Origin of the sequence: Cupriavidus oxalaticus (assembly GCF_038900635.1) — a bacterium.
GTDB classification, from domain to species: domain Bacteria; phylum Pseudomonadota; class Gammaproteobacteria; order Burkholderiales; family Burkholderiaceae; genus Cupriavidus; species Cupriavidus oxalaticus_B.
Genome location: NZ_JAYMRX010000003.1, coordinates 169,673 through 280,875, shown reverse-complemented (window position 1 = coordinate 280,875; position 111,203 = coordinate 169,673). Strand labels below are relative to the sequence as shown.

103 protein-coding genes, 5 tRNA genes and 1 pseudogene (2 of these 109 running past the window's edge) are annotated in these 111,203 nt (G+C 66.8%); 48 read left to right on the top strand and 61 right to left on the bottom strand.

All coding sequences use genetic code 11. The features are described 5' to 3' along the window. The 14 genes from VSR71_RS07970 to VSR71_RS07905 all read left to right on the top strand — a co-directional run. A protein-coding gene (locus tag VSR71_RS07970) for a helix-turn-helix transcriptional regulator (RefSeq protein WP_342913441.1) crosses the window boundary here: on the top strand, positions 1 to 833 show its 3' portion. The gene continues 121 nt to the left of window position 1, outside the view; the window shows 833 of its 954 coding nt (coding positions 122-954); its start codon lies off the left edge, out of view; it ends in the stop codon at positions 831 to 833. Positions 834 to 959: 126 nt separating this feature from the next. Further along, positions 960 to 2,660, top strand: a complete 1,701-nt coding sequence (gene boxC / locus VSR71_RS07965) for a 2,3-epoxybenzoyl-CoA dihydrolase (RefSeq protein ID WP_342913348.1) — start codon at positions 960 to 962, stop codon at positions 2,658 to 2,660. Between the two features lie 40 nt (positions 2,661 to 2,700). After that, positions 2,701 to 4,125: a benzoyl-CoA 2,3-epoxidase subunit BoxB gene (gene boxB / locus VSR71_RS07960; RefSeq protein WP_342913347.1), complete on the top strand. Its 1,425-nt coding sequence runs from the start codon at positions 2,701 to 2,703 to the stop codon at positions 4,123 to 4,125. Between the two features lie 58 nt (positions 4,126 to 4,183). Further along, a complete protein-coding gene (gene boxA, locus VSR71_RS07955; protein WP_342913346.1) occupies positions 4,184 to 5,422 on the top strand; it encodes a benzoyl-CoA 2,3-epoxidase subunit BoxA in 1,239 nt (412 codons plus the stop codon). Between the two features lie 123 nt (positions 5,423 to 5,545). Continuing rightward, a complete protein-coding gene (locus VSR71_RS07950) occupies positions 5,546 to 5,935 on the top strand; it encodes an MbcA/ParS/Xre antitoxin family protein (protein ID WP_063238628.1) in 390 nt (129 codons plus the stop codon). Continuing rightward, a complete protein-coding gene (locus VSR71_RS07945) occupies positions 5,895 to 6,647 on the top strand; it encodes an RES family NAD+ phosphorylase (protein ID WP_342913345.1) in 753 nt (250 codons plus the stop codon). Before VSR71_RS07950 ends, VSR71_RS07945 begins: the two co-directional genes overlap by 41 nt. A gap of 122 nt (positions 6,648 to 6,769) precedes the next feature. After that, positions 6,770 to 6,846: transfer RNA gene (locus tag VSR71_RS07940), tRNA-Met, on the top strand. A 241-nt stretch (positions 6,847 to 7,087) separates the two neighbouring features. Further along, positions 7,088 to 7,672: an NUDIX hydrolase gene (locus tag VSR71_RS07935; RefSeq protein ID WP_133096817.1), complete on the top strand. Its 585-nt coding sequence runs from the start codon at positions 7,088 to 7,090 to the stop codon at positions 7,670 to 7,672. A gap of 38 nt (positions 7,673 to 7,710) precedes the next feature. Next, complete coding sequence (aat, locus tag VSR71_RS07930) at positions 7,711 to 8,463, top strand: leucyl/phenylalanyl-tRNA--protein transferase (RefSeq protein WP_342913344.1); 753 nt, start codon at positions 7,711 to 7,713, stop codon at positions 8,461 to 8,463. 68 nt (positions 8,464 to 8,531) lie between these two features. Then, positions 8,532 to 9,329: an arginyltransferase gene (locus VSR71_RS07925; RefSeq protein ID WP_342913343.1), complete on the top strand. Its 798-nt coding sequence runs from the start codon at positions 8,532 to 8,534 to the stop codon at positions 9,327 to 9,329. An 80-nt stretch (positions 9,330 to 9,409) separates the two neighbouring features. After that, the gene (locus VSR71_RS07920; protein WP_342913342.1) at positions 9,410 to 10,444 is read left to right on the top strand and encodes a quinone-dependent dihydroorotate dehydrogenase; all 1,035 of its coding nucleotides are present in this window, start codon (positions 9,410 to 9,412) and stop codon (positions 10,442 to 10,444) included. 404 nt (positions 10,445 to 10,848) lie between these two features. Beyond that, a complete protein-coding gene (locus VSR71_RS07915) occupies positions 10,849 to 11,826 on the top strand; it encodes an ABC transporter substrate-binding protein (protein ID WP_342913341.1) in 978 nt (325 codons plus the stop codon). A 168-nt stretch (positions 11,827 to 11,994) separates the two neighbouring features. After that, positions 11,995 to 12,891: an ABC transporter permease gene (locus tag VSR71_RS07910; protein WP_133096814.1), complete on the top strand. Its 897-nt coding sequence runs from the start codon at positions 11,995 to 11,997 to the stop codon at positions 12,889 to 12,891. 1 nt (position 12,892) lies between these two features. Further along, positions 12,893 to 13,687: an ABC transporter ATP-binding protein gene (locus tag VSR71_RS07905; protein WP_342913340.1), complete on the top strand. Its 795-nt coding sequence runs from the start codon at positions 12,893 to 12,895 to the stop codon at positions 13,685 to 13,687. Between the two features lie 83 nt (positions 13,688 to 13,770). Here the strand turns inward: VSR71_RS07905 and VSR71_RS07900 are convergent, their stop codons facing one another. From VSR71_RS07900 to VSR71_RS07890, 3 genes are all read right to left on the bottom strand, one after another. Further along, entirely contained in the window at positions 13,771 to 14,742 is a 972-nt protein-coding gene (locus VSR71_RS07900) for a tripartite tricarboxylate transporter substrate binding protein (protein ID WP_428979367.1), read from the bottom strand. A gap of 158 nt (positions 14,743 to 14,900) precedes the next feature. After that, complete coding sequence (locus VSR71_RS07895) at positions 14,901 to 15,734, bottom strand: phosphate/phosphite/phosphonate ABC transporter substrate-binding protein (protein WP_342913338.1); 834 nt, start codon at positions 15,732 to 15,734, stop codon at positions 14,901 to 14,903. Continuing rightward, positions 15,731 to 16,732 carry an ornithine cyclodeaminase family protein gene (locus VSR71_RS07890; protein WP_342913337.1) on the bottom strand — a complete coding sequence of 334 codons (1,002 nt, stop codon included), beginning with the start codon at positions 16,730 to 16,732 and terminating at the stop codon, positions 15,731 to 15,733. Before VSR71_RS07890 ends, VSR71_RS07895 begins: the two co-directional genes overlap by 4 nt. Positions 16,733 to 16,848: 116 nt before the next feature. On the opposite strand from VSR71_RS07890, the gene VSR71_RS07885 reads away from it, so the two are divergent. Beyond that, complete coding sequence (locus VSR71_RS07885; protein WP_342913336.1) at positions 16,849 to 17,736, top strand: LysR substrate-binding domain-containing protein; 888 nt, start codon at positions 16,849 to 16,851, stop codon at positions 17,734 to 17,736. A 46-nt stretch (positions 17,737 to 17,782) separates the two neighbouring features. Here the strand turns inward: VSR71_RS07885 and VSR71_RS07880 are convergent, their stop codons facing one another. Genes VSR71_RS07880 through VSR71_RS07870 form a run of 3 tightly spaced genes read right to left on the bottom strand, consistent with a single transcriptional unit; the run spans position 17,783 to position 20,204 of the window. After that, positions 17,783 to 18,052, bottom strand: a complete 270-nt coding sequence (locus VSR71_RS07880) for a hypothetical protein (protein WP_342913335.1) — start codon at positions 18,050 to 18,052, stop codon at positions 17,783 to 17,785. Next, positions 18,049 to 19,461, bottom strand: coding sequence for a LutB/LldF family L-lactate oxidation iron-sulfur protein (locus VSR71_RS07875; RefSeq protein WP_342913334.1), 1,413 nt, complete (start codon positions 19,459 to 19,461; stop codon positions 18,049 to 18,051). The genes VSR71_RS07880 and VSR71_RS07875 overlap by 4 nt, the downstream gene beginning before the upstream one ends. Positions 19,462 to 19,478: 17 nt before the next feature. Then, positions 19,479 to 20,204, bottom strand: a complete 726-nt coding sequence (locus VSR71_RS07870) for a (Fe-S)-binding protein (protein ID WP_342913333.1) — start codon at positions 20,202 to 20,204, stop codon at positions 19,479 to 19,481. A 234-nt stretch (positions 20,205 to 20,438) separates the two neighbouring features. Here VSR71_RS07870 and VSR71_RS07865 point away from each other — a divergent pair, with 234 nt between their 5' ends. From VSR71_RS07865 to VSR71_RS07855, 3 genes are all read left to right on the top strand, one after another. After that, the gene (locus tag VSR71_RS07865; RefSeq protein WP_029047693.1) at positions 20,439 to 21,224 is read left to right on the top strand and encodes an IclR family transcriptional regulator; all 786 of its coding nucleotides are present in this window, start codon (positions 20,439 to 20,441) and stop codon (positions 21,222 to 21,224) included. 144 nt (positions 21,225 to 21,368) lie between these two features. Next, entirely contained in the window at positions 21,369 to 22,097 is a 729-nt protein-coding gene (locus VSR71_RS07860) for a FadR/GntR family transcriptional regulator (protein ID WP_342913332.1), read from the top strand. A 14-nt stretch (positions 22,098 to 22,111) separates the two neighbouring features. Next, entirely contained in the window at positions 22,112 to 23,524 is a 1,413-nt protein-coding gene (locus VSR71_RS07855) for an FAD-binding oxidoreductase (RefSeq protein ID WP_342913331.1), read from the top strand. Positions 23,525 to 23,588: 64 nt separating this feature from the next. Here the strand turns inward: VSR71_RS07855 and pbpG are convergent, their stop codons facing one another. The 5 genes from pbpG to VSR71_RS07830 form a co-directional block, all read right to left on the bottom strand. Continuing rightward, positions 23,589 to 24,803, bottom strand: a complete 1,215-nt coding sequence (pbpG, locus tag VSR71_RS07850) for a D-alanyl-D-alanine endopeptidase (RefSeq protein WP_342913330.1) — start codon at positions 24,801 to 24,803, stop codon at positions 23,589 to 23,591. Between the two features lie 251 nt (positions 24,804 to 25,054). Further along, positions 25,055 to 25,768, bottom strand: coding sequence for a nitroreductase (locus tag VSR71_RS07845; protein ID WP_342913329.1), 714 nt, complete (start codon positions 25,766 to 25,768; stop codon positions 25,055 to 25,057). Positions 25,769 to 25,792: 24 nt separating this feature from the next. Beyond that, complete coding sequence (locus tag VSR71_RS07840) at positions 25,793 to 26,239, bottom strand: thioesterase family protein (RefSeq protein ID WP_342913328.1); 447 nt, start codon at positions 26,237 to 26,239, stop codon at positions 25,793 to 25,795. Positions 26,240 to 26,336: 97 nt separating this feature from the next. Further along, positions 26,337 to 27,263 (bottom strand): DMT family transporter, encoded by a 927-nt coding sequence (locus VSR71_RS07835; RefSeq protein ID WP_342913327.1) that lies wholly within the window; start codon positions 27,261 to 27,263, stop codon positions 26,337 to 26,339. Next, positions 27,260 to 28,180, bottom strand: coding sequence for a histone deacetylase (locus VSR71_RS07830; RefSeq protein ID WP_342913326.1), 921 nt, complete (start codon positions 28,178 to 28,180; stop codon positions 27,260 to 27,262). The genes VSR71_RS07835 and VSR71_RS07830 overlap by 4 nt, the downstream gene beginning before the upstream one ends. Before the next feature lie 366 nt (positions 28,181 to 28,546). Here VSR71_RS07830 and phaP1 point away from each other — a divergent pair, with 366 nt between their 5' ends. Beyond that, positions 28,547 to 29,125, top strand: a complete 579-nt coding sequence (phaP1, locus tag VSR71_RS07825; protein ID WP_133096799.1) for a TIGR01841 family phasin PhaP1 — start codon at positions 28,547 to 28,549, stop codon at positions 29,123 to 29,125. A 349-nt stretch (positions 29,126 to 29,474) separates the two neighbouring features. On the opposite strand, the gene lpdA is transcribed toward phaP1, so the two are convergent. The 4 genes from lpdA to aceE all read right to left on the bottom strand — a co-directional run bounded on the left by lpdA (position 29,475) and on the right by aceE (position 36,510). After that, positions 29,475 to 31,259, bottom strand: coding sequence for a dihydrolipoyl dehydrogenase (lpdA, locus tag VSR71_RS07820; RefSeq protein WP_342913325.1), 1,785 nt, complete (start codon positions 31,257 to 31,259; stop codon positions 29,475 to 29,477). Positions 31,260 to 31,292: 33 nt separating this feature from the next. Then, entirely contained in the window at positions 31,293 to 31,922 is a 630-nt protein-coding gene (locus VSR71_RS07815) for an MFS transporter (RefSeq protein WP_342913324.1), read from the bottom strand. Positions 31,923 to 31,981: 59 nt separating this feature from the next. Continuing rightward, positions 31,982 to 33,655, bottom strand: coding sequence for a dihydrolipoyllysine-residue acetyltransferase (aceF, locus tag VSR71_RS07810; protein WP_342913323.1), 1,674 nt, complete (start codon positions 33,653 to 33,655; stop codon positions 31,982 to 31,984). Between the two features lie 167 nt (positions 33,656 to 33,822). Then, positions 33,823 to 36,510: a pyruvate dehydrogenase (acetyl-transferring), homodimeric type gene (aceE, locus tag VSR71_RS07805; RefSeq protein ID WP_342913322.1), complete on the bottom strand. Its 2,688-nt coding sequence runs from the start codon at positions 36,508 to 36,510 to the stop codon at positions 33,823 to 33,825. 421 nt (positions 36,511 to 36,931) lie between these two features. On the opposite strand from aceE, the gene VSR71_RS07800 reads away from it, so the two are divergent. After that, a complete protein-coding gene (locus tag VSR71_RS07800) occupies positions 36,932 to 39,517 on the top strand; it encodes a PAS domain S-box protein (RefSeq protein ID WP_342913321.1) in 2,586 nt (861 codons plus the stop codon). Between the two features lie 148 nt (positions 39,518 to 39,665). Next, a complete protein-coding gene (locus VSR71_RS07795; RefSeq protein ID WP_029047707.1) occupies positions 39,666 to 40,298 on the top strand; it encodes a response regulator transcription factor in 633 nt (210 codons plus the stop codon). 70 nt (positions 40,299 to 40,368) lie between these two features. On the opposite strand, the gene VSR71_RS07790 is transcribed toward VSR71_RS07795, so the two are convergent. Next, positions 40,369 to 41,049, bottom strand: a complete 681-nt coding sequence (locus VSR71_RS07790; protein WP_342913320.1) for a hypothetical protein — start codon at positions 41,047 to 41,049, stop codon at positions 40,369 to 40,371. A 194-nt stretch (positions 41,050 to 41,243) separates the two neighbouring features. On the opposite strand from VSR71_RS07790, the gene folD reads away from it, so the two are divergent. The 4 genes from folD (at position 41,244) to VSR71_RS07770 (ending at position 47,164) form a co-directional block, all read left to right on the top strand. Continuing rightward, positions 41,244 to 42,095, top strand: coding sequence for a bifunctional methylenetetrahydrofolate dehydrogenase/methenyltetrahydrofolate cyclohydrolase FolD (gene folD / locus VSR71_RS07785; protein ID WP_342913319.1), 852 nt, complete (start codon positions 41,244 to 41,246; stop codon positions 42,093 to 42,095). Between the two features lie 123 nt (positions 42,096 to 42,218). Further along, positions 42,219 to 44,312: a M3 family metallopeptidase gene (locus tag VSR71_RS07780; protein WP_342913318.1), complete on the top strand. Its 2,094-nt coding sequence runs from the start codon at positions 42,219 to 42,221 to the stop codon at positions 44,310 to 44,312. Then, on the top strand, positions 44,309 to 45,139 hold the full coding sequence (gene xth / locus VSR71_RS07775; RefSeq protein WP_342913317.1) for an exodeoxyribonuclease III: 831 nt from the start codon (positions 44,309 to 44,311) through the stop codon (positions 45,137 to 45,139). Before VSR71_RS07780 ends, xth begins: the two co-directional genes overlap by 4 nt. Positions 45,140 to 45,307: 168 nt before the next feature. Next, the gene (locus VSR71_RS07770; RefSeq protein ID WP_342913316.1) at positions 45,308 to 47,164 is read left to right on the top strand and encodes a SulP family inorganic anion transporter; all 1,857 of its coding nucleotides are present in this window, start codon (positions 45,308 to 45,310) and stop codon (positions 47,162 to 47,164) included. A 242-nt stretch (positions 47,165 to 47,406) separates the two neighbouring features. Here VSR71_RS07770 and VSR71_RS07765 read toward each other — a convergent pair whose 3' ends face one another. Then, complete coding sequence (locus VSR71_RS07765) at positions 47,407 to 47,670, bottom strand: DUF1488 domain-containing protein (RefSeq protein ID WP_029047712.1); 264 nt, start codon at positions 47,668 to 47,670, stop codon at positions 47,407 to 47,409. Positions 47,671 to 47,896: 226 nt separating this feature from the next. Here VSR71_RS07765 and VSR71_RS07760 point away from each other — a divergent pair. Then, positions 47,897 to 47,972 (top strand) — tRNA-Lys (locus VSR71_RS07760). Between the two features lie 129 nt (positions 47,973 to 48,101). Here the strand turns inward: VSR71_RS07760 and VSR71_RS07755 are convergent. Together VSR71_RS07755 and VSR71_RS07750 are read right to left on the bottom strand one after the other, a co-directional pair. Then, positions 48,102 to 49,490, bottom strand: a complete 1,389-nt coding sequence (locus tag VSR71_RS07755) for an 8-oxoguanine deaminase (RefSeq protein ID WP_342913315.1) — start codon at positions 49,488 to 49,490, stop codon at positions 48,102 to 48,104. Positions 49,491 to 49,609: 119 nt separating this feature from the next. Continuing rightward, positions 49,610 to 50,518 (bottom strand): LysR family transcriptional regulator, encoded by a 909-nt coding sequence (locus VSR71_RS07750; RefSeq protein WP_342913314.1) that lies wholly within the window; start codon positions 50,516 to 50,518, stop codon positions 49,610 to 49,612. A 132-nt stretch (positions 50,519 to 50,650) separates the two neighbouring features. Between VSR71_RS07750 and VSR71_RS07745 the strand changes: the two genes are divergently transcribed. From VSR71_RS07745 to VSR71_RS07735, 3 genes are all read left to right on the top strand, one after another. Continuing rightward, positions 50,651 to 50,726: transfer RNA gene (locus VSR71_RS07745), tRNA-Lys, on the top strand. Between the two features lie 364 nt (positions 50,727 to 51,090). Continuing rightward, positions 51,091 to 52,071, top strand: a complete 981-nt coding sequence (locus VSR71_RS07740; RefSeq protein WP_342913313.1) for a tripartite tricarboxylate transporter substrate binding protein BugE — start codon at positions 51,091 to 51,093, stop codon at positions 52,069 to 52,071. A 321-nt stretch (positions 52,072 to 52,392) separates the two neighbouring features. Further along, a complete protein-coding gene (locus tag VSR71_RS07735; protein WP_342913312.1) occupies positions 52,393 to 52,791 on the top strand; it encodes a hypothetical protein in 399 nt (132 codons plus the stop codon). Between the two features lie 63 nt (positions 52,792 to 52,854). Here the strand turns inward: VSR71_RS07735 and VSR71_RS07730 are convergent, their stop codons facing one another. Beyond that, on the bottom strand, positions 52,855 to 54,372 hold the full coding sequence (locus VSR71_RS07730; RefSeq protein WP_342913311.1) for an acetyl-CoA hydrolase/transferase family protein: 1,518 nt from the start codon (positions 54,370 to 54,372) through the stop codon (positions 52,855 to 52,857). 410 nt (positions 54,373 to 54,782) lie between these two features. On the opposite strand from VSR71_RS07730, the gene VSR71_RS07725 reads away from it, so the two are divergent. Beyond that, a complete protein-coding gene (locus VSR71_RS07725) occupies positions 54,783 to 55,385 on the top strand; it encodes a MarR family transcriptional regulator (protein WP_342913310.1) in 603 nt (200 codons plus the stop codon). Positions 55,386 to 55,642: 257 nt separating this feature from the next. Further along, positions 55,643 to 60,508: an NAD-glutamate dehydrogenase gene (locus VSR71_RS07720; RefSeq protein WP_342913309.1), complete on the top strand. Its 4,866-nt coding sequence runs from the start codon at positions 55,643 to 55,645 to the stop codon at positions 60,506 to 60,508. Positions 60,509 to 60,562: 54 nt separating this feature from the next. Here the strand turns inward: VSR71_RS07720 and VSR71_RS07715 are convergent, their stop codons facing one another. The 3 genes from VSR71_RS07715 to VSR71_RS07705 all read right to left on the bottom strand — a co-directional run bounded on the left by VSR71_RS07715 (position 60,563) and on the right by VSR71_RS07705 (position 61,668). After that, positions 60,563 to 60,943 carry a hypothetical protein gene (locus VSR71_RS07715; RefSeq protein WP_342913308.1) on the bottom strand — a complete coding sequence of 127 codons (381 nt, stop codon included), beginning with the start codon at positions 60,941 to 60,943 and terminating at the stop codon, positions 60,563 to 60,565. Positions 60,944 to 61,044: 101 nt separating this feature from the next. Further along, a complete protein-coding gene (locus tag VSR71_RS07710) occupies positions 61,045 to 61,233 on the bottom strand; it encodes a hypothetical protein (protein ID WP_029047721.1) in 189 nt (62 codons plus the stop codon). A gap of 45 nt (positions 61,234 to 61,278) precedes the next feature. Beyond that, positions 61,279 to 61,668: a hypothetical protein gene (locus VSR71_RS07705; protein WP_342913307.1), complete on the bottom strand. Its 390-nt coding sequence runs from the start codon at positions 61,666 to 61,668 to the stop codon at positions 61,279 to 61,281. A 240-nt stretch (positions 61,669 to 61,908) separates the two neighbouring features. Here VSR71_RS07705 and VSR71_RS07700 point away from each other — a divergent pair, with 240 nt between their 5' ends. The 5 genes and pseudogenes from VSR71_RS07700 to VSR71_RS07680 all read left to right on the top strand — a co-directional run. Beyond that, positions 61,909 to 62,169: a hypothetical protein gene (locus VSR71_RS07700; protein ID WP_342913306.1), complete on the top strand. Its 261-nt coding sequence runs from the start codon at positions 61,909 to 61,911 to the stop codon at positions 62,167 to 62,169. Between the two features lie 41 nt (positions 62,170 to 62,210). Continuing rightward, a complete protein-coding gene (locus VSR71_RS07695; protein WP_342913305.1) occupies positions 62,211 to 62,717 on the top strand; it encodes a cupin domain-containing protein in 507 nt (168 codons plus the stop codon). Positions 62,718 to 62,904: 187 nt separating this feature from the next. Then, the gene (locus VSR71_RS07690) at positions 62,905 to 63,153 is read left to right on the top strand and encodes a hypothetical protein (protein ID WP_342913304.1); all 249 of its coding nucleotides are present in this window, start codon (positions 62,905 to 62,907) and stop codon (positions 63,151 to 63,153) included. A gap of 3 nt (positions 63,154 to 63,156) precedes the next feature. Beyond that, on the top strand, positions 63,157 to 63,456 hold the full coding sequence (locus VSR71_RS07685; protein ID WP_342913303.1) for a hypothetical protein: 300 nt from the start codon (positions 63,157 to 63,159) through the stop codon (positions 63,454 to 63,456). A 23-nt stretch (positions 63,457 to 63,479) separates the two neighbouring features. Then, positions 63,480 to 63,620, top strand: a pseudogene (locus tag VSR71_RS07680) (DUF2188 domain-containing protein); the annotation flags it as partial. Between the two features lie 13 nt (positions 63,621 to 63,633). On the opposite strand, the gene VSR71_RS07675 reads toward VSR71_RS07680, so the two are convergent. The 15 genes from VSR71_RS07675 to VSR71_RS07605 form a co-directional block, all read right to left on the bottom strand. Continuing rightward, positions 63,634 to 63,801 carry a hypothetical protein gene (locus tag VSR71_RS07675; protein ID WP_342913302.1) on the bottom strand — a complete coding sequence of 56 codons (168 nt, stop codon included), beginning with the start codon at positions 63,799 to 63,801 and terminating at the stop codon, positions 63,634 to 63,636. Positions 63,802 to 63,909: 108 nt separating this feature from the next. Next, positions 63,910 to 64,191: a hypothetical protein gene (locus VSR71_RS07670; RefSeq protein WP_342913301.1), complete on the bottom strand. Its 282-nt coding sequence runs from the start codon at positions 64,189 to 64,191 to the stop codon at positions 63,910 to 63,912. 196 nt (positions 64,192 to 64,387) lie between these two features. Then, positions 64,388 to 64,464 (bottom strand) — tRNA-Pro (locus VSR71_RS07665). Between the two features lie 56 nt (positions 64,465 to 64,520). Further along, on the bottom strand, positions 64,521 to 64,943 hold the full coding sequence (locus VSR71_RS07660) for a MerR family transcriptional regulator (RefSeq protein WP_342913300.1): 423 nt from the start codon (positions 64,941 to 64,943) through the stop codon (positions 64,521 to 64,523). 133 nt (positions 64,944 to 65,076) lie between these two features. Beyond that, a complete protein-coding gene (locus tag VSR71_RS07655) occupies positions 65,077 to 65,487 on the bottom strand; it encodes an integration host factor subunit alpha (RefSeq protein WP_063238522.1) in 411 nt (136 codons plus the stop codon). Between the two features lie 89 nt (positions 65,488 to 65,576). After that, positions 65,577 to 68,024, bottom strand: a complete 2,448-nt coding sequence (gene pheT / locus VSR71_RS07650; RefSeq protein WP_342913299.1) for a phenylalanine--tRNA ligase subunit beta — start codon at positions 68,022 to 68,024, stop codon at positions 65,577 to 65,579. A gap of 70 nt (positions 68,025 to 68,094) precedes the next feature. Next, the gene (pheS, locus tag VSR71_RS07645; RefSeq protein ID WP_342913298.1) at positions 68,095 to 69,126 is read right to left on the bottom strand and encodes a phenylalanine--tRNA ligase subunit alpha; all 1,032 of its coding nucleotides are present in this window, start codon (positions 69,124 to 69,126) and stop codon (positions 68,095 to 68,097) included. 250 nt (positions 69,127 to 69,376) lie between these two features. Next, a complete protein-coding gene (rplT, locus tag VSR71_RS07640; RefSeq protein ID WP_008650487.1) occupies positions 69,377 to 69,733 on the bottom strand; it encodes a 50S ribosomal protein L20 in 357 nt (118 codons plus the stop codon). Positions 69,734 to 69,761: 28 nt separating this feature from the next. Then, positions 69,762 to 69,959: a 50S ribosomal protein L35 gene (rpmI, locus tag VSR71_RS07635; protein ID WP_006575466.1), complete on the bottom strand. Its 198-nt coding sequence runs from the start codon at positions 69,957 to 69,959 to the stop codon at positions 69,762 to 69,764. A 167-nt stretch (positions 69,960 to 70,126) separates the two neighbouring features. Beyond that, positions 70,127 to 70,648 carry a translation initiation factor IF-3 gene (gene infC / locus VSR71_RS07630; protein ID WP_081479471.1) on the bottom strand — a complete coding sequence of 174 codons (522 nt, stop codon included), beginning with the start codon at positions 70,646 to 70,648 and terminating at the stop codon, positions 70,127 to 70,129. Positions 70,649 to 70,695: 47 nt separating this feature from the next. Then, on the bottom strand, positions 70,696 to 72,603 hold the full coding sequence (gene thrS / locus VSR71_RS07625) for a threonine--tRNA ligase (RefSeq protein ID WP_342913297.1): 1,908 nt from the start codon (positions 72,601 to 72,603) through the stop codon (positions 70,696 to 70,698). A gap of 393 nt (positions 72,604 to 72,996) precedes the next feature. Beyond that, a tRNA-Val gene (locus tag VSR71_RS07620) sits at positions 72,997 to 73,073 on the bottom strand. A 21-nt stretch (positions 73,074 to 73,094) separates the two neighbouring features. After that, positions 73,095 to 75,320 (bottom strand): bifunctional (p)ppGpp synthetase/guanosine-3',5'-bis(diphosphate) 3'-pyrophosphohydrolase, encoded by a 2,226-nt coding sequence (locus VSR71_RS07615; RefSeq protein WP_342913296.1) that lies wholly within the window; start codon positions 75,318 to 75,320, stop codon positions 73,095 to 73,097. Positions 75,321 to 75,335: 15 nt separating this feature from the next. Beyond that, positions 75,336 to 75,698, bottom strand: a complete 363-nt coding sequence (locus tag VSR71_RS07610) for a RidA family protein (RefSeq protein WP_063238517.1) — start codon at positions 75,696 to 75,698, stop codon at positions 75,336 to 75,338. A 52-nt stretch (positions 75,699 to 75,750) separates the two neighbouring features. After that, positions 75,751 to 76,629, bottom strand: coding sequence for an alpha/beta hydrolase (locus tag VSR71_RS07605; protein WP_342913295.1), 879 nt, complete (start codon positions 76,627 to 76,629; stop codon positions 75,751 to 75,753). A 229-nt stretch (positions 76,630 to 76,858) separates the two neighbouring features. On the opposite strand from VSR71_RS07605, the gene VSR71_RS07600 reads away from it, so the two are divergent. Continuing rightward, positions 76,859 to 77,635 (top strand): 3-hydroxybutyrate dehydrogenase, encoded by a 777-nt coding sequence (locus tag VSR71_RS07600; protein WP_342913294.1) that lies wholly within the window; start codon positions 76,859 to 76,861, stop codon positions 77,633 to 77,635. 48 nt (positions 77,636 to 77,683) lie between these two features. Beyond that, positions 77,684 to 78,172 carry a DUF411 domain-containing protein gene (locus tag VSR71_RS07595; protein ID WP_342913293.1) on the top strand — a complete coding sequence of 163 codons (489 nt, stop codon included), beginning with the start codon at positions 77,684 to 77,686 and terminating at the stop codon, positions 78,170 to 78,172. 42 nt (positions 78,173 to 78,214) lie between these two features. On the opposite strand, the gene VSR71_RS07590 is transcribed toward VSR71_RS07595, so the two are convergent. From VSR71_RS07590 to VSR71_RS07580, 3 genes are all read right to left on the bottom strand, one after another. Then, positions 78,215 to 78,595, bottom strand: a complete 381-nt coding sequence (locus tag VSR71_RS07590) for a putative zinc-binding protein (protein WP_342913292.1) — start codon at positions 78,593 to 78,595, stop codon at positions 78,215 to 78,217. Between the two features lie 201 nt (positions 78,596 to 78,796). Beyond that, the gene (locus VSR71_RS07585; protein ID WP_342913291.1) at positions 78,797 to 79,435 is read right to left on the bottom strand and encodes a CoA transferase subunit B; all 639 of its coding nucleotides are present in this window, start codon (positions 79,433 to 79,435) and stop codon (positions 78,797 to 78,799) included. A 12-nt stretch (positions 79,436 to 79,447) separates the two neighbouring features. Next, positions 79,448 to 80,149 (bottom strand): CoA transferase subunit A, encoded by a 702-nt coding sequence (locus VSR71_RS07580; RefSeq protein ID WP_342913290.1) that lies wholly within the window; start codon positions 80,147 to 80,149, stop codon positions 79,448 to 79,450. A 189-nt stretch (positions 80,150 to 80,338) separates the two neighbouring features. On the opposite strand from VSR71_RS07580, the gene VSR71_RS07575 reads away from it, so the two are divergent. After that, positions 80,339 to 80,884 (top strand): PAS and helix-turn-helix domain-containing protein, encoded by a 546-nt coding sequence (locus VSR71_RS07575; protein ID WP_342913289.1) that lies wholly within the window; start codon positions 80,339 to 80,341, stop codon positions 80,882 to 80,884. Positions 80,885 to 80,899: 15 nt separating this feature from the next. On the opposite strand, the gene VSR71_RS07570 is transcribed toward VSR71_RS07575, so the two are convergent. The 5 genes from VSR71_RS07570 to VSR71_RS07550 form a co-directional block, all read right to left on the bottom strand. Next, positions 80,900 to 81,301 carry an acyl-CoA thioesterase gene (locus VSR71_RS07570; RefSeq protein ID WP_342913288.1) on the bottom strand — a complete coding sequence of 134 codons (402 nt, stop codon included), beginning with the start codon at positions 81,299 to 81,301 and terminating at the stop codon, positions 80,900 to 80,902. A 52-nt stretch (positions 81,302 to 81,353) separates the two neighbouring features. Continuing rightward, positions 81,354 to 82,382, bottom strand: coding sequence for a DctP family TRAP transporter solute-binding subunit (locus VSR71_RS07565; protein ID WP_342913287.1), 1,029 nt, complete (start codon positions 82,380 to 82,382; stop codon positions 81,354 to 81,356). Positions 82,383 to 82,454: 72 nt separating this feature from the next. Continuing rightward, positions 82,455 to 83,759 carry a TRAP transporter large permease gene (locus VSR71_RS07560; protein WP_207951277.1) on the bottom strand — a complete coding sequence of 435 codons (1,305 nt, stop codon included), beginning with the start codon at positions 83,757 to 83,759 and terminating at the stop codon, positions 82,455 to 82,457. Continuing rightward, on the bottom strand, positions 83,756 to 84,358 hold the full coding sequence (locus VSR71_RS07555; protein ID WP_342913286.1) for a TRAP transporter small permease: 603 nt from the start codon (positions 84,356 to 84,358) through the stop codon (positions 83,756 to 83,758). The genes VSR71_RS07560 and VSR71_RS07555 overlap by 4 nt, the downstream gene beginning before the upstream one ends. Before the next feature lie 268 nt (positions 84,359 to 84,626). Beyond that, positions 84,627 to 85,412, bottom strand: a complete 786-nt coding sequence (locus VSR71_RS07550) for an SDR family oxidoreductase (RefSeq protein WP_029049693.1) — start codon at positions 85,410 to 85,412, stop codon at positions 84,627 to 84,629. 302 nt (positions 85,413 to 85,714) lie between these two features. Here VSR71_RS07550 and VSR71_RS07545 point away from each other — a divergent pair, with 302 nt between their 5' ends. Continuing rightward, positions 85,715 to 87,403 carry an electron transfer flavoprotein-ubiquinone oxidoreductase gene (locus VSR71_RS07545; protein ID WP_342913285.1) on the top strand — a complete coding sequence of 563 codons (1,689 nt, stop codon included), beginning with the start codon at positions 85,715 to 85,717 and terminating at the stop codon, positions 87,401 to 87,403. A gap of 60 nt (positions 87,404 to 87,463) precedes the next feature. Here VSR71_RS07545 and VSR71_RS07540 read toward each other — a convergent pair whose 3' ends face one another. The 3 genes from VSR71_RS07540 to VSR71_RS07530 all read right to left on the bottom strand — a co-directional run bounded on the left by VSR71_RS07540 (position 87,464) and on the right by VSR71_RS07530 (position 90,694). Beyond that, a complete protein-coding gene (locus tag VSR71_RS07540) occupies positions 87,464 to 88,522 on the bottom strand; it encodes a lipase secretion chaperone (RefSeq protein ID WP_342913284.1) in 1,059 nt (352 codons plus the stop codon). Then, on the bottom strand, positions 88,509 to 89,636 hold the full coding sequence (locus tag VSR71_RS07535; protein ID WP_342913283.1) for a triacylglycerol lipase: 1,128 nt from the start codon (positions 89,634 to 89,636) through the stop codon (positions 88,509 to 88,511). Before VSR71_RS07535 ends, VSR71_RS07540 begins: the two co-directional genes overlap by 14 nt. A gap of 137 nt (positions 89,637 to 89,773) precedes the next feature. Continuing rightward, complete coding sequence (locus VSR71_RS07530; RefSeq protein ID WP_342913282.1) at positions 89,774 to 90,694, bottom strand: flagellar brake protein; 921 nt, start codon at positions 90,692 to 90,694, stop codon at positions 89,774 to 89,776. A gap of 244 nt (positions 90,695 to 90,938) precedes the next feature. Here VSR71_RS07530 and VSR71_RS07525 point away from each other — a divergent pair, with 244 nt between their 5' ends. Beyond that, positions 90,939 to 91,649, top strand: coding sequence for a FadR/GntR family transcriptional regulator (locus VSR71_RS07525; protein WP_342913281.1), 711 nt, complete (start codon positions 90,939 to 90,941; stop codon positions 91,647 to 91,649). Between the two features lie 65 nt (positions 91,650 to 91,714). Next, positions 91,715 to 92,821, top strand: a complete 1,107-nt coding sequence (locus VSR71_RS07520) for an NAD(P)/FAD-dependent oxidoreductase (protein WP_342913280.1) — start codon at positions 91,715 to 91,717, stop codon at positions 92,819 to 92,821. On the opposite strand, the gene VSR71_RS07515 is transcribed toward VSR71_RS07520, so the two are convergent. From VSR71_RS07515 to VSR71_RS07495, 5 genes are all read right to left on the bottom strand, one after another. Beyond that, positions 92,743 to 94,026: an MFS transporter gene (locus tag VSR71_RS07515; protein ID WP_342913279.1), complete on the bottom strand. Its 1,284-nt coding sequence runs from the start codon at positions 94,024 to 94,026 to the stop codon at positions 92,743 to 92,745. The two genes, VSR71_RS07520 and VSR71_RS07515, sit on opposite strands and share 79 nt — an antisense overlap. Position 94,027: 1 nt before the next feature. Continuing rightward, entirely contained in the window at positions 94,028 to 95,137 is a 1,110-nt protein-coding gene (gene aroC, locus VSR71_RS07510) for a chorismate synthase (RefSeq protein ID WP_342913278.1), read from the bottom strand. Between the two features lie 107 nt (positions 95,138 to 95,244). Further along, positions 95,245 to 95,949 carry a glutathione S-transferase C-terminal domain-containing protein gene (locus VSR71_RS07505; RefSeq protein WP_342913277.1) on the bottom strand — a complete coding sequence of 235 codons (705 nt, stop codon included), beginning with the start codon at positions 95,947 to 95,949 and terminating at the stop codon, positions 95,245 to 95,247. Positions 95,950 to 95,982: 33 nt separating this feature from the next. Continuing rightward, positions 95,983 to 97,881 (bottom strand): MFS transporter, encoded by a 1,899-nt coding sequence (locus tag VSR71_RS07500; RefSeq protein ID WP_342913276.1) that lies wholly within the window; start codon positions 97,879 to 97,881, stop codon positions 95,983 to 95,985. A gap of 183 nt (positions 97,882 to 98,064) precedes the next feature. Continuing rightward, positions 98,065 to 98,508: a CBS domain-containing protein gene (locus VSR71_RS07495; protein WP_133097465.1), complete on the bottom strand. Its 444-nt coding sequence runs from the start codon at positions 98,506 to 98,508 to the stop codon at positions 98,065 to 98,067. Positions 98,509 to 98,745: 237 nt separating this feature from the next. Here VSR71_RS07495 and VSR71_RS07490 point away from each other — a divergent pair, with 237 nt between their 5' ends. From VSR71_RS07490 to VSR71_RS07480, 3 genes are all read left to right on the top strand, one after another. Then, the gene (locus tag VSR71_RS07490) at positions 98,746 to 100,053 is read left to right on the top strand and encodes an O-acetylhomoserine aminocarboxypropyltransferase (RefSeq protein ID WP_342913275.1); all 1,308 of its coding nucleotides are present in this window, start codon (positions 98,746 to 98,748) and stop codon (positions 100,051 to 100,053) included. Beyond that, positions 100,053 to 100,877 (top strand): alpha/beta hydrolase, encoded by an 825-nt coding sequence (locus VSR71_RS07485; protein ID WP_342913274.1) that lies wholly within the window; start codon positions 100,053 to 100,055, stop codon positions 100,875 to 100,877. The genes VSR71_RS07490 and VSR71_RS07485 overlap by 1 nt, the downstream gene beginning before the upstream one ends. A 99-nt stretch (positions 100,878 to 100,976) precedes the next feature. Next, a complete protein-coding gene (locus tag VSR71_RS07480; RefSeq protein WP_342913273.1) occupies positions 100,977 to 101,294 on the top strand; it encodes an Mpo1-like protein in 318 nt (105 codons plus the stop codon). Between the two features lie 27 nt (positions 101,295 to 101,321). Here VSR71_RS07480 and VSR71_RS07475 read toward each other — a convergent pair whose 3' ends face one another. After that, on the bottom strand, positions 101,322 to 102,662 hold the full coding sequence (locus tag VSR71_RS07475; protein WP_342913272.1) for a YihY family inner membrane protein: 1,341 nt from the start codon (positions 102,660 to 102,662) through the stop codon (positions 101,322 to 101,324). 186 nt (positions 102,663 to 102,848) lie between these two features. On the opposite strand from VSR71_RS07475, the gene wrbA reads away from it, so the two are divergent. Genes wrbA through VSR71_RS07460 form a run of 3 tightly spaced genes read left to right on the top strand, consistent with a single transcriptional unit; the run spans position 102,849 to position 105,305 of the window. Beyond that, positions 102,849 to 103,451 (top strand): NAD(P)H:quinone oxidoreductase, encoded by a 603-nt coding sequence (gene wrbA, locus VSR71_RS07470; protein ID WP_342913271.1) that lies wholly within the window; start codon positions 102,849 to 102,851, stop codon positions 103,449 to 103,451. Continuing rightward, positions 103,448 to 103,855, top strand: a complete 408-nt coding sequence (locus tag VSR71_RS07465; RefSeq protein WP_342913270.1) for a DUF2069 domain-containing protein — start codon at positions 103,448 to 103,450, stop codon at positions 103,853 to 103,855. Before wrbA ends, VSR71_RS07465 begins: the two co-directional genes overlap by 4 nt. Before the next feature lie 31 nt (positions 103,856 to 103,886). Beyond that, positions 103,887 to 105,305 carry an FAD-binding oxidoreductase gene (locus VSR71_RS07460; RefSeq protein WP_342913269.1) on the top strand — a complete coding sequence of 473 codons (1,419 nt, stop codon included), beginning with the start codon at positions 103,887 to 103,889 and terminating at the stop codon, positions 105,303 to 105,305. 6 nt (positions 105,306 to 105,311) lie between these two features. On the opposite strand, the gene VSR71_RS07455 is transcribed toward VSR71_RS07460, so the two are convergent. The 6 genes from VSR71_RS07455 to VSR71_RS07430 all read right to left on the bottom strand — a co-directional run. After that, on the bottom strand, positions 105,312 to 106,178 hold the full coding sequence (locus tag VSR71_RS07455) for an N-formylglutamate amidohydrolase (RefSeq protein ID WP_342913268.1): 867 nt from the start codon (positions 106,176 to 106,178) through the stop codon (positions 105,312 to 105,314). Positions 106,179 to 106,180: 2 nt separating this feature from the next. Further along, on the bottom strand, positions 106,181 to 107,221 hold the full coding sequence (locus VSR71_RS07450) for a porin (RefSeq protein WP_342913267.1): 1,041 nt from the start codon (positions 107,219 to 107,221) through the stop codon (positions 106,181 to 106,183). Between the two features lie 168 nt (positions 107,222 to 107,389). Continuing rightward, positions 107,390 to 108,349 carry an oligopeptide/dipeptide ABC transporter ATP-binding protein gene (locus tag VSR71_RS07445; RefSeq protein WP_342913266.1) on the bottom strand — a complete coding sequence of 320 codons (960 nt, stop codon included), beginning with the start codon at positions 108,347 to 108,349 and terminating at the stop codon, positions 107,390 to 107,392. Beyond that, entirely contained in the window at positions 108,346 to 109,314 is a 969-nt protein-coding gene (locus VSR71_RS07440) for an ABC transporter ATP-binding protein (RefSeq protein ID WP_342913265.1), read from the bottom strand. Before VSR71_RS07440 ends, VSR71_RS07445 begins: the two co-directional genes overlap by 4 nt. 15 nt (positions 109,315 to 109,329) lie before the next feature. Then, a complete protein-coding gene (locus VSR71_RS07435; RefSeq protein WP_342913264.1) occupies positions 109,330 to 110,289 on the bottom strand; it encodes an ABC transporter permease in 960 nt (319 codons plus the stop codon). A gap of 52 nt (positions 110,290 to 110,341) precedes the next feature. After that, positions 110,342 to 111,203: the 3' portion of an ABC transporter permease gene (locus tag VSR71_RS07430; protein ID WP_342913263.1), read on the bottom strand. It continues 110 nt past the right edge of the window; 862 of the gene's 972 nt are visible here — the last part of the coding sequence; its start codon lies beyond the right edge, outside the window; it ends in the stop codon at positions 110,342 to 110,344.

Sequence of the window (111,203 nt, the reverse complement as noted above, 5' to 3'; positions counted from 1 at the left end):
TCCGCTCGCTGCGCGCCTCGCGCGGCATGTCGCGCAAGGACCTGGCGCGCGGTGCCGGCGTGTCCGAGCGCTACCTCGCCAACCTCGAAACCGGCACCGGCAATGCCTCGGTGCTGCTGCTGCGCCAGGTGGCCGGCGCGCTCGACGTGCCGCTGCCGGTGGTGCTGGCCGAGGTGGACGGCCTCAACGGCCAGCAGGCGACGGAGTTCGCACAGATGGTGCAATGGCTGGCGCAGCTGCCGGCCTCGGACCTCGCGCGCGTGCGCGAAGCCTGCCGCCATGCGCTGGCGCCTGAAGAATCCGGTGACGCGCGCCACCGCCGCATCGCGCTGATCGGCCTGCGCGGCGCCGGCAAGTCCACGCTGGGCCGCGCGCTGGCGGCCGCGCGCGACGTGCCCTTCGTCGAGCTGAACACCGTGATCGAGCAGGAAGCCGGCGCCAGCCTGTCAGAAATCCATTCGCTGTACGGCCAGGCCGCCTACCGCCGCTACGAGATGCGTGCGCTGGAACGCACGCTGCGCGAGAACGAGCGCATGGTGCTGGCCACGCCGGGCAGCCTGGTGTCCGAGCCGGGCACTTTCAACCTGCTGCTGGCGCAGTGCTACACCATCTGGGTACGTACCTCGCCGGAAGAGCACATGGCGCGGGTGGTGGCGCAGGGCGACATGCGCCCGATGGAAGGCAACCGCGAGGCCATGGCCGACCTGCGCCGCATCCTGCAGGCGCGCACGCCGCTGTACGCGCGCGCCGATATCTCGATCGACACCAGCGGCCTGGATGCCGCGACCTCGCTGCAACAGCTGCGCGCACAACTGCAGGCCGCCGGCGCCTGATCCGTTTCATCCCTGTCCACCCCGCCGCATTCCGCGTGCGGGGCAATCAGGCATTGCGCCACGCGCTCCTCTGCACTATATTTCATCAAAAGCCGCAAGGCACTATAGTGCATCAAGGAGACAGCCATGTCCGCGCCGGCAACCGCCCCACTTCAGCCTGCCGCCCAGGCAGAAGCCCCCGTTCCCGTCACGTTCGAGCGCCATCCAGACCAGTACCGCCACTGGAAGCTCAGCTTCAACGGCCCCGTCGCCACGCTGGCAATGGATGTCGACGAGGAAGCCGGCCTGCGCCCCGGCTATGCGCTCAAGCTGAATTCATACGACCTCGGCGTCGATATCGAACTGCACGACGCGCTGCAGCGCATCCGCTTCGAGCATCCCGAGGTGCGCACCGTGGTGCTGACCAGCGCGCGCGACCGGATCTTCTGCTCCGGCGCCAATATCTTCATGCTGGGCCAGTCGTCACACGCGTGGAAGGTCAACTTCTGCAAGTTCACCAACGAGACCCGCAACGCCATCGAGGATGCCAGCGAGCATTCCGGGCTGAAATTCATCGCCGCCTGCAATGGCACCACCGCTGGCGGAGGCTATGAGCTGGCGCTCGCCTGCGACGAGATCGTGCTGGTCGACGACCGTTCCTCCGCGGTCAGCCTGCCCGAAGTGCCGCTGCTGGGCGTGCTGCCCGGCACTGGCGGGCTGACCCGGGTGACCGACAAGCGCAAGGTCCGGCGCGACCATGCCGATATCTTCTGCACCACCACCGAGGGCGTGCGCGGCCAGCGCGCCAAGGACTGGAAACTGGTCGATGAAGTGGTCAAGCCGGCGCGCTTCGCCGAATATGTGGCCGAGCGCGCCGCGGCGCTGGCCGCCGCCAGCGACCGGCCGCAGGGCCACCACGGCATCACGCTGACGCCGCTGTCGCGCACGGTCGAGCGCGACGGCTACCGCTACGAGACCGTGCGCGTGCACATCGATCCCGCGGCACGCAAGGCCACGCTCACAGTATTCGGTCCCGACAAGCACCAGCCCGCCGATCTCGCCGGCGTGGTCGCGGCCGGCGCGCAATGGTGGCCGCTCAAGATGGCGCGCGAGCTCGACGATGCCATCCTGACGCTGCGCACCAACCACCTCGACATCGGCATCTGGGTGCTCAAGACCGATGGCGACCCCGCTCAGGTGCTGGCGGCCGATGCGCTGCTGGAAGCCAATGCCGGCCACTGGTTCGTGCGCGAGACCATCGGCATGCTGCGCCGCACGCTGGCGCGGCTGGACGTGTCGTCGCGCAGCCTGATCGCGCTGATCGAGCAGGATTCGTGCTTTGCCGGCACGCTGCTGGAACTGGCGCTGGCGGCCGACCGCAGCTACATGCTGCACCTGCCCGACGCACCCGACGACGCGCCGCGCATCGCCGTGTCGGCGGTCAACTTCGGCCGCTACCCGATGCCGAACGGGCAAGACCGGCTGGCCGCGCGCTTCTATGGCGACGAGGCCGCGCTGGCCGCGGTGCGCGAACACATCGGCGCCCCGCTCGACGCGCTCAGCGCCGACTCGCTCGGGCTGATCACCGCAGCGCCCGACGATATCGACTGGGAAGACGAAATCCGCATCGCGCTGGAGGAGCGCGCCAGCCTCTCGCCCGACGCACTCACAGGCATGGAAGCGAACCTGCGCTTCGGCGGTGCCGAGAACATGGCAACGCGCATCTTCGGCCGCCTGACCGCATGGCAGAACTGGATCTTCCAGCGGCCCAACGCCGTCGGCGAGAACGGCGCGCTGAAGGTGTTCGGCACCGGCAACAAGGCGCGTTTCGACTGGGACCGGGTGTGACGCCCTGCCCGGCGCCAGGCAAGTACAACGAGGAGACACCGTGAGCATCGACTACAGCCAGAAGATCCCCAACAACGTCAACCTGTCCGACGACCGCGCGCTGCAACGCGCGCTCGAGCACTGGCAGCCGGCCTTTCTCGACTGGTGGCGCGACATGGGACCGGATGGCTCGCACAACTTCGACGTGTATCTGCGCACCGCAGTGTCGGTGGACCCGTCGGGCTGGGCGCACTTCGAGCACGTCAAGATGCCCGACTACCGCTGGGGAATCTTCCTGCAGCCGGCCGACCCCGAGCGCAAGATCCATTTCGGCGAACACAAGGGCGAAGCCGCATGGCAGGACGTGCCCGGCGAGCACCGCGCCAACCTGCGCCGGATCATCGTTACCCAGGGCGACACCGAGCCGGCATCGGTCGAGCAGCAACGGCATTTGGGCCTGACCGCGCCCAGCCTGTATGACCTGCGCAACCTGTTCCAGGTCAACGTCGAGGAAGGCCGCCACCTGTGGGCCATGGTCTACCTGCTGCACCGCTACTTCGGCCGCGACGGCCGCGAAGAAGCCGAGGCACTGCTGGATCGCCGCTCCGGCGACCAGGACAATCCGCGCATCCTGGGCGCGTTCAACGAGCGCACGCCGGACTGGCTGTCGTTCTTCATGTTCACCTACTTCACCGACCGCGACGGCAAGTTCCAGCTGTGCGCGCTGGCCGAGTCGGGCTTCGATCCGCTCGCGCGCACCACGCGCTTCATGCTGACCGAGGAAGCGCATCATATGTTCGTCGGCGAGTCGGGCGTGTCGCGCGTGATCCAGCGCACCTGCGAGGTCATGCGCGAACGCGGCATCGAAGATCCGGAACAGGTGCGCGCCGCCGGCGTGATCGACCTGGAAACGATCCAGCGCTACCTGAACTTCCACTACAGCGTGACCATCGACCTGTTTGGCGCGGACCAGTCGTCCAACGCGGCCACCTTCTACAGCGCCGGCCTGAAGGGCCGCTTCGAGGAAGGCAAGCGCGCCGACGACCATGTGCTCAAGGGCGATGTCTACCGCGTGCTGGAAGTGCGCGACGGCCATCTCGGCGAGCGCGAGGTGCCGATGCTTAATGCGCTCAATGAAGTGCTGCGCGACGACTACATCAAGGACAGCTTGGGCGGCGTGGCGCGCTGGAACAAGGTGATCGAGAAAGCCGGCATCCCCTTCCGCCTGACCGTGCCGCACAAGGCCTTCAACCGCAAGATCGGCACGCTCGCCAACGTGCATGTGTCGCCGCAGGGCGAGCTGATTTCCGAGGCCGAGTGGAAGGCCAACGAGCGCAAGTGGCTCGCCACGGACGAGGACCGCGCCTTTGTCGCCAGCCTGATGGGCCGCGTGGTCGAGCCCGGCAAGTACGCCAACTGGATCGCGCCGCCGGCGGTGGGCATCAACCGCCAGCCGATGGATTTCGAGTACGTGCGTTTCAACTGAGCCAGGCAAAAAACCGGCAAGGAGATACCGGGCAAACCGGTCAAACCCGAGAATAGCGATGGGCGCCCCCGACATCATCAAGCAGCACCTGATCGACCCGGAAATCTGCATTCGTTGCAACACCTGCGAAGACACCTGTCCGATCGACGCCATCACCCACGATGACCGCAACTACGTGGTCAGGGCCGAAGTCTGCAACGGCTGCAATGCCTGCCTGTCGCCGTGCCCGACCGGCGCCATCGACAACTGGCGCACCATGCTGCGCGGCGACGCCTATACCATCGAGGCGCAACTGCTGTGGGACGAATTGCCGGCCGAGGTGCCGTTGCCGGAACTGGACAGCGCGGTCGAAAATTCCGTCGCCGCGGCGCCGGCTTCGGCCGCGCCTGACGTCGGCATCCAGGCGGTCGAGACCAGCCGCCACACCTCGCAGCGCGCGCCATGGTCTGCGGCGCACCCGTACGTGAACCTGCACGGCGTGCGAGCGCCGGTCGCCGCGACGGTGGCCGGCAACTACCGGCTCACCGCCGACGACGCATCCAGCGATATCCACCATATCGTGCTGGACTTCGGCACCCATTTCTTCCCGATCCTGGAAGGCCAGGCGATCGGCATCGTGCCGCCGGGCACCGACGCCGCCGGCAAGCCGCACTACATCCGCATGTACTCGGTGGCCAGCCCGCGCGACGGCGAGCGCCCCGGCTACAACAACCTTGCGCTGACGGTGAAGCGGGTCGACCAGGACCATGACGGCCAGCCGGTGCGAGGCGTGGCCTCCAGCTACCTGTGCGACCTGGCCAAGGGCGACACCGTGCAGGTGGTGGGCCCGTTCGGCACCACCTTCCTGATGCCCAACCACGCCGAAGCCAGCGTGATGATGATCTGCACCGGCACCGGCTCCGCCCCCATGCGCGCCATGACCGAGCGCATGCGCCGCAACCTGGCGCACTTCAACGGGCGCCGGATGCTGTTCTTCGGTGCGCGCAATGCCAACGAACTGCCCTACTTCGGCCCGCTGCTCAAGCTGCCCAAGGATTTCCTCGACATCCATTTCGCCTTTTCGCGCGATCCCGATGCTCCGCGCCGCTATGTTCAGGATGCTATCCGCGAGGCCGCCGATGCCGTGGCGGCCCTGCTCGCGGACCCCAACGGCCACGTCTACATCTGTGGGCTGAAAGGAATGGAGGAAGGGGTGCTCGCCGCCTTCGACGCGGTCTGCGCCGGCGCCGGCCGCAGCTGGGCGGAACTGGAAGCCACCATGAAAGCCGAGGGCCGGCTGCATATCGAGACCTATTAGCCTGCACACCGGTCTAACCGATACCGGCCCGCCAGCATCCGGCGGGCCGGACCCTTTTGCGTCAAACCCTTCCCTTCTGAAATCGTTCGCCTATAATATTTCTGAAGAAACAGGAGCAAGGCGATGCAATCCAGGCGGATCCCGGAAACAGACCCCGCCGGCGGCCCCGACCCCGGCACTACGCTGACCAAGGCGGTAATGCGCGCCGCCGGCTTCCTTGGCATCAGCCAGGCCGTGGTGGCAAGCGTGCTGGGCATCAGCACGGCGTCGGTATCGCGCATGGCATCCGGCGGCTATGTACTCGATGCACACCGCAAGGAGTGGGAATTCGGCGTCCTCTTTGTACGCCTGTTCCGCTCGCTGGACGCAATCCTCGGCCATGGCGACCAGGCGCGGCTGTGGCTGACGCATGAAAACCTGGCACTGGGCGGCAAGCCCATCGAAATGATCCGCACAACGGAAGGTCTGGTCCGTGTCGTTCACTACCTGGACGCCACCCGCGGTCGCATCTGAGCGCCGGCAGTTCGCGCTCACGCTGTGGCGGGCGGTGGAAGCCCAGCACGTTGTCTCCACCATGCCGCTGGTCGACAGCCTCGAGGAACAGGCTGTGCTGGAAGCCGTGCTCGATGCCGGCAAGCCCGCCGTGCCGATCGAGGCACGCCACCTGCACTACCTGCTGTTCACCCCCTTTCGCTATCCCCCGTCTCCGTGGGGTTCGCGCTTCCGCGCCGCCCAGGATCCCGGCGTGTTCTACGGCGCCGCAGAGATCCGCACCGCCTGCGCGGAACTGGGCTACTGGCGCTGGCGCTTCCTTAACGACAGCCCGGCGCTGCCGCGCATCGACGCCCGCGCGCAGACACTGTTCGAAGTGCGCATCGCCACCGACGGCGTGGCGCTCGACGCCCCGCCCTTCGACCGCGACCGCGACGCCTGGACCGACCCCGACCAGCACGAGCCCTGCCAGGCCTTCGGCCGCGTCGCGCGCGAAGCCGGCCTCGGCATGATCCGCTACACCTCGGTACGCGACCCGCTCCACGGCCTGTGCGGCGCCGTGATGACGCCGCGCGCCTTCGCCCATCCGCAGCCGCTGGCGACCACCACCTGGATGCTGACCGTGCGCCGCGACCGCGTGATCTGGCAGCGCGACGACCTGCAGCAGCGCGACAGCTTCGAGTTTGCCGCCACGCTGTGGCAGCGCACAAGCGATAGTCCGGGCGCGGGCTGAACCTGTTCACGCCCGCGGCGATCTAATCGTTATGGCATGCGGGTTTTAGCCGCCGCTGGCAATACCTGCAGCCAAGTGTTGCAATGCGCAACCAAGTGCCCTATAATCTCTTCTTCGACGGACGCGGGGTGGAGCAGTCTGGCAGCTCGTCGGGCTCATAACCCGAAGGTCGCAGGTTCAAATCCTGCCCCCGCAACCAACCGCCTGATGATGCGGTTGGACACTGCAAGTCATCCGATCCGTCCGACAGACAAACCCGCCTCTGGCGGGTTTTTTGTTTTGGCTGCGCCGCTTCGTGCAGACTCTGTGCAGACTCCGCGCAAACGCCGAGGGCACAATCAGTGCGGCATGCAACCGACCGCATCGCACTACCCTGCCGGCCCGCCCCGGCGCCCTCCGCGAGGGTGATACACTTTCGCCATTCCTCCCGGACGCCCCTCATGAAATTCTGCTCGAACTGTGGCCATGCGGTCGTGTTGCGTGTGCCTGACGGCGACAACCGCCCGCGCAGTGTCTGCGACAGCTGCGGCACCATCCACTACGTCAACCCGCGCAATGTCGTGGGAACGATTCCGGTCTGGGAAGACAAGATCCTGATTTGCAAGCGCGCGATCGAGCCGCGCTACGGCTTCTGGACCCTGCCCGCCGGCTTCATGGAAATCGGCGAGACCACCGCGCAGGCCGCCGCGCGCGAGACGCTGGAAGAAGCCGGCGCGCGCGTGCAGGTGGGCGAGCTGTTCTCGATCCTCAATGTGCCGCATGTCCACCAGGTGCACCTGTTCTACCTGGCCACGCTGGACGACCTGGACATCGCGCCGGGCGAGGAAAGCCTGGAGGTCAAGCTGGTGGAAGAAGCCGACGTGCCGTGGGACGAACTGGCGTTCCCGACCGTGATCCACACGCTGCGCTGCTTCTTTGCCGACCGCGCCGCCGGCCGGCTGCAGGACGGCAGCTTCCGGCTGCATAGCCTGGATATCGACAAGCCCATGCGCCCGCTGACCAGCCGGGCCACGGTCACGCCCTGAGCGCCCGGCCGGCGCGCGCAACACCCGGCACGGCCCTCATGATCGCCTGGCTGGAGCCGCACGACCCGTTTCCCCCGGTGGAGGAGGCACTCGGGCCCGATTCGGACGCACCGGGCCTGCTGGCGGCGAGCCGTGACCTGTCGCCCCAACGCCTCCTGCTGGCGTACCGGCAAGGCATTTTTCCCTGGTATTCGAGCGGCCAGCCGGTGCTGTGGTGGAGCACCGACCCCCGCATGGTGCTGGCGCCGCACGCATTGCGCGTGTCGGTGACACTGCGCAAGACGCTGCGCCGCGTGCTGCGCGATGCGGACTGGGAAATCCGCGTCGACGACGATTTCGCGGCGGTGATGCGCGCCTGCGCCACCACGCCGCGCGACGGGCAGGACGGCACCTGGATCACCAGCGACATCATCGCCTCCTATGGCACGCTGCATCGCAACGGCCTGGCGCACTCGGTCGAGACCTGGTATCGCGGCGAGCGTGTCGGCGGTTTGTACGGCGTGGCGCTGGGCCGGATGTTCTTCGGCGAGTCGATGTTCGCGCACCGCACCGACGCCTCCAAGATCGCGCTGGCGGCGCTGTGCGCCTTCCTCGGCAACCACGGCGTGGCGATGATAGACTGCCAGCAAGAGACCGACCACCTGGCCTCGCTGGGCGCCAGCCCGATCCCCCGCGCGCAGTTCGTGGCACATGTGCGCGCGGCGGCGGTGCAGCCCGCGATCAACCCGTGGCGGTTCGACAAGTCGGTGCTGGAGTGCTGGGCCGGGACGCCAGCCGCGCCAGCCGGTTGAACCCCGGGAAGGACGCCCGCTCGCGCCCACCGTCCGCCCGCATCGTCCCGCCTGGAGCCCCCAGAGTCATGAGCAAGCTGAAGGAACTACCGCTCTCTGCGCTGCAGTTCTACGCCACGGCGCCCTACGCTTGCAGCTACCTGGAAGGCCGCATGGCGCGCTCGCAGGTCGCCACGCCCGCGCACCTGATCAACGCCGACGTCTATTCGCGCCTGGTGCGCGCCGGTTTCCGGCGCAGCGGCATCTTCACCTACCGGCCATACTGCGACGATTGCCATGCCTGCACGCCGTGCCGGGTGCTGGTCGACCAGTTCACGCCCGACCGCTCGCAGCGCCGCGCCTGGCGCCGCCATCAGCACCTGCAGGCGCTGGTGGCGCCGCTGACCTACGTCGAAGAGCACTATTCGCTGTACCTGCTGTACCAGTCGATGCGCCATGCCGGCGGCGGCATGGACCAGGACAGCCGCGACCAGTACGAGCAGTTCCTGCTGCAAAGCCGCGTCAATTCGCGCCTGGTGGAGTTCCGCGAGCCGCCGGGGTCGCCCGAGGCAGGCCGGCTGCGCATGGTCAGCATGATCGACGTGCTCGACGACGGGCTGTCGTCGGTCTACACCTTCTACGACCCGCTCGAGCGCAACGCCAGCTACGGCACCTTCAACATCCTGTGGCAGATCCAGCAGACTCATGCGCTCGGCCTGCCGCACCTGTACCTGGGCTACTGGATCGCCGACAGCCGCAAGATGGCGTACAAGGCACGCTTCCAGCCGCTGCAGGTGCTGACCGGCAACCACTGGCACGCCTTCGAGGAAAAGGACGCCGCCGCTGCGGCTCCCGACGCCCCCGACACACCTCCCGCGCAGGAGTAGCCCGCCACCGGGCAAGCGGCCCAGCCGCTACAATGCCGGGCTGGAATTCACTCTGTGACGGCCCGCCGGCCGGCTGCCCCGTGCTCAACGCGCTCTACCCCCTGTTTCGCCCCGCCCTGTTCTCGATGGATGCCGAGGACGCCCACCATTTCACGCTGAACAACCTGCTGCGCGCCCATCGCATGGGCCTGGCCGGCTGCCTCGGCAACAAGATCGCCGACGATCCACGCACCGTGATGGGCGTGCGCTTCCCCAACCCGGTCGGGCTGGCTGCCGGGCTGGACAAGGACGGCGCTTTTATCGACGGGCTGGCCGCGTTCGGCTTCGGCTTTATCGAGGTGGGCACGGTCACGCCGCGCGCGCAGCCGGGCAACCCGCGCCCGCGCATGTTCCGCTTGCCGCAGGCGGATGCGCTGATCAACCGCATGGGCTTCAATAACGGCGGCGTCGATGCCTTTGTCGCCAACGTCAAGGCGTCGCGCTGGAAGGCCGAGGGCGGCGTGCTGGGGCTGAATATCGGCAAGAACGCCGATACGCCGATCGAGCGCGCCAACGACGACTACCTGTACTGCCTGGAGCGCGTCTACCCGCACGCCAGCTACGTGACGGTCAATATCTCGTCGCCCAACACCAAGAACCTGCGCCAGCTGCAAGGCGCCAGCGAGCTGGACAGCCTGCTGTCGACGCTGAAGGACGCGCAGCAGCGCCTGGCCGACCAGCACAAGCGCTACGTGCCGCTGGCGCTGAAGATCGCGCCGGACCTCGATGCCGACCAGATCGGCAATATCGGCGACGCGCTGGTGCGCCACAAGATCGACGGCGTGATCGCCACCAACACCACCATCTCGCGCGAGGCGGTCAAGGGCCTGCCACATGCCGACGAAGCCGGCGGCCTGTCGGGGCGCCCGGTGTTCGAGGCCTCCACGCGCGTGGTGCGCGCGCTGCACGCCGTGGTCGGCGACGCGGTGCCGATCATCGGCGTGGGCGGCATCTTCAGCGGCGCGGATGCGCGCGCCAAGATCGACGCCGGCGCGAAGCTGGTGCAGGTTTACAGCGGGCTGATCTACCGCGGCCCGGCGCTGGTGCGCGACTGCGCCGCGGCGCTGCGCCGCTGACGCTTATCCCCCAGGGGCCGCCACGTGATCCGGCTCGAGGAAAACCGCGACGCCGGGATGCGCAATTGCATGAAGATGGGATCGCCGCAATCGGGGTAATCCACAAGCAAATCACGAATCCCGCGCAATAATATGCGCCCCGATGGCCAATTGCGGGCTCCTGACAGCATCGGATGCCCTCAATCGGCATGATGACTACGCATTTCGTGCGCGAGAAATGGTATCCTCGCAGGCTTATCGCTGTCGCATCCGACGCGTCCGCGCACGCTCCCTCTCGCCGCAGGAAGCCCTCGCGCCCGCCCCGGACCGGCACCGCCCGCCCATGCGCGGGTGCGCCAGGACAGCGGACCGATCCATCCGCGGCCGCATCCATCCAGAACCGAGCATTCGGGGGAGAACAGATAATGAAGTCCATCAAGGGTCTCGCAGCAACCAGGTCGATCCTGGGCGGCGCCGTGGCACTGGCCTTGCTGTACGGCGGTGCCGTGCAGGCCCAGACCGTCAAGGTGCTGTCGATCGTCGACCATCCCGCGCTGGACGCGATCCGCGACGGCGTGCGCGCCGAACTGAAGGCGGCCGGCTATGACGCCGACAAGAGCCTGAAGTGGGAGTACCAGAGCGCCCAGGGCAACACCGGCACCGCCGCGCAGATCGCCCGCAAGTTCGTCGGCGACAACCCGAACGCCATCGTTGCCATCGCCACCCCGTCGGCCCAGGCCGTGGTCGCCGCGACCAAGACGGTGCCGGTGGTGTACTCGGGCGTGACCGATCCGGTCGCCGCGCAGCTGGTCAAGAGCTGGTCGCCGTCGGGCACCAACGTGACCGGCGTGTCGGACAAGCTGCCGCTGGACAAGCAGGTCGCCCTGATCAAGCGCGTGGTGCCGAAGGCCAAGAACGTGGGCATGGTCTACAACCCGGGCGAGGCCAACTCGGTCGTGGTGGTCAAGGAACTGAAGGAACTGCTGGCCAAGGAAGGCCTGACGCTAAAGGAAGCCGCGGCGCCGCGCACCGTGGACATCGGCCCGGCCGCCAAGAGCCTGATCGGCAAGGTCGACGTGATCTACACCAACACCGACAACAACGTGGTGTCGGCGTATGAGTCGCTGGTCAAGGTCGCCAACGAATCGAAGATCCCGCTGGTGGCGGCCGACACCGACAGCGTCAAGCGTGGCGCGGTGGCCGCGCTGGGCATCAACTACGGCGACCTGGGCCACCAGACCGGCAAGGTCGTGGTGCGCATCCTGAAGGGCGAGAAGCCCGGTGCGATCGCTTCGCAGACCAGCGACAACCTGGAGCTGTTCGTGAACACGGGCGCCGCCGCCAAGCAAGGCGCCACGCTGTCGCCGGAGCTGATCAAGGAAGCCAAGACGGTCATCAAGTAATCAACGCACTGCCCGCCGCCGTCGCAACACGGCGGTGCCCTGGCGCGCCTACCCGGCGCGCCAGGCGCAGACCGGGGCGAGGCGGCGGGCGGCTCCATACGGGCCGTCGTGCCGCCCGTCCCAACCCGGCGCCAGGGTAGCCGCCGGCCCCCGCAACAGGATTCCCCCATGTCCCTTTTCTCCCTTCTGGGCGCCCTGGAGATCGGCCTGATCTTCAGCCTGGTGGCGCTCGGGGTGCTGATTTCCTTCCGCATCCTCAATTTCCCCGACCTCACCGTTGACGGCAGCTTCCCGCTCGGCGGCGCCGTTGCCGCGACGCTGATCGCCGCCGGCCAGGACCCGTTCCTGGCGACCGTGGTCGCGATCGCCGCCGGCGCGCTGGCCGGCTGGATCACTGGCTGGCTCAATGTGCGGCTCAAGATCATGGACCTGCTCGCCAGTATCCTGATGATGATCGCGCTGTACTCGGTCAACCTGCGCATCATGGGCCGCCCCAACGTGCCGCTGATCACCGAGCCGACCCTGTTCACCATCCTGCAGCCGGAATGGATGCCTGACTACGTGCTGCGTCCGCTGGTACTGTTCATCGTGGTGGTGATCGCCAAGCTCGGCCTCGACTGGTTCTTCAGCTCCCAGCTGGGCCTGGCGATGCGCGCCACCGGCGCCAACCCGCGCATGGCCCGCGCGCAGGGCATTGCCACCGGCCGCGCCACGCTGGCCGGCATGGCGCTGTCCAATGCGCTGGTGGCACTGGCCGGCGCGCTGTTCGCGCAGACCCAGGGCGGCTCGGATATCTCGATGGGCATCGGCACCATCGTGATCGGACTGGCCGCGGTGATCATCGGCGAAACCGTGCTGCCGGCGCGCCGCCTGATCTGGACCACGCTGGCCGTGGTGCTGGGCGCCATCCTGTACCGCTTCTTCATTGCGCTGGCGCTGAACAGCGACTTCATCGGCCTGAAGGCGCAGGACCTGAACCTGGTCACCGCCGCGCTGGTGACGATCGCGCTGGTGCTGCCGGCCACGCGCAAGAAGCTGTTTGCCCGCAAGAACGGAGGTGCCTGAGATGCTGCGCGCACAAGACCTGAAGCTCACCTTCAACCCGGGCACCCCGATCGAGACCCGCGCGCTGCGCGGCCTCACGCTGGAAATCCCGAGCGGCCAGTTCGTCGCCGTGATCGGCTCCAACGGTGCCGGCAAGTCGACCTTCCTGAACGCGATCAGCGGCGACCAGATGGTCGACTCGGGCCGCATCACCATCGATGACACCGACGTCACCCGCCAGCCGGCATGGGACCGTGCGCACCTGGTGGCGCGCGTGTTCCAGGACCCGATGGCCGGCACCTGCGAGGCGCTGACCATCGAGGAGAACATGGCGCTGGCGATGGCGCGCGGCGCCAGACGCGGTTTCCGCCCGGCGCTGAACCGCGCCTCGCGCGAGCTGTTCCGCGAGAAGCTGCGGCTGCTGAACCTCGGGCTGGAAAACCGCCTGACCGACCGCATCGGCCTGCTTTCCGGCGGCCAGCGCCAGGCGGTGAGCCTGCTGATGGCATCGCTGCAGCCGTCGCGCATCCTGCTGCTGGACGAGCACACCGCGGCGCTGGACCCGAAGACCGCCGCTTTCGTGCTGGAACTGACCGCGCGCATCGTCGAGGAAAGCAAGCTGACGACAATGATGGTGACGCACAGCATGCGCCAGGCGCTGGACTACGGGCAGCGCACGGTGATGCTGCACCAGGGGCAGGTGGTGCTGGATGTTTCGGGCGACAAGCGCAAGGGGCTGGATGTACCGGACCTGCTGAAGATGTTCGAGCAGACGCGGCATGAGCAGCTGGATGATGATGCGTTGTTGCTGGGGTGATTTTCCTGGCGCAAAGAAAAACGGGGAGCTTCGGCTCCCCGTTTTTCTTTGCTCCGGTCAGCGCCCGAGTGTCACGCGATCGATCAGTCGATCGTGATATGCCGCTGCCTGATCACCCCTGCCCACCGTGCGCTCTCCTTCTGGATCGCCGCCGCCAGCTGCTGCGGCGTGCCGCCCGCCGCCTCCATCCCCAGCGTCGCCAGCTTTTCCTTCAGGGCCGCGTCGGCCAGCACCGCGTCGGCGTGCTGGCTGAGCTTGCGCACGATCTCAGGCGGCGTGCCCGCCGGCGCCATCAACGCGTACCAGGACACCGCCTCGAACTTCGGGAAGCCCTGCTCGGCGATCGTCGGCACATCGGGCAGCACCGTCGAGCGTCTGGCGCCGGCCACGCCCAAGGCGCGCAGCTTGCCTGCCTTGATATAGGGCAGCGCCGCCGACATCTGGGCAAACATCATCGTCACCTGGCCGCCGACCACATCGGTCATGGCCGGGCTCACGCCCTTGTATGGCACGTGGTTGAGCTTGACGTTGGCATCGAGCTGGAGCAGCTCGCCAGCCAGGTGCGCCTGACTGCCGGCACCGGGCGAGGCGAAGCTCAGTTCGCCGGGCTTCTGCGCGGCAAGCTTGAGCAGTTCCGCCAGCGATCTGGCCGGGGTGCCCGCGTTGACCACCAGCACGTTTTCGGCGGTGGCCAGCATTGCCACCGGCGCCAGGTCAGCCTGCTTGTAAGGCAGGTTCGGCATCAGGGTGGGATTCACCGCGATATTCCCGACCGGCACCAGCGCGATGGTGTAGCCGTCCGGCGCTGCCTTGGCCACCATGTCGACACCGATGGTGCCGGCGGCGCCGGCCTTGTTCTCGACCAGCACGCTCTGGCCGGTGGCCTTGGCGATGCCTTCGCCGACGGCGCGGGCCAGCACGTCCGCCGGGCCACCGGCGGCGAACGGCACCACGATGCGCACCGGCTTGGCGGGATACGCCGGCGGCTGGGCATGCGCCGCCGCCGCGCCCAGCCATGTCGCGCAGGCCGCCGCGCAGGCGAACACGCAATGCATGGCAAGGCGACGGATGTCAGGATTCTGGAAAGGCTTCACAGCGGATTTCACAGCGGATTTCATGACGGTTTCCCCAATTTGGCAGATCAGGTTATGGCTCCTCCACCGCGCTGGCAGCCTGGTTATGGTCGATGGCCGTGCGCGGTCCGACGCGTTGCTTACCCCATGCTCCGCTCTCCGGCGGCTGGCTCCGTCAGCGCAAAGCCGGCCAAGTCCGCTTTACGCGCCATCTCAGGCAAGCAGGCATAGTCGGCGGGCTGCGCCGCGGCGAAGCGCGCCAGCCCCAACGCGGCCAGCAGCGCGGCGCCCGCGGCATCCTCATGTATCTCCAGCAATGCCGCACGCACGCGCGCGCACTGCTGCGGATCGGCGCCGGCCGATGCGACCAGCACGGGAATCGGAGCAGGCGGCGTCAGCGCCAGCGTCTTCAGTTGCGCGGCAAGGCCGGGGTCATAGCGGCGCAGCAGGTCCATCACATAGCTGTCGATGACTCCCAGTTCGGCATCGCCGGCAAGCACGTCATCGACGACCTCGCGCGGCGTTGGCGTGGCCCTCGCAGCGGGCCGGTACAGTGCCTGCGTACCCGCCGGTGCCAGCCGCATCAGGTAATGGCGCGGCGCGTTATAGCCCGAGTTTGACTCAGGCAACATGCATGCCAGCCGCCCGCCGAAGGTCTGCGCCAGCGACTGCACCGGCGCATCGGCGCGCACGATGAACTCCGTAAAATAAACCGGCCTTCCGTCGTAGCGCGGATGGGACGGAACCGGCGCGGCCAGCAACTGCGGCGTTACCGGCGCGCTCGCGTACGGATAGCCGCACATGAACACGCAGCCGCAATCCGGCCGCGACCACAAGGCGCTGACCGGCGCGGGCGCGGGATGCTCGACATACGGCAATGCCACGCCCGCGCGCCCGGACACGCGCGCCAGCAGCGCGCGCCAAGCCGCTTCGGCCTGCGGCGTTACCGCGTACATGCGGGCATTGGCGATCATGCGTACACCAGCTTCTGGCCCAGTCCGCGCTGCTCGGCCTTCTTCAGGATGGCGTGTCCCAGCGCGATATCGCTCAGCGACAGGCCGCGGTGCCAGAACAGGTTGGTCTCGTCGTCGCTCTGGCGGCCCGGCTTGCGGCCGGCGGCGATCTCGCCCAGTTCGCCGTAGAGCGTCTGTTCCGACAGCTTGCCCGCTTCGACATGCGCGCGTAGCGAACCGAACATGCCGCTCTTGCACTGGCCCCAGTCGTCCACCACCATCCGCGTCATGATGTCGGTCAGCGACAGCTCGACCGCGCTCATGGTGCCGTAGGGCACGACAAACGCACCGGGCTTGATCCATTCGGTCTTGAGCATCGGGGTCGGACGTTCCAGCCGCGACGCCTCGACCACGATATCGGCGCCGCGCACGCATGACTCCCAGTCCTCGGTCACCACGATCTTCTTGCCGAGGTCGCGCTCCAGCCGCTCGGCAAAGGCATTGCGGCTTTCCGGACGGCGCGAATGCACGCGGATCTCGTCGAAGTCATAGAGGCTGTCGAGCAAACGCACGTTCCAGTACGAGGTGCCGCGCGCGCCGATATGGCCCAGCACCTTGCTGTCGCGGCGTGCCAGGTGCCTGGCGCCGATCGCGGTCAGCGCGCCGGTGCGGGCATCGGTGATGAAAGTGGCGTCGATCACCGCCACCGGCATGCCGGTGCGCGGATCGAACAGGTTCAGCATGGCCATCTCCGAAGGCAGGCCGAGCTTGTAGTTATCGACGAAATCGCCGACGACCTTGACGCCGGCGAGCCCCAACGGCGCCACGTAGCCGCGCAGCACGTTGAAGTGGCCATTGAAGGCGGGGTCCGGCATCAGGTGCACGCGCGGCTCGATCACGGTCTGCCCATTGCCCTGCGCGACCAGTGCCTGCTCCACCGCATCGATGATTTCGGCGTCGGTCATTTCCAGCCGCGCAATGTCCCGGCCGTTGAGGTAGGTGAGATGAATATCAGCCATGTGGTCCCCGCTCTCCAGATCAGTATGTTGGTGTATCGATGGAGTCCAGTGTAGGTATGGCGCCATTGACTGTCATATGCTTATATGTCCGCCTGCCTTAACATCAGGTTAATGCCATGAAAATGAACCTGCGCCAGATCGAGGTCTTCCGCGCGGTAATGCTGACCGGTTCGATCAGCGGCGCCTCCAAGCTGCTCTATGTGTCACAACCGGCCATCAGCCGGCTGATGTCGCACACCGAACAGCGGCTCGGCCTCGAACTGTTCCGCCGCACCAAGGGCCGGCTCTACCCCACGCCGGAAGCCCGGCGCCTGCTTGGCGAAGTCAATGCGGTCTATGAAGGGATCGAGCGCGTCAATGAGATCGCCGAGGACCTCGCCGCCAACCGCACCGGCAGCCTGCGCATCACATGCAGCCCCAACCTGGGGCAGACCGTGCTGCCGCGCGCGATTGCCACCTTCCGCGCCGCGCACCCGGCGGTGCGCGTGGTGGTGCGCACGCAGATTCCCGGCAACATGCTGCGCGCGCTGCTCTCGGGACAGGTAGACCTGGCGGTGTCGAACATGCCGCTGACGCATCCCAACCTCGAGGCGCGCCTGCTGGTGAAGAACGAGATCGTGGCGCTGGTGCCGGTGGGACATCGGCTCGCCACGCGCAAATGGGTGCGTCCCGCCGACCTGATCGGCGAAGATTTGATCGGCTATGGGCCCGATGTGCCGTTCGCGCTGCTGGTGCACGAGATGTTCGGCAACGATGGCGACCAGCCCGACATGCGCGTGCAGGTGGAGCAGGCCCATGTGGCGCGCGCGCTGGCGCAGGCCGGTGCCGGCATAGCGCTGGTCGATGCCATGACGGTATTCGGCGCGAACTGGCCCAATATCGTTGCCGTGCCGATCCGCACCAGGGTCAATGCCTCGGTGCAGATCTTCCATGTGCAGACGGAGCCGCTGTCGCGGCTGTCGCTGGAATTCGTCGAGACGCTGACGGGGATGATGAAGCGTTGAGCCGCGGGGGCGACTGCGGAAGCGGCCGCGGCGAAGCGTTGCGGCCTCAGGCCGTCGCCGCCTTGTCCAGCCACCGCGCCAGCTGGTCCGTCACCGCACTGCTCGAGAACGAGCAGCTGTCCTGCGCAAACACCGCCGACATCTCCAGCCTGCGCAGCAGTTCCTCCATCGCTTGCCCATAGACGGGCGGCAGCGCCAGCCCGCTGCCGGCATCGCGCCATGCGCGTACGAGTTCCTGCGCGGGCATCGACCCCGCAACGTGCTGGTCCAGCGCGGCGCGCATGCGCGCCAGCGTTTCCGTGTTGGCTGCGCTCATGAACGCGCCCTCCTTTCCTTGTAGAGTTCGCGGAACGTGCGGCCCGACGGGGCCGGCATGTCGCGGGTTTCGGTCCAGCCCTTGCCGGCCATCGGCAGGCTGGTGATGAGCCGGTTGCCGCCGCCCATGCGGCCCAGCAGCCAGGCACCGATGCGGGTGGCAAAGGCATACAGGTCGGGCCGCTTCGCCACGTAGCCCCAGGCCTTCAGCGCAAACCGCTCCTGCCACGGCCGCAGACCGCGTTCCATCTGCTTCTCGCGCAGCTTGCGCAGCAGGTCCGACAGCGGGATCGAAGCCGGGCAGACCCGATTGCACTCGCCGCACATGGTCGCCGCCTGCGGCAGGTCCACCGCATTGGCAAGGCCAACGTAGCTGGGCGTCAGCACGCTGCCCATCGGCCCCGGATAGACCCAGCCATAGGCATGGCCGCCGATCTTCTGGTAGACCGGGCAATGGTTCATGCAGGCGCCGCAACGGATGCAGCGCAGCATCTCCTGGAAGTCGCCGCCGATCAGCCCCGAGCGTCCGCCGTCGACCAGCACGAAGTACATATGCTCGGGACCGTCGCGCTCGCCTTCGGCGCGCGGGCCGGTCAGCAGCGAGAAATAATTGGAGATCGCCTGGCCGGTGGCCGAACGCGGCAGCAGGCGCATGACCGTGGCCAGGTCTTCCAGCGTCGGCAACACCTTCTCGATGCCGGTCACGGCCACGTGCACGCGCGGCATCACCGTGCACATGCCTTCGTTGCCTTCGTTGGTGACCACCGCCACCGAGCCGGTCTCGGCGATGATGAAGTTGCCGCCGGTCACGCCCATGTCGGCCGACAGGAATTCCGGGCGCAACACTTCGCGCGCCTCGCGGGTCATCTCCGGGATATCGGTCAGCCGCGGCTTGTGGTGGACCCTGGCGAACAGGTCGGCGATCTCGTCCTTGTCCTTGTGCACTACCGGCGCAATGATGTGCGACGGCGGCTCCGAGTCATTGATCTGCAGGATGTACTCGCCGAGATCAGTCTCGATGCTCTGCACGCCCATCTCGCCCAGCACCTGGTTCAGGCGCATTTCCTCGGTCACCATCGACTTGCTCTTGATGACCTTCTTCACGCCATGCTTCTGCGCGATCTCGGCGACCAGGCGCGCGGCGTCGGCGGTGGTCTCGGCGAACAGCACCGTGGCGCCGCGCCTGGTGGCGTTCTGCTCGAATTCCGCCAGCCAGACGTCGAGGTTTTCGAGCGCGCGGTTGCGGCGTTCCTTCAGCGCCTCGCGCGTGGCGTCGAAGTCGATATCGCGGATGGCGTCGGCGCGTGCCGTGACGAACTTGGTCGAGAGCTTCTTCAGGTTCTGCTGCAGGCGCTGGTCGGCCAGCTTCTGGCCGGCCCGCGCCTTGAATTCCATGCTGTGAACTTGCATCGTGGCGTCTCTCGTTGTCAGGCGTCGCCGGCCAGCACCTGGGCGATATGCAGCACGCGGGTCTGGCTGTCGCCGGTGCGGCGCAGCCGGCCTTCGATATTGAGGATGCAGCCCAGGTCGCCCAGCACCACGGCATCGGCGCCGCTGGCCTTGATGTTGGCGCACTTCTCGTCGACGATGGCCGTCGAAATGTCGCCGTACTTGACCGAGAACGTGCCGCCGAAGCCGCAGCAGGCCTCGCAGTCCTTCATCTCGGTCAGCTGCACGCCAGGCAGGCGCGCCAGCAGTTCGCGCGGCTGTTGCTTGACGCCCAGCTCGCGCAGGCCGGAACAGGAATCGTGATAGGTGATATGGCCGGCAAAGCCGGACGGCAGTGTCTCGACACGCGCTACGTTAACCAGGAAATCGGTCAACTCGTACACCCGTTCGCGCAGGCGCTCATAGCGGCCGTTCAGTTCCGGATCGTCGCGCAGCAGGTCACCGTAGTGGTGGCGGATCATGCCGCCGCAGCTTCCCGACGGGACCACGATGTAGTCGAACATTTCGAACTCGCGCAGGAATTTCTCCGCGAGGTCCCGCGACACAGCGCGCTCGCCCGAGTTGTACGCCGGCTGGCCGCAGCAGGTCTGCGCCTCGGGCACCATGACCTCGTAGCCCGCGGCTTCCAGCAGCTTCAGCACCGAAAACCCGATCTCCGGACGCATCAGGTCCACCAGGCAGGTGGCGAACAGACCGACTCGCATTGTTGGCTTCTCCAGACCCCAAAACCCCGCAATTATGCGCGCCTTGGGCCGCGCGTGGCGCACAAACGGTTCATCGCCGGCATGAATGCGGTACGAAATACATCACTTTTCCAGGCGACATCACGGCGCGATTCTTACCGTAATGTCATTTCACCTATTGAAATTTTCACGATGCGAGATAGAATCAGGCAGACACTTAAAAATGCCGCAAAGCAACATTTCTTCTTTCTCACTATGTCCGAAGCAGACAAGTCACCCGGCAAGACGTCCATCCAGGTCATCGAGCGCATGATGACCCTGCTGGACGCCCTCGCCCAGCACGCCGACCCGGTCAGCCTCAAAGAGCTGTCGCTGGCCACGGGCCTGCACCCCTCCACCGCGCACCGCATCCTTAACGACATGGTGGCCTGCCGTTTCGTCGATCGTTCCGATCCGGGCAGCTACCGCCTTGGCATGCGCCTGCTGGAACTGGGCAACCTGGTCAAGGCGCGCCTGTCGGTGCGCGACGCGGCGCTGGCGCCGATGCGCGCGCTGCACCGCGTGACCGGGCAGACGGTCAACCTGTCGGTACGCCAGGGCGACGAGATCGTGTATATCGAGCGCGCCTACAGCGAGCGCTCCGGCATGCAGGTGGTGCGCGCCATCGGCGGCCGCGCGCCGTTGCACCTGACCTCGGTCGGCAAGCTGTTCCTGGCCGCCGACGAGTCGGCGCGCGTGCGCAACTACGCCACCCGGACCGGGCTGGCCGGACATACCCGGACCTCGATCACCGACCTGACCAAGCTGGAGCGGGAGCTGAACTGGGTCCGCACCAACGGCTACGCCCGCGACAATGAAGAGCTGGAACTGGGCGTGCGCTGCATTGCCGCCGGCATCTACGACGACTCGCGCCGGCTGGTGGCGGGCCTGTCGCTGTCGGCCCCGGCCGACCGGCTCCAGGACAGCTGGCTGCAGAACCTGAAGGAAACCGCGCTGCAGATCTCGCGCGGCATGGGCTACGTGTCCGAAGCCGCGGCCTGACTGCCTGACTTCTACCAGAGCGCCACGACGCGCGGGCCGCCAGCGATGGCGCCCCGCGCGTTGTTGCTTGCGGCATCGGGCAAATCACACACAAAGGTTTACCCTTAGTTCTCAGATAACCAGCAAACCTTATAATCGACGGTTATGCGAACCCGTGCCGTCACCCTCACCGAACAGGTCACCCGCCAGTTGCGCGCCGATATTGAAAGCGGCGCATACCCGGTCGGCACACGGCTGCCAACCGGCAAGCAGCTCTCGGAGCAATATGGCGTCAGCGCGGCGGTAATCCGCGAAGTCACGGAGCATCTGCGCTCGCAGGGCTTTGTCGAGACGCGCCAGGGCGTGGGCTGCACGGTGCGCTCGCGTACCGGAGCGGCGGGGTTCCAGCTGCCGCGCGAGCCGGATATCGATGCCGCCAGCCTCGCCGACCTGTACGACCTGCGCATCGACCTGGAAGGCGCCGCGGCCGCGCTGGCGGCCGTGCGCCGCACCGACGACGACATTGCCGGACTGGCGGCGCTGCTGCAGCGGCTGCATGCCCACCTCTACGACGGGCAGCCGGCAGCCGATATCGACGCGGCCTTCCATATCGGCATCGCCGCGGCGACACATAACCCTTACTACCGCCAGTTGCTGCAGTACCTGAACCTGCAACTGCACCAGGCGGTCGCCACCGCGCGCGCCAACACGCTGCGCCAGCCCGGGCTGGCCGAAGGCGTGCAGGGCGAGCATGAAGCCATCGTCGACGCGATCCGCCGCGGCGACGCCGAAGCGGCCCGGACCGCCGCCGTCACCCACCTGCAGAACGCGGCGCGGCGTCTTGGCCTGACGCTGCGCGCGCGCGCCGCCAGCCCTTCCCTCGCACAGCCCTGAGACCACGGAACACCATGCAAACCGCTCAACTCGCCCAACGCCTCGCCGAAGCGCTCGGCCCCGACACTGTCCTGACCAACCCCGACGACGTCGCCCCGTGGCTGTCTGACTGGCGCGGCATCTATCGCGGGCAGGCGCAGGCAGTGGTGCGTCCGCGCAGCGTGGAACAGGTCTCGCGCACGCTGGCGCTGTGCCAGCAGGCGGCGGTGCCGGTGGTGCCGCGCGGCGGCAATACCGGCCTGTGCGGAGGCGCCACGCCCGACGGCCACGCCGGCAACGTGGTGCTGAGCCTGGACCGGATGAACGCGGTGCGCTCGCTCGACACCATCGCCAACACCATGGTGGCCGAAGCCGGCTGCATCCTCGGCAATCTGCGCCGCGCGGCGCAACAGGCGAACCGCCTGCTGCCCCTTTCGCTGGCGGCCGAGGATTCGTGCCAGATCGGCGGCAACCTGGCCACCAATGCCGGCGGCGTCAACGTGGTGCGCTATGGCATGACACGCGAGCTGGTACTGGGCGTGGAAGCCGTGCTGCCCAACGGCGAGGTGTTCAACGGCTTGCGCACGCTGCGCAAGGACAACACCGGCTACGACCTGAAGCAGCTGCTGATCGGCTCGGAAGGCACGCTGGGCGTGATCACGGCGGCGGCCCTGCGGCTGTTCCCGCGCACCGATACACGCAGCGTGGTGCTGGCGGCAGTGGGCTCGCCGGCGCAATCGCTGGCATTGTATGAACTGCTGTTCGCGCAGTGCGGCGCGCGCCTGCAGGCGTTCGAGTTCTTTACCGGCGAATGCCTGGACCTGGTGCTGACGCACGCGGAAGGCGTGCAGGAACCGTTCGCGCAGCGCTACCCCGCCTATGTGCTGGTCGAACTGGCGGACACCACGGATGAGGACGCGCTCAACGCGCTGCTGGAGCGCGTCATCGGCGCAGCGCTGGAGCGCGGACTATGCCTCGACGCGGCGGTCTCGGCATCGCTGGCACAACTGCAGGCGCTGTGGAAACTGCGCGAGGAAATCTCGGAGGCGCAGCGCGCCGATGGCCCGCACCTGAAGCACGATGTGTCGCTGCCGATCGAACAGATCCCGGCGTTCATGACGTCAATGGAAAGCCGCCTGCGCGCGCTCGACCCGGCAATCCGGCCCTTTGTCTTTGGCCACTTCGGCGATGGCAACCTGCACTACAACCTGTCGCGCCCGGCCGGCGCTCCCAAGGACTGGGCAGCGACCCAGGGCGATGCAGTGACCGATGCCGTGCTGGATGAAGTGATGCGCTACGGCGGCAGCATCAGCGCAGAACACGGCATCGGCCAGCTCAAGCGCCATGCCTTCCTGGCGGTCAAGGATCCGCTGGAGCTGCGGCTGATGCGAGAGATCAAGGCGGTATTCGATCCGGCCGGGATCATGAACCCCGGCAAGCTGCTCTGAGCGCCATCGCGCCGGCATAAAAAAACGCGCCGGGATTCGGCGCGTTTTCATTGCAGGTCAGCGATCAGATACCGCGTCCCTGCTGCGAAGCCAGGATCGCGTGCGCGCCGCCCGGACGCTGCGTCAAGTTAGGGGAAGAGGGAAAGCCCTGCGGGTGCGACGGCGAATGCTCCAGCCAGTCCTTGACACGGTTGGCATCGGCAAAGCGCGACAGCTTGCCCGCCGAATCCAGGAACACCATCACCACATTGCGGCCCTGCACGCGCGCCTGCATCACCAGGCACTGGCCGGCCTCGGAGATAAAGCCGGTCTTCTGCAGGCCGATATCCCAGTTGCCACCACGCACCAGGCGGTTGGTGCTGACGTAATGCTGGTTGCGGCCCATCACGTTGACCTCATGCTCGGTCTGGGTCGAGAACTCGCGGATGGTCGGGTTGCGGTACGCGGCGTTGACCATGCGCACCAGGTCCATGGCGCTCGACACATTGCTGCTCGACAGGCCGCTCGAGTCGACGAAGTGGCTGTCGTTCATGCCCAGCTCGCGCGCCTTGCGGTTCATCGCCTGCACGAACGACGGCAGCCCGCCCGGATAGTGGCGGCCCAGCGCCGAGGCGGCACGGTTCTCGGACGACATCAGCGCCAGCAGCAGCAGTTCCTGGCGGGTCAGCTGCGTACCAAAGCGCAGGCGCGAGCTGCTGTGCTTTTCGGTGTCGCGGTCTTCCTCGGTGATGGTCAGCACTTCGTCCATCGGCAGGCGCGCATCCATCACCACCAGCGCGGTCATCAGCTTGGTGATCGAGGCGATCGGCAGTACCGCCGAGGCATTCTTCTGGAACAGCACCTCGTTGGAGCCCTGGTCCATCACCAGCGCCACACTGGAGCGCAGCGCGAGCGCATCTTCGGTGTCGCGCAGCCCCATCGCCTCGCCCAGCGACGGCTTGGCAGGCGTGAACACGGCGCGGACCGGCGCCGCATGGTGGGCGGCCACGACCTGGCGCTTGCCGTTTTTCAGCACGATCACCTTGCGGCCGGAGCCGGCTTCGCTCTTGGCGACCTTGCTGCTGCGCGACTTCGCACTGACAGCCTTGGAAGCGGACTTCTTGGTGACTTTAGCGTTAGTTGCCTGCTTTTTAGACGCTTTTTGCGTGCTTGCAGGCTTGCTGGCAGCTTCAGCGAAGGGAGCTGCAACCATCGACACCGACACCAACACCGCGGCGGCAACGGCGGACAAGGGCGTGGAGCCGAAGAATCTGGAAAAAATGGAATCAGACCGAAACATGATTCGTTCAGCGCATCAAGAATGGCGCTAGTGTAGGAAATTAAGAAATTGTTAGCAAGATTAAAGACTTACAGACGCTCCTTAAAGTTCGATTTGCAAACATTTCCACATGGTGGGAAAAGTTGACCATAGGTCATGTTCGCAAACGAACTGCATTCGCTCCGCCTTGCTCACCCCAGTAACAATCGTGGCCAATACGGCAACTCGCTCTGTATATCGGCAGCAATCGTTACACATTGATACAAACCTCTCTATGAGAGGAAACGCGCAAACCCGCTCACCGGCTCCCTTTCGGTGGCCAGGCGATTCTCCGGCGCGTCCGGATCGGCAAATCCCAACGACATGCCGCACACCACCATTTCCTCCGCCGGCAGCAGCAAGTGACTGGCAATGACTTTGTGGAACTGCGTGAACGCCGCCTGCGGGCAGGTATCCAGCCCGCGCGCCCGTGCGGCAACCATGATGCTTTGCAGGAACATGCCGTAATCAAGCCAGCTGCCCTGCTCCATGATCCGGTCGATGGTGAAGATCATGCCGACCGGCGCATCGAAGAAACGGAAGTTGCGCGCGTGCTGCTCGTGCATGCGCGCCTTGTCCTCGCGGCTGATCTCAAGCAGGCCGTACAGGTCCCAACCCACCTTGCGCCGCCGCGCCAGGTAGGGGTTGGCCCATTCGCGGGGATAGTACGGGTATTCCTCCAGGTACTTGATGTCGCGCTCGGGGTCGTCGTAAGCGGCAAGCACATCGGCGCACAGCTTCGCCTTCGCTTCGCCCGACAGGACGTAGACCCGCCATGGCTGCGTATTGGTGCCGGAGGGGGCGCGGCTGGCGACGGCCAGGATGTCTTCCACGGTCTCGCGCGGTACGGGCGTATCGAGAAAGGCCCGCACCGAACGCCGTGTCAGGATCGCACGATCCACGCACGCCACGGCGTCCTGCGAACCCGGTTGCATCTCGAGGGACATCTTGTTCGTCTCCATTGCCCCGCCTCACCCTTGCGCGCCTGCGACCGCCAGCGGCAGCAGCGCCTCGCGCAGCGGCGCCGGCAGCGGTACCGGCCGGCGCGTGGCGCGATCGACATAGACGTGGATGAAATGCCCCTGCGCGGCGGCAACCTCGTTGTCGCCGCTGAACAGGCCGACCTCATAGCGCACGCTCGACGTCCCGAGCCTGGCGACGCGCAAGCCTGCGACTACGGTCTCCGGGAAGCTGAGCGACGAGAAGTAATTGCACTGCGTCTCGATCACCAGCCCGATGGTCTTGCCCGACTCGAGATCGAGCGCTCCCTGCCGGATCAGGTAGGCATTCACCACGGTGTCAAAATAACTGTAGTAGACAACGTTGTTAACGTGGCCATAGACATCGTTATCCATCCAACGTGTCGTGATCGGCTGGAAGTACGGATAGGCACTGCGCGGATCGGCTTGTGGCTTCATGGGGCGAGGAAGGAACTGGGCGAGATCGGAAAACGGAAACGGAGTGCGCCGGGGCAACCGTTGACGCGTTCGCACCTGCGACACGAACGCGCCAGCGCTACCTGCGGATGACCAGTGCCACCCCAAACGCAGCAAGCACCATGCCGGCGGCGGCGAGCGGCGGGAAGCGTTCGCCGAAAAGCAGCCAGGCCATCACGGCAGTGGTCGGTGGCGTCAGGTACATGAGACTCGACACCTTGGTCGCCGCGCCCTGGCGGATCAGCAGGAACAGCAGCGAGATGGCGCCGATGGACAACGCCACCACCGACCACGCCAGCGCGCCGATCATGGCGGCGGCCCACTGCACGTCGCGGGTCTCGAACAGGAACATGAACGGCAGGCAGGCAAGCGCGGCGGCGCCGAACTGGATCACGGATCCCATGCGCAGGTCGAACACCGGGCAGAAGTGCTTCTGGTAGACCGTGCCGACGGTAATGCTGAGCAGCGCGCCAACCGCCAGAGCCAGGCTGGCCGGCGTCAGCGCGCTGGTGCCGAGCTTGTTGGCCACCACCAGCGCCACCCCGGCGATGCCCAGCAGCAGGCCCAGCCACTGGCGCCCGCTGATGCGTTCGCCCAGCCGCGCGGCGATCAGCGCGGTCAGGATGGGCTGCATGCCCGCGATCAGCGCCGACACGCCGGCCGGCATGCCGAGCTTGATTGCCGCCCACACGCCGCCAAGGTAGCCAGCCTGCAGCAGCAAGCCGGCCACGGCAAGATGGCCGACCATGCGCCAGTCGGTATGCGTCGTGCCCCCCGCGCGCGGCAACGGCACGCCTGCCAGCAGCACGAACGGCACCATCAGCACCAGCACGCCGACAAAGCGCAGGAAAAGGAATGTCATCGGTTCCGCATACGGCATGCCGTACTTGGCGACGATAAAGCCAGTGCTCCAGATCAGCACGAACAGCCACGGCATCGCCGCCACCCATGCCGTCTGCCGGGTGCCGGTGCCAGCCGCGCGTCCAGGTTCCGCCGCGGCGCTCATGACACCGCCGCCAGCGCGCCGTGGCGGGCATGGTATTGCGCGGCCAGGCGCACGGTCTGCACGTGGACCGCGACCGTGTCTTCGATCTGGTTGCCGTAGCCACCGGCCATCGCCACCGCCACCGGCAGGCCGCGCGCCATGGCGGCGTCGAATACCAGTTGGTCGCGCCGCGCCAGGCCAGCGAAGCTCAGCTTGAGCCGCCCGAGCCGGTCGCCCTCGTGCGGATCGGCGCCGGCCAGGTAGATCAGCAGGTCGGGCGCGAAGCGGCTGAACAACGTATCCAGCGCTGCCTGCAACGCATTGGCATAGCTGTCGTCGTCGCAGCCGTCCGGCAGGCCGACGTCGAGGTCGCTGGCTTCCTTGCGGAACGGGTAGTTCTTCTCGCCGTGCAGCGACAGCGTGAACACGGAGGGGTCGCCCTGCAGGATCGACGCCGTGCCGTTGCCCTGGTGCACGTCGAGATCGACCACCGCCACGCGGCGCACGTCACCGTCGCGCTGCAGCACCCGCGCCGCAATGGCGGCGTCGTTGAACACGCAGAAGCCACCACCCTTGTCGGCGTATGCGTGATGCGTGCCGCCGGCGAGGTTCACGGCAACCCCTTCGCGCAAGGCCGCCCGGCATGCCTCGATGGTGGCGCCGGCAGAGCGCCGCGAGCGCTCGACCATGGCTTCGGACCACGGGAAGCCGATTTCGCGCTGGCGGGCGGCATCCAGCGTGCCGGCGGATGCGGCCTGGACGTATTCCGGCGTATGCGCCAGCAGCAGCGCATCGTCGCCGGCGCGCGGTGCCTCGGCCAGGCGCAGGCCAGGAATCCGGCTTGCGACCGTGTCGCGCAGCATGCTGTACTTGCGCATCGGGAAACGGTGTCCCGGCGGCAGCGGCAACACGAAATGGTCGGCGTAGAAAGCGAGCATGGATCGGCCTGTGCGGTTCTGTTCACGTCTTGTCGGTTTTCGCAGGCGGCGGCCAGCCGTACAGCGAGGCAAGCCGCGATGGTAGCACTGCTCACCATACCTCGCCGCCCCGCCAAAATGGCTGCTGCGGCACAAAACCAGCGCGTCGCCACAATCTTTTTGTGCGACGCACAAAATGCGCTTGACATTCAACCCGGCTTCCCTAGAATTGGAATTGTTGCGGCGCATCAAAGCACCGGGCGCAGCACACAACCACCCACATACGCCTTGGCTGGCCGACACGGGACACACCGTCACGGCCCTGACATCTAGGCGGCTTATTTTTGTATTTTGCTTGACCTTGAAGTTCACCACTGGAGACCAGCAATGATCCTGACCCCGGAACAAGTCGCAGCAGCGCAAAAGGCAAACCTGGAAACGCTGTTCGGCCTGACTACCAAGGCATTTGAAGGCGTCGAAAAGCTTGTCGAACTGAACCTGCAGGTCGTGAAGACCACCTTCGCCGAAAACGTGGAAAACGCCAAGAAGGCGCTGTCGGCCAAGGACGCACAAGAACTGCTGGCCCTGCAGGCCGCAGCCGTCCAGCCGGTCGCCGAGAAGACCCTGGCTTACACCCGTCACCTGTATGAAATCGCTTCGGAAACCCAGAGCGAGTTCACCAAGGTGGCCGAAGCCCAACTGGCCGAAGGCTCGAAGAACGTGCAGGCGCTGGTCGAGAACTTCGCCAAGAACGCCCCGGCCGGTTCGGAATCGACCGTGGCCATCGTGAAGTCGGCGATCTCGGCTGCCAACAACGCCTACGAGTCGGTGCAGAAGGCGACCAAGCAAGCCGTGGAAATCGCTGAAACCAACTTCCAGGCCGCTGCTTCCGCCGCCACCAAGGCTGCCCAGCAAGCCAGCGCCACGGCCCGTACGGCCACGGCGAAGAAGGCTACGGTTGCCTGATAGCTGTTTGCCTTGACGATGGACCGGCTCCGGCCGGTCCGTTGGCAAAGCGCATCGATGCGGCATCTTTCCGGTGCGTTTTGCCAACGATGATGGTGGTGTCCCGACCGAGGATAGCGGCACTGCCTAGTCTGCAGATGTCTCCTCGGTACCGCGGTCTCCTTGTCCAAAGGTATCGTTAAAGCCTGGCCTGCAAAGGCCGGGCTTTTTTTTGCCCGCATTCCCGCTTGTACAGCGTCCCACCCTGCTGGCTCCGTTTATGGTTGGGTGTTGTTCCAGGCGGTTAATTGCATTATCAGGGAGAAAAAAAACCCGCCCGAAGGCGGGTTCTACGCTTGCGGCAGGACGCTCAGCGCTTGCGCGGCGGCGGCACGTCGGTACACGTGCCTTCGTAGATCTCCGCCGCCATGCCGATCGATTCGCCCAGCGTCGGGTGCGGGTGGATGGTCTTGCCGATATCCACCGCATCCGCGCCCATCTCGATCGCCAGGCACACTTCGCTGATCAGGTCGCCGGCATGCATACCGACGATACCGCCGCCGATCACGCGATGCGTTTCCTCGTCGAAGATCAGCTTGGTAAAGCCCTCGTCGCGGCCGTTGGCGATGGCGCGGCCCGAAGCGGCCCACGGGAACACACCCTTGCTGTACTTGATGCCCTGCGCCTTGCACTCGTCTTCGGTCAGGCCGGCCCAGGCCACTTCCGGATCGGTAAAGGCCACCGACGGGATCTGCTTGGCATCGAAGAATGCCTTCTCGCCATGCGCGGCTTCCGCGGCCACGTGGGCTTCATGCACCGCCTTGTGCGCCAGCATCGGCTGGCCGACGACGTCGCCGATCGCGAAGATATGCGGCACGTTGGTCCGCATCTGCTTGTCGACGTTGATAAAACCGCGGTCGGTCACGGCCACGCCCGCCTTTTCGGCGGCGATGCGCTTGCCATTGGGCGCGCGGCCCACCGACACGAGCACCAGGTCGTAGCGTTGCGCGTCGGCCGGCGCCTGCTCGCCTTCGAATTTGACGTAGATGCCGTCCGGCCTGGCTTCCACCCCGACCGTCTTGGTATTCAGCATGACCTTGCCGAAACGGTCCTTGTTCTTCTTTTCCCAGACCTTGACCAGGTCGCGGTCGGCGCCGCCCATCAGGCCCGGCAGCATTTCGACGACATCGATCTCGGCGCCCAGCGTGCTGTAGACCGTGGCCATTTCCAGGCCGATGATGCCGCCGCCGATGACCAGCATCTTGTTGGGCACTTCCGGCAGCTCGAGCGCGCCGGTCGAGTCGACGATGCGCGGGTCTTCCGGGATGAAGGGCAGCTTCACCGCCTGGCTGCCGGCGGCGATGATGGCCTTCTCGAAGCGGATAACAGTCTTCTTGCCGGTGCTCCGCTTGCCCTCGCCCTCGGTCAGCTCGACTTCCATGTGGTGCGGATCGAGGAAGTTGCCGATGCCGCGCACCACCTGCACCTTGCGCGCCTTGGCCATGCCGGACAGGCCGCCGGTCAGCTTGCCGACCACCTGGTTCTTGTAGTGGCGCAGGCCGTCGAGGTCGATCTTGGCTTCGCCGAACAGGATGCCGTGGGCGGCCAGCGCTTTGGCTTCATCGATCACGGCGGCGTTGTGCAGCAGCGCCTTGGAGGGGATGCAGCCCACGTTCAGGCAGACGCCGCCAAGCGTGCTGTAGCGTTCGACCAGCACGGTGTTCATGCCCAGGTCGGCAGCGCGGAAGGCGGCCGAATAGCCGCCAGGGCCGGCGCCCAGCACCAGCATTTCGCACTGGATATCGGCGCCGCCGCTATGCGTTGCGGCGGCCGGCGCAGCAGCCGGTGCCGCGGCAGCCGGCGCAGGAGCAGCGGCCGGAGCCGGAGCTTGCGCGGGCGCCGGTGCCGCGGCGGCGGCCTGGGCCTCGACGGTGCAGATCACCGCGCCCTGCCCGACCTTGTCGCCCACCTTGACCTTGACCTCCACCACCTTGCCGGCGACCGACGACGGCACATCCATGCTCGCCTTGTCGGATTCCAGCACGATCAGGGACTGTTCCGTCTCGACCGTATCGCCGGCCTTGACCAGTACCTCGATCACTTCCACCGCGTCGAAATCGCCGATATCCGGCACCTTGACTTCGATCACACTCATATTTGCTCCTCAATACGCGCCCGCCTCTCGGCTTCAGGGCGCGTCGTCGTTGTTGGTTGCCGCATCCGCCGCCGGCGCTGCGCCATTGTCTGCTTCGTGCAGCCGCACCGTATGGACCTCGATCGGCCCCGATGAGCTCTTGTCGAACTCCACGCCCGCATCGACGCCGATGCGCGCGATCTCGCCCGCATCCAGGTCCGGCCGGTCATACACCGCGTGCATGGCGCCCAGCGCGTAGTTGCGGCCCGAGCCGATGCCCCAGAAGCGGTCGAACGAAAACACCTCGCGATACGAGTAGACGCCGAAGATGCCCGCCGGATTGGCGATCAGGCATACGATCTGCGACGACTCGTAGGGATCGTCCTCGTCTTCCTTGGTGTTGACGAAGTAGTCCGTCTTCAGCTTCTCGTGCACCTTCAGGAAGGTGCGGAACACGTCATCGCGCGAGCCCAGCCGGCACTCCTCGCCCAGGCCCGCCAGCAGCGTGCGCATGACCGGGAAGTGCGCGGTCGTCCCGGCCAGCGCGATAAAGCCGTCACCGACCGGAAAGACCTTCTGGTTGCGCTCATACGCGCGCGACAGCCGCGTATCGCCGAAGGTGACCAGCGCGTCCGCCGCGATCGCCACCTCGGCGCCCTTCTTGACGACAACACAGGTAGTCATGGCTCGCTCCTATCGTCCGGCTTGGACGCACACCGGCAATGCCGGTGCGCGCCGCCGAGTTAGAGCAGGATACGGCGGAAGTCCGCCAGCAGTTGCGCGAAGTACGTGTTGAAACGTGCGGCCTCGGCGCCGTCGATGACGCGGTGGTCCCACGACAGCGACAGCGGCAGCGTCAGGCGCGGCGCAAACTGCTTGCCGTCCCACACCGGCTTCTGGAACGACTTGCACACGCCCATGATGGCCACTTCCGGCGCGTTGATGATCGGCGTGAAGTACGTGCCGCCCAGGCCGCCCAGCGACGAAATCGAGAAGCAGCCGCCCTGCATCTGGTCCGGCTTGAGCTTGCCGTCTCGCGCCAGCTTGGCCAGCTCGCTCATTTCCTGGCTGATCTCGAGCACGCCCTTCTTGTCGGCGTCCTTGATCACCGGCACCACCAGGCCGTTCGGGGTGTCGGCGGCGAAACCGACGTTGAAGTACTTCTTCAGCACCAGGTTGTCACCGTCGAGCGACGCATTGAAGTTCGGGAACTTCTTCAGCGCCGCGACCGTGGCCTTGATCATGAAGGCCAGCATGGTCACCTTGATGCCGGACTTCTCGTTTTCCTTGTTCAGCTGCACGCGGAAGGCTTCCAGCTCGGTGATGTCCGCTTCGTCATGGTTGGTGACGTGCGGGATCATGACCCAGTTGCGGTGCAGGTTGGCGCCGGAAATCTTCTTGATGCGCGACAGGGCCTTGTTTTCCACCTCGCCGAAGCGGGTGAAATCGACCTTCGGCCACGGCAGGAGGCCGAGCTCGCCACCGCCGCCGCCAGCCGCGGCAGCCTGGGCCGGCGCGGCGGCCTGGCCGGTCATCACGCCCTTGACGTAGTTCTGCACATCCTGCTGGGTAATGCGGCCCTTGGGGCCGGTGCCGGCCACGCGCGACACGTCGACGCCCAGCTCGCGTGCGAACTTGCGCACCGACGGGCTGGCGTGGGCGGCCTTGCCGCTTACGCCAGCGACGGCCGGCGCGGCGGCAGCCGCTGCTGCCGGAGCCGGGGCCGCCGCAGGTGCGGGTGCCGGGGCGGGCGCGCTGGCGGCGGCCGGTGCCGGGGCCGCCGCGGCAGCCGGCGCCGGCGCTGCAGCAGCGCCGGCGGCGCCTTCCAGGATCAGCAGCAGCGTGCCTTCGGACACGTTGTCGCCAACCTTGACCTTGACTTCCTTGACCACGCCGCCCTGCGGCGAGGGCACGTCCATGGTGGCCTTGTCGGACTCCAGCGTCACCAGCGCGTCTTCGGCGCTGATGGTGTCGCCCGGCTTGACGTGGACTTCGATGACCGGCACGGCATCGTAATCGCCGATATCGGGCACCTTGACTTCGATGATGCCGCCACCGCTCGCGGCAGGGGCCGCTGCTGGAGCAGCTGCCGGCGCGGCAGCGGGTGCGGGAGCTGCGGCGGCCGGCGCCGGAGTAGGCGCTGCGGCCGCGGCGGGCGCTGCTGCAGAGGCCTCGTTGGCCGCTTCCAGCATGACCAGCACCGAGCCTTCGGACACGTTGTCGCCTACCTTGATGCGGACGTCCTTGACCACGCCGGCCTGCGGCGAGGGCACGTCCATGGTGGCCTTGTCCGATTCCAGCGTCACCAGCGCGTCTTCCGCGTTGATGCTGTCGCCGGGTTTCACATGCACTTCGATGACGGGGACGGCGTCATAGTCGCCGATATCCGGCACCTTGATTTCAATTGCTTGACTCATTCAGTGTCTCCTGGGCAGGCCGGCGCGCACGACATCCGCAAGCGGCGAGATTACCTTCGCCGCCCGCTTCTGTCACGCCGCCATGCCGCAAGGCGCCAGCCGGCGGTTTGCCGGGGCGCCCGCGGCACGGCGTCGCCGTACTGCGGGGGTGGGTGCAGGCTGCCGGATCAGACCGACATCGGGTTGGGCTTGCTCGGGTCGAGGTTGTACTTCTTGATGGCCTCGGCCACCTTGTCGCGGCTGATGGCGCCCTCGTCGGCCAGCGCCTTGAGCGCAGCCAGCGTGACCCAGTGGCGGTCCACTTCAAAGAAGTGGCGCAGCTTCTCGCGGGTATCCGAGCGGCCGAAGCCGTCGGTGCCCAGCACCACGTAGCGGCGCGGCACGAACGGACGGATCTGCTCGGCGAAGGCGCGCACGTAGTCGGTCGATGCGATCACCGGGCCGCGGGCCGACTTCAGCTTCTGCGTGACAAAGGCTTCGCGCTGGGCCTCTGCCGGGTGCAGCAGGTTGAAGCGCTCGGCGGCCTGGCCTTCGCGGGCCAGCTCGGTGAAGCTCGGGCAGCTCCACAGGTCGGACTCGACGCCCCAGTCCTTCTTCAGCAGTTCGGCGGCGGCAACCACCTCGCGGAAGATCGTGCCCGAGCCCAGCAGCTGCACGCGCGGCGCATTGCTGTTCTCGACGCCCTTGCGGAACTGGTACATGCCCTTGACGATGTCCTGCTCTACGCCAGCCGGCATTTCCGGATGCTCGTAGTTCTCGTTCATCACCGTCAGGTAGTAGTAGACGTCTTCCTGCTCGGCGTACATGCGGCGCAGGCCGTCCTGCATGATCACCGCCAGTTCGTACTGGTAGGTCGGGTCATACGAGATGCAGTTCGGGATCGCGGCGTGGAACACGTGCGAGTGGCCGTCTTCGTGCTGCAGGCCCTCGCCGTTCAGCGTGGTGCGGCCGGCGGTGCCGCCCAGCAGGAAACCGCGCGAGCGCATGTCGGCAGCGGCCCAGCACAGGTCGCCGATACGCTGGATGCCGAACATCGAGTAGTAGATGTAGAACGGGATCATCTGCACGCCGTGCGTCGAGTACGACGTAGCGGCGGCGATCCAGTCGCACATGGCGCCGGCTTCGTTGATGCCTTCCTGCAGCACCTGGCCAGTCTGCGATTCCTTGTAGAACATCAGCTGGTCATGGTCTTCCGGCACGTACTTCTGGCCTTCCTGGTTCCAGATGCCGACCTGGCGGAACAGGCCTTCCATGCCGAAGGTGCGCGACTCGTCCGGCACGATGGGCACCACGTGCTTGCCGATCTGCTTGTCCTTGAGCAGCGTGTTCAGGATACGCACGAAGGCCATGGTGGTGGACACTTCGCGGCCTTCGCCGGTGGCCTTAAGCAGTGCATCGAACGCCGACAGTTGCGGGATCTGCAGCGCTTCGGCCTTCTGGCGGCGGGCCGGCAGGTAGCCGCCCAGGTTCATGCGCGCCTGGCGCATGTATTCCAGTTCCTTCGAGCCTTCCGGGAAGGTGATGTACGGCACCTCCTCGAGCTTGTCGTCGGGCACCGGGATATTGAACTGGTCGCGGAACTTGCGGATCGCGTCCACCGGCATCTTCTTCTGCTGGTGGGCCACGTTCATGGCCTGGCCGGCATCGCCCATGCCATAGCCCTTGATGGTCTTGGCCAGGATCAGCGTGGGCTGGCCCTTGTGCTCGCTGGCGGCCTTGTAGGCGGCGTAGATCTTGTGCGGGTCGTGGCCGCCGCGGTTCAGGCGCCAGATGTCCTCGTCGGACCAGTCGGCGACCATCGCCTTCAGCTCAGGCGTATTGAAGAAGTGCTCGCGGACGTAGGCGCCGTCCTTGGCCTTCATGGTCTGGTACTCGCCGTCCACGCAGTCCATCATGCGCTTCATCAGCAGGCCCTTGGTGTCGCGCGCCAGCAGCGCGTCCCACTTGCTGCCCCATACCACCTTGATCACGTTCCAGCCGGCACCGCGGAACTCGGATTCCAGTTCCTGGATGATCTTGCCGTTGCCGCGCACCGGGCCGTCCAGGCGCTGCAGGTTGCAGTTGATGACGAAGACCAGGTTGTCGAGCTTCTCGCGGCCGGCCATGCCGATCGCGCCCAGCGATTCCGGTTCGTCGGTCTCGCCGTCGCCCAGGAAGGCCCAGACCTTGCGGTCGCCGGCCTTGGCCAGGCCGCGGCTGTCCAGGTACTTCATGAAGCGGGCCTGGTAGATGGCCATGATCGGGCCCAGGCCCATCGACACGGTCGGGAACTGCCAGAAATCCGGCATCAGCCACGGGTGCGGGTACGACGAGATACCCTTGCCGTCCACTTCCTGGCGGAAGTTGTCGAGCTGGTCCTGGCTCAGGCGGCCCAGCAGGAAGGCGCGCGAGTACACGCCCGGTGCCGAGTGGCCCTGCACGAAGACCAGGTCGCCGCCGCTCTGTTCCGAGGGGGCGCGCCAGAAATGGTTGTAGCCGACGTCATACAGCGTGGCCGCCGACGCAAACGAGGAGATATGGCCGCCGACGTTGGTGTGCTTGTTGGCGCGCAGCACCATCGCCATGGCGTTCCAGCGGGTGTACGAGCGGATGCGGTGTTCGACGTCCTGGTCGCCCGGGATACGGGCCTGCTGCTCCACCGGGATGGTGTTGATGTACTGGGTCTCGGCGTGGAACGGCTGGGTCACGCCGTTCACGCGCGCGTATTCGATCTGCTTGTCGATCAGGAACGCGGCGCGCGCCGGGCCCTCGGCGGCCAGGACGCCCTGCAGGGCATCCAGCCATTCATGGGTTTCCTGGGGATCGGCGTCGTTGGCGCTGGATGCGCCGAGAATCTGCTCTGGTACGGCGGACATGACTGTCTCCTGGGTGAATTCGTGCTTCCGTGCCGGCGCTTCCGGCGCCGGCCTTGGGGCTCTACGGGTTGACTCGCACCGTTGCGGGGTCGGCGCTGCCGCGCCTTGCATCGGGCCGCCGCCGGGGAACCTGTTCCGGCTCCTCCGCGCGGCAGGCGCATGGCTACCGCCCGCATTCTTGGGTCGAACCGATTCTATGGAAGCCCATTGGGCAACACAAGTGAAATTTTCAAATTGCGGTATCGTTTTTTGTAATGTGAAATAATGTCGCGATGCACCAAAAACCCTGCCACGGCCTGTCCGGCGCCAGACACAAGGGCGCCGGCACGGACAGCGGCGCCCGGGGTTTCATTGGCGCTTTCCCCAAGCGACGCACCGCAATAATCTCGGTACACTGATCGGTCAGCCGTCAATCCCTCCCATGCCGTTCCTCGATCGCTTCCTCTCCCGCCTGCGTGCAGCCATGCTTTCTCCCGATGCCTCGGGCACAGCCAAGGCCGCCGGAGGCGATACCGGCCACGCCCCGCCTCCGGCGACGGGACTCGGCCCGATCGACACGCTCGGCCCCGACGACGGCGCGCCGGTGGCCGCCCCGCGCGGCCTGTGGTGGCTGCGCTGGCGCAACCTTGTCGCCACCAGCTGGTTCATGTTCATCCCGCTGGTCGCGATCGTGCTGTTTACGGTGGCGATGGGCGTGATCCTGTGGTCGCTGCACGAGACCGAACGCCAGCAGCAACGCGATGCGCTGTACCGCGACGCCGCCTGGGCGCAGCAACGCGTACGCCTGTCACTGCTCAGCAACCAGGACCAGCTGGCCTCGCTGGCGCGCGACATCGCCGCCGCGCAGCTGGAGCAAGGCGCCTACCGTACCGCCGCCCAGGAAATCCTGCGCGAGAATCCCGAGATCGTCTTTGTCAACTGGCTCGACGCGACCAAGCGCGGCCGCTGGTCGCTGCCGTCGACGTCCGAGTTCGCGGTGCGCCTGCGCGAGAACCAGGACCAGCCGCTCGAGCCCGAAGTGCTGGACACCTTCGATGCCGCGCGCGAAACCCAGCGCGTGGTCTACTCGCGCCCGCTGGTCAACGACCGCGGCGACAGCTTCATGCTGATGCAGGTGCCGATCGTGCGCGACAACGAGTTCCTCGGCACGCTCGGCGCGCTGTACTCGATCAACGGCATCCTGACGCACCTGCTGCCGCCGGAGCTGACCGAGCGCTACCGCTTCTCGCTGATCGACAAGAACAACCAGACCCGCGCCAGCACCTCGCTGCGGCCGGTGCCCGGCAACGCGCTGTCATATGAAGTGCTGCTGGACCCGCCCGGCCACTCGCTGTCACTGCGCGCCGACGCCTACCCGCCGCCGTCGAACCTGCCCAACAACATGCTGCTGTGGCTGGTGGTGGGCCTGTCCTGCTTCCTGCTATGGAGCCTGTGGAGCATGTGGCGCCATACCAGCCGCCGCTCCGAGGCGCAGCGCGCGCTGCTGGCCGAGACCTCGTTCCGGCGCGCGATGGAAAACTCGATGCTGATCGGCCTGCGCGCGCTCGACCTGAACGGCCGCATCACCTACGTCAATCCGGCCTTCTGCCGCATGACGGGGTGGCAGGAGAACGACCTGGTCGGGCGCCTGCCGCCCTTCCCCTACTGGCCGCCGAACGACCAGCAGGAAATGCAGAAGCAGATCGACCTGACGCTGCAGGGCAAGTCGCCCGCCGGCGGCTACGAAATGCGCGTGATGCGCCGCGACGGCAGCAGCTTCTACGCGCGCATGTACGTGTCGCCGCTGGTCGACAGCCGCGGCCGCCATACCGGCTGGATGAGTTCGATGACGGACATCACCGAGCCCAAGCGCGCGCGCGAGGAACTGGCCGCCGCGCATGACCGCTTCACCACGGTGCTGGAGAGCCTGGACGCCGCGGTGTCGGTGCTCGCCACCGACAAGGCCGAGCTGCTGTTCGCCAACCGCTACTACCGCCAGCTGTTCGGCTGGGAGGCCGAGGGCCACCTGAAGCTGGCCGGCGACGAGCTCGACAAGGACCAGGTCTCGAGCGACAACACCGATTACGTCGACGCCTACGCCGGCCTGCCCGCTTCCGAACTGATGCCCTATGCGTCGGACGCGCGCGAGGTGTTCGTGCCCGACATGCAGAAATGGTTCGAAGTGCGCCGCCGCTATATCCAATGGGTCGACGGCCACCTCGCGCAGATGCAGATCGCCACCGACATTACCGTGCGCAAGGCCGCCGAGGAAATGGCGCGCCAGCATGAGGAACGCCTGCAGTTCACCAGCCGCCTGACCACCATGGGCGAGATGGCGTCGTCGCTGGCGCACGAGCTGAACCAGCCGCTGGCCGCAATCAACAACTACTGCATGGGCGCGGTGGCGCGGCTGCATTCGGGCCGCAGCACGCCGGAGGACCTGATCCCTGTGCTGGAGAAAACCTCCGCGCAGGCAGTGCGCGCGGGCACCATCATCAGCCGCATCCGCGGCTTCGTGAAGCGCAGCCAGCCGCAGCGGCGCGAAGCCGCGCTGCACGATATCGTCGCCGATGCCGTGGGCCTGGCCGACCTGGAGGCGACCCGGCGCCGCGTCACCATCCTGACCCGGCTGCCGGCGCCGCCGATGGCCCTCTATGTCGACCCGGTGCTGATCGAGCAGGTGCTGGTGAACCTGCTCAAGAACGCGGTCGAAGCCATGGCCGGCCTGCCGGCGTTGCGCGCCGGCGGCGTGGTGCGCCTGCATGCGCGCGTGGAACCGGGCGAGTTCGGCGACAACGTCCATATCGATGTCATCGACCAGGGACCCGGCGTCGACGAAGCCACCAAAGAGCGCCTGTTCGAGCCCTTCTTCAGCACCAAGTCCGACGGCATGGGCATGGGGCTGAATATCTGCCGCTCGATCATCGAGTCGCACCAGGGCCGGCTGTGGGTGGAAAACAATGTCGACGGCATTGGTTGCACCTTCAAGATCATGCTGCCGCTGCATCCGGTGATGGCCGAGCAATAAGCCCCGCATTCCACCGCTGTCCGAATCATTCCGGACGACCCTGGCAGGCCGGCGCAGCCCCCCTACGCATGTGGGGAATCCGTCTCGCCACAGAGGCCCGGGGGCGGTTACACTTCGCAGCAATGAATTGTTGTCCAGAGGAGACTACATGACCGCAACGCCAAACCCCACGCCCCACCGCGGCGAGACCGTGTTCATCGTCGACGACGATGAAGCCATGCGCGACTCGCTGACCTGGTTGCTGGAGGGCAATGGCTACCAGGTTCGCAGCTTTACCAGCGCCGAGCAGTTCCTCGCCGCCTACGACGCCAGCCAGGTGTCCTGCCTGATCCTGGACGTGCGCATGCCTGGCATGAGCGGTCCGGAACTGCAGGAGCGGATGATCGCCGAGAACATCAATATCCCGATCGTCTTTATTACCGGCCACGGCGACGTGCCGATGGCGGTATCGACCATGAAGCGCGGCGCCATCGATTTCATCGAGAAGCCGTTCGACGAATCCGAACTGCGCGCGCTGGTCGAGCGCATGCTGCAGAAGGCCCGCACCGACCACTCCGCCGCGCGCGAGCAGCGCGCCGCCAAGGATCTGCTGGGCAAGCTGACCACGCGCGAGCAGCAGGTGCTGGAGCGCATCGTGGCCGGCCGCCTGAACAAGCAGATCGCCGATGACCTGGGCATTTCCATCAAGACGGTGGAGGCGCACCGCGCCAACATCATGGAAAAGCTCAACGTCAACACGGTCGCCGACCTGCTGCGCCTGGCACTGTCGCGCAACAGCTGACTTGCGGCGCCGGCAGGCCTTCTCCAGCCATCCTGCCCCGCTTTCCGGGCGCCACCGCCGGCGCCCGAAATCAATTCCTCAGGTAGTCTTCGTCCCGGAACGTGACCACCCATTGTGGCCGGTAGACCACAAAGACGGCCACCAGCAGTCCGGTCAGGAACGCCTCGCCAAACGCCAGGATCAGCGTTGCCGCCACCGTATCGGCCAGGGTGAACGGCAGCCCCGGCGCCATCACATGCCGCCACGCCGCCTGCGCGGCGCTCGCGCCCAGCGCCGCCAGCCCCCCGGTGAAATAGCCGTGCCCCAGGATAAAGACGAACGGATGGCGCGGCAGCCAGCGCCGCATCAGCGCCTGCAGTCCGGCCGAGAGCAGCGCCGGCACCAGCGCCAGCCAGGTGTAGCGCACCCATAGCGAAGGCCAGTCGAACAGCGCCCAGCTGTGCCCGGCAAGATATTCCAGCCCGAACAGCGAAACCAGGTCCACCACGAACAGCGACAGCAGCGCCAGCGGCAGCCCGAACAGCGTCACCATCAGCGTGGCGCCCAGCAACTGGATCACCAGCCCGCCGACCAGCGTGGCGCGCACCGTCCACAGCAGCGCCACCAGCACCATCGCCCCCAGCCAGGCGTGCTGCAGCGAATTGCGCCGCAGCAACCGCCACGGCCGGCGCGCCAGCGCCCACAGCAGTCCGGCGAGGGACACGACAACCAGCAGCGGGTCTGACAGCAGGGACGGGAGCGCGGTGTGCATGCGGCCGATGCTACCAGCCCCGCACCCGTGCAACCCTTGCATCCGGTCAAGCTGCGCGCGCCAGCCCGCACTGACCCTTTATAATTCGCCTTTGATCCGCATGCCCGCATGCCGGGCGCACGCCACCCGCGGCCAAAGAATCTGCCGGATCCGCCAAAATTCGCACAAACCCGCCCAAACCGGTCTTTTCCTCCATGTCTGCCCAACTGATCGACGGCAATGCCCTTGCCAAACACATCCGCTCCGAAGCCGCCCAGCGCGCCGCCAGCCTGACCGAGCGCGGTCACCGCCCCGGCCTGGCCGTGATCCTGGTCGGCGAGGATCCGGCCAGCCAGGTCTACGTGCGCAACAAGGTCAAGGCCTGCCAGGACAACGGCTTCCACTCCTCGCTGGACCGCTACCCGGCCGACCTGTCCGAGGCGGAATTGCTGGCACGCATCGACGCGCTCAACCAGGACCCGAGCATCCACGGCATCCTGGTGCAGCTGCCGCTGCCCAAGCACATCGACAGCCACAAGGTGCTGGAAGCAATCGCCCCGGAAAAGGACGTCGACGGCTTCCACGTCGCCAACGCCGGCGCGCTGATGACCGGCGCCCCGCTGTTCCGCCCGTGCACGCCGTACGGCTGCATGAAGATGCTGGAATCGATCCAGTACCCGCTGCGCGGCGCGCGTGCCGTGGTGGTGGGCGCCTCCAACATCGTCGGCAAGCCGATGGCGATGCTGCTGCTGCAGGCCGGCGCTACCGTCACCATCTGCAATAGCAAGACGCGCGATATCGGCGCCCATACGCGCGAGGCTGACGTGATCGTCGCCGCGGTCGGCAAGCGCAACCTGATCACCGCCGACATGGTCAAGCCGGGCGCCGTCGTGATCGACGTGGGCATGAACCGCGACGACAACGGCAAGCTGTGCGGCGACGTGGACTTCGCCGGCGTGCGCGAGGTGGCCGGCCACGTCACGCCGGTGCCTGGCGGCGTCGGCCCGATGACCATCACCATGCTGCTGGTCAACACGCTGGAAGCGGCGGAACGCGCCGCGGGCTGAAGCGCTCGCGCGTTCGGCGTACATCCGGCGTACAGTACGCCACACGGGGGTGCTGGAAATGCCCGCACCCCGCCCCCATCTGCGGGGCATCGACCTTTGAGGCCAGCCAACCGAGAACACGCCATGGACCAAGCCGCACAAGCCACTCCGGCCAACAATCCGCTGCTGGACTTTTCCGACCTGCCCCGCTTCGCCGAGATCCGGCCCGAGCACATCAGCCCGGCGCTGGACGTGCTGCTCGAAAGCGCGCAGCAGGCCGTCGCCCGTGCCGAAGACCCGGCCACGCCGGCCGACTGGGCCAGCGCCGTGCAGGCGCTGGAAGCGGCCACCGAGCCGCTGGGCCGCGCCTGGGGCGTGGTCAGCCACCTGAGCGCGGTCGCCGACACACCGGAGCTGCGCAAGGCGCACGCCGACAACCTGCCGCGCATGACCGAGTTCTGGTCGTCGCTTGGCCAGAGCCTGGCCCTGTATGAAAAATACAAGGCGCTGGCCGCCAGCCCCGAGTTCGCCGGCATGAGCTCGGCCCGCCACCAGCTGATCGAGAACGAACTGCGCGGCTTCCGCCTGGGCGGCGCCGAACTGCCCGAAGACCGGAAACCGCGCTTCGCCGAGATCCAGGAGCAGCAGGCGCAGCTGTCCAAGGCGTTCTCCGACCACGTGCTGGACGCCACCAACATCTACGCACTGGTCATCGAGGACGAGGCACGCCTGGCCGGCCTGCCCGACGATGCGAAGGAAGCCGCCCGCCACGCCGCCGAGAAAGACGGCAAGGCCGGCTGGAAATTCACGCTGCACTTCCCTTCATACTTCCCGGTGCTGCAGTACGCCGACGACCGCACGCTGCGCCAGACGCTGTACGAGGCCAATGTCACGCGCGCCTCGGAACTGGGCGCGCAATACGGCCAGGGCCAGGGCGAGTGGGACAACACGGCCAACATGCGCGACCAGCTGGCGTTGCGCCGTGAAGAAGCGCAGATGCTTGGCTACCAGTGCTATGGCGAAGTCTCGCTGGTGCCGAAGATGGCCGAGTCGCCGGCCGAAGTGCTGAAGTTCCTCGACGAGCTCGCCGTCAAGGCAAGGCCCTACGCCGAGAAGGACTGGACCGAGCTGAAGGCCTTCGCCGCCGCCGAACTCGGCCTGTCCGACCTGCAACCGTGGGACTTGGCCTACGCCTCGGAAAAGCTGCGCCAGCAGCGCTATGCGTTCTCCGAGCACGAGGTCAAGCAGTACTTCCCGGAACCGAAGGTGCTAGAAGGCCTGTTCGGCGTGGTGCAGAAGCTGTTCTCGGTGCGCATCGAGGCCGAGCCGGCGCAGACCTGGCACAAGGACGTGCGCTTTTTCCGCGTGACCACCGCCGACGGCACGCTGCTGGCCCAGTTCTACATCGACCTCTACGCGCGCGAAGGCAAGCGCGGCGGCGCGTGGATGGACGACGCCCGCGGCCGCAAGGTCCTGGAGCATGGCGGCGTGCAGACGCCGGTCGCGTACCTGACCTGCAACTTCTCCGCACCGGTGGGCAACAAGCCCGCGCTGTTCACGCACGACGAAGTGATCACGCTGTTCCATGAGTTCGGCCACGGCCTGCACCACATGCTGACGCAGGTGGGCGAGCTGGGCGTGTCGGGCATCAACGGCGTGGAATGGGATGCGGTGGAGCTGCCGTCGCAGTTCATGGAGAACTTCTGCTGGGAATATGAAGTGCTGACCGGCATGACGCAGCACGTCGACACCGGCGCGCCGCTGCCGCGCGCGCTGTTCGACCGCATGCTGGCCGCGAAGAACTTCCAGAACGGCATGATGACGCTGCGCCAGATCGTGTTCTCGTCGTTCGACATGCATCTGCACACGGACTTCGACCCGGCCGGCGCCGCCTCGGTGCTGGAGTTGTCGCGCCAGATCAACGACCGCGTGCACGTGGTGCCGCAGCATCCGCTGTCGCGCTGGCCGAACACCTTCAGCCATATCTTTGCCGGCGGCTACGCGGCGGGCTACTACAGCTACAAGTGGGCGGAGGTGCTGTCGGCCGACGTCTACGCGGCATTCGAGGAAGCGGCACAGCTGTCGGGCACCGTGCTCGACAGCGAGACCGGCGCGCGCTACCAGCGCGAGATCCTGTCCGTGGGCGGCAGCCGCCCGGCGATGGAATCCTTTGTCGCGTTCCGCGGCCGCGCGCCGCAGATCGATGCGCTGCTGCGTCACGGCGGGATGGCGGCATGAGCGCGGTCGCACTGCCCACCACCGGTCCGCTGCGGATCGCGAGCTGGAATGTCAACTCCCTGAAGGTGCGCCTGCCGCAGGTGCTGCAATGGCTCGCCGAGCAGGACCAGGCCGGCGCGCCGATCGACGCGCTGTGCCTGCAGGAACTGAAGCTGCCGGACGACAAGTACCCGCTGGCCGAACTTGAGAACGCCGGCTTCCACAGCATCTACACCGGGCAGAAGACGTACAACGGCGTGGCCATCCTCGCCCGCGATGCCAGCATGCCCGGGCCGGCCGACGTAGTGCGCAACATCCCCGGCTTCGAGGATGCGCAGCAGCGCGTGATCGCCGCGACCTATGGCGACCTGCGCCTGGTTTGCGCCTACTTCCCCAACGGCCAGTCGCCCGAGTCGGAGAAGTTCACTTACAAGCTCAAGTGGCTGGAAGCGATGACGGCATGGCTGCGCGAGGAAATGCAGCGCCATCCGCGCCTCGCGCTGCTGGGCGACTTCAATATCGCGCCCGAAGACCGCGACGTGCACGACCCGGCCAAGTGGGTAGGCCAGAACCTCGTGTCGCCGCCGGAGCGCGCCGCCTTTGCCGCACTGGTGGAGCTGGGGCTGGCCGATGCCTTCCGCAGGTTCGAGCAGCCGGAGAAGAGCTTCTCCTGGTGGGATTACCGCATGATGGCGTTCCGCCGCAATGCCGGGCTGCGCATCGACCATATCCTGCTGTCGCCGGCGCTGGTGGAGCAATGCTCCGCCTGCGTGATCGACCGCGTACCGCGCGCCTGGGAACAGCCCTCGGATCACACGCCGGTGGTCGCCACGCTGCACTGCGGCTGACGCCCGCCACGGGCTGCGGCCGCCACGGCATGCGCCGCCAGTCCACGCATTCACGCAAGCCCGGGCATGCCCGGCTCGCCTCGGCGGCGGCCTGCCCGCTACACTGCCGGCATGAATCCCTGAACGCGGCAAGTCCGCGGACAGGGGCGCCACGGCTGTCCTGTTCCCATGTCCGCAACCACGCAAGGCTCATTCCTGCATCGCATGTTCCCGTGGCGCCAGCGCGTCGACCGCGCCACGCTGCGCGCCGACCTGGTCGCCGGCCTGCTCGGCGCGGTGCTGGTGCTGCCGCAGGGCGTGGCCTTCGCCACGCTGGCCGGACTGCCGCCGCAGTACGGCATCTACAGCGCAGTGGTGCCCTGCATCGTCGCGGCGCTGTTCGGTTCGAGCTGGCATGTGATGTCGGGGCCGACCAATGCCAATTCGCTGGCGTTGTTCGCCATGCTGAGCCCGCTCGCATTCGCCGGCAGCCCCGCGTATATCGGGCTGGCGCTGGCGGTGACCATCGTGGTCGGCGTGATGCAGCTCGCGGTCGGCACGCTGCGGCTGGGTTCGCTCGCCAACTTTATCTCGCCGTCGGTGCTGCTCGGCTTCACTTGCGGCGCGGCGACATTGATCGGGCTCTATGCGCTGAAGGATGTGTTCGGCCTGCAGGTGCCGACCGGCACCAGTGCCTTCGGCGTGCTGCGCCACCTGGCCGAACACGCCGACACCATCAACTGGTCCGCGGCGGCCGTCGCCGCCGTGACGCTGGCGGTGACGCTGCTGTGCAAGCGGCTGTGGCGCAAGCTGCCGTTCATGCTGCTGGGGCTGCTGGCCGGCTATGGCGTGGCGCTGCTGCTGAACCAGGCCGGCGCCTTCGCCCAGCATGTGAACGTGGTGGGGCCGATCCCGTCGGCGCTGCCGCGCTTCCATGTGCCCGACGTCGACTGGCGCAAGCTGCCCGACCTGCTCGGCATCGCCTCGGCGCTGACCATCGTCGCGCTGGGCCAGTCGATCTCGATCGCCAAGGCAGTGGCGCTGCGCTCCGGGCAGCATATCGACGCCAACCGCGAATTCATCGGGCAGGGCCTGTCCAATATCGCCGGCGGCTTTTTCTCCGGCTATATCTCGTGCGGCTCGCTCAATCGCTCGATGCCCAACTTTGAAGCCGGCGCGCGCACACCGCTGGCCAGCGTGTTCTCGGCGCTGTGGCTGCTGGCGCTGGTTGCGCTGAGCGCGCCGCTGCTGGCGCAGATTCCGATGGCGGCAATCGGCGCCATGCTGCTGCTGGTGGCGTGGGGACTGCTCGATATCGCACGGCTGCGGCGCATCTTCACGCTCAGCCGTACCGAGTTTGCGATTGCCGTCGGCACCTTCGCCGCAACGCTGGTGATCCGGCTCGAAATGGCGGTACTGCTCGGCACCGTGCTGTCGCTGGTGGCCTACCTGTACCGCACCTCGAGACCGGCAGTGCGCAGCCTGGTGCCGGATGCCGACGACCCGGGCCGGCGCTTCACGCCGCTGGACGAACTGCACCGTCCGCAGCCGGAATGCCCGCAACTCAAATTGCTGCGCATGGAAGGCGCGATCTACTTCGGCGCCGTGCAGTACGTGACCGACCGCCTGCACTGGCTGCGCACGGTCAACGCCGGCCAGACGCACTTGCTGGCGATGACCAAGAGCATGAATTTCATCGACCTGGCGGGCGCGGAGATGTGGGAAAACGAACTGGCCGAGCGCCGCGCCATGGGCGGCGACCTTTACTTCCATCGCCCGCGCACGCAAGTGCTGCAGACATGGGAGCAGACCGGCTTCAGCAGCAAGCTGGGGCCGGACCATATCTTCCCGACCAAGCGGCAGGCGCTGCACACGATCATCGGCAAGCTGTCGCCTGAGATCTGCGCGCAGTGCCGCGCCAGGATCTTTGAAGAATGCGCGTCACGGCCGGGGGCATCGGAGCACCGCGCCGCCGATTCGGATGCGGATGCGGATGCGGCCAGCGCACCGCAGCCGCAGACGTGCGCCACCGCGGCGGCGCGCTGACGCGTCGCGCACAAGATGCCGTCAGCAAGAAAAGCCTGCCGGGGACAGCGTTAGACGATCGGAAATTGATACAGCGGGGAAGACTTTGCTGCCTGCGCCGGCGTTGCCGGGCCGGGTACGCAAGGCCGGACGGCCTTAAGCGTTGATTTAAGCGGTGATCTAAGCGGTGATCTAAGCGGTGATGCCTGATGATGGATGGGCGCCCGCGGCATGCCGACGGCTGGCCGGGGCATCCATCCTCATCAGATCGGCGCCACGTGGGCGCGCTTGACGACGATTGGCTGGGGCGCGCCCTGCTCGATCAGCACCACGGCGGCGCGTTCGATGGTTTCGCGGCCGGCACGGAATGCCTCTTCCAGCGACAGCACCTGATCGGCGCTGAAGCCTTCCCACAGTGCCTCGCGTGTCACTACGCAAGTCACTTTCTCGCCATTGACGATCGCCTGGAAGAGCAAGCCTTCATTATTGATGTCGTAGCGCTCTTGCTCTTGGAATTTGATATCCATCGGTGCAGCCCTCCATATGCAAGTGGAGAAGAATCCTAACATGGCTCCGACCATATCGTGCGGATCCACGTTGTGCGATTGCGCTCAATCCGAAGACCAGCAAGGCTAGCGTTCGGTTCCGTTCACCTGATGGTTGCCGGCATCGGCATGCGCGAAAAGCGTTGCACGCGGTTGTGCTCAAACTGTTGACAGAGCCGAAAATCATGCTAGAATCTCGTTCTTCGTTGGGGCGTTAGCTCAGTTGGTAGAGCAGCGGACTCTTAATCCGTAGGTCGAGTGTTCGAGTCACTCACGCCCCACCAGCGAATACAGAAAGGCCGGAAGCAGCAATGCTTCCGGCCTTTTGCTTTTCCCCCTGCTGCTTTTCCGTTCCGAGTGTTTCGAAATCTGCCGCAGGCGATGCACGCCTGCGGCGGTTCACCTCCCAGGGATCAGGCGCCGACTCTGGCGCGCTCGAACAGCGTGCGTGCCAGCGCGCGATGCCGCGTCAGCACGTTGGGCAGGTCGGCAGTCAGCAACACGCCATCGCGTACTACTTCGCGCCCGTTGATTACGCTCGCCGCGACATTGGCGGGGGTGCAGAACACCAGCGATGCAACCAGGTCGTGGCCGCCGCCGGCAAATCCTGCCCCTGACATATCGAAGGCAACAAAGTCCGCCGACATGCCCGGCGCGAGCGCGCCGATATCGTCGCGGTTGAGCACGCGTGCGCCGCCCAGCGTGGCGATCTCCAGCGCCTCGCGCGCGCTCATCGCGGCCGGGCCGTAGCCGACACGCTGCAGCAGCATGGCCTGGCGCGCTTCGCCCAGCATGTGCGCGCCGTCGTTCGACGCGCTGCCGTCAACGCCCAGCCCGACCGGCACGCCGGCATCGCGCATCGCCCGCACCGGCGCAATGCCGGACGCGAGCCGCATGTTCGAGCACGGGCAGTGCGCCACGCCGGTGCCGGTACGCGCGAACAGCGCAATGCCTTCGTCGTCGAGCTTCACGCAGTGCGCATGCCAGACGTCGTGACCGACCCAGCCCAGGTCTTCGGCATACTGCGCCGGCGTCAGGCCGAACTTCTCGCGCGAGTACGCGATGTCGTTGTCGTTCTCGGCCAGGTGCGTGTGCAGCGACACGCCATAGTGGCGCGCCATCACCGCCGACTCGCGCATCAGGTCGCGCGACACCGAGAACGGCGAGCAAGGCGCCAGCACCACGCGCAGCATCGCGTGGCGCGCGCCGTCGTGGTACTGCTCGACCAGCCGCTGGCTGTCGCGCAGGATCGCGGCTTCGTCCTCGACCACCACGTCGGGCGGCAGGCCGCCCTTGCTGCGACCAACGCTCATCGAACCGCGCGCGGCGTGGAAGCGCATGCCCATCTCCTGCGCGGCGGCAATCGAATCGTCCAGGCGCGAGCCGTTGGGGAACAGGTAGAGGTGATCGCTGGTGGTGGTGCAGCCGGACAGCATCAGCTCGGCCATCGCGGTCTTGGTCGACACGGCGATCATTTCCGGCGTCAGGTGCGACCACAGCATGTACAGGTTGGTCAGCCACGAGAACAGCTCGGCATCCTGCGCGGCGGGGACGGCGCGCGTCAGGCTCTGGTACATGTGGTGGTGCGTATTGACCAGTCCGGGCGTCACCACGCGGCCGCGCATATCCAGCACCTGCGCGCTGCCATCGTCGACCATGCGGCGGTATTGCGGCGGCAGCTCGGCGGTCGGCCCGACCCATTGCACCGCAGCCCCTTCGGCGACCAGCGCACCGTCGCGGATCTCGCGGCGCTGCGCATCCATGGTGACAAGTACGTCGGCGTTCAGGGCAATCAGGGTCATGGCGGCATTCCTCAGGTTCTTGGGACGAATGCCGCCAGTCTAAGGCGAAGGCGTGCTCGCGCCTAAGCATCGAATTCCGAGCACTGTGTCCACAAAAAGTGGACATTTGCATCATCCCGCTAGCGGGCCTGGGCGAACAACGTGGCCAGCGCTTCGCCGATGCGTTCGGCCATCAGTTCCGCGGCCGCGCTCAGGGTGCCGCGGGCGCGTGCCACCAGCGTCAGGGTCTGCCCCTGCAGGTGGCGGTCGCGCAGCGGCACGTACACCAGCGCCTGCCGCGCGCGCTCCTCCATCACGTCGAGCGGGTTCAGCAGCGCCACGCCGGTGCCCAGCATGACCAGTTGGCGGATCAGCACGGTCGAGGTCGATTCCGCCACCGGCGACACTTCGATGGCATTGCGGGCAAAGGCGGCATCCAGCAGCGCGCGGATCGACAGGGAAGCAGCGGGCAGGATCAGCGGATAGCCGACGCATTCGCTCAGCAGCACGGATGGCTGCGCCGCCAGCGCATGCCCCGGCGGCACCACCGCGCCGATCTGCCAGTCGCTGCTGGCCAGCGCGCGGAAGGCGGGCAGTTCAGGCAGGTCGTAGCCGAGCCCGAGATCGGCATCGCCCTGCTCGACCGCCGCGACGATATCGGCAACCGGCAGGTCATTCACGCGCACCACGATGCCCGGATAGCGCTGGCGGAAGTCATGTACCAGCGACGGCATCAGCGAGCCGGCCAGTCCCGCGGTGACCGCCACGGTGACGTCGCCGCGGCGAGCGCCCTTGAAGTCTTCGATACGCTCGCGCAGCGCGTCATGCTCGCGCAGCGTCTGGCGGACGTGGGCCAGCACCATCTCGCCCAGCGGCGTCAGGCGCAGCCGCTTGTTGATGCGCTCGAACAGCGGCGCGCCCAGCTCGGCTTCCAGGTCAAGGATCTGCCGGTTCACGGCTGTCGGCGCAACGTGCAGGTGCTCGGCCGCCTTGCGGATCGAACCGCGGCGGACAACCTCGTCGAGATAGCGCAGGACTCTGGCGTGCATGGGCTGGCAGTGTGTGTCGGGGCGTGCCGAATTGTAGCGGCGGGCGCGAGCCCCGCCGCCGCCTCTCTCGCAAGACATGGCGAAAGGGTATTGCGCAGTATTCGATACCTTGCTACAATCTTTTTCTTCGTTGGGGCGTTAGCTCAGTTGGTAGAGCAGCGGACTCTTAATCCGTAGGTCGAGTGTTCGAGTCACTCACGCCCCACCAGCGAATTCAGGGCCGGAAGCTTGCTTCCGGCTTTTTTCATTTCCGCTCACTCTTCCGTCGCCCCCCTCTTCTTCGCCTGAAAAAAGCCACCGCCGGGCGCACGGCACGAACCCCATTTTCTTGATACGCGGGTTGTCACCAATTCCTTTCCATGTGCTTTCCCGGTTGAATCGCTTCCGCGCATGTTGTGGAACATGGTTCCGTATCGCGGAATTACAACGTGCAGGCCGCTGCCGCACCCCGGCGCGGCCGGGTCAGCCGCGCGGGAAGACTGACGGCGCGGGGCGCACGATGGCGTTGCGCCCGAGAGAAACGCCTGCAGCCCGCCTGGCAAGCAATCAGTGAAAGAAGAACGGAGGCATCCTTGAAAGCAGTCAACAAAGCAGGCGCAGCCGCCTGCGTCGCAGCCATCGGCCTGGCGTACGCTGGCCTTGCCCAGGCGCAGTCCTACCCGACCAAGCCGATCCGCCTGATCGTCCCGTTCGCGGCCGGCGGCACCACCGATATCGTCGCGCGCGCGGTCTCCGACGGCCTGGGCCGCGAACTGGGCCAGCCGGTGGTGGTGGAAAACCGCGGAGGCGGCGGCGGCGCGATCGGCGCCGACGCGCTGGCCAAGTCCGCGCCGGACGGCTACACGCTCGGCATCGCCACGGTCAGCACCATGGCGACCAACCCCGCCACCAATCCGAAGAACCCGTACGACCCGCTCAAGGATTTCGCGCCGATCACCAACCTGGTCAACGTGCCCAACGTGCTGACGGTGAACCCCAAGGTGCCGGCCAAGACGCTGAAGGAGTTCGTTGCGCTGCTGAAGGCCAGCCCGGGCAAGTACAGCTATGCTTCCGCCGGCAAGGGCAGCATCTCGCATCTGGATGGCGAGTTGTTCAAGGACATCACCAAGACCGACATGGTCCACATCCCCTACCGCGGATCGGGCCCGGCGCTGAATGACACGCTGGCCGGCCAGGTCAACGCCCAGTTCGACAACCTGCCGTCGTCGATGCCGCATATCCAGGCCGGCAAGCTGCGCGCGCTGGCGGTGGCGGCACCCAAGCGCGTCGAGGGCCTGCCCGACGTGCCGACCTTCGCCGAAGCCGGCATGAAGGACATGAACAACATGGCCTGGTATGGCCTGGTCGCGCCCGCCGGCACGCCCGCGGCCATCATCACGCGCGTGCACGACGCCGCGGTCAAGGCCCTGCAGGACCCGAACGTGAAGCGCCGCCTGGCTGATAGCGGCGCCTACACCGACGGCAATACCTCGGCCCAGTACGCCGCGCAGATCAAGCGCGAACTGGACCTGCGCAAGAAGATCGCGCATGACCAGAACATCACGCTGGAATAACGGCGCCTGACACGAGAGGTCATCGAACGGCTGCCTCATGGCAGCCGTTTTTTTCGTCTGGACGTCGCGAAACGTGCCGATAACGGCACTAATATTGAGTTATTTCCGAGTCCAACTGCCGAATCTTGATCCTGCACAGGACGCAACGCCCGCCCAAGCGTTTCAATATCCCTAGAAGAAACTTTCACTTTGCGGACACGCGCCAACTCGGTAAATTAGCTAGGTGATCCGCCACACGGCCGGCACCGCATGCCGGACCACGCTCGGCCCCAACCCGGCAACGCACAGGCGCTGCGCTGCCGAAATCGTGAGGATAAAGACATGCTGAAGAAGACCGTTTCGACCCTGATCGTTGCAGCATTCGCCGCTGTGGGCGCGACGCAGGTTTATGCGCAGAAGAACTACACCGAGGGCGGCGACCTCTACGGCGGCAGCCACACCAAGAAGCAGGCCAGCCCGAACCAGAACCCGGCGAAGTCGGGCAAGTTCGATCCCTACACCGATGGCGCCAAGCAGTCGACGCGCTCCGACCTGACCAACTCGGGCAAGAAGGTCGACCCGAACACCGACGGCGCCAAGGCCGGCAAGTACGATCCGTACACCGACGGCGCCAAGGCCGGCAAGTACGACCCGTACACCGATGGCGCCAAGGCCGGCAAGGCCGACCCGTACACCGATGGCGCCAAGGCGCCCGCCAGCCAGGGCAGCAAGGCGCAGTAAGCCCGCAATGTCCAGGCAAGACAGCCCGCTTCGGCGGGCTGTTTGCTTTCTTTCGTACGGGTTTCAGGCGGCCAGGGCCTGCGCCGGCTGTACGGGCCGCATCGTGCCGCGATCGCGGAAGCCCATGTGCCAGGACAGCGCTTCTTCCAGCAAGTGCGGCGTCTGGCCGCCGTGGGCGCTGGCGCGGCGGAAATAGTCGCCCAGAAACTCGCGGTACTGCGGGTCGGCGCAATTGGCGATGACGGTGAGTGCACGCTCGCGCGGCGCCAGGCCGCGCAGGTCGGCCAGGCCATGCTCGGTGACGATGATGTCGACGTCGTGCTCGGTGTGGTCCACATGCGCCACCATCGGCACAATGCTCGAGACATCGCCGCCCTTGGCCACCGACTTGGTCACAAACACCGACAGGTGCGCATTGCGCGCAAAGTCGCCGGAGCCGCCGATGCCGTTCATCATGTGCGTGCCGCCCACGTGAGTGGAATTGACGTTGCCGTAGATGTCGCACTCCAGCGCGGTGTTGATGGTGATCAGCCCCAGCCGGCGCAGGATCTCGGGATGGTTGCTGATCTCCTGCGGGCGCAGCAGCAACCGCGAGCGGTAGCGGTCCAGGTTCGACAGGAAGCGCTGGTAGACCTCGCGCGTCAGCGTCACCGACGAGGCCGAGGCAAACGACAGCCGGCCAGCATCGAGCAAATCGATGGTGCTGTCCTGCAGCACCTCGGAATACATCTTCAGGTCGCGGAACGGCGAGTCCACCAGCCCGTGCAGCACCGCGTTTGCAATGGTCCCGATGCCGGCCTGCAGCGGCTGCAGCGACGGCGACAGCTTGCCCGCGCGCACTTCGCGCAGCAGGAAGTCATTGAGGTGGCCGGCGATGCTGCGGGTCTCGTCATCCGGCGGCAGCGCATTGGAAGGGCTGTCGTCCTTGGCGGTGATAACGATGGCAGCGATCTTTTCAGGATCGATCGGGATATACGGAAGTCCGATGCGCTGCTCTGGCGCGATCAGCGGGATCGGCTGGCGGTACGGGCGCTGGACCGGGAAAAAGATGTCATGCAGCCCTTCCAGCTCCAGCGGCATGTTCATGTTGATCTCGACGATCACCTTGCGCGCCAGCATGGCAAAGCTGGCCGAATTGCCGACCGAGGTGCTGGGGATGATGCCGCCCTGCTCGGTGATCGCGACGGCCTCGACCACCGCCACGTCAACCGGCGCAATCTGGCCGGAACGCAGCTGCTCGACGGTTTCGGACAGGTGCTGATCGATGAACATCACTTCGCCGGCGTTGATCTTGCGGCGCAGCGTGGCATCGGACTGGAACGGCAGGCGGCGCGCGATCACGTCGGCCTCGGCCAGCACGCGGTCGATGTCGTTGCCGAGCGAGGCGCCCGTCATCAGCGTGATGCGCAGCGGCTCGGTCGCCGCACGGCGCGCCAGCGCGAACGGGACTTCCTTGCAGTCGCCCGCGCGGGTGAAACCGCTCATGCCTACGGTCATGCCGTCACGGATCAGCGCGGCGGCTTCGTCAGCCGAGACTACCTTGTCATGCAGCCTGGCCAGGCGAATGCGTTCCTTGTACATCCTTATCTCCGGTCTGGCGGCACACGCCCTTGCCTGTGCCGCTCGCCCCGTGCCTTGTTTGCCGAAAGGCTGGCGTTGTGGGGTCTCCGGCTCGCAGTGTAGCCAGCCGATCCCATTCCGGCTGTGATTTAAAGTCATGAACAGCAGTCGCATTCTTCATAGTTACGCAGTGCCAGCGACCTTCGCTCCACTCACTGCAACCAGAGTCTCAGGGCATACCCGCAATGTCACAAAAATGGCAAAAGTTTCTGGTAGTGTCTCGCCCTATCGGTTGAACGGGCCCGCCAGAGAGGTTCAGCAACCGTGCCGCCCGGGCCGGCCATGCTCGGCCCATCAACCCGTTGCACAAGCGTGACGGGTGCCCGCAGCATCGTAGTGGCGGCAAATTTGAAAATCAGGAGACGCCATTCATGCAGCCCAGACCTCTCGAACCCAACGAGCCGGTCGTCCTTGCACTGGTCGACGCCGTCACCGCCTGGCAAGACGCCCTGGAACAAACCCTCTCCGCCACTGGCCTGACTTACGCCAAATGGCTGTTGCTGCGCGCGATCAAGCGCGGCGACTTTGTGCGCGGCGCTCCGTTGCCTGGCGCCATGTTGATCGACGTTCCGCAGTCCGAACTGCTGCTGCATGAACTGCGTCGCGACGGCTGGATCGAGCAAGCCGAGGGCACTACGCCCCGCATCGCCGACATCGCAGTGAGCCGCCTCGAGCGCGTTTCGCAGGCGCTCAGCGCGCTGCACAGCGTGTCGGTGGCACCGTTCAACTCGCACGAGCGCGTGGCGCTGGGCAGCCTGCTGGAACGGATGAGGATCCGGCTGAACGACCACACCACGCGCCAGATCCGGGTGGGCGGCGAAGCCGCGCGCCAGGGCAAGGCGACTGCCGGCGGTACTGCCTGCGGGCTCGCCCCGCAGGGTAGCGCGCCGGCGTCCGGCCTCCCCTGCGCGGGACTGCCCCCGGTCGCGCATCGCCCGGCCTATTGTCCGATCCTCGCCAGCGCGCGCTTCTGAGGCGCGCTTCTGAGGCGCGCTTCTGAGGCGCGCTTCTGAGGCGCGCTTCCAAGGCGCATGCCAGGCCGGTTGCCCCTCTTCGGCAAGCGGGCCGGCCGCACTGTCCGGATCATTCGCTTTCTTCGCGACTTTATCCCGCCAGGTCCGCTGATTTTTCCTAAAGTATGAGCATGCCCCGGCACATGCCGGACCGGGCGGCGCCATTGCCGCGCGGTCCGCGCGGGCCGCGTCGTCCATCGATACCGCCAGGAGGAATCATGCCGCAGGAGAACGAAGACAAAGTCGCGCACCTGCTGGACGAACTGCTTGCCTTTGCCCGGGAGCGGCTGCCGGCGGCCACGTTCGGCGTCGCCGAGTCCTTCCTGCGGCACTATTACGACCAGGCCGACTTCGACGACCTGCTGCACCGCGAAGTCGCCGACCTGTACGGCGCCGTGATGGCGCACTGGCAGACCGCGCAGAAGTTCGTCCCGGGCAGCGCACGCATCCGCATCTACAACCCCACGCTGGAAGAGCATGGCTGGCACTCCGACCATACCGTGGTCGAGATCGTCAACGACGACATGCCCTTCCTGGTCGACTCCGTGACCATGGAGATCAATCGGCAAGGGTTGGCGTTGCATTCGGCGATCCACCCCGTGTTCCGCGTCTGGCGCAGCGCCGCCGGCGGGATCGAGCGCATCGCCCTGGGCGGCGCCGGCGAGCCCGGCGACAATTCGCGCCTGGAATCCTTTATCCACTTCGAGGTCGACCGCAGCGGCGAGGCCGCGCGGCTGGAGGCGCTGCGCAGCGGCATCGCGCGCGTGCTGGGCGACGTGCGCGCCGCGGTCGAAGACTGGCCCGCGATGTGCGACATCACCCAGGCCACCATCGCCGCGCTGGCGCAGGCGCCTGACGCCGCCTCCCCCGACAGCACCGAGGCCCGCGCCTTCCTCGAATGGATGATGGACGACCATTTCACCTTCCTCGGCCAGCGCGACTACCAGCTGGTGGCACAGGAAGGGCGCTATTTCCTGCGTGGCGTGCCGGGCTCCGGCGCCGGTATCCTGCGCGAGAGCCTGCGCGAACCGGACTCCGAGGACCTGACGCCGCTGCCCGCCGCGGCCACCGCCATCATCGAAGGCGCCTCGCCGATCTTCGTCACCAAGGCCAACTCGCGCGCCAGTGTGCACCGGCCGGGCTATCTCGACTATGTCGGGGTCAAGCTGCTGGATGCACAGGGCAAGTTGTTCGGCGAGCGCCGTTTCGTGGGCCTGTACACCTCGACCGCCTATATGGCGCCGATCGCCGAGATCCCGCTGGTGCGGCGCAAGTGCGCCAATATCCTGGCGCGCGCCGGCTTTCTCACCAAGGGCCACCTGTACAAGTCGCTGGTCACCATCCTCGAGCAATACCCGCGCGACGAACTGTTCCAGGCGAGCGAGGATGAGCTGTTCGACATCACCACCGGCATCCTGCGGCTGCAGGAACACCAGCGCACGCGGCTGTTCGTGCGGCGCGACCGCTTCGACCGCTTTGTCTCGTGCCTGGTGTTCGTGCCGCGCGACAAGTACAACACCGACCTGCGGCAGAAGATCCAGAAGCTGCTGACCGCGGCCTTCCACGGCACCAGCTGCGAATTCACGCCGCTGCTGTCGGAATCGCCGCTGGCGCGCATCCAGCTGACCGTGCGCGGCGAGCCGGGCACGATGCCGCATGTCGATACCGCAGAGCTGGAACAGCGCATCGTCCACGCCAGCCGCCGCTGGCAGGACGACCTTGCCGAAGCGCTGCACGAAAGCCACGGCGAAGAACAGGGCAACCGGCTGCTGCAGCGCTATGGCAGCTCGTTCCCGGCGGGCTACCGCGAAGACTACCCCGCCCGGACCGCGGTGCGCGACATCGAGCTGATGGAGCACGCGCTGCGCGCCCACCAAAGCGCGCGCGGCATGGCCATGAACCTGTACCGGCCGATCGAGGCCGCGCCGGGCGCGTTCCGCTTCAAGGTCTACCGCGCCGGCGAGCCGATCGCGCTGTCGCACAGCCTGCCCATGCTCGAACACCTGGGCGTGCGCGTGGACGAAGAACGCCCCTACCTGATCGAGCCCGACAGCGGCGCGCCGGTGTGGGTGCATGATTTCGGGCTGGAGATTGCTGACAGCGGCGGCGCGGCGGACTTCGATATCGCGCGTGTCAAGGCACTGTTCGAAGATGCCTTTGCGCACGCCTGGCATGGCGAGATCGAGAACGACGACCTCAACCGGCTGGTGCTGCGCGCAGAGATGGCCGCGCGCGACGTCACCATCCTGCGCGCCTACGCACGCTATTTGCGCCAGGTGGGCTCGACCTTCAGCGATGCCTATATCGAACGCGCGCTGACCGGCAATGCAGGCATCGCGGCGATGCTGGTGGGGCTGTTCATCGCGCGCTTCGATACCGTCAGCCAGGTGGCTGCGGACACCGCGCGCCAGGCACGCTGCGACAAGCTGCTGGCCGAGATCGAGGCGGCGCTCGACAAGGTGCCCAACCTCGACGAGGACCGCATCCTGCGGCTTTTTCTGGGCGTGATCCAGGCCACCGTGCGCACCAACTATTTCCACCGCAGCGACGACAGCCAGCCACGCCCCTACGTGTCGTTCAAGTTCAACCCCGCGCTGGTGCCGGGGCTGCCAGAGCCGCGGCCGATGTTCGAGATCTGGGTCTATTCGCCGCGGGTCGAGGGCGTGCACCTGCGCGGCGGGCGCGTCGCGCGCGGCGGGCTGCGCTGGTCCGACCGCCGCGAAGACTTCCGCACCGAGGTGCTGGGGCTGATGAAGGCGCAGATGGTGAAGAACACGGTGATCGTGCCGGTGGGCTCGAAGGGCGGCTTCGTGGTCAAGCGCCCGCCCCCGCCGACCGACCGCGATGCATTCCTGCAGGAAGGCATCGCCTGCTACCAGACCTTCCTGCGCGGGCTGCTCGACCTGACCGACAACCTTGTCGGCGGGCAGCTGGTGCCGCCGCCCGACGTGGTGCGGCATGACGACAATGATCCCTATCTGGTGGTCGCGGCCGACAAGGGCACGGCGACGTTTTCCGACTTCGCCAACGCGATTTCCGCCGAGTATGGCTTCTGGCTCGACGATGCCTTTGCCTCCGGCGGCTCGGTCGGTTACGACCACAAGAAGATGGGCATCACCGCGCGCGGCGCGTGGGAATCGGTCAAGCGGCATTTCCGCGAGATGGGCGTCGATATCCAGACCACCGACTTCACCGTCGCCGGCGTCGGCGACATGTCGGGCGATGTGTTCGGCAACGGCATGCTGCTGTCGCCGCATATCAAGCTGGTAGCCGCCTTCGATCACCGTCACATCTTCCTCGACCCCGACCCGGATCCCGCGCGCACGCTGGAGGAACGCACGCGGCTGTTCAATCTGCCGCGCTCGAGTTGGGCCGACTACGACGCCACGCTGATCTCCGCCGGCGGCGGCATCTTCCCGCGCACGGCCAAGACCATCGCGCTGACGCCGCAGGTGCAGGCGGTGCTCGGCATCACGGCCAGCGCGCTGTCGCCGGCCGAGCTGATCCATGCCATCCTGATGGCGCCGGTCGACCTGCTCTACAACGGCGGCATCGGCACCTACGTCAAGTCGAGCCACGAAACGCACCTGCAGGCAGGCGACCGCACCAACGACGCCGTGCGCGTCAACGGCAACGAACTGCGCTGCAAGGTCGTCGGCGAAGGCGGCAACCTGGGCTTCACCCAGCTTGGCCGGATCGAGTTCGCGCGCAAGGGCGGCCGCATCAATACCGATGCCATCGACAACTCCGCCGGCGTGGACTGCTCCGACCATGAGGTCAATATCAAGATCTTGCTGGGGCTCGTGATGGCCGATGGCGAGATGACCGAGAAGCAGCGCAACAAGCTGCTGGCCGAGATGACCGACGAGGTCGGCCTGCTGGTGCTGCAGGACAACTACTACCAGACCCAGGCGCTGTCGGTGGCCGGGCGCCACGCCGCGCCGCTGCTCGATGGCGAGGCGCGGCTGGTGCGCTGGCTGGAGCGCGCCGGGCGGCTGAACCGGGCGCTCGAATTCCTGCCTTCAGACGAAGAGATCGCCGAGCGCAAGCTGGCCGGCGAAGGGCTTACCTCGCCCGAGCGCGCGGTGCTGCTGGCGTACAGCAAGATGTGGCTGTACGACGCGCTGCTGGATTCCGACGTGCCCGAAGACCCGCTAGTCGGCGGCCTGCTCGCCGATTACTTCCCGGTGCCGCTGCGCCAGCGCCATGGCGAAGCCATGCATCGCCACCCGCTGCGGCGCGAGATCCTGTCGACGCACCTGACCAATATGCTGGTCAACCGCATCGGCGCGACCTTCGTGCACCGGATCATGGAAGAAACCGACGCGCGCCCCGCCGACATCGTGCGCGCCTGCCTGATTGCGCGCGACGTGTTCGGGCTGACCGCGCTGTGGCAGGAGATCGATGCGCTGGACAACCGCGTGCCCGATGCCGAGCAGGCCCGTATGTTCGGCGAGTTGGCGGTGCTGCTGGAGCGGGCCTGCCTGTGGTTTATCCGCTATCTGCGCGGCGGCCAGGCCGGCGCCGAACTGGCGCGCTTTACGCAGGCGGCACAGTGGCTGCTGCCCCAGTTGCCGCAGCTGCTGCCGCCGGCCGATGCCACGGCGCTGGCGGAACATGCCAGGACCTTCTCCGATGCCGGTGTCGACGAGGCGCTCGCCTTGCGCGTTGCCGGCAGCGAGATTTCCGCGGCGGCGCTGGATATCGCCGAAGTGGCCAACGCGTGCGAACGCAGCCTCGACCTGGTTGCGGGGGTGTACTTCGCGCTGGACAGCCACCTGAGCTTCAGCTGGCTACGCGAGCGTGCGCTGGCGCTGCCTTCGGACACGCACTGGGACCTGCTGGCGCGCACCACCACGCTGGAAGACCTGGGCCGGCTCAAGCGTGCGCTGACGGTCAGCGTGCTGTCGCAGCAGGGGGAACTGAAATCGCCGGAAGCGATGATCGATGCCTGGCGTGCCAGCCGCCATGGCGCGCTGGAACGCTTTACACGCATGCTGGCCGACCAGCGCGCATCGGGTGCGGCGGGACTGTCGATGCTGTCGGTCGCGGTGCGCGAGATCGGTATGCTAGAGCGCGGCTAGCGCCTCATCCCTGACACGGGCAAGGCGACAGGGCGGGGGACGGACACGGCGAGCCTATTTGTCGGCGCCCGCGGCGCCGTCTTCGCCGCCGCTGTCGTCAGCGTCGTCGAGGTCGGTGTCAAGGCCCTCGTCGTCCCGGCGGGCGCGCAGCTCCAGCCCAAGCAGCACCAGCAACTCGAAGGCATCTGACAGCAGGTGCTTCTGCCGCGGCAGCAGGCTGGCATAGGGCATGTCGTAGATCGACTGGTGCGCGGCGCGCTGCCCCTTGAGGCCGCGGTCGCGCGCGATGTCCGACAGCAGCGCCGCAAACCCGGACAGGTCCTGCGCCGCCAGCGCCGAATTCAATACCTTGGCGATGACTTCCGGGGAAGCGTTCGCCCAGCCCATGCGTTCAGCATTGGAAGCGGAGTTTTGAGGGAAGTCGGCAAAGTCCATTTTGTGTTTAACGGTCTCGCCCGAAGGAGCTTAAGTCGGCAGCCATGTGAATTTGACCCCACATGCGTGGGGTGCTGCACAGGCTTGCGGCGCCGATACGTCTAGCGCGCTGCCGGCTTCGCGGCTACCTGCCGATAGACCGTGGTGCCGTCGCGCGCGGTGCGGGCTTCGACATGGTTGCGGGCGCCGCATTGCGGGCAGCGGAATACCGGCCCCTGCCCTTCGTTGCGGATCTGCACCTCATCCGGCTCCCAGCGCGCGCCGCAAGCCTGGTTCCCACAAACAAACATGAACTCTCCTGAAAATTGAAAATTTGGGCCGCGATAGCGGCCCGCTCAACCATTGCGTTGCACCCACTGCCGCGCCCATGAAATCGCCGCGGCGCGGGCATCCTCCGGCGTGGCATGCGTGGTCGGCGGCCCGCCGCCTTCCAGCACGACGGCGCCAGACTCCCAAATATCGCACAACGCCTTGAAACGTCCCGGCCCCAGCGCGTGGCAGAACACGTGGACGACAAAGCCGCGATACTCGACCACGTCGGTTGCGTCATCGGTCAGCGCACGGTCGGCACTGGCATTGGATGGCACCACCGGTGCGTCCGCACGCGGGTCCGGCCTGCCTCGTGCCGGACCTGTCCGCAGCAACATCGCGCAGGCACCGCCCAGCGCCGCGCCAAGCGCCACGCCCAGGCCAAACCAGCAAGCCCTGCTTCCACACTGCGCCATCGGCATCCCCTGTCAGCGGCCGCCAGCCGGCCATCGTGCCACCTGCGCAAGACCGCCGGCAGCGCGCGGTATTGCTTTCAGAAGGTTATACCAATCCGGAAAGAGGCCATTGGCAGCGGACGGCGCGCTGAAATAAGAATTTCGGACGTGACCGCAGCGCGGGCGGTGACTATACTGTATATCCATACAGTAATTCAACGGCGTTCTGCATTCGGCAGCGCCGCCGCATGGTCTTGCCATATGCCCCTGTATCAGTCCGATTCCATCCTCCTAGAGGCCTTTTATTTCGGCGACGATGCCGAATCCCTGCGCTTGCCCTGCGGCAGCGTCAGCATTGACGCCGGCGCCATCATCGTCCACGGCATCGAGCCCGACCTGCTGCGGTCGCTGCGCTGGACGCCCGATTTCCTCTCGTTCGATGCGCACGGCACGCGCCACCGCTATCCGGTCAGCCGCCCTGCGCTGGTCGGCCCTGCGCAGGCACGCTTCGCCCTGCTTTAAGCTATCGCTTCCGCCCGCACCCATGCCCTGCCGACACCGACATGCCAGACCGCAGCCCTGCCGCCGACGCACTGATCCGCACGCTTGAACTGATGCCGCACCCGGAAGGCGGCTTCTACCGCGAGACCTACCGCAGCGAAGAACGCGTCGTGTGCGCCGACCAGCGTACGCGCGAAGCCAGTACCGCGATCTACTACATGCTGTGCGGCAACGACTATTCCGCGTGGCACCGCATCCGTTCCGACGAGTTGTGGCACTTCCACGCCGGTTCGCCGATAGACGTGCACAGCATCGCCGACGGGGGCATCGTCACGCAGCGTCTCGGCGATCCCTTGCGCCACGCCGGCGCGTCGTTCCAGGCGATGGTGCCCACCGGGCGATGGTTTGCCGCGGAACGCGTGGACCTGGGCGACGGCGTCGACTTTGCGCTGGTCGGTTGTACTGTGGCGCCGGCCTTCCAGTTCAGCGAGTTCGAACTGGCCGACGCAGCCGCGCTTGCAAGCCTGGCAAGCGGCCACGACGCCCTGCTGCGCCGGCTCTCGCGATAGCGCGCGCGGCAAAAAAACAGCCCGCCGCGGCGGGGTGCCGGCGGGCCGTCAGGACTGCGGCGCCAGTCTACGCCGCCACCTCGCGCGCCCATCGGCAAAGAACCCGGGTATCCCACCGCTTTTTCCTCCGACAGTCCGCGCAGCAGCGCTATACTGTATATCCATACAGTATCTTCCTGTTCGCCCCATGTCACCCGAACCCGCCAACTGCCCCGTCTGCGGCGCCGCCGCCGAGCGCCTGCGCGCCGCGCCGCGCGGCTACCGCTACACCTGCCCCAGCTGCGGCACCTTCCAGATCAGCTCCCGTGCGCTGTCATGCCGCCCCGGCCTGCCGGCCTCGGCGCGGGAAGATATCCGCCGGCTGCGCGCCTACGGCCACCTCCCGCTGCTGGACCTGACCCGGGATGGCATCAGCATCAGCCCCGGCAGGCCCTGACCGATGGGCAACAACAAGCTCGCTTCCCGCTGCCACGTACCGGCAGCGCCGCCCGACAGCTACCCGGTCCCCGGTGCCAACGGCATCCTGGGCCGCATTCCCGGCCACTACATTGCCGCCGCGCTGGGCACGCTCGGCCTCGCCACGCGCGACGGCCCCGCCCACCGGGAGGTGCTGCTGGAAGCAGGCCACGCCGTCGCCGGCACCGTACGGCTGTTTATCGAAAAGAAGCAGGCACGCCACGGCCGGTACACGCATTACTACTGGTCCGCATACCGTGCCGAGCCGGAGCAACGGCCGTAAGGGTGCTTGCTGCTGTCTAGCTGTTTGCGTCGCAGGAAGACGCGATCGCCGCCGGCACGGAGAAAGCGAAGCAACTGCGCGTCGAACTACTGATTCACGGCCGCGACGGCCAGATCCGCATGCGCAACAGCTTCGGCAACGACCCGTCCGATATCAAGGGCTAGTGGCTGTACCGGACTATTCGCCCGCTGGCTCCTGTCCGCTGCCACCAAGATACAACCCCTCGACGCGCGACCGCGTCGCATAGTAAGCGAGTATCAACGACGCGGTCAGCGCAAGTCCCGCCACCGCCAGCGCGATACAGGTGGTACCGGCGATCCCCATCCCATGGTCCTTGTCCGACATGCCGTCCTCCGTCGTTGCGACAGGACGATGGTCCTGTCATGCCATGGCCGCAGCCAGAGCATTCACTATAGGCGCGATGCGGAAACGTCTGCGGCCAACGTCACGCCTTCATGAACGCTTGCATTCGACCTTCTCTTCATACTCCCCGTCGTCGTCCCACTTACGCTCAATCAGGCACGGACCATCGCGAAATTTTTCCTTGTGCTCATAGCCGCGCGGACCACCCTTGCACTTGCGCTCTTCCTTGTATTCGCCATCTTGCTTGACCTCACGCTCGATCTTGCAGGGGCCGCTGCGGAATTTTTCCTTGTACTCACCGCCGGCATGTGAGACGGGTGAGGCCAGCAGGCAAGAGAAGATGACGATGGGGGTAAGGTGTGTGCGTGCCATGGGAACGACCTGCTCGGGGGAGTACCGAGCATAACAACCGCCGCGGCAAGCGGCTGTATCAAAGCGTTACGCAGCATGCCATCCGTGTTCTCCCGCTGCGGGTGCATGGCGATGCATGGCAAGTGAGCTCGCATCACTGCGGGCAACACGCGCAAAGAAAAACCCGCCTGGTTTGCACCAGGCGGGTTTCTTGTTCTGGTCGGGGCGAGAGGATTTGAACCTCCGACCACCTGCACCCCATGCAGGTACGCTACCAGGCTGCGCTACGCCCCGAAAGAAGAAAATTATATCAGAATCATTTCCCGTATGACTAGGTCCGGACGCACAAATTATCCGTGCTTCGCGATCTCGCGCAACTGCGCGAGCAGGTGCTGCACCTCGACCAGTTCATTGCGCAGACCCGCCACATCGATCGACAAGGCTGCCGGGCTTTCCTCGCGGCGTTCGTCAGCGGTTTCCGCCGCAGCGGCGGTGTGATGACGGCCTTCGTCGAGCCGGTTGCGCGCGCCGTTGATGGTGAAGCCCTGCTCGTACAGCAGCTCGCGGATGCGCCGGATCAGCAGCACTTCATGGTGCTGGTAGTAGCGACGGTTACCGCGGCGCTTGACCGGCTTGAGCTGCGTGAACTCCTGCTCCCAGTAGCGCAGGACATGCGGCTTGACGGCGCAAAGCTCGCTCACCTCACCGATGGTGAAGTAGCGCTTGGCCGGGATCGGCGGCAACGCGATGCGTTCGCTGGATTTGTCCGACATGCAGAGTGTAGACGTGCGTCAGGCCATGCCGGCCATGAGGTTGGCGCGCAGGGTTTTGCGCGCCCAGAAGGATACCGATGCAGGCCTGCGGAAGCAATCCGCCTTTCGGGTGAAGCGATGACGCGGCGAAGCGTCAGCCGGCGATGTCCGCGCGCTCTTCGACCAGGCCCTTGAGCTTCTGGCTGGCGTGAAACGTCACGACCCGGCGCGCGGTGATCGGAATCACTTCACCGGTCTTGGGATTGCGGCCGGGCCGCTGCGGCTTGTCGCGCAACTGGAAGTTGCCGAAGCCGGACAGCTTGACACTGTCGCCCTGCTCCAGCGCTTCGCGGATGACGTCGAAGAAGGCCTCGACCATGTCCTTGGATTCGCGCTTGTTCAGGCCGACCTGGTCGAACAGCATCTCGGCGAGTTCGGCCTTGGTCAGCGTGGGAACTTCGGGCGCGCGGGTATCCGGCGTCGCGTCGTCAAGGGTGGAAGCCTGCCGGTCGCTCATGTCACCCAGTGCTGCAGCGGTCATGGAATTCGCGTCTCGATCATTCATGTCGATCGCTCTAGTGTCTGTCTGGCGATCCGCCCGGGGCCAGGCCCGGGCGCCCTTGTTTATCGTAAGCCGTCGCTAGTGGCGTCAGTCTAGCCGCGCAGCCGGGCCTGGAAGGCCTCTGTCAGCGCGTCGACCATGGAGCGCACTGCGCTGTCGACGGTTTCGTCCTGGAGGGTCGACCCAGTATCTTGCAAGGTCACCCGGAACGCAAGGCTTTTCTCGTCCGCGCCGATGGCGGCCGAAGCGGCCTTGGGACGGAACTCGTCGAACAGCACCAGGCCCTGGCAGAAGCGGCCATAGCCCTGCTTTTCCAGCGCCGCGCGCATGGCGTCGAGCATGTCCTGCACGCGTACCGATTGCTTCACCACCACGGCGAGGTCGCGCACGGCGGCCGGGAACTTGGAGATTTCGGTGTATGTGGGCAGGCCGGTCTCGCGCAGCGCGTCAAGCTCCAGTTCGAACAGCACCGGTGCGTGCTGCAGTTCGTATTCCTGCAGCCAGCGCGGATGCAGTTCACCGACCACGCCAACCGGCTTGCCATCGACCACCACGCGCGCGGCGCGGCCAGGATGCAGCGCCGGGTGCGACACCGGCTCGAAGCGCGGCACGCGCGGATGGAACAGCGCCTCGACGTCGCCCTTGACGTCGAAGAAGTCGACATTGCGCGTGGCGATGCCCCACTGCTCTTCAAATGCCGGGCCGTAGGCGATGCCCGCGGCCATCATCGGCTGGTGGTAGCCGGCCACCGTCAGGCCGCCGTCCTTCACGCTCTCGTCGCGATGGAACACGCGGCCCACCTCGAACATGCGCACGCGCGCGGCCTTGCGGTTCAGGTTGTAGCGCACCTTGTCGACCAGGCCGCCGACCAGCGACGAACGCATGACGGCCAGCTGGCTGGCGATCGGGTTCAGCAGGCGGATCGGCTTGTCGTTGGCGGCGAAGTCGCGTTCCCACTTCTCTTCGACGAAGGCGAAATTGATGACTTCCTGGTAATCGCGCGCAGCCAGCGCGTGGCGCACCACGTGCGTCGAGCGGCGGGCTTCGTGGGTCGGGCGCATTTCGCTTTCGGCGACCGGCGGCCGCGCCGGGATGCGCTCGAAGCCGTAGATGCGCGCGACTTCCTCGATCAGGTCTTCCTCGATCTCGATGTCGAAGCGGTAGCTCGGCGGCGTGACCTCAAACACTTCGCCTTCGGCGCCTTGCGCGCGCGTAAACGGCAGTTGCAGACGCTGGAACACATCGGCGATGGCGGCCGGCGACAGCTCGATGCCGAGCACGCGCTCGGCGCGCGCCACGCGCAGGCTGACCGGCTTGCGCACCGGCAGGTTGACCACGTGGTCGTCCACCGGACCCGCCTGGCCGCCGCAGATCTCGAGGATCAACGCAGTGATGCGCTCGATATGCTCGACGGTGGTGGCATAGTCCACGCCGCGCTCGAAACGGTGCCCCGCGTCGGTGGAGAAGTTGTAGCGGCGGCTGCGGCCCTGGATCGCGGCCGGCCACCAGAATGCGGCTTCGAGGTAGATGTCGGTGGTGTCCAGCGTGACGGCAGTGCTGTCGCCGCCCATGATGCCGGCCAGGCTCTCGATTTCCTTATCATCGGCGATCACGCCGACCTGCTCGTCGACCCCGATGGTATTGCCGTTCAGCAGCTTGATCTGCTCGCCCTTGCGGCCCCAGCGCACGTCCAGGCCGCCATGGATCTTGTGCAGGTCGAACACGTGCGACGGACGGCCCAGTTCCAGCATCACGTAGTTCGAGATATCGACCAGCGCGGACACGCTGCGCTGGCCCGAGCGCTCCAGGCGCTGCACCATCCACTGCGGCGTGGCGGCGCGTGCGTTGACGCCGCGGATGATACGGCCGGAGAAGCGACCGCACAGATCGGGCGCCGACACCTTGACCGGCAGCTTGTCCTGGATCGTCACCGGCACCGGCGACATGTCAGGCAGGTTCAGCGCGGCACCGGTCAGCGCCGACACTTCGCGCGCGACGCCGTGGATCGACAGGCAATCCGCCTTGTTCGGCGTCAGCTTGATGACGAAGACCTGGTCATCCAGGTCCAGGTACTCGCGGATGTTCTGGCCGACCGGCGCATCTTCGGGCAGCACCATCAGGCCGCCGTGCTCTTCGGACAGCTTCAGTTCGCGGGCCGAGCACAGCATGCCGTAGCTATCCACGCCACGCAGCTTGCCGATCTTGATTTCGAACGGCTGGCCGCCGTCCTCCGCCGGCGGCAGCACCGCGCCGACCAGTGCGCACGGCACCTTGATGCCGGGCTTGACGTTGGGCGCGCCGCAGACGATCTGCAGGGTCTCGCCGGTACCGGCATCGACCTGGCACACGTTGAGGCGGTCGGCGTTGGGATGGCGCTCGGTCGACAGCACGTGCGCGACCACCACCTTGTCGAACGGCGGCGCGACCGGGCCCACCTCTTCCACTTCCAGTCCGGCCATGGTCAGGCTGTGCGACAGCGCGTCGGTGGAGATCTTTTCAGGGTTGGCGAAGGTGCGAAGCCAGGATTCCGAGAATTGCATGGCGCTTCTGATCCGGTAAGTATTCTGTGTAGTCGGTGACGAGTGTTGCGGCGGCTGAATCAGCCCCGCGTCAAGCGAACTGGCGCAGGAAGCGCACGTCGCCCTCGAAGAACAGGCGCAGGTCGCTGATGCCATAACGCAGCATGGTCAGGCGTTCGAGGCCGGAGCCGAACGCGAAACCGATATAGCGCTCGGGATCGAAGCCCATGTTGCGCAGCACGTTCGGATGCACCTGGCCCGAACCGGAAATTTCCAGCCATTTCCCATTGCCGAAGGCCATGTCGATTTCCGCCGACGGCTCGGTGAACGGGAAGTACGACGGGCGGAAGCGCACCTGGATGTCATCGCGCTCGAAGAACTTGCGCAGGAAATCGGTGTACACGCCCTTGAGGTCGGCAAAGCTGACGTCCTCGCCGATCCACAGGCCTTCGACCTGGTTGAACATCGGCGAGTGGGTGGCGTCGCTGTCGACGCGGTAGGTACGGCCCGGGCAGATCACCTTGATCGGCGGCATCGCCTTGCCCGCGTACTTTTCCACGTGCATCCTGGCGTAGCGGACCTGCATCGGGCTGGTGTGCGTGCGCAGCAGCAGGAGCTTGTCGTCGCTGTCGCGGCCATCGACGTAGAACGTGTCCTGCATCGAACGCGCCGGATGGTTGTCCGGGTTGTTCAGCGCGGTGAAGTTCATCCAGTCGGTTTCGATCTCGGGGCCGTCGGCCACGTCGAAGCCGATCGAGCCGAAGATCTGCTCGACACGCTCCCACGTGCGCATCACCGGATGCAGGCTGCCGCGGCCAACCGCGCGGCCCGGCAGCGTGACGTCGATGGCTTCGGCGGCCAGGCGCGCGTTCATCAGCGCATCGGCCAGCGCCTGGCGTCGCGCCTGCAGCGCGGCTTCCACCTGCTGCTTGACCTGGTTGATGCGCGCACCCTCGCTCTTGCGGGTCTCCGGGTCGAGCTTGCCGAGACCCTTGAGCAGTTCGGTCAGCGCGCCGGTCTTGCCCAGGAAGCGGGCCTTTTCGTTTTCCAGCGTGGCGTTGTCATTGGCGGCGGCGAAAGCGGCCTGGGCGTCAGCGACGATTTGGTCCAGATCCTGAGACATGGCGGCGGTCGTGGAGTGTTCTGACGTCGGCGGAACAATGTCAAGAAACAAGGCCGGCTCGACGTGGGTTGGCACTGCGTGCGGTATGCGTTTCCGGATGCCGTCTTGATAACAAGCGCGAAACGGTATCCGGAACCGCAAATAAAAACGGGGCTCGGTGAGGAGCCCCGTTTCAGCGGACCTTGCGGTCAGCGGTCGACCTTGCGGTCGGTGCTTGCCCGGCGGCGCTTACGCGCAGCCGCAGCCGGCATCAGGCAACGGTGGCTTTCACCTGGTTGACGATGGCGGCAAAGGCAGGCTTGTCGTGAATAGCCATGTCCGACAGCACCTTGCGGTCCAGTTCAATCGAGGCCTTCTTCAGACCGTTCATGAACACGCTGTAGGTCATGCCATGCTCACGCGTCGCGGCATTGATACGCGCAATCCACAGGGCGCGGAACACGCGCTTCTTGTTGCGGCGATCGCGGTACGCGTACTGGCCAGCACGCATGACCGCCTGCTTGGCGATGCGATAGACATTATTGCGACGGCCGCGGTAACCCTTGGCAGCATCGATAACCTTCTTGTGACGGGCCCGTGCAGTGACCCCACGCTTTACTCGAGGCATGTAATTCTCCTTTCGTTATCGTCAGGGGTTATGCGTAAGGCATCATCGCGCGCACCGACTTCAGGTTCGTCTCATGGACGTCCTGAGTACCGCGCAGTTGACGCTTGTTCTTGGTGGTCTTCTTGGTCAGGATGTGACGCTTGAAGGCCTGGCCACGCTTGAACGAACCGTTCGGACGGGCAGTAAAGCGCTTGGAAGCGCTTTTCTTCGTCTTCATCTTCGGCATGAAAAACTCCAGCTCATATGACATGCATGCAGGTGGACGGCTCACGCCGACGCTTGCAAGACCCGCATCCACTTGTTGTTGCACGATGCCCTTGCAGGGCACGCGCGACTTCCGCACGAAGCAACGCCGGGAAGCGCTGGCATCCCGGCCGCCGCACCGCGCAAGAATTACTTCTTCTTCTTGGGGGCGAGCACCATCACCATCTGGCGCCCTTCCATCTTCGGCATCTGCTCGACCTGGCCGATCTCTTCCAGATCCGCCTTCAGGCGTTCGAGCATGCGCGCGCCGATTTCCTGGTGGGCCATCTCGCGACCACGGAACCGCAGCGTGATCTTGGTCTTGTCGCCATCTTCCAGGAAGCGCTTCAGGTTGCGCAGCTTGACGTTGTAGTCGCCATCATCCGTACCCGGCCGGAACTTGACTTCCTTGACCTGGATGATCTTCTGCTTCAGCTTGGCCTCGTGGGCGCGCTTGGCTTCCTCGTACTTGAACTTCCCGTAATCCATGATCCGGGCGACGGGCGGAGTCGCGTTCGGGGCGATCTCCACCAGGTCCAAGTCCTTGTCCTCAGCCAGCCGCAGAGCGTCCATGAACTTGACGATGCCGAGCTGCTCGTTATCAACCCCTACCAGGCGCAGTTCGGGCGCGCTGATTTCGCGGTTGATGCGATGACCTTTGTCCGTAGCGATGTTGCGTTACCTCAAGAAGACAAAAAAACAAGCCGTGCTCACCACCCTCAGGCTTTGCTGGCGACGTCGTGTTGCAGACGCTCAACAAACGCGGAAACGGGCATCACACCCAGATCCACGTTGCCACGGGCACGCACGGCCACTTGATTGGCATCCCGTTCCTTGTCGCCCACCACTAGCAGGTAGGGAACCTTCTGAAGGGAATGCTCGCGGATTTTATACGTAATTTTCTCGTTGCGCAAATCGGCCTTGGCCCTAAACCCTTGTTTTTGCAGCAATTGCACGACGTTTTCGGCGTATTCCGCCTGCGAATCCGCAATATTCATGACCACGACCTGATCCGGCGCCAGCCACGCGGGCAGCGCGCCGGCGTGGTTTTCCAGCAGGATGCCCAGGAAGCGCTCGAATGAGCCCAGGATCGCGCGATGCAGCATGACCGGGCGCTTGCGGGAGTTGTCCTCGGAGACGTACTCGGCACCCAGGCGCTCCGGCAGCACCAGGTCGAGCTGCAACGTCCCGCATTGCCACGAGCGGCCGATTGCGTCCTTGATGTGGTACTCCACCTTCGGGCCATAGAACGCGCCCTCGCCCGGCAGTTCTTCCCATTCCACGCCGCAGGCGCGCAGCGCCAGGCGCAGGCCTTCCTCGGCGTGATCCCAGACCTCGTCGGAGCCGGAGCGCTGATCGGGGCGCAGCGACAGCTTCACCGAAACGTTCTTGAAGCCGAAGTCGTCGTAGACCGAGAACGCCAGTTCATTGAACGCCTTGGCCTCGGCCACGATCTGCTCTTCCGTGCAGAAGATGTGGGCATCGTCCTGCACAAAGCCGCGCACGCGCATCAGGCCATGCAGCGCGCCCGAGGGTTCGTTGCGGTGACAGGCGCCGAACTCGGCCAGGCGCAGCGGCAGGTCGCGGTACGAGCGCAGGCCGTGATTGAAGATCTGCACGTGGCCCGGGCAGTTCATCGGCTTGATCGCGTAGTCGTGCTTCTCCGACTCCGTGACGAACATGTTCTCTTTGTAGTTCTGCCAGTGGCCGGACTTTTCCCAGAGCGAACGGTCCATCACCTGCGGCGTGCGCACTTCGTCATAGCCGGCGTCGCCGAGGCGGCCGCGCATGTATTGCTCGACGGCCTGCCACACCTGCCAGCCCTTCGGGTGCCAGAACACCATGCCGGGCGCCTCTTCCTGCAGGTGGAACAGGTCGAGCGTCTTGCCCAGCTTGCGGTGGTCGCGCTTCTCGGCCTCTTCCAGCATGTGCAGGTAGGCTTCCTGGTCTTCCTTTTTGGCCCAGGCCGTACCGTAGACGCGCTGCAGCATCTCGTTGTTGGAGTCGCCGCGCCAGTAGGCGCCGGCCACCTTCATCAGCTTGAAGACCCTGAGCTTGCCCGTCGACGGCACGTGCGGGCCGCGGCACAGGTCGACGAAATTGCCTTCGCGGTACAGGCCGATTTCCTGGTCGGCCGGGATCGACGCGATGATCTCGGCCTTGTACTTCTCACCCATCGACTCGAACAGCGCCACCGCCTCATCGCGGTTCCACACTTCGCGCGTGACCTTCTCGTCCTTGCGGGACAGTTCCGTCATCTTCTTCTCGATGGCGGCCAGGTCTTCCGGCGTGAAGGGGCGCTTGTAGGCGAAGTCGTAGTAGAAGCCGTTCTCGATCACCGGCCCGATCGTTACCTGCGCTTCCGGATACAGTTCCTTGACGGCATAGGCCAGCAAGTGCGCCGTGGAGTGGCGGATGACGTCGACGCCATCGGCGTCCTTGTCCGTGACGATGGCCAGCTGGGCGTCGTCCTCGATCTTGTAGCTCGTGTCGACCAGCTTGCCGTCCACCTTGCCGGCCAGCGCGGCCTTGGCCAGGCCGGAGCCGATGCTCTGCGCCACTTCGGCAACCGTTACCGGGCCCGGGAACTCGCGGCGGGACCCATCCGGCAGCGTGATTGCGATCATTTGGACTCTCCAGGATTCCGCCGGCGGCGCACTGCGCCTCGGCCGGGCGGATCAAACTGCATCTTGCGGGCACCGGTCCGCGGCTGCGCGACCCGGCGATTGTTCGATTATTTTTTGCTGCACACTTCGCACCGCCGAAGCGCGCGAGAGCGGCAGCTTATCAGGCTGCCGGCAGGCGACAGACGAAAAAAAACGCGGCCAAGGCCGCGTTTCTCTTTGTCAAACCCGTTTCAACCGGGCCGGAAGGCGCACCTCGACTACCGTCGCTTGCCAGCGGTAGTAGTTCGCGGTGTCATAAACATGATGCCTTTCCGTTCCATTTCAGGTTGAATCGGACTTGCCGCACTTCGTTGATAGTGCACGATCTAATGCGCACGATTTACTGCAATTCGTTGGTAGGCTCGATTGGACTCGAACCAACGACCCCCACCATGTCAAGGTGGTGCTCTAACCAGCTGAGCTACGAGCCTAGCGAAGACGCAAGTATAGCATCACTTTCTTTTTGCCTGCAATACCCCCTGCACCTCTTCGATCAGCGACAACGCGCGCTGCAACTGCGTGGCCTCCGCCACCTCCGCGGTGAACTGCATGCGTGCCACGCCCTTGCTCGACAACGTCTTTACGCCGGTAACGTTGATCTTCTCGCGCGACAGCACTTCCGAGATATCGCGCAGCAGCCCTTGCCGGTCGATGGCTTCGACATGGATGTCGACCGGGTAGACCGCGGCATGGCTCTTCTTGCCCCACTCGGTTTGAATGACCCGCTCCGGCGCGCGCGCCGACAGCTGCTGGAAGGTATGGCAGTTGCGGCGGTGGATCGACACCCCGCGTCCGCGCGTGACAAAGCCGACGATATCGTCCGGCGGCGCCGGCTTGCAGCAGCGCGACATCTGCGTCATCAGCGAATCCACGCCCACCACCAGCACGCCGCTCTTGGCGCCGCGCGCCACGCTGGTGGCGCGGCTCTTCTTGGTGACGGCGTCTTCTTCGCTGAGCGGCGCCTGGATTTCGCCTTCCGGGTGGCGCAGCGCGTGCTCGACATGGCGCAGACTGAACTCGTCCTTGGCCACCGCGGCAAACAGGTCGTCGGGCGTCTTGAAGTTCAGCCGCGCGGCCAGGTCTTCCAGCTTGACCGCGGTCTTGCCCTCGCGTTGCAGGGTCTTGTCGATCAGCGCGCGGCCCTGCGCGATGGTCTCCTGCGAATCGAGCGCATTGAACCACGCCCGCACCTTGGCACGCGCGCGGCTGCTGGCCAGGTAGCCAAGCTCCGCGTTGAGCCAGTCGCGCGACGGCCCGCCCTGCTTGACCGCGATGATCTCGACAGTCTGGCCGTTCTTCAGCGTGGTATTCAGCGGCACCATGGTGCCGTCCACGCGTGCGCCGCGACAGCGGTGGCCCAGGTCGCTGTGCAGGTAATAGGCAAAGTCCAGCGGCGTCGCGCCCTGCGGCAGCGCCACCACGCGGGCCTGCGGCGTCAGCACGTAGATGTGGTCGTCGATCGCGGCGTGCTTGAGCTGCTCCCACTCGTCGTGCGCCACGCTGTGGTCGGCATCGTCCTTCCATGCCAGCAGCTGGCGCAGCCAGGCGATTTTCTCGTCGTAGCGCTCGCTGGCGGAGAACTGCCCACCGTAGCCCTTGCTGCCCGCTTCCTTGTAGCGCCAGTGGGCCGCCACGCCGTATTCGGCGAAGTGGTGCATCTCGTGCGTGCGGATCTGCACCTCGAAGGCGCGGCCGTCATCGCCGATCACCACCGTGTGCAGCGACTTGTAGCCGTTGGCCTTGGGGCGCGAGATGTAGTCGTCGAACTCGCGCGGAATGGGCTGCCAGATGTGGTGGACGATACCCAGCACCGTGTAGCAGTCCTTGATATCGTCGACGATCACGCGGAAGGCGCGCACATCGTACAGGTCGGCGAAATCCAGCTCCTTGCCGCGCATCTTCTTCCAGATGCTGTAGATGTGCTTGGGCCGGCCGCTCACCTCGGCACGGATGCCCGCGGCCGTCAGCTCGGACTGCAGCCGCGCGATGGCGCCAGCGATATAGCCTTCGCGCTCGATGCGCTTTTCGTCCAGCAGCCTGGCGATGCGCTTGTAGGTGTCGGGCTGCTCGAAGCGGAACGCCAGGTCTTCGAGCTCCCACTTCATCTGCCAGATACCCAGGCGGTTGGCCAGCGGCGCGTAGATGTCGAGCGTTTCGCGCGCCACGCCCGGAGTCGGCGTGTGCTTGGTCTCGGCCAGCCAGCGCAGCGTCTGCAGCCGCGACGCCAGCCGCACCAGCACCACGCGGATATCCTGCGCGAACGCAAGCAGCATCTTGCGCAGCGCCTCTACCTGTTCGTGGCGCGCCTGCGCCTCGTTCTTCGACGGCGCGGCCGCTTCCACATCAGGGCGATTGCCGGCGATGGCACCGATGCGCAGCAGTTGCCGCACACCATTGACCAGCCGCGCCACTTCTTCGCCGAAGCGCGGCTCGATCTCGGCTTCGGTCTCGGGCACGAATGCCGCCAGCCCGAACAGGCAGGCAGCCGCGCGCGCGGCATCGTCCACGCGCAAGCCATCGAGGATGCGCAGCATCCCCTCGGCGTGCGCCTGCACGGTCTCGCCCGTAGGCAGCGCCACGCCGGCGCCGTGCTCGCGCACGTACGCCAGCGCACGGCCCACCAGTTCAGCATCCGGAATGCCTACGACCCGGCCAGCCAGGTCGGTCGACGTCACCATGTCCCTACGCCTGCTTCAGTTGAGCGCAGCGGTCACCACCACTTCGATCAGGTAATCGGGATTGGCCAGGCGGGCTTCCACCGTGGCGCGCGGGGGCGTGTTGCCTTGCGGCACCCAGGCGTCCCAGACCTCGTTCATCTCGCCGATCAGATCGACATTGGTGAGGAAGATCTGGCACGACAGGATGCGGGTCTTGTCGCTGCCGGCCTCGGCCAGCAGCCGGTCGATATGGCCAAGCACCTCGCGCGTCTGGCCGCGGATATCGGCCTTGGGATCGACCTCGGGCACCTGCCCGGCCAGGTAGACCACGCCGTTGTAGACTGCATATTCGGACAAACGCTTGCCTACGTGGGCGCGCTTCAGTTCAAGGTTACTCATGACAATGCGTTGATCGATAAAAAGACAAAGCCGCCGCGCGATGCGCGCAAACTCACCCGATAAAAAACTGCCGGGCGATCGCGATCTGCGCCGGATCGACAAAGGTTGGCGCATGCCCCACTTCAGGGACTTCCACCGAGCTGACATGCTTGCCGCGCGCCACCATCTCGGCGACGGTCTCGCGCAGCAACAGGTCGGAGTGGGCGCCGCGCACCACCAGCACCGAGGCTTCGATGGCCTCGAAGCTGCGCCACAGCGCGGCCTCGCCCGCCGCCACCGTTTCCGGCGTGGACTTGCGGAAGGGCATGGCCAGCTGCGGGTCGTAATGCAAGCCCCATTCCAGGCCGTCGCCGCCCTGCACCGGCTTCAGGATGGCGGCGTTCAGCTCGCGCCACTGATCCGGCGTGTGGCGGCCGAACGAGGCGCTGATGGTCTGCAGGTAAGCCAGCCCCTCCTCGAAGGTCTTGAAGCGTACCGGCAGGCCCAGGTAGGCACCGATGCGCTCCACCGCCGACGGCGCGATCCTGGGGCCGACGTCGTTCAGCAGCAGCTTGCGCACCGGCGACCCGGGCAGCCCTGCCAGCCCCATGCCGATCAGCCCGCCCATCGAGGTGCCGAACCAGTCCACCTGCTCCACGTTGAGCCGCGCGATCAGCGTGACCATGTCGGACACGTACTGGGGCACGATGTAGCTGTCCGGATTGGCCAGCCATTCCGAGCGACCGCGCCCGACCACGTCTGGGCATATCACGCGATAGTCGCCGCACAGCGCGCTGGCAACGGCATCGAAGTCGCGGCCGGTGCGCGTCAGCCCGTGCGCGCACACCAGCACGCGAGGATTCGCGGGATCCCCCCATTCGTGATAGGCCATGCGGTGCAGGCCCGCCGGACTGATGCACTGGACAAAACCGAGACGCGGACTGGCAGACATCTGGACTCCCTGACGGACCCGGCCGGGACCGCGAAAAAGCGGCGCTGCCGGTGGTTGAGCAAAACTGGATTGTACGCCGCACCGGGTACAATGCCACAGCACACTGTCTGCGCCACCGCACGCGCCCGCACGTCGATGCGTGCCGGTGCGCGGCTGTGCCAGACCAGGCGGTTCCGGCCACCCGGGCCGCCCTTTCCTTCCTGTGGAATCTCTCTCGACGGAGGCTTACATGCTCAAAGGCAAGACCGCTCTGGTAACTGGCTCGACCAGCGGTATCGGGCTTGGCATCGCAAAGGCGCTGGCGGCCCAGGGCGCCAACATCATCGTCAATGGCTTTGGTGACGCGGACGCCGCAAAGAACGAGATCGCGCAGGCCGGCCAGGGCATCCAGGTCGGCTACCACGGCGCGGACATGAGCAAGGCGGCAGAGATCGAGGACATGATGCGCTATGCGCAGGCCGACTTCGGCGGCGCGGACATCCTGGTCAACAACGCCGGCATCCAGCACGTGGCTCCGATCGAGGACTTTCCCGCCGAGCGCTGGGACGCCATCATCGCCATCAACCTGACCTCGGCCTTCCACACCACGCGCCTTGCGCTGCCCGGCATGCGCCAGAAGAACTGGGGCCGCATCATCAATGTTGCCTCGACGCACGGGCTGGTGGCGTCGGCGCAGAAATCGGCCTACGTGGCAGCCAAGCACGGCATCGTCGGCTTCACCAAGGTGACCGCGCTGGAGACCGCCCAGACCGGCGTGACCGCCAACGCGATCTGCCCGGGCTGGGTGCTGACGCCGCTGGTGCAGAAGCAGGTCGAAGCCCGCGCGCAGAAGGAAGGCATCCCGGTCGAGCAGGCCAAGCGCGAACTGGTGTTGGAGAAGCAGCCCTCGGGCGAGTTCGTGACGCCCGATGAACTGGGCGCGCTGGCCGTGTTCCTGTCGTCCGACGCGGCCCGCCAGGTACGCGGCGCGATCTGGAACATGGATGGCGGCTGGGTGGCGCAGTAAGGCGGCGCAGTAAGGCGGCGCAGTAAGGCGGCGCAGTAAGGAGCAACGATGCTACGACGACGTTTTCTCGGCACCCTGGGCGCGCTGGCGCTCGGCACGCTCGCCGTGGGCGTACTGGGGCCCGCGGCCGATGCCTTGGCGCAGGCCAGGCCTCTCGCCATCGAGGTCTACAAGAGCCCGCTGTGCGGCTGCTGCGAGGAATGGGTCAGGCACCTGCGCGCCAACGGCTTCACCGTGACGGTGCATGACGTCGAGGATACCGGCGAGTACCGCAAGCGCTTCGGCATGCCGGAGCGCTTCGGCTCCTGCCATACCGGCTATATCGGCGGCTATGCGATCGAGGGGCACGTGCCGGCAGCCGATATCCGCAAGCTGCTGGCCTCCAAACCCAAGGCGGTCGGGCTGGCGGTGCCGGGCATGCCGGTCGGCTCGCCAGGCATGGAGCAGGGTTCGCGCAAGGATCCCTTCGACGTGCTGCTGGTCAAGGCCGACGGCGCGGCCTCGGTGTTCACCCGCTACAACAAGCCCACGGCCTGACGCGCCACCGCGCCGGATGCGCCGCCGCGCGTCCGGCCTGCCCTACACACCGGCAAGGCTCTCCAGCGCCGCTTCGACTTCCCGCCACACCGCCTCGGTCTCGCCTTCGGTGCATTCGCCATGCTGGCGCTTGACCGCACCCAGCCGGTTCAGCACCAGGTGCCGGTCCGGCACCACGCCCACGTTTGCCAGGCAGGCCTGCACGCACGCCAGCGGGCAGCCGTCCAGCGCCAGGATCGGCCGGCCCGATTGCGCCACGCGCGTCAGGACCGGCACGCCGCCGCCCACGCCGCTGATGCACGACATTTCCGCAAGGCCGCCGCGGTCCAGCCGCACCGCGCAGGCATTGGCCAGTTGCGCCACGCTGGAGCAGCCGGAGCAGGCGTACACCAGTGGCAGGGATCGGGTAAGGGAAGCCGGCATCGCGCACCTTCCGTCAGGACTTGTGTTGGCAGGACCACGCCTGCTGGGAAGCGGCCAGCATAGTGACTTGTGCGGGGGCGGGCCATTCGCCGATAGAGCTAGCCCGCACGGCCGATCGGCATAGTCGGCTCCCCGGCACCAAAGAAAAAGCCCTGTGGCGCAGTGCGCCACAGGGCCCGTCAGGCAATGCCGGAGGCTTGCTTACAGCAGCGGCGCGCCGGTCTTCGCCTGGATTTCCTCGCGGCTGACGCCCGGGGCGGTCTCGACCAGCTTCAGGCCGTCGGCAGTCACGTCAATCACGCCCAGGTCGGTGATGATGCGATTGACCACGCCCACGCCGGTCAGCGGCAGGTTGCACTGCGTCAGGATCTTGATGTCCTCGGTGCCGTCCTTCTTCTTGGCGGTGTGTTCCATCAGCACCACCACACGGCCGACGCCGGCGACCAGGTCCATCGCCCCGCCCATGCCCTTGACCATCTTGCCCGGGATCATCCAGTTGGCCAGGTCGCCCTTCTCGCTGACCTGCATCGCGCCCAGGATGGCCAGGTCGATGTGGCCACCGCGGATCATCGCGAACGAGTCCGCCGACGAGAAGATCGACGAGCCCGGCAGCGTGGTCACGGTCTGCTTGCCGGCGTTGATCATGTCGGCGTCGACTTCTTCCTCGGTCGGGAATGGGCCGATGCCCAGCAGGCCGTTTTCCGACTGCAGCCACACTTCCATGCCTTCCGGCACCCAGTTGGCGACCAGCGTCGGCAGGCCAATGCCCAGGTTGACGTAGAAACCGTCCTGCAGCTCGGCCGCGGCGCGCGCGGCCATTTCGTCACGTGTCCATGCCATGATGGTGTCTCCTTAGCTGGCCGCGCGCACGGTGCGCTGCTCGATGCGTTTCTCGGGATTGGTGTTCAGCACCAGGCGCTTCACGAAAATGCCGGCCAGGTGGATTTCGTCGGGGTCCAGCTCACCGGTCTCGACGATATGCTCGACCTCGGCGATTGTGACCTTGCCCGCCATGGCGCACATCGGGTTGAAGTTGCGCGCGGTGCGGCGGAACACCAGGTTGCCCGCCTTGTCGGCCTTGTACGCCTTGACCAGCGCCACATCAGCCGTCAGCGAACGCTCCATCACATACTGCTCGCCGTCGAACTCGCGGATTTCCTTGCCTTCGGCGACAATGGTGCCGACCCCGGTCTTGGTGAAGAACGCCGGGATGCCGGAGCCGCCGGCGCGCAGCTTCTCGGCCAGCGTGCCTTGCGGGGTGAATTCCAGCTCGAGTTCGCCTGCCAGGTACTGGCGCTCGAATTCCTTGTTCTCGCCCACGTAGGACGAGATCATCTTCTTGATCTGGCGGGTGGCCAGCAGCAGGCCCAGGCCGAAGCCGTCGACGCCGGCATTGTTGGAGATGCAGGTGAGCTGCTTGGCGCCGCTGTCGCGCAACGCGACGATCAGTGCCTCGGGGATGCCGCACAGGCCGAAACCGCCAACGGCGATCGTCTGGCCGTCGCGGACGACGCCTGCAAGCGCTTCTGCGGCGCTGGCGTAGACCTTGTTCATGTTCGCTCCTTCCTCGGTAGTTCCTCGGGGTTCCGCTGTCGTGCTTCCGCCGCCCGCTTGTGCGGTGGGCGACGCAGGGAAATTGTAACGGTACAATCGGCGCAGTCGGCGACGGGCGCCGCCTCTCGTCCGACCGACAGCATACGCAAGCCCCGCCGGCTACGCCATTACGTAAAAATACATAAGCAGATGCCCGCCATCGACTACCAGACCGCTTTCCAGCTCGCGCCCGTGGGCCTGGTGCTGTCACGCGAGCGCGTGATCGAGGACTGCAACGAACAAGTCTGCCGCATCTTCGGCACCACGCGCGAGGCTCTGCTGGGCCAGTCGTTCCAGGTACTCTACCCCACCGCCGACGAGTTCGAGCGCACCGGCGCCCGCATCGCGCCGATCATGAACAAGCATGGCATGTATTCGGACGAGCGCATCATGAAGCGCGCCGGCGGCGAACTGTTCTGGTGCCACGTCACCGGCCGCGCGCTGGATCGCGCGCAACCGCTGGGCGCGGGGATCTGGACCTTTGAAGACCTGTCGCAGAAGCGGCAGGTGACGGCCGAACTGACCGCGCGCGAACGCGAGATCGCGGCGCAGCTGGTGGAAGGGAAGACCAGCAAGCAGATCGGCAAGCTGCTGGCGATCAGCCCGCGCACGGTGGACATTTACCGGGCGCGGCTGATGAAGAAGTATGGGGCGAGTACGTCGGTGGACCTGGTGCAGCGGCTGGTGAACCACTGAGCGCTGCCGGCCGCATCAGCCCTCGATGATCGCCCGGATCTCCGCCGGCACCGGCACCGATTTCTCCACCGCGTAATCACACCACACAACCTTGGCCCCGCCTTCGGCCCACACCACGTCGGGCAGATCGGTGCGCCGGATTTCCATGCGCGTCTCGAAACTGGTGCGCCCCAGTTGCCCCGCATAAACGCGGCACTCGATCTCGCCCGGGTAGCGCAGCTGCTTCAGGAAGGTCATATGCGCATTGATGATGACCGGCCCCTGCCCTTGCGGATCCTTGCCGCCGCGCCCCAGCGACGCGAACCACTCGATGCGCGCCTGCTCCAGGTACTGGAAATAGACGGTGTTGTTGACATGGCCCATCGCATCCATGTCGCCCCACCGGATCGGCATGACCACCGTATAGACGTGTTTCATCAGAACCTCCAATGCAACAGGCCCGCCAACACTGGCGGGCCTGCTTGATGACTTAGCGCTTGGCGATCGCGCCTTCAGCCTTGGTTACCAGGTCGGTGCCGATCTGCTTCTTCCACTTGTCGTAGACCTTGGCGGTCGCCTTGCGGAAGGCGTCATGCTCGGCCGGGGTCAGGTGCGTGACCTTGACGCCGTGCGCTTCCATGTCCTTCCAGGCGGGCGCGCCAGCCTCGGCCAGGCCCTTGCGGGCCAGCGCGATTTCCTGCTTGCCGGCGTCGACGGCGGCCTGTTTGACAATCTCGCGGTCGGCCGGGGTCCAGCTTTCCCAGATCTGCTTGTTGACCACGAAGATCAGCGGGTCAGCCACGTAGCCCCAGGTGGTGACGAACTTCTGGCCCACCGTGTACAGCTTGGCGGCGGCGAACACCGACTGCGGGTTCTCCTGGCCATCGACCGCGCCCGAGGCCATCGCCGGCTGCGCGTCGGCCCAGCTCATCTGGGTCGGGTTGGCGCCCAGCGCGTTGAAGGTCTCGATGTACAGCGGCGAGCCCACCACGCGCAGCTTCAGGCCCTTGAGGTCTTCCGGCTTGCGCAGCTCGCGCTTGGAGTTCGACACCTCGCGGAAGCCGTTCTCGCCCCAGGCCAGCGGCACCACGCCGGCCTTCTCCAGCGTAGAGAAGATCGACTTGCCGACTTCGCCCTGCGTCAGCGCGTCCAGCGCCTTGTAGTCGGGCATCAGGAACGGCAGCGAGAACAGGTTCAGTTCCTTGACCTGCGGCGACCAGTTGATGGTCGAGCCGACCGCCATGTCGATCACGCCCTGGCGGATCGCCGAGAACTCGCGGGTCTGGTCGCCGGCCACCAGCGAGGTGCCCGGGTACAGCTTGATGTTGATGCGGCCGTTGGTGCGCTGCTTCACCAGGTCGGCCCAGATCTCGCCGCCCTTGCCCCACGGGAAGGCCGGGCCGAGCACCAGCGACATCTTGTACTCGGACTTGTAGGTCTGGGCCATCGCGCCGGCGGGGGCGAAGGCGGAAGCGGCAATGGCGGCGGCCGTTGCAAGCATCAGGGCACGACGTTTCATTTCATCTCCTCTCGGGAAAGCGTCAGTTCTTGTTAGTGAATGCGGAAAAGCGTCAACTGCGATAAACGGCGATCAATAACCGAGGTATTCCGGCAGCCAGGTCGCCAGCGGCGGATAGGCCAGCACCATCAGCATGGCGATGAACATCGCCAGCAGCATCCAGATCACCCAGGGCACGGTTTCTTCCATGCGCACGCGGGCGATCCGGCACGACACCATCAGGTTCACGGCCAGCGGCGGCGTGAACTGGCCGAGCGCCACCTTCAGCGTCAGCACCACGCCGAACCACACCGGGTTCCAGTGGAAGGCATTGGCGATCGGCAGCAGCAGCGGCACGAAGATCAGGAAGATCGAGATGCCGTCGAGGAACATGCCGACCGTCATCAGCAGCAACACGATCAGCGCCAGCACGCCGTACTCGCCCAGTCCCGAGGTGGCGATTGCCTGCGCCAGCGGATCGATCACGCCGAGCGTCGACAGCGCATAGGCGAAGATGCCCGCCAGCGCGACCACCAGCAGGATCACCGCCGAGGTTTCAGCCGCTTCCTGGAAGATCGTGAACAGGTCGCGCATGCCGATGCTGCGGTACACCACCATGCCGACGAAGAGGCCGTAGACCACCGCCACCACGGCGGCTTCGGTCGGCGTGAACCAGCCCGCGCGCATGCCGCCAAGGATCAGGAACGGCGCCACCAGCCCCCACGCCGCTTCGCGCAGGCTCTTCCAGAACGGCGGGCGCGGCAGCGCGGCTTCGGCGGCGCCCATGTTGTGCTTGCGCGCCAGCCACACCGCCGGCACGATCAGCGCGACGCCGGCCAGCACGCCGGGGATCATGCCAGCGGCGAACAGCGCCGGCACCGAAGCGCCCGGCACCAGCACGCTGTAGATGATGAAGGCCACCGATGGCGGGATCAGGATGTCGGTCGCGGCCGCCGCGCCGACCACCGCGGCGCTGTACGAGCCGGGATAGCCGGCACGCGACATCGCCGCGATCATCACGCCGCCGACCGCGGCCGCGTTGGCCGGGCCGGAACCGGAAATGCCGCCGAGGAACATCGCCACCAGGATCGCCACCAGCGGCAGCATGCCCGGTCCGCGCCCGACCACGGCAATGGCGAAGGTCACCAGCCGCTGCGCCACGCCGGAACGGTCGAAGATCGACCCCACCAGCACGAACATCGGGATCGCCAGCAGCGGGTACTTGGCCAGCCCGGCGTAGAAGTTCTGCGGCACGGCCAGCAGGCCGAACATCTGGGTATCCAGGTTGGACAGGCCGATCGCGACCAGGCCGCCCAGTCCCAGCGACACGCCGATGGGCACGCCCAGCAGCATCAGGCCGATAAAGACCACGAACAGGATGATGGCAACCAGCGTCATTGCAAACGCTCCTTCTCCATCCGGTTCTCTTCATGCAGCGCCTTGAGCGCACGCACGTTGCGCAACGCCAGGCCCAGCGCGCGCAGGGCAATGCCGGCCGACAGCACCGGCAGCCAGATCGAGTACCACCAGCTCGGCACGCCGATGCCGGGCGAGGTTTCGCCGAAGGTGTACTCATCCCAGGTAATGCGCGCCCCCAGCACCGCCAGCGCGATAAACATCACCGCGACCGCCAGCGCGGACAGGATCGCCAGCCGGCGCTGGCGCGCCGCGCTGCCGCGCTCGAAGAAGAATTCGATGCGGATATTGCGATCGCGTGCCACCGCCGCGCTGCCCGCGACCAGCGCCAGCACGATCATCAGGAAGACCGAGAATTCCTCGGTCCAGGCAAACGACTCGTCGGTGAAATAGCGGACTACCACGTTGGCGAAGGTGATGGCGACCAGCAGCAGCATCACGATCACGCCAATCCAGTCCTCGAGGCGGGGTGAAACCCGGAATTCAGCGTCCTGCGCTTCGTCTGCCGCCTGCGGGATCACCGCGGAATCGACGACGTGTTGCGGCACGGCATTGCGCCGTGCCTCTTCTTGTTGCTCCATCTCCCCGGCCTCCGGTCCAGGGCCGCTTCGGGCCATGCGGCCACTGCGGCATTTTTTGCTTGTATGTAAAGACTTAGTCTAAAGACATGGCGGATTATGCCAAGACTGGCACACCGCGCATGAATTTTCTTTTATCGGAAACTGGAAGCCGCGCTCGGAAGCCCGCCCCAAGGGGACCGGATAAGCCCTGGGTAGGCAATTGCGATGCTCCGCCGCACGCTTGTGGCGCGCGGTCGGAAAGCGGTCGGCGCTGCGCCGGCGGTTGGGCTCAGACCATGCCGTCGTCGGCGGTGATCACGGCGCCATTGATGAATTGCGACTGGTCGGACGCGAGCAGCAACAGCAGGCCGTCCAGATCGTCGGGCTTGCCCAGGCGCTTGCGCGGCAGCATCTGGATCAGTTTCTGGCCGGCGTCCGAATCCCAGTGGTGGTGGTTGATCTCGGTATCGATGTAGCCTGGACAGATGGCGTTGGTATTGATGCCGTGGCGCGCCCATTCCAGAGCCATCGCCTTCGTCATGTGCACCACCGAAGCCTTGCTCATGCAATAGATGCCGATTTGCGACAGCACCTTCAGGCCGGCCACCGACGCGACATTGACGATGCGCGCCTGCGGCAGCGGGCTGCCGTTCTTCTCGGCGCCCTTGGCCCGCGCGATCATGCGCTTGGCGACTTCCTGCGCGACGAAGAAGGCGCCGCGCGTATTGGTGTCGAAGACGAAATCGAAATCGTCGGGCGTGACGTCGGTCAGCTTCTGCGTGGTCGACACGCCCGAGTTGTTGACCAGGATGTCGATCGAGCCGGCTTCGGTTTCCGCATGCGCCACGGCTGCGCGGATGCTGTCCGGATCGGTGACATCCAGCCGCACCACGTGCGCGCTGCCGCCCTCGGCCTCGATCGCCGCGCGCAGTTCCTTGAGACGCTCGGTGCGGCGCGAGGCCAGCACGACCTTGGCGCCAGCGGCCGCCAGGACCGTGGCGAAACGCGAGCCCAGCCCGCTTGACGCGCCGGTGACCAGCGCTACCTTGCCTTCCAGATTGATCGACAAACCCATGATGACCTCTTGTGCGGGCGCCCTTCCAGCCTCTTCGGGTGCGGAAGGCAGCATATCAAAAAAAAGAACGACCGTTCCAAAAAAATCCTTGCCTGTGGGTGGCGAGTCCCGGACAATGCCGGAGATTCTAAGAACTTGGCCTACAAAGGGAAAGAGGGAAAACGAGCGATCCGGCCGGCTATCGGCCGCAAACAGCCGTCAAAATCCCTCCCGACGCCCCGCCGGCGCAAGTTCGAGCACAACGATCACCGCACTTCCCACAATTGCATAGCTAGCAGCAAAGAAATAGAGGGTTAGAGACAATGGATCAGCAACAGCTCCTGGAGCAGTTCGGCCCGCGTGAAGCCATGGAATACGACGTGGTCGTCGTCGGCGGCGGCCCCGCCGGCCTGGCCACGGCCATCCGCCTGAAGCAACTCGCGCAGGAGAAAGGCAGCGACGTCAACGTATGCGTGCTGGAAAAGGGTTCCGAGCCCGGCGCGCATATCCTGTCGGGCGCCATCATGGATCCGCGCGCCCTCAACGAGCTGATCCCGAACTGGAAGGAGCTGGGCGCGCCGCTGAACCAGCCGGTCACCGAAGACAAGTTCCTGTTCCTGAACGAATCGGGCTCCAAGGGCACGCCGCCGGCGCTGCTGCCCGAGTGCTTCCACAACCACGGCAACTACATCATCAGCCTGTCGAACTTCGTGCGCTGGCTGGGGCAGCAGGCCGAGGCGCTGGGCGTCGAGATCTTCCCGGGCTTCCCGGCCGCCGAGGTGCTGTATAACGAAGACGGCTCGGTCAAGGGCGTGGCCACCGGCAACATGGGCATCAGCAAGGAAGGCGAGCCCACCGACAACTTCCAGCTCGGCATGGAACTGCATGCCAAGTACACCATCTTCGCCGAAGGCGCGCGCGGCCACCTGGGCAAGCAGCTGATCGACAAGTTCGGCCTGGATGCCGGCAAGGATCCGCAGAGCTACGGCATCGGCCTGAAGGAATTGTGGGAAATCGACCCGGCCAAGCACAAGCCCGGCCTGGTGGTGCACACCGCCGGCTGGCCGCTCGATCCGGCCACCTACGGCGGCTCGTTCCTGTACCACATGGAAGACAACAAGGTCGCGGTCGGCTTTGTGGTCGGCCTGGACTACACCAACCCGTGGCTGTCGCCGTTCGAGGAATTCCAGCGCTTCAAGACGCACCCGGAAATCCGCCAGTACTTCGAAGGCGGCAAGCGCCTGTCGTACGGTGCGCGCGCCATCACCGCCGGCGGCCTGCTGTCGCTGCCCAAGACCGTGTTCCCGGGCGGCGCGCTGGTCGGCTGCGATGCCGGCTACCTGAACGCCTCGCGCATCAAGGGCAGCCACGCCGCGATCAAGACCGGCATGCTGGCCGCCGAGGCCGCCTATGACGCCCTGCAGGGCGGCCGCCAGCACGACGAGCTGACCGCCTACCCCGCCGCGTTCGAGCAGAGCTGGCTGTACAAGGAGCTGCTGCAGGCCAAGAACTTCAAGCAGTGGTTCAAGAAGGGCCGCACCACCGCGACGCTGATGACCGGCATCGAGCAATGGCTGCTGCCCAAGCTCGGCATCCGCAACCCGCCCTGGACCATCCACCGCGTCAAGCCGGACCATGTGTACCTGAAGCCGGCGGCCGAGTGCGAGAAGATCGTCTACCCGAAGCCGGACGGCAAGCTGACCTTCGACCGCCTCAGCTCGGTGTTCATCAGCAACACCAACCACGAGGAAAACCAGCCGGCGCACCTGACGCTGAAGGACGCCAGCGTGCCGGTCAGCATCAACTGGGACAAGTTCGCCGGCCCCGAGTCGCGCTACTGCCCGGCGGGTGTGTACGAGTTCGTGCAGGACGAGGCCACGGGCAAGGAACGGCTGCAGATCAACGCGCAGAACTGCGTGCACTGCAAGACCTGCGATATCAAGGACCCGACGCAGAACATCGTGTGGGTCACGCCGGAAGGCGGCGGCGGTCCGAACTACGTCGGCATGTAAGGCCTCCGGCGCGGCAAGCGCCTGGCGCATGGAACGGCACCGGTTTCCCGGTGCCGTTTTTTATTGGCGCGCGGCGCGCCGCGCGGCCATCGCCTGGTCCATCACTTCGGCCTGCAGCGCCTCGCCTGGACTGCTGAAGGCCTGCTGGCGCAGCGTTTCCAGCTGCTGCCGGCGATCCTGCGCGGACAGGCCCGCAAAGGTTTCGATCCGGGCGCGCCTGGCTGCGTAGTCGTCATAGCGCTGCTGCCATGCCTGCTCGACCAGCGCCTGCTGCTGGTAGCGCTGCGCCAACTCCGCGCCATATGCCGCAGCCAGCGCCGCGCCGATTTCCTGCGTGCTGCGGCCGGCCGATTGCATGCCGGCGATGGTGTCGCCGATCGCCTGCGGCCGCGCGCCGGCTTCGCGCACCGCGCGCAGCGGCCCGGGCAGCGCGGCATCGAGTGCCGCCAGCTGGCGTTCCCGTTCGGCCGGGTCGAAGCCCACCTGCGCCGCAACATCCAGGCGCCCGAGCATGGCGTCGTCATAGGCCTGTTCGTCGCCAAACCAGATCGCCGCGACATCCGGCAGCAGTCGCTGCCGGGCCGCATTGCGGCTGGCCAGCAAGGCGCGCAAGCGCTGCATTGACCCCGAATCCAGGGCTCCGTCCGCGGGGTCGCCCATGGGCTTCTGCGCGGCGTGCGGCTGCACCTCGGCAAGGTAGCCAAGGTAGCGCCGCCACAGCTGCCACGCCTGCCCCGCGGCCGGCTCCGGCACGCGGCGGCGGATGTCGTCGTACACCAGCGCGTCCAGCGCCTCGGCGCCGGCATCGTGGCGCGCGCTGAGGAAGTAATCGAAATAGGTGCGCAGCGCGCGGGTCACGCGCACGTTGCCCTTGTCATCGGTCTCGGGACCGGCGGGCACATCGGTGCCCGCCAGCGACGGCATCACGGCAATGGCACGCCCCTGGGCAGGGCCTGGCGTTGCCGCGGCGGCCAGCGATGGCCCTGCGTCCGCTTCCGGCGCTGCCCGCTTCGCGGCCACCGGCGCAGCCGGCATCGTCGCCCAGTACACCGCCACCGCCGCGGGTATGGCCGGCAGCAATGCCAGCCATGTCCGCGTGCTGCGCTCAGAGCTGGTCATTACGCAGGCGGTTGGCGTGATTGAGGATCACCGTGCGCGGATCGACATCCTGGTACAGGCCGGCCATCTGGTTGACCTCGTCCAGGTGGTTCCAGTAGTAGCCGGTGGCCAGTACCCGCCCCCACTTGCTGCTGCACACCGACACCAGCCCGTCGTTGGGGCCGGCGCCCTTCAGGTCCATGATGCCGGCCGAGGCCGCCATCGGCAGCGTGGTCGGGTCCAGCAGGTTGGAGCGCAGCAGGCTGACCGGCCCGCCCTGCCCGGTCCACGAATACGCTGCCTGTGTGTGGGTGACGAGATTGCCCGCGGCATCGCGCGCCTGGCGCTGCTCGAACGCGGCGCCGGGCGTGGCGCAATCCGGGCCGAGCGCGGACTGCGCGCCCGGCGCCAGCGTGGCGTCGAGACGGGCATTCTGCTCGGCAGCACCCTGCGTGGTCAGGATCTTCAGCGAGGCCAGCGCATCCTGGTCCAGCGCCTGGCCGTTGCCGATCCCGTTGAACCAGCCGATGGTATCGAACACGCCCTGGATGATGCCGACCAGCACCGGGCCGGCGACCGGAATGCCTTGCACGCCGTTGATCAGGTCCAGCACGGTGTCGGCGACCTGGCTGCCGCGATGCGGGCTGCCGATGGTTGTGACCGAGGCGACGTCCTGCGGCGACATCGCGGCCAGCATGCGCGAGGTCGGGCCGCCCTGGCTGTGGCCGATCAGGTTGACCTTGTCGGCACCGGTTTCCAGCTTGACCGCGCGCACATAGGCCTGCAGCGCCAGCGCGCGTTCGGCATCGCTGTTGAACGACGGCACCGTGGCCACGTAGACACGCGCGCCGTTGGCACGCAGCAGTTCGGGGATGCCGTACCAGTAATCGAGCACGCCGCCCATCTTCGCCGCGCCGGTCAGGCCGTGGACCAGCACGATCGGGTATCGGGTGCTGGCATACCCGGCCACGGTCGCGGCCGTGAGCGCGGCCTTGGCCGTGGCGGGCCAGGCGATGGCCGCCGCCATGGCAAGCGCCGCGGCGGCGCCGGCAGCGCGGCGCGCCATCGTCAGGAATGCTGCGCGCAGGCTGCGCCCGCACGCGTGGCCGTAGCCACGGGGTCCGCTGTGCTGCATCTTGTCTCCTCGGTGGTGGTTGTTTTTTTGCTGGAAGCAGTAAATGCGCCCCACCGGATGAAGACAATCAAAACATTAGCGGAAACCCTCCAAACGCCCGCAACACAGACTTGTTCCCGCCGGCTACAGCGGAACGGCTACAGCGGCAGGCGCGTCGTGGACAGCAGCTGTTCGTAGATGTAGCACTGCAGCAGCGCCATCTCGCGCTCTGCCAGCAGGTCGAAGGCCACGCCGAAGGCAGGGAAATCGCCATCGTCCTGGCCGACCGCGCCGGGTGCCGCCCTGACCCAGCCGTCGACGATGACCTCGCTGTCGAACGACGCGGCCCGGAGCTGGAAACGCAGCCGCACGCGGCTGCCCGGCGCGGGCGACGGCGCCGTGGTCTGCACCAGCGCGCCGCCGGTGCTGAGGTCGGACAGCAGCGCCAGCCGCGCCGTGCCTGCCCGCACCGCGCCGCACACGCCATGATCGCCGTCGTCGTCTTCCGGGGGCTCGGTCAGGTATGCCGCCAGCCGCGTCGGCACCCGCGCCGCCTTGCGGACCGGGGTCGCGTGCAGGTTGGCCGGCGCCGACAGCACCAGGTAGCGAAACGGACTGCGGCAGACGGCGGTGATGGTCGAGGTAAAGCTGTGGATCGCCTGTCCGGAGAAGCCGCGCAGCAGCACAGTGTCGCCCGCCTGCAGCGGCAGGTCGCGCCCGCCCAGCTGCGGCCAGGTCACGAACAGCCCCTGCTCGATAAAGCCGATCAGGCGGCTGGCGGCGGCGCGTGCGGACTCGCCTTCATGCTTGATGTGGAGCAGCGTGCCGACCTGCAGGCCGAGCGGACCGGGCATCGAGCGAGTGCCGGCATCGGCATCGGCATCGCTGCCGTAGTCGCTGTCGCCACTGTCGCTGCCATTGCCGGCACGGCAGAGCACGCCGTGCCGGAACACCAGCGCAAGGTCGCGCGCATCGGGGATGACGCTGCCGCTGCCGAGCACCAGATTGCCGTCGCCGTCGAGCAGTGACCAGGGCAGCGGGTGTCCGACCGGGAGATCGTTGGGAGTGAGCTGGATCATGGCTGTTTGCAAAGGGCCCCGCGTTTGTCGCCGCGCGCGGTGCATGGCAAACCCACGGCGGAGCTGCCGGGCAGTATCCGCCACCTGTATCCGGGTTCTATCGGCCGCGGGCCGCAGAAGTTGAGCGAATACCGACGGGGCTAGGTCGCCATGTGTAGCACCGGACATTTGCGGAAAACTTGACGCGGGACAACTTCAGCACCACAATCGCACAAAGCTGTCTGACAGCCTGACATATATACCCATGACCCTGCACCGCCCGGCCTCGCTGGCCAGTCGCATTGCCCAGTCCCTGCACGACGACATCCTCGCCGGCCGCTACGCCGCGGGCGCACGCCTGCCCGCCGAAGCAAGCCTGGCCGACACCTTCGGCGTGAGCCGGCCGATCGTGCGCGAAGCCATCGCCCAGCTCAAAGCCGACGGCGTGCTGGTCACGCGCAAGGGCTCTGGCGCCTATGTTTCGGACACTCCCGGCGGCCAGGCCTGGCGCGTGGCGAGCGCGCCGGATGGCGGCCCCACGCTGGCGCAGCTTTTCGAGTTGCGCCGCGTGGTCGAAACCGCCTGCGCCGAGATGGCGGCCGAGCGCCGCACCACGGCCGATGTCGACGCGATCCGCGCCGCGCTCGCTGCCATGCAGGCGCAGGCCGACGGCCATGGCGACATGGCCAGCGCAGCCGCCGCCGACATGGCGTTCCACCACGCCATCGCCGAAGCCGCGCACAACCCCTGCTTCACCGGCCTGACCGATTTCGTCAGCCAGCAGATGCTGGCGGCACGCCAGCGCGCGTGGGAGAACACCGCGCGGCTCGGCGCCGCCACCGGCGCCCCGCGCGCCGCCGACACCGAGCACACGGCGCTGGCCGACGCGATCGCCGCCGGCAATGCCACGGCGGCGCGCGAGGCCGCGCAGCGGCACCTGTCCGCGGCGGCCGCGCGGCTGGGCCTGGCGGTCTGAGTCCCGCCACACAGCAACCAGCACTGCAACAAACCACAGCAAACCACAGCAACAAGGAAACGAGCATGGAAAAGGTGGACTGCGTCGTCATCGGCGCCGGTGTCGTAGGACTGGCAGCCGCGCGCGCCCTTGCGCTGCAGGGCCGCGAGGTGATCATCCTGGAAGCCGAGAACGCCTTCGGCACCATCACCAGCGCGCGCAACAGCGAAGTCATCCACGCCGGCATCTACTATCCCGCCGGTTCGCTGAAGGCAGAGTTGTGCGTACGCGGCAAGGCCATGCTGTACGACTACTGCGCCACGCACCACGTGGCGCACCAGCGCTGCGGCAAGCTGATCGTCGCCACCAGCGCGGCGCAGGTGGCCACGCTCGACGGCATCCGCGCCAAGGCGGCGGCCAACGGCGTCGACGACCTGCGGCTGCTCTCGCGCGACGAAGCGCAGGCGCTGGAGCCGCAGCTGCAATGCCATGCCGCGCTGCTGTCGCCCTCCACCGGCATCGTCGACAGCCACGGCCTGATGACCGCGCTGCTGGGCGATGCCGAAAACGCGGGTGCAATGCTGGCGGTGCAGTCGCCGGTGCTGGGCGGCGCGATCACGGCGGACGGGATCCGGCTGGAAGTGGGCAGCGAGGATGGCAGCGCCACCACACTGCTGGCGCGCACGGTGGTGAACTCGGCCGGCCTGACCGCGCCGGAACTGGCGCGCCGCCTCGACGGCATGCCGCAGGCCCATATCCCGCCGCAGTACTACGCCAAGGGCTGCTATTTCACGCTGGCCGGGCGCGCGCCGTTCTCACGGCTGATCTACCCGGTGCCCGAAGCCGCCGGCCTGGGCGTGCACCTGACGCTGGACCTCGGCGGCCAGGCGCGCTTCGGCCCCAACGTGCGCTGGATCGACGATATCGAGTACAGCGTCGACCCGGCCGATGCCGACAGCTTCTATGACGAGGTACGCCGCTACTGGCCGGGACTGGCCGACGGCGCGCTGCAGCCGGGCTATGCCGGCATCCGCCCGAAGATCAGCGGCCCGCACGAGCTGGCGGCGGACTTCCGCATCGACGGCCCCGCCGTGCACGGCGTGCCGGGGCTGGTTCACCTGTTCGGCATCGAGTCGCCGGGGCTGACTTCGTCGCTGGCGATCGCCGAGCGCGTCTGCGCCGCGCTGGCCTGAAGCGCATCGCCGCCTGCCGCGCCCTCCGCGCGGAAGCTCATCGCCGCGCAGAAGGCGCCGGCCGCCGCGGCCACGGCGGCCAGCCCGAAGGTGTGTTCGGGCGCCAGCGCATTCCACGTCCACCCCATCACCAGCCCGCCGAGCGTGCCGCCGACGCCGTAGGAAATGCCCGTGTACAGCGCCTGCCCGCGCCCCTGCAGCGGCCCGGCGAACCATGCCTGCAGCCGCTTCAGGCTGGCGCTGTGGTGCGCGGCGAAGGTCGCCGCGTGCAACACCTGCACCAGCGCCATCAGCCAGGCGAACTGCGCGAAGTAGCCGGTCAGGCCGAAGCGGACGGCCGCCAGCACGAACGTACCCGCCAGGATGGTGCGCAGCGCGAAGCGCGCGAACAACAGGCCCTGGTAATAGAAGAAGACAATCTCGGCGACCACGCCGATGGTCCACATCACGCCGATGGCGAACTTGCTGTAGCCAAGCTTCTCCAGCCACAGCGAATAGAACACGTACAGCGCGGCGTGCGCGAACATCATCAGGAAAGCCGACGCCAGGAACCACGCCACGTCCGGCCGGCGCAGCAGCGGCAACGCGCGCGGCGCGGGCATGCGCGGCCCGTCGTCGGCGGCATCGCGCATGGTCAGCACCACGCCCGCCAGGATCGCCAGCAGGCCGCTTGCCACCCACGGAAAGGCGCGCATCCCGGCCGCCTCGAACAGCGCGCCGCCGGCCAGCACCGCGCCGATAAAGCCGACCGAGCCGAACATGCGGATACGGCCATAGCTATGGTCGAAGGCGCCGTGGCGGCGCAGCGTGGAGATGGTGAGGGCATCGCCCAGCGGCGACATCGCGCTGGTGAGCAGGCTCAGCGTCAGCATCATCGCCATCATGCCGCCGTAGCTGCCCACGCCGGGCAGCATCAGGAACGCCAGCAGCGAGGTGAACGCGCTCACGCGCAGGATGCGCACGCGCGTGTGCATCACGTCGGACAGCCAGCCCCACAGGTAGGGCCCGACGATGCGGCTGACCTGGAAGCTGGCCATCAGCACGCCGATCTGCACCGGATCGAAGCCGCGATCGGCGAAATACAGGCTCACGTACGGCGAGATGACGCCGACGTAGCCGTAGTAGCCGAGGTAGAAGAGCCCGAAGCGGGCGTAGTCCGGGCGCGCGGCGCCCGTTGCGCCGCCAGCCCCAGGGAAGGCGCTCAACTCAGCGCGTCTGGCCGGCCTGCGCCGGAATATGCGGCGTGTCGGTCTTGACGTCGCCGCACTGCGCGCGGTGGCGCAGCGCGTGGTCCATCAGCACCAGTGCCAGCATGGCCTCGGCGATCGGCGTGGCGCGGATGCCGACGCACGGGTCGTGGCGGCCGAAGGTCTCGACCGTGGCGGCGTTGCCGGCCTTGTCGATCGACTCGCGCGGCGTGCGGATCGAGGACGTCGGCTTGATCGCCAGCGACACGGTGACGTCCTGTCCGGTAGAAATGCCACCGAGCACGCCGCCGGCATTGTTGGTGCGGAAGCCCTCGGCGGTCAGCTCGTCGCCATGGATACTGCCGCGTTGCGACACGCTGTCGAAGCCGGCGCCGATCTCCACGCCCTTGACCGCGTTGATGCCCATCATCGCATGCGCGATGTCCGCGTCGAGGCGGTCGAACAACGGCTCGCCCAGCCCGACCGGCACGTTGCTGGCCACCACCTCGATGCGCGCCCCGACCGAATCGCCGTCGCGGCGCAGCGCGTCCATATAGGTTTCCAGCTCGGGAACGATGTCGGCGTTGGGCGCGAAGAACGGGTTCTCGGGCACATGCGACCAGTCGGCGAACGGCACCGCGATCTCGCCCAGCTGCGACATGTAGCCCCGGATCTCGGTGCCATACTGCTCGCGCAACCACTTCTTGGCCACCGCCGCCGCTGCCACCACCGGCGCGGTCAGGCGCGCCGACGAGCGGCCGCCGCCGCGATAGTCGCGGATGCCGTACTTCTGCCAGTAGGTGTAGTCGGCATGGCCCGGGCGGAAGGTCTCGACGATATTGCCGTAGTCCTTGCTGCGCTGGTCGGTATTGCGGATCAGCAGGCAGATCGGCGTGCCGGTGGTCTTGCCTTCGAACACGCCGGAGAGGATCTCGACCTGGTCGGGTTCCTTGCGCTGGGTGACGTGGCGCGAGGTGCCCGGCTTGCGGCGGTCCAGGTCGCCCTGGATATCGGCCTCGCTCAGCGCCATGCCCGGCGGGCAGCCATCCACCACCGCGCCGATGGCGGGGCCGTGCGATTCGCCGAAGGTGGTGACAGTGAAGAGCAGGCCAAGGGTGTTGCCGGACATGATGGAAACCGCACAGGAATTGGGGACGGCCTCCATTGTAAGGCCATTGCCCGCCCTCGGGCGGCCCGGCTGGCTCAGGCTGCCGCGCTTTCCGGTGCGAATTTTGGCTATAACCCCGCGGGGTAGAACTCCGCCCGCATCCGGTCCATGTAGGCGACGAGGTTGGCATGCCCTTCCGCCGCGGTGCGGATCGGCGTGTCGAAGGTGGGGCACAGCAGGCTGCCGGCAAAGGCGAACAGCGTGGCGTCGGCGCCGCATGGCTTGTCGCCCATCAGGTAGCGCTTGTCGCCCAGAATATCGGCGATCGAGGCCACGCCTTTGCTCGCCAGCGCCACCAGTTCTTCCTCGCTGTGCCGGCCCAGGCCCTGCCCCCACAGCGTCTTCCTGACCTTGTAGCGCACCAGCCGCTCGGCCAGGCCGCGCACCGGCGCCGGCACGCCGCGAAAGAACTGCGCCGGCCCCTTGTCGAAATTGGCCTGGTCGAGCCACCGCACCCGCGCCACCGCCCAGTACAGGTGGTCTTCCATCAGCTTCTCGGCGGCCCAGGCGATGCCGCGCTCGGCCGGGCTCAGGCCGGCGTCGAAGTCGATGTGGTAGGTCTTCTCGATATGCCAGCGAATCATGGTCGAGTCCGCCACGATCCGGCCCATGTCATCCAGATACGGCAGCTTGCCCTTGGGCGCGCGCCGCAGGCTGCCGGGGCGGGCGTGGTATGGCAGGCCGGCGAGCTTGAGCAGCATCTCGGCCTTGGTGACGAAGGGGCTGGCGTCAGGCAGCCCGAAAGCCGGGCCGAAGGTATAGAGCGTGATCATCGTGGGTCGTGCTCCGCGTAGGGGAACATGCGTTCAGCGCCAGTCGCCGCGCAGCGTCTGCACCATCTGCTGCAGGCCCTCGGGCGTGGCCGCTTCCGGCGGCACCGGCTCGCCCACCACCAGTTCCAGCCGGCTCAGGAAGCCGCGGCGGAACGGCCGCGACATCGCCGGCGCGTCCTTGCGCGAGAAGAAGCTGCCCCACAGTCCGCGCAGCGCCATCGGCACCACCGGCACCGGCGTACGGCGGATGATCTGCTGCACGCCCTGGCGGAACGGATTGATCTCGCCGGTGGCGGTGATCTTGCCTTCCGGGAAGATGCAGACCAGGTCCCCTTCCTGCAGCGCCTGCGCCACGCTGTCATAGGCGCGCTTGAGCATCTCCGGATTTTCGTGCGCGGGCGCGATCGGGATCGCGCGGGCCTGGCGGAAGAACCACGACAGCAGCGGCACGCCGAAGATGCGGTAGTCCATCACGAAGCGCACCGGGCGCGGGCTGCATGCCATCAGCACCACCGCATCGGCGAAGCTGACATGATTGCAGACCAGCACCGCCGCGCCGTCGGCGGGAATGCGCTCGGCATTCACGCGGCGCAGCCGGTACAAGGTATGCACCAGGATCCAGGCGATAAAGCGCAGCAGGAATTCCGGCACCAGCGAGTAGATATAGACCGCCACCACCGCATTGAGCAGCCCCACCACCAGGTACAGCTGCGGAATGCTGTAGCCGGCCATCGCCATCGCCACGCCCAGCAGCGACGCCGCGATCATGAAGAAGCTGTTCAGGATGTTATTGGCGGCGATGATGCGCGCGCGGTGCGTAGGTGCGCTGCGGCTCTGGATCAGCGCGTACAGCGGCACGCTGTAGAAGCCGCCGAACATCGCCAGCAGGAACAGGTCGGCCAGCACGCGCCAGTGCCGCGCCTCGGCCAGGAAGCCGCCGATGCCGGTCAGCGCGGCCGGCGGCTGCCCAAGACTGGCAAAGTACAGGTCGATGGCGAACACCGTCATGCCGATCGAGCCGAACGGCACCAGCCCCACCTCGACATGGCGCCCGGACAGCCGCTCGCACAGCAGCGAGCCGGTGCCGATGCCCAGCGAGAACACCGCAAGCAGCAGCGTGACCACGTTCTGGTCGCCGCCCAGCACATCCTTGGCATAGCTGAAGAAGGAGGTCAGGAAGGTCGCGCCAAGGAACCACAGCCACGAAATTCCGAGCAGGCTCTGGAATACCGTGCGATTGCCGTGCGCCAGCACCAGGTTGCGCCAGGTCTCGGAAAACGGGTTCCAGTTGATGCGCAGCTCAGGCTGCGGCGCCGGCGACACCGGGATCCGGCCCGACACCACGCGCCCTGCCACGGCGATCGCCACGCACACGGCGCCGACATACAGCGGCCCCACCACCGCGCCGCCCTGCTGCAGTCCCGCCAGTTCGCCGCCGACCAGCGTGCCGATCAGGATTGCGACGAAGGTGCCCATCTCGACCAGCCCGTTGCCGCCGACCAGCTCGCTTTCATCCAGGTGCTGCGGCAGGTAGGCAAACTTGACCGGCCCGAACAGCGTCGAATGCAGCCCCATCAGGAACGTGCCGGCGTAGAGCAGCGGCGCGCTATGCCAGGCAAAGCCGGCCAGGCCCAGCACCATGATGGCGATTTCCAGCGACTTGACCAGCCGTATCAGGCGCGACTTCTCGATCTTGTCGGCAACCTGCCCGCTGGTGGCGGAGAACAGCACGAACGGCGCGATAAAGATGGCCGAGATCAGGAAGGCGGCGCTGCGCGCGTCCACGCCCTCGAACAGTGCCGTGTGGTAGGTCACCAGCGAGGTGAAGGCGACCTTGAAGATGTTGTCGTTCATCGCCCCCAGGAACTGGGTCCAGAAGAACGGGGCGAAGCGGCGCGCGCCGAGCAGTCGGAACTGGCTGTGTTGGCTCATGGATGACCGGTCGGCCTGCTGGGGCCGCCGCGGAAATGGATACGCCGGCAAGTTTGCCGGAGCCGGAAACCGGCCGCCATCATGCCACCACCACGCGGCTGCGCGGCGCCAGTCGCAACAATTTTCCGAAGGGAGCTACAGGATGGGCCGCCCCACCGCCGGGGGTGGGCGCAGGCCGGGCGTTCAGGCCCGCTCTTCCGGCCAGTCGCGGATATAGGCCTTGAGCATCTTGTTCTCGAAGCTCTGGTCCTCGACCACCGCCTTGGCGACGTCGTAGAAGGAAATCACGCCCATCAGCGTGCGGTTGTCGAGCACCGGCAGGTAGCGGGTGTGACGCTCAAGCATCATCCGGCGGACTTCGTTCACGTCGGTTTCCATGGTGCAGGTCAGCGGCGCATCGTCCATCACCTTGCGGATGCTGCTGGTACCGAGGGTGCCGCCGTTGCGGGCCAGGGTCTCGATGATCTCGCGGAACGTCAGCATGCCGACCAGGTCGCCGTATTCCATCACCACCAGCGAGCCGATGTCGCGCTCGGCCATGGTGTTGACTGCAAGCAGCAAGGAGGTGTCAGGCGTCACGGTGTAGAGCGTATTGCCCTTGATCTGGAGGATGTCGCTGACTTTCATGTTGGTCTCCGCTGCCTTGTACTGAGCTGTGCTGATTTTGCGCCGAACGCATCGCGGGGCGATGCCGGTCGCTTCGTTATCTGTTCCGGGATGTGCGGGCAGAGATGCCCGTGCGACCGATCCTAGCCCAAACCAGCCGGCTAAGTAAAGCAGGAGGCCGGTTTGCGGGTGATCGGCCAGCGTGGGCGTGCGCACGATGCTACGATGCTGGCCGGAGACAACCACACCCGACCGACCATGTCCGGAACCCGCTTCGATACGCTGGCGCTGCATGCCGGCGCCGCGCCCGACCCCGCCACCGGGGCGCGCGCCACCCCCATCCACCTGACCACCTCTTTCGTGTTCCGCGACAGCGAGCACGCGGCGTCGCTGTTCAACATGGAGCGGGCGGGCCACGTCTATTCGCGCATCTCCAACCCGACCGTGGCCGTGCTGGAAGAGCGCATCGCGGCGCTGGAGAACGGCGCCGGCGCGATCGCCACCGCCTCTGGCCAGGCCGCGCTGCACCTGGCCGTGGCCACGCTGATGGGGGCCGGCTCGCACGTGGTGGCGTCGTCGGCACTGTACGGCGGCTCGCACAACCTGCTGCACTACACGCTGCGCCGCTTCGGCATCGAGACCACCTTCGTCAAGGCGCGCGACATCGACGCCTGGCGCGCCGCGATCCGCCCCAATACCAGGCTGCTGTTCGGCGAGACGCTGGGCAATCCGGGCCTGGACGTGCTCGACATCCCCACGCTGGCGCAGCTCGGCCAGGACCACGGCATCCCGCTGCTGGTCGATTCGACCTTCACCACGCCCTACCTGATGCGGCCGTTCGATCTCGGCGCGGGCCTGCTCTACCATTCCGCGACCAAGTTCCTCGGCGGCCATGGCACCACCATCGGCGGCGTGCTGGTCGAGGGCGGGACCTTCGACTTCGAGAAGTCGGGCCGCTTCCCCGAGTTGTCCGAGCCTTATGAAGGCTTCCACAACATGGTGTTCACCGAGGAAAGCACGGTGGCGCCCTTCCTGCTGCGCGCGCGCCGCGAAGGCCTGCGCGACTTCGGCGCCTGCATGAACCCGATGGCGGCGTGGCAGCTGCTGCAGGGCGTGGAGACGCTGCCGCTGCGCATGAGCCGCCATGTCGACAACACCCGCAAGGTGGTGCAGTTCCTGGCCTCGAACCCGATGGTGGAATCGGTGTCCTACCCCGAGCTGGAATCGCACCCCGACTACGAGCTGGCCAAGCGCCTGCTGCCGCGCGGCTGCGGCGCGGTGTTCAGCTTCAACCTGAAGGGCAACCGCCTGGCGGGCCAGCGCTTTATTGAAAGCCTGTCGCTGTTCTCGCACCTGGCCAACGTGGGCGATGCGCGCTCGCTGGTGATCCACCCGGCCTCGACCACGCACTTCCGCATGGACGCGGCGGCGCTGCAGTCGGCCGGCATCGCCGAGGGCACGATCCGCCTGTCGATCGGCCTGGAAGACCCCGACGACCTGATCGACGACCTCAAGCGCGGCCTCAAGGCGGCCGAGAAGACCATGAGCAAGGGAGGCCAGGCCTGATGGAACTGAACCTTGCAGGCCAGCCGGCCTACGCCTATACCGGCGGCAAACCCTTCGATCCCGCCCTGCCCTGCGCCGTGTTCGTCCACGGCGCGCAGAACGACCACAGCGTGTGGGCGCTGCAGACGCGCTGGTTCGCCAACCACGGCTTCTCGGTGCTGGCGGTGGACCTGCCCGGCCACAACCGCAGCCAGGGCACGCCGCTGGCCTCCGTCGAGGCCATGGCCGACTGGGTGATGGCGCTGGTGGCCGCCGCCGGCGTCAAGGCGCCGGCCTTCGTGTTCGGGCACAGCATGGGCTCGCTGATCGCGCTGGAATGCGCGGCGCGGCATCCGCAGGCGGTTCGCGGCATCGCCCTGCTGGCCACGGCCTACCCGATGAAGGTGTCCGATGCGCTGCTCGATGCGTCGCTGAACCGCGAGAGCGAGGCCATCGCCATGGTCAACGCCTGGTCGCATTCGAGCCTGGCCAACAAGCCCTCGTCGCCGGGTCCCGGCGCCTGGATGCACGGCGGCAGCCAGCGGCTGATGGAGCGCGTATCGCGCAACAACCCGCAGGCACATGTGTTCCACAACGACTTCTCCGCCTGCAATGCCTATGCGCACGGCGAGGAAGCCGCCGCCGCGGTGGCCTGCCCGGCGCTGTTCATCACCGGCAGCAAGGACATGATGACCTCGCCCAAGGCGGCGCAGGCGCTGGCCGGAAAGATGGCAAAGGCGAGCGTGGTGTCGGTGCCGTGCGGACACGCGCTGATGGGCGAGCGCCCGGACGAAGTGCTGGACGCGCTGGCCGGCTTTGCGCGCAAGGTGGTGGCGGCCGGCTGATGCGGCCTCGGATGGCTGGCCGGCCCCGCCGGCGGCCATCCTCCCTGCAGGGGCATGGAAGGTCTACACTGCACAAAACAAGACCTGCCGGAGACAGCCATGGCCCACGCCCGCGCGCGCGAGTTCGAGAACTTCGCGGCCTTCTACCCCTACTACCTGAGCGAGCACCAGAACCGCACCTGCCGCCGGCTGCATTTCATCGGCTCGACCGTGGCGCTGCTGTGCCTCGTGGCGCTGCTCGTGACCGGCAATGCGTGGTGGCTGCTCGGCGCCGTGGTCGCCGGCTATGCCTTCGCCTGGGTCGGCCATTTCGGCTTCGAGAAAAACCGGCCCGCGACCTTCCGCCATCCGCTCTACAGCCTGATGGGCGACTGGGTCATGTACGCGGATATCTGGCGCGGCAAGATCCCGTTCTGAGCGCGGGCGGCCTGCCCTTGCCGGGCTTTACACCTGCCCGTGCCAGCCCGGCGGCACCACTTCCAGCGTGCGCCGCTGCGGCGCGGCGTCGTCGCTTGCGGGTGGCGGGCCGGATGGCCGCTGGTTGAAGACCGCCTCCAGCGTCTGGTCCAGCTGCGGATTGTGCAGCACCGACCTGAGCGACTCGGCTCCACGCAGTTGCTGCGCAAGCGCGGTGCGCGGCAGCCGCGGCAGGTTCAGCACCAGCCGGTCGTGCAGCATGCGCAGCGTCACCTGCGACGGATCGCACAGCAAGGCCCAGTGAGCCTGCCCGCGCTCCTGCTGTAGCCGCCCCACCAGGTGCATGGCCTTGAGCTTGCCGAGCAGCCCCGCCAGGTAATCCGCTTCCACGCGCAACTTGCGTCCGAGGTCCAGTTCCCCCACGCTGCGCGGCACCTCGTCGCGGGCGCGGTAGAGCAGCAGCAGCACGCCAAGTGCATCGAAGAACTCGCTGCCGGCAAAGGTGCGGCGGCGCCAGTAGCCTTGCCGGATCACCGGCAGGTTGGCGGCGATGGTCGCGCCCAGCAGCGTCACCAGCCAGCTCAGGTAGATCCACAGCAGGAAGATCGGCAGCGCCGCAAAGGTGCCGTAGACCGCCGTATAGGCCGGGATATGCGTGATGAAATAGCCGAAGCCGCGCTTGGCGAACTCGAACGCGATCGCGGCCACCACGCCGGCGACGATGGCATCGCGCCACTCCACGTAGGCATTGGGCACCGCGGTGTACAGGAAGGCAAAGGCCAGCGCCGACAGCACCACCGGCGTCGCGCTGACCAGCAGCCCGATCCCCACCGGCATGGTGCCGACGTAGCCCGCCGAAACCGAGATCAGGTACGAACTGATCGACAGGCTCGCGCCGATCAGCACCGGGCCGAAGGTCAGCACCGCCCAGAACACCAGCACCCGCTGCGCCAGCGGCCGTCGCTGCTTGACGCGCCAGATCGCGTTGAGCGCGTCCTCCACCGTCAGCATGGTCAGCACCGACGTCACCATCAGCCCGCCCAGGCCCATCGCCGTCAGCCCGCGCGCGCTCTTGGCGAACTGGCCGATGTAGCGCGAGATCGATTCGCTGACGTTGCCGGGAATCAGGTTCTGGAACAGGAACGCCTCGATGGCATTGCGGAAGTCGCGGAACACCGGGAACGCGGCCAGCAGCGCGAACGCGACCGTCAGCACCGGCACCACGGCCAGCACGGTGGTAAAGGTCAGGCTCGCGGACACCTGCGGCAGCCGGTCCTCGCCGGCGCGGCGCACGACATAGCGCGCCAGTGCGCGGACCTTCTGCAGGTTCCATTCCCTGCGCAGACGGGCGGCGCGGGTACCAAGCATGCGTCAGCAATCTCCCTGGAAAGATGGGTCGGTTTGAACGATGGCAGCGGCCGGCAAGCGGACGGGCAAGTGCCGGGATGCGGAAGCGGCGCTTCGCGGGGGAGCGCGCGCGGGGGCGCCTCTATAATACGCGCATTGCCTGCGGCACCCGCCGCCCCCTTCCGGCAGCGCCGGCCATTCCGCTCCATGACCGACATCCTCGTCCTGTATTACAGCCGCCACGGCAGCACCCGCAAACTCGCCGAACTGATCGCGCGCGGCATCGACAGCGTCCCCGGCGCCCAGGCGCGCCTGCGCACCGTGCCGCCGGTCTCGACCGTGTGCGAGGCCACCGCCCCCGACATCCCCGCCGACGGCCCGCCCTATGCCGAGCTGCGCGACCTGGAAGAATGCGCGGGCCTGGCGCTGGGCAGCCCCACGCGCTTCGGCAACATGGCCGCGCCGGTCAAGTACTTCCTGGACGGCACCGTGGCCCAGTGGCTGTCGGGCGCGATGACGGGCAAGCCCGCCTGCGTGTTCACCGCGACCGGCAGCCTGCACGGCGGCCAGGAGACCACGCTGCTGTCGATGATGCTGCCGCTGCTGCACCACGGCATGCTGATCATGGGCCTGCCCTATTCCGAGAAGGGCCTGATGACAACCACCTCGGGCGGCACGCCGTACGGCCCGAGCCACCATGCCTATGTCGACAACCGCGGCCCCGTCACCGAGGACGAGTCGGCGCTGGCGATGGCCATGGGCCGGCGCCTGGCGCAAACCGCGCTGCGCCTGTCCGGAGCGCAGGCATGAACGCGCCCGCCGACAGCGACAGCGCGCTGCACAGCCCCTGGCTGCACCGGATCAGCGCCGGCAGCCTGGTGGCGCTGATGGTGCTGTGCATTGCCTGGGAATGGTTCCTTGCGCCGCTACGTCCTGGCGGCTCGTGGCTGATCATCAAGTTCGTGCCGCTGCTGCTGCCCCTGCGCGGCGTGCTGACGCGCAACCGCTACACCATGCAGTGGTCGTCGATGCTGATCCTGCTGTTCTTCACCGAAGGCATCGTGCGCGCCACCAGCGACCGCGGCTTCTCGGCGACGCTGGCCTGGGTGGAAGTGGCGCTGACGCTGGTGTTCTTCGTCAGCACCATCCTGTACCTGCGGCCGTACAAGCGCCGCGCCCGTGCGGCCGCCAAGGCAGCGCCGCGAGAGCGCTGAGCCGGCGCTCCCCACGAATCGATTCCCGCCCATGACCTCGTCCCAAGACTCCTTCCTCGCCCTGTGCCGCGCCGCGCTGGGCCCGCAGCACGTGCTGACCGGGGCCGCCGACAAGGCCCCCTACCTGACCGACTGGCGCAAGCGCTATCGTGGCGAGGCGCTGGCCGTGCTGCGTCCCGGCACCACCGAGGAAGTCGCGGCCGCGGTCCATGCCTGCCATGCGCACGAGGTGGCGGTGGTGCCGCAGGGCGGCAATACCGGCCTGTGCGGCGGCGCCACGCCGGCGGCCGGGCGCGATGCGGTGGTGCTGTCGCTGCAGCGGCTCAACCGCATCCGCCAGGTCGATCCGCTCAACAACACCATCACCGTCGAAGCCGGCGTGGTGCTGCAGCACCTGCAGGACGTGGCGCGCGAGCACGGCCGGCTGTTTCCGCTGAGCCTGGCGGCCGAGGGCAGCTGCACCATCGGCGGCAACCTGTCGACCAATGCCGGCGGCACCGCGGTGCTGCGCTATGGCAATACGCGCGAGCTGTGCCTGGGGCTGGAGGTGGTGACGGCGACGGGCGACACCTGGCATGGCCTGCGCGGCCTGCGCAAGGACAATACCGGCTATGACCTGCGCGACTTGTATATCGGCGCCGAAGGCACGCTCGGCATCATCACCGCCGCCGTGATGAAGCTGTTCCCGCTGCCGCGCGCCTCGGTCACCGCGCTGGCCGCGGTGCAGAGCCCGCGCGCCGCGCTGGCGCTGCTGGCGATCGCGCAGTCGCATGCGGGTGCGATGCTGACCGGCTTCGAGCTGATGTCGGCGCGCTGCATGGCGCTGGTGACACGGCACTACCCCCAGCTGCGCTACCCGTTCGCCGACATCCACCCGCAGCTGGTGCTGATGGAGCTGTCCGACAGCGAGGGCGAAGCCCACGCGCGCGGCATCTTCGAAACGCTGATGAACACCGCCTTCGACGCCGGCGTGGTGCTTGACGCCGTGGTGGCCGAATCGGTGCAGCAGTCGCGCGACTTCTGGAACCTGCGCGAGCATATCCCGCTGGCGCAGGTCGAGGACGGCAAGAACATCAAGCACGACATCGCCGTGCCGGTCTCGCGCGTGGCGGACTTCATCGAGACCACCGACGCGCTGCTGCAGAACGCCTTCCCGGGCGCGCGCATGGTGACCTTCGGCCACCTTGGCGACGGCAACCTGCACTACAACGTGTCGCCGCCGGAAGGCGTCGACCATGACGCCTTCCTTGCCAACCAGGACCAGGTCAACCGCGTCGTGCACGACAGCGTGCGCTCGCACTGCGGCTCGATCTCGGCCGAGCATGGCGTGGGCCAGCTCAAGCGCGAGGCACTGCAGCACTACAAGAACGAGGTCGAGCTGGCGCTGATGCGCGCGATCAAGGGTGCGCTGGACCCGCTTGGACTGATGAACCCGGGCAAGGTGCTCTGAGCCCGCTCATGCGCCGCGCGCCAGCTCCGCGCGGATATGCCCGGCCACGCGCTCGAGCAGCTGGTCGAGGTGGCCGCGCAGGCGGGCAAACCCTTCATGCGGCACGAAACGGACCTCGTCCAGGTACAGCGCGCGGTTGATCTCGATCTGCAGGCTGTAGCGGCCGCGCGCCGGGTCCGAATAGGCCGTCACCAGTTCCGCGCCCTTGTACGGCCAGTTGATGCCGACATGGTAGCCAAAGCCGCGCAGGCATTGCCCTACCAGCTCGATAAACGCTTCCGGGCACGTGGTACCGTCGCGGTTGCTGATGACAAAGTCCGGCCGCTCCGAGCCGTAGTCCACGTTCATGGCATTGCCGCGCGACTTCATCGAATGGCAGTCGATATGCCACACCTTGCCGAAGCGAGCATGGTGCGCCGCCATCGCGCCGGCGAGCGCGGCGTGGTAGGGATCGTAATACGTCTTCAGCAGTTGCTCGGCCATCGCAGGGGACAGCGGCGCGCCGTAGACAGGCACGCCCGGCAGTGCCAGCCGGCGCAGCACGCCCATGCCGCGGCCAGCCTTGTCGCTGGGGCGCAGCGCGAACGGCATGGCGCCGTCGATCAGCGCCGGGTCGATATCGTCGCGGGCGCGGTTCACGTCCACCAGCCAGCGCGGGAACTCCGCGCACAGCAGCGTGCCGCCCACGGCCGGCGCATGCGCGAACAACGTGTCGACATAGGCGTCCCAGCCTGTCAGCAGGGCTTCGGGCGAGGCCGCCAGCGGCAGCGCGGCAGGCAGGCTGCCGGCGCGGGCTTGGCCGCTATGCGGAGAATCGACCACCAGCGGCAACGCCGCGCCAGCCGGTTCGGTCAGCGTATAGGGAAACGTCATGCTCAGAATTTGTGCTGGATGCCGATGCCGGCCGTGGTCACGGTATCGCCGGCCTTGTGCGAGTTCGGGTCCTCTCGATCGAAGAAGACATAAGGCATGGTGCGCTTGCTGAGGCGGTAGCCATAGGCGGCCTGCACTTTCTTCAGCCGGCCTTGCGGGTCGCGCTGCACCGCGCGCTCCATGTAATTGATGGTGAGGCTGTGCGCGCCGTACGGCACGGTGAAGCCCACCAGCCAGTACGGCACGTCGGTGCGCGTGGTGGCGGTGCCGACGTAGCGGTCGCGTCCGTAGATCCCGTACACGTTGGCCACGGTGAAGTCATAGGACGCCACCGCCTGCATCTTGTCGCGGAAGTCGTTGGCGACCAGCCCGCCGGTCTTGGCATCGCGCGAGTAGCCGAGGCCCGCCGCAAACTTGCCTGCCGCATAGTTCAGGCCGATATCGTACTGGCGGAAATCGTCCTCCGCCTTCACCGGCGAGCTGGCTTTGGGCGTGGCCGGATCAGGGCCGGCCAGGTTCACGCGCGCCCGCATGGAAAAGCCGCCAAAGTCGGGCGTCACGTAGCCGAGCGCATTGGACACGCGGTTGCGCGCGTTCAGCACCTTGGTGCCGATCGCCGTGGCGCCGGCATCGTGGACGGCAAAGTCAATGTTCTGCGTCACCTGCGAATAGATCGGCGAACCGACGATGGTGGCGGAATCCAGCCGTCCGAGCGCAAACGCGCCAAACCCGCCCTGCAGCCCGACGAAGGCATTGCGGAACTGCGGGTTGGTGGCCATGCCGCTGTCGGCGGAAAAGCCCTGCTCCAGGCCGAATGCGGCGCTCAGGCCGCCACCAAGGTCTTCGCTGCCGCGCATGCCCCAGCGCGACGCGTTGTCGACCATCTGCGTGGCCGAGCCGTCCGGCCCCCTCTGGTATTCGATGTCGGTATCGATACGGCCGTACAGCGTCACCGATGCGTCGGCCGCGGCCGACAGCAGCGCCAGCGCGCCGCCGAGGCAGGCACGACGCAAGTGCTGCCGGTTTGGTCTGTGTTGGATCATGGCTCTTCTCCCTTTCCCTGGTTGGCGTTTCATGACATCTCCCCGTTGGATTTCCCGTCTGCAGCCGGCTCGTTCCTGCTCGCGGACGCGAACGCTCCCCGCCGTCCCGCCACGGCGGGAAGGCAACGCGAATCACGGAGCGAGAGCGCGGCCGCGTGCGGCGGCTAGCTAGTCATTCAGGTGGCAGGCGGACAGGCGTCCGCCGACATCGCGCAGCACCGGCACTTCGGCGGCACAGCGTGCGCTGGCATGCGGGCAGCGCGGATGGAAGGCGCAGCCGGTGGGCGGCGCCAGCGGACTCGGCAACTCGCCGCGGATCGGCTGGTGGCTGGCAGCGCCGCCGCCCAGCCTCGGCGCATCGGCCAGCAGCGCGCGGGTATAGGGATGGTTGGGCGCGCCAAAGATCGTGCGCGCATCGCCGCTCTCGACGATGCGGCCCAGGTACATGATCGCGACGCGGTCGGACATGTGCTCCACCACCGCCAGGTTGTGGCTGATAAAGACGTAGGTCAGCCCATGCTCGCGCCGCAGCTGCATGAACAGGTTGATGATCTGCGCCTGCACCGAGACATCGAGCGCGGACACGGCCTCGTCGCAGATCAGCAGCCGAGGGTGCAGCGCCAGCGCCCGGGCAATCGCCACGCGCTGGCGCTGGCCGCCGGAGAACTCGTGCGGATAGCGCTCGGCGTAGCTGGGGTCGAGCCCGACCTGCCGCAGCAGGTCGCCGGCCAGCTCCGCGGCACGCGCGCGGCTGACCAGGCGTTGGTAAGCCGCGCCCTCGGTGATGGCCTCGCCGATGCGCAGCCGGGGATTGAGCGACGCATAGGGATTCTGGAACACCATCTGCACCGCGCGGTGATAGCCGGCCGATGCGACGTCGGCGCGCTGGCCTTCCCACACGATTTCGCCGCCGCTCTGCGGCAGCAGCCCGGCCAGCATGCGGCCCAGCGTGGACTTGCCGCAGCCGGACTCGCCGACCACGCCCAGCACCTCGCCCTTGCGCACCTGCAGCGAGACCTCGTTGACGGCATGCACCGCCTGCACCGGTTTGCCGGCCATGCGGCCCAGCAGGCCGGGCTTGAGCGAAAAGCGTTTCTGCAGCTGACGGGATTCAAGCAGCACAGTCATGCCGACTCCAATGGGTAAAAGCAGCGCAGCGTGCGGCCACGCACCGAGGTTGCTGCAGGCGGCTGGCCGCAGCTCTCGCGCACACGCGGGCAGCGTGGCGCAAAGGCGCATCCCGGCGGCAGCGCCGCCAAGGCCGGCGCGGCGCCGGGAATGGCACGCAGCGTGGCGCCGCGCATTTCAGGCGTGGGCAATGAGTCGAGCAGCCCGCGCGTGTACGGATGCAGCGGCCGCGCGATCAGCTCGGCCACCGGCCCCTGCTCCACCACCTTGCCCGCATACATCACGCAGACACGGTCGACCAGGTCCTTGACCACGGCCAGGTCATGGCTGATCCAGATCACGGCGGCGCCGGTCTCGCGCACCAGCTGCTTCATCTCGTACAGGATCTGCGCCTGGATGGTGACGTCCAGCGCCGTGGTGGGCTCGTCGGCAATGATCAGATCGGGCCGGTTGATCAGCGCATTGGCAATCGCCACGCGCTGGCGCATGCCGCCGGACAGCTCGTGCGGATAGGCGCGCATGCGTTCCCGCGGCGCCGGGATGCCCACGCGCGCCAGCGCATCAACCGCCTGCGCATGCGCTTGCGCGCGGGTGCGGCGGTGGTGCACCCGCACGGTCTCGACCAGCTGGTCGCCGACGCGCATCACCGGGTTCAGCGACATCATCGGGTCCTGGAACACCATCGCGATGCGGTCGCCGCGCAGCGCCTGCCACTGGCGCGGCGAGCACGCCAGCAGCTCCTGGCCCTTGAAGCGGACCGAGCCGCCGGTGACGCGCCCGGGCGGGTCCAGCAGGTTCATCAGCGAGAACGCCGTCACCGACTTGCCCGAGCCGGACTCGCCGACGATGCCGAGGATTTCGCCCGGCTCCAGCGTGAACGAGACGTCGTCGACGGCCTTCAGTTCCTTGCGACCGCTGGCGAATGCAAAGCTGGTGCTCAGCCCGGAGACTTCCAGTAGTGCCATGTCCGTCTCCCGGCCTCAGCCGTCCAGCCGCGGGTTCAGCACGCGGCGCAGGCGGTCGCCCACCAGGTTGATCGAGCCGATCAGCAGGACCAGGGCCACGCCCGGGAAAATGCTGATCCAGTACTTGTTCGACAGCATGTATTCGAAGCCGTTGGCGATCAGCATGCCGAGCGACGGCTGCGTGCGCGGCAGGCCGATGCCGAGGAAGCTCATGGTCGCCTCCAGCGTGATGGCATGCGCGATCTGCAGCGTGCCGGTCACCACCAGCGGCGCCATGCAGTTGGGCAGGATATGGCGGAACATCACGCGCAGCGCCGGCAGCCCCTGGCCCAGCGCCGCCTCGACATACTCCTTGCGCCGCTCCACCTGCGCCGCGCCGCGCACCGTGCGCGCAAAGTAGGCCCACTGCACGATCACCAGCGCCAGCAGCGTCTTGTCCACGCCCTGTCCCAGCGCGGCCAGCAGGATCAGCGCCACCAGCACCGCCGGCAGGCTCAGCTGCAGGTCGACCACGCGCATGATCGCGGCATCGACCACGCCGCCGAAGTAAGCCGCCGCGAGGCCAACGGCACAGCCGACCATCAGCGCAACCACCGCGCTGATCACGCCCACGCCCACGCTGATACGGATGCCGTAGAAGATCGCGCTGACCAGGTCGCGGCCGGCACCGTCGGTGCCGAGCCAGTAGTGCATGTTGCCTTCATAGCCGGCGCTGCCGGGCGGCAACTCCGAGTCGATCACCGACACCGAGGCCAGGTCATACGGGTTCTGCGGGCTGATGACATGGGCCAGCGCGGCCACCAGCAGCAGAGCGACGAGCAGCGCCAGTGCCGCCGCCGCGACGCGGTTGGCGACGAAGCGCCGCAGCAGCGTGGGCCGCATGGAGGACGGCATGATGGGCGGCGGCGCGTCAGGCGCGGCGGTTGCCGCCAGCGCCGGTACGGCAGTGTCAGGTTGGGATGCGGGCAGGGACATCGATGGGTTCTCTTCTTTTCTAAGGCTTCTGTGGGGTTAGATGCAGCCGGGCTCAGCCCGCCTTGTGGCGCAGCCGCGGATCGAGCACCAGGTAGAGCAGGTCGACCACCAGGTTCAGCACCACGAACAGCACCAGCGTGACCAGCAGGTAAGCCACCACCACCGGGCGGTCCAGCGCCAGCACCGAATCGATGATCAGTTTGCCCATGCCCGGCCACGAGAACACCGACTCGGTCACCACCGAGAAGGCGATCAGGTGGCCGAATTCCAGCCCGACCACGGTGACGATCGGGATCAGCACATTGGGCACCACGTGGCGCAGCACCAGCCGCGCGCCGCCCACGCCCTTGGCACGGGCAAACTTGATGTACTCCTGCCCCGCCACGTCGCGCGTGCCGGCCTCGGCCAGCCGCGCCACCAGCGAGATCTTGAACAGCGACAGCGTCAGCGCCGGCAGCAGCAGGAAGCGGATCCCTTCCCAACTGGTCACCGACAGCGGCATGCCGAGCACGTTGGTGACCGGCCCTCGCCCGCCCGAAGGCAGCCAGCCCAGGTTCACCGAGAACACCAGGATGCCGATCATGCCGACCCAGAACGTCGGCATGATCACGCCGCCCAGCGAGGCCGCCATCAACGCGCGCGCCAGCCGGCTGTCCGGCCTGAGCCCGGCAAACACGCCCATCGGGATGCCGATGCCCAGCGACAGCAGCAGCGCGGTCACGGCCAGTTCCAGCGTGGCCGGCACGCGGCTGACGATCAGCTCGATCGCGGGACGGTTGTAGATAAAGGAATCGCCCAGGTCGCCGCGCAGCGCGCCCTGCATGAAGCGCAGGTATTGCTGCGGCACCGGCAGGTCGAGCCCTAGCGCGTGGCGCGCGTCGGCCATTTCCTGCTCGGTGGCGGTGGGGCTGACC

What these genes read in the sequence shown, in the direction of transcription:
- boxC (WP_342913348.1), top strand. Translation starts at nt 960, where the DNA reads ATGTCCGCGCCGGCAACCGCCCCACTTCAGCCTGCCGCCCAGGCAGAA.
- boxA (WP_342913346.1), top strand. Translation starts at nt 4,184, where the DNA reads ATGGGCGCCCCCGACATCATCAAGCAGCACCTGATCGACCCGGAAATC.
- VSR71_RS07950 (WP_063238628.1), top strand. Translation starts at nt 5,546, where the DNA reads ATGCAATCCAGGCGGATCCCGGAAACAGACCCCGCCGGCGGCCCCGAC.
- VSR71_RS07935 (WP_133096817.1), top strand. Translation starts at nt 7,088, where the DNA reads ATGAAATTCTGCTCGAACTGTGGCCATGCGGTCGTGTTGCGTGTGCCT.
- aat (WP_342913344.1), top strand. Translation starts at nt 7,711, where the DNA reads ATGATCGCCTGGCTGGAGCCGCACGACCCGTTTCCCCCGGTGGAGGAG.
- VSR71_RS07925 (WP_342913343.1), top strand. Translation starts at nt 8,532, where the DNA reads ATGAGCAAGCTGAAGGAACTACCGCTCTCTGCGCTGCAGTTCTACGCC.
- VSR71_RS07915 (WP_342913341.1), top strand. Translation starts at nt 10,849, where the DNA reads ATGAAGTCCATCAAGGGTCTCGCAGCAACCAGGTCGATCCTGGGCGGC.
- VSR71_RS07910 (WP_133096814.1), top strand. Translation starts at nt 11,995, where the DNA reads ATGTCCCTTTTCTCCCTTCTGGGCGCCCTGGAGATCGGCCTGATCTTC.
- VSR71_RS07905 (WP_342913340.1), top strand. Translation starts at nt 12,893, where the DNA reads ATGCTGCGCGCACAAGACCTGAAGCTCACCTTCAACCCGGGCACCCCG.
- VSR71_RS07900 (WP_428979367.1), bottom strand. Translation starts at nt 14,742, where the DNA reads ATGCATTGCGTGTTCGCCTGCGCGGCGGCCTGCGCGACATGGCTGGGC.
- VSR71_RS07895 (WP_342913338.1), bottom strand. Translation starts at nt 15,734, where the DNA reads ATGATCGCCAATGCCCGCATGTACGCGGTAACGCCGCAGGCCGAAGCG.
- VSR71_RS07890 (WP_342913337.1), bottom strand. Translation starts at nt 16,732, where the DNA reads ATGGCTGATATTCATCTCACCTACCTCAACGGCCGGGACATTGCGCGG.
- VSR71_RS07885 (WP_342913336.1), top strand. Translation starts at nt 16,849, where the DNA reads ATGAAAATGAACCTGCGCCAGATCGAGGTCTTCCGCGCGGTAATGCTG.
- VSR71_RS07880 (WP_342913335.1), bottom strand. Translation starts at nt 18,052, where the DNA reads ATGAGCGCAGCCAACACGGAAACGCTGGCGCGCATGCGCGCCGCGCTG.
- VSR71_RS07875 (WP_342913334.1), bottom strand. Translation starts at nt 19,461, where the DNA reads ATGCAAGTTCACAGCATGGAATTCAAGGCGCGGGCCGGCCAGAAGCTG.
- VSR71_RS07870 (WP_342913333.1), bottom strand. Translation starts at nt 20,204, where the DNA reads ATGCGAGTCGGTCTGTTCGCCACCTGCCTGGTGGACCTGATGCGTCCG.
- VSR71_RS07865 (WP_029047693.1), top strand. Translation starts at nt 20,439, where the DNA reads ATGTCCGAAGCAGACAAGTCACCCGGCAAGACGTCCATCCAGGTCATC.
- VSR71_RS07860 (WP_342913332.1), top strand. Translation starts at nt 21,369, where the DNA reads ATGCGAACCCGTGCCGTCACCCTCACCGAACAGGTCACCCGCCAGTTG.
- VSR71_RS07855 (WP_342913331.1), top strand. Translation starts at nt 22,112, where the DNA reads ATGCAAACCGCTCAACTCGCCCAACGCCTCGCCGAAGCGCTCGGCCCC.
- pbpG (WP_342913330.1), bottom strand. Translation starts at nt 24,803, where the DNA reads ATGTTTCGGTCTGATTCCATTTTTTCCAGATTCTTCGGCTCCACGCCC.
- VSR71_RS07845 (WP_342913329.1), bottom strand. Translation starts at nt 25,768, where the DNA reads ATGTCCCTCGAGATGCAACCGGGTTCGCAGGACGCCGTGGCGTGCGTG.
- VSR71_RS07840 (WP_342913328.1), bottom strand. Translation starts at nt 26,239, where the DNA reads ATGAAGCCACAAGCCGATCCGCGCAGTGCCTATCCGTACTTCCAGCCG.
- VSR71_RS07835 (WP_342913327.1), bottom strand. Translation starts at nt 27,263, where the DNA reads ATGAGCGCCGCGGCGGAACCTGGACGCGCGGCTGGCACCGGCACCCGG.
- VSR71_RS07830 (WP_342913326.1), bottom strand. Translation starts at nt 28,180, where the DNA reads ATGCTCGCTTTCTACGCCGACCATTTCGTGTTGCCGCTGCCGCCGGGA.
- phaP1 (WP_133096799.1), top strand. Translation starts at nt 28,547, where the DNA reads ATGATCCTGACCCCGGAACAAGTCGCAGCAGCGCAAAAGGCAAACCTG.
- lpdA (WP_342913325.1), bottom strand. Translation starts at nt 31,259, where the DNA reads ATGAGTGTGATCGAAGTCAAGGTGCCGGATATCGGCGATTTCGACGCG.
- VSR71_RS07815 (WP_342913324.1), bottom strand. Translation starts at nt 31,922, where the DNA reads ATGACTACCTGTGTTGTCGTCAAGAAGGGCGCCGAGGTGGCGATCGCG.
- aceF (WP_342913323.1), bottom strand. Translation starts at nt 33,655, where the DNA reads ATGAGTCAAGCAATTGAAATCAAGGTGCCGGATATCGGCGACTATGAC.
- aceE (WP_342913322.1), bottom strand. Translation starts at nt 36,510, where the DNA reads ATGTCCGCCGTACCAGAGCAGATTCTCGGCGCATCCAGCGCCAACGAC.
- VSR71_RS07800 (WP_342913321.1), top strand. Translation starts at nt 36,932, where the DNA reads ATGCCGTTCCTCGATCGCTTCCTCTCCCGCCTGCGTGCAGCCATGCTT.
- VSR71_RS07795 (WP_029047707.1), top strand. Translation starts at nt 39,666, where the DNA reads ATGACCGCAACGCCAAACCCCACGCCCCACCGCGGCGAGACCGTGTTC.
- VSR71_RS07790 (WP_342913320.1), bottom strand. Translation starts at nt 41,049, where the DNA reads ATGCACACCGCGCTCCCGTCCCTGCTGTCAGACCCGCTGCTGGTTGTC.
- folD (WP_342913319.1), top strand. Translation starts at nt 41,244, where the DNA reads ATGTCTGCCCAACTGATCGACGGCAATGCCCTTGCCAAACACATCCGC.
- VSR71_RS07780 (WP_342913318.1), top strand. Translation starts at nt 42,219, where the DNA reads ATGGACCAAGCCGCACAAGCCACTCCGGCCAACAATCCGCTGCTGGAC.
- xth (WP_342913317.1), top strand. Translation starts at nt 44,309, where the DNA reads ATGAGCGCGGTCGCACTGCCCACCACCGGTCCGCTGCGGATCGCGAGC.
- VSR71_RS07770 (WP_342913316.1), top strand. Translation starts at nt 45,308, where the DNA reads ATGTCCGCAACCACGCAAGGCTCATTCCTGCATCGCATGTTCCCGTGG.
- VSR71_RS07765 (WP_029047712.1), bottom strand. Translation starts at nt 47,670, where the DNA reads ATGGATATCAAATTCCAAGAGCAAGAGCGCTACGACATCAATAATGAA.
- VSR71_RS07755 (WP_342913315.1), bottom strand. Translation starts at nt 49,490, where the DNA reads ATGACCCTGATTGCCCTGAACGCCGACGTACTTGTCACCATGGATGCG.
- VSR71_RS07750 (WP_342913314.1), bottom strand. Translation starts at nt 50,518, where the DNA reads ATGCACGCCAGAGTCCTGCGCTATCTCGACGAGGTTGTCCGCCGCGGT.
- VSR71_RS07735 (WP_342913312.1), top strand. Translation starts at nt 52,393, where the DNA reads ATGCTGAAGAAGACCGTTTCGACCCTGATCGTTGCAGCATTCGCCGCT.
- VSR71_RS07730 (WP_342913311.1), bottom strand. Translation starts at nt 54,372, where the DNA reads ATGTACAAGGAACGCATTCGCCTGGCCAGGCTGCATGACAAGGTAGTC.
- VSR71_RS07725 (WP_342913310.1), top strand. Translation starts at nt 54,783, where the DNA reads ATGCAGCCCAGACCTCTCGAACCCAACGAGCCGGTCGTCCTTGCACTG.
- VSR71_RS07720 (WP_342913309.1), top strand. Translation starts at nt 55,643, where the DNA reads ATGCCGCAGGAGAACGAAGACAAAGTCGCGCACCTGCTGGACGAACTG.
- VSR71_RS07715 (WP_342913308.1), bottom strand. Translation starts at nt 60,943, where the DNA reads ATGGACTTTGCCGACTTCCCTCAAAACTCCGCTTCCAATGCTGAACGC.
- VSR71_RS07710 (WP_029047721.1), bottom strand. Translation starts at nt 61,233, where the DNA reads ATGTTTGTTTGTGGGAACCAGGCTTGCGGCGCGCGCTGGGAGCCGGAT.
- VSR71_RS07705 (WP_342913307.1), bottom strand. Translation starts at nt 61,668, where the DNA reads ATGGCGCAGTGTGGAAGCAGGGCTTGCTGGTTTGGCCTGGGCGTGGCG.
- VSR71_RS07700 (WP_342913306.1), top strand. Translation starts at nt 61,909, where the DNA reads ATGCCCCTGTATCAGTCCGATTCCATCCTCCTAGAGGCCTTTTATTTC.
- VSR71_RS07695 (WP_342913305.1), top strand. Translation starts at nt 62,211, where the DNA reads ATGCCAGACCGCAGCCCTGCCGCCGACGCACTGATCCGCACGCTTGAA.
- VSR71_RS07690 (WP_342913304.1), top strand. Translation starts at nt 62,905, where the DNA reads ATGTCACCCGAACCCGCCAACTGCCCCGTCTGCGGCGCCGCCGCCGAG.
- VSR71_RS07685 (WP_342913303.1), top strand. Translation starts at nt 63,157, where the DNA reads ATGGGCAACAACAAGCTCGCTTCCCGCTGCCACGTACCGGCAGCGCCG.
- VSR71_RS07675 (WP_342913302.1), bottom strand. Translation starts at nt 63,801, where the DNA reads ATGTCGGACAAGGACCATGGGATGGGGATCGCCGGTACCACCTGTATC.
- VSR71_RS07670 (WP_342913301.1), bottom strand. Translation starts at nt 64,191, where the DNA reads ATGGCACGCACACACCTTACCCCCATCGTCATCTTCTCTTGCCTGCTG.
- VSR71_RS07660 (WP_342913300.1), bottom strand. Translation starts at nt 64,943, where the DNA reads ATGTCGGACAAATCCAGCGAACGCATCGCGTTGCCGCCGATCCCGGCC.
- VSR71_RS07655 (WP_063238522.1), bottom strand. Translation starts at nt 65,487, where the DNA reads ATGAATGATCGAGACGCGAATTCCATGACCGCTGCAGCACTGGGTGAC.
- pheT (WP_342913299.1), bottom strand. Translation starts at nt 68,024, where the DNA reads ATGCAATTCTCGGAATCCTGGCTTCGCACCTTCGCCAACCCTGAAAAG.
- pheS (WP_342913298.1), bottom strand. Translation starts at nt 69,126, where the DNA reads ATGTCTCAGGATCTGGACCAAATCGTCGCTGACGCCCAGGCCGCTTTC.
- rplT (WP_008650487.1), bottom strand. Translation starts at nt 69,733, where the DNA reads ATGCCTCGAGTAAAGCGTGGGGTCACTGCACGGGCCCGTCACAAGAAG.
- rpmI (WP_006575466.1), bottom strand. Translation starts at nt 69,959, where the DNA reads ATGCCGAAGATGAAGACGAAGAAAAGCGCTTCCAAGCGCTTTACTGCC.
- thrS (WP_342913297.1), bottom strand. Translation starts at nt 72,603, where the DNA reads ATGATCGCAATCACGCTGCCGGATGGGTCCCGCCGCGAGTTCCCGGGC.
- VSR71_RS07615 (WP_342913296.1), bottom strand. Translation starts at nt 75,320, where the DNA reads ATGGTGACGTCGACCGACCTGGCTGGCCGGGTCGTAGGCATTCCGGAT.
- VSR71_RS07610 (WP_063238517.1), bottom strand. Translation starts at nt 75,698, where the DNA reads ATGAGTAACCTTGAACTGAAGCGCGCCCACGTAGGCAAGCGTTTGTCC.
- VSR71_RS07605 (WP_342913295.1), bottom strand. Translation starts at nt 76,629, where the DNA reads ATGTCTGCCAGTCCGCGTCTCGGTTTTGTCCAGTGCATCAGTCCGGCG.
- VSR71_RS07600 (WP_342913294.1), top strand. Translation starts at nt 76,859, where the DNA reads ATGCTCAAAGGCAAGACCGCTCTGGTAACTGGCTCGACCAGCGGTATC.
- VSR71_RS07595 (WP_342913293.1), top strand. Translation starts at nt 77,684, where the DNA reads ATGCTACGACGACGTTTTCTCGGCACCCTGGGCGCGCTGGCGCTCGGC.
- VSR71_RS07590 (WP_342913292.1), bottom strand. Translation starts at nt 78,595, where the DNA reads ATGCCGGCTTCCCTTACCCGATCCCTGCCACTGGTGTACGCCTGCTCC.
- VSR71_RS07585 (WP_342913291.1), bottom strand. Translation starts at nt 79,435, where the DNA reads ATGGCATGGACACGTGACGAAATGGCCGCGCGCGCCGCGGCCGAGCTG.
- VSR71_RS07580 (WP_342913290.1), bottom strand. Translation starts at nt 80,149, where the DNA reads ATGAACAAGGTCTACGCCAGCGCCGCAGAAGCGCTTGCAGGCGTCGTC.
- VSR71_RS07575 (WP_342913289.1), top strand. Translation starts at nt 80,339, where the DNA reads ATGCCCGCCATCGACTACCAGACCGCTTTCCAGCTCGCGCCCGTGGGC.
- VSR71_RS07570 (WP_342913288.1), bottom strand. Translation starts at nt 81,301, where the DNA reads ATGAAACACGTCTATACGGTGGTCATGCCGATCCGGTGGGGCGACATG.
- VSR71_RS07565 (WP_342913287.1), bottom strand. Translation starts at nt 82,382, where the DNA reads ATGAAACGTCGTGCCCTGATGCTTGCAACGGCCGCCGCCATTGCCGCT.
- VSR71_RS07560 (WP_207951277.1), bottom strand. Translation starts at nt 83,759, where the DNA reads ATGACGCTGGTTGCCATCATCCTGTTCGTGGTCTTTATCGGCCTGATG.
- VSR71_RS07555 (WP_342913286.1), bottom strand. Translation starts at nt 84,358, where the DNA reads ATGGAGCAACAAGAAGAGGCACGGCGCAATGCCGTGCCGCAACACGTC.
- VSR71_RS07550 (WP_029049693.1), bottom strand. Translation starts at nt 85,412, where the DNA reads ATGGGTTTGTCGATCAATCTGGAAGGCAAGGTAGCGCTGGTCACCGGC.
- VSR71_RS07545 (WP_342913285.1), top strand. Translation starts at nt 85,715, where the DNA reads ATGGATCAGCAACAGCTCCTGGAGCAGTTCGGCCCGCGTGAAGCCATG.
- VSR71_RS07540 (WP_342913284.1), bottom strand. Translation starts at nt 88,522, where the DNA reads ATGACCAGCTCTGAGCGCAGCACGCGGACATGGCTGGCATTGCTGCCG.
- VSR71_RS07535 (WP_342913283.1), bottom strand. Translation starts at nt 89,636, where the DNA reads ATGCAGCACAGCGGACCCCGTGGCTACGGCCACGCGTGCGGGCGCAGC.
- VSR71_RS07530 (WP_342913282.1), bottom strand. Translation starts at nt 90,694, where the DNA reads ATGATCCAGCTCACTCCCAACGATCTCCCGGTCGGACACCCGCTGCCC.
- VSR71_RS07525 (WP_342913281.1), top strand. Translation starts at nt 90,939, where the DNA reads ATGACCCTGCACCGCCCGGCCTCGCTGGCCAGTCGCATTGCCCAGTCC.
- VSR71_RS07520 (WP_342913280.1), top strand. Translation starts at nt 91,715, where the DNA reads ATGGAAAAGGTGGACTGCGTCGTCATCGGCGCCGGTGTCGTAGGACTG.
- aroC (WP_342913278.1), bottom strand. Translation starts at nt 95,137, where the DNA reads ATGTCCGGCAACACCCTTGGCCTGCTCTTCACTGTCACCACCTTCGGC.
- VSR71_RS07505 (WP_342913277.1), bottom strand. Translation starts at nt 95,949, where the DNA reads ATGATCACGCTCTATACCTTCGGCCCGGCTTTCGGGCTGCCTGACGCC.
- VSR71_RS07500 (WP_342913276.1), bottom strand. Translation starts at nt 97,881, where the DNA reads ATGAGCCAACACAGCCAGTTCCGACTGCTCGGCGCGCGCCGCTTCGCC.
- VSR71_RS07495 (WP_133097465.1), bottom strand. Translation starts at nt 98,508, where the DNA reads ATGAAAGTCAGCGACATCCTCCAGATCAAGGGCAATACGCTCTACACC.
- VSR71_RS07490 (WP_342913275.1), top strand. Translation starts at nt 98,746, where the DNA reads ATGTCCGGAACCCGCTTCGATACGCTGGCGCTGCATGCCGGCGCCGCG.
- VSR71_RS07485 (WP_342913274.1), top strand. Translation starts at nt 100,053, where the DNA reads ATGGAACTGAACCTTGCAGGCCAGCCGGCCTACGCCTATACCGGCGGC.
- VSR71_RS07480 (WP_342913273.1), top strand. Translation starts at nt 100,977, where the DNA reads ATGGCCCACGCCCGCGCGCGCGAGTTCGAGAACTTCGCGGCCTTCTAC.
- VSR71_RS07475 (WP_342913272.1), bottom strand. Translation starts at nt 102,662, where the DNA reads ATGCTTGGTACCCGCGCCGCCCGTCTGCGCAGGGAATGGAACCTGCAG.
- wrbA (WP_342913271.1), top strand. Translation starts at nt 102,849, where the DNA reads ATGACCGACATCCTCGTCCTGTATTACAGCCGCCACGGCAGCACCCGC.
- VSR71_RS07465 (WP_342913270.1), top strand. Translation starts at nt 103,448, where the DNA reads ATGAACGCGCCCGCCGACAGCGACAGCGCGCTGCACAGCCCCTGGCTG.
- VSR71_RS07460 (WP_342913269.1), top strand. Translation starts at nt 103,887, where the DNA reads ATGACCTCGTCCCAAGACTCCTTCCTCGCCCTGTGCCGCGCCGCGCTG.
- VSR71_RS07455 (WP_342913268.1), bottom strand. Translation starts at nt 106,178, where the DNA reads ATGACGTTTCCCTATACGCTGACCGAACCGGCTGGCGCGGCGTTGCCG.
- VSR71_RS07450 (WP_342913267.1), bottom strand. Translation starts at nt 107,221, where the DNA reads ATGATCCAACACAGACCAAACCGGCAGCACTTGCGTCGTGCCTGCCTC.
- VSR71_RS07445 (WP_342913266.1), bottom strand. Translation starts at nt 108,349, where the DNA reads ATGACTGTGCTGCTTGAATCCCGTCAGCTGCAGAAACGCTTTTCGCTC.
- VSR71_RS07440 (WP_342913265.1), bottom strand. Translation starts at nt 109,314, where the DNA reads ATGGCACTACTGGAAGTCTCCGGGCTGAGCACCAGCTTTGCATTCGCC.
- VSR71_RS07435 (WP_342913264.1), bottom strand. Translation starts at nt 110,289, where the DNA reads ATGTCCCTGCCCGCATCCCAACCTGACACTGCCGTACCGGCGCTGGCG.